Origin of the sequence: Erwinia wuhanensis, from assembly GCF_030484085.1 — a bacterium.
In the GTDB taxonomy this organism is placed as follows: Bacteria; Pseudomonadota; Gammaproteobacteria; order Enterobacterales; family Enterobacteriaceae; genus Erwinia; species Erwinia aeris.
Genome location: NZ_JAUJUH010000002.1, coordinates 1 through 115,343, shown reverse-complemented (window position 1 = coordinate 115,343; position 115,343 = coordinate 1). Strand labels below are relative to the sequence as shown.

109 protein-coding genes and 3 tRNA genes (1 of these 112 running past the window's edge) are annotated in these 115,343 nt (G+C 55.8%); 69 read left to right on the top strand and 43 right to left on the bottom strand.

Translation table 11 applies throughout. From position 1 onward, the window contains the following. Positions 1-216, top strand: the 3' portion of a protein-coding gene (locus tag QZH36_RS04985) for a DMT family transporter (protein ID WP_253454659.1). Its footprint begins 696 nt before the window's first position; the window shows 216 of its 912 coding nt (coding positions 697-912); its start codon lies off the left edge, out of view; the stop codon is at positions 214-216. On the opposite strand, the gene rutG is transcribed toward QZH36_RS04985, so the two are convergent. The 7 genes from rutG to rutA are packed head-to-tail and all read right to left on the bottom strand — an operon-like array spanning position 213 to position 5,753. Next, positions 213-1,532 carry a pyrimidine utilization transport protein G gene (rutG, locus tag QZH36_RS04980; RefSeq protein WP_301251186.1) on the bottom strand — a complete coding sequence of 440 codons (1,320 nt, stop codon included), beginning with the start codon at positions 1,530-1,532 and terminating at the stop codon, positions 213-215. The two genes, QZH36_RS04985 and rutG, sit on opposite strands and share 4 nt — an antisense overlap. A 43-nt stretch (positions 1,533-1,575) precedes the next feature. Beyond that, positions 1,576-2,100, bottom strand: coding sequence for an NADH-dependent FMN reductase RutF (gene rutF / locus QZH36_RS04975; protein ID WP_253454657.1), 525 nt, complete (start codon positions 2,098-2,100; stop codon positions 1,576-1,578). A gap of 10 nt (positions 2,101-2,110) precedes the next feature. After that, positions 2,111-2,701 (bottom strand): malonic semialdehyde reductase, encoded by a 591-nt coding sequence (locus QZH36_RS04970; protein WP_301729750.1) that lies wholly within the window; start codon positions 2,699-2,701, stop codon positions 2,111-2,113. Then, entirely contained in the window at positions 2,686-3,504 is an 819-nt protein-coding gene (gene rutD / locus QZH36_RS04965) for a pyrimidine utilization protein D (RefSeq protein WP_301729749.1), read from the bottom strand. The genes QZH36_RS04970 and rutD overlap by 16 nt, the downstream gene beginning before the upstream one ends. 10 nt (positions 3,505-3,514) lie before the next feature. Further along, positions 3,515-3,901 (bottom strand): pyrimidine utilization protein C, encoded by a 387-nt coding sequence (gene rutC, locus QZH36_RS04960; RefSeq protein ID WP_253454654.1) that lies wholly within the window; start codon positions 3,899-3,901, stop codon positions 3,515-3,517. Between the two features lie 14 nt (positions 3,902-3,915). Further along, complete coding sequence (rutB, locus tag QZH36_RS04955) at positions 3,916-4,662, bottom strand: pyrimidine utilization protein B (RefSeq protein ID WP_301251183.1); 747 nt, start codon at positions 4,660-4,662, stop codon at positions 3,916-3,918. Further along, positions 4,662-5,753, bottom strand: a complete 1,092-nt coding sequence (gene rutA / locus QZH36_RS04950; protein WP_253454652.1) for a pyrimidine utilization protein A — start codon at positions 5,751-5,753, stop codon at positions 4,662-4,664. The genes rutB and rutA overlap by 1 nt, the downstream gene beginning before the upstream one ends. Positions 5,754-6,020: 267 nt before the next feature. On the opposite strand from rutA, the gene rutR reads away from it, so the two are divergent. Further along, positions 6,021-6,659 (top strand): HTH-type transcriptional regulator RutR, encoded by a 639-nt coding sequence (gene rutR, locus QZH36_RS04945; RefSeq protein ID WP_301729748.1) that lies wholly within the window; start codon positions 6,021-6,023, stop codon positions 6,657-6,659. Between the two features lie 285 nt (positions 6,660-6,944). Here the strand turns inward: rutR and cycA are convergent, their stop codons facing one another. After that, positions 6,945-8,336 (bottom strand): D-serine/D-alanine/glycine transporter, encoded by a 1,392-nt coding sequence (gene cycA / locus QZH36_RS04940; RefSeq protein WP_253454650.1) that lies wholly within the window; start codon positions 8,334-8,336, stop codon positions 6,945-6,947. A gap of 267 nt (positions 8,337-8,603) precedes the next feature. On the opposite strand from cycA, the gene QZH36_RS04935 reads away from it, so the two are divergent. The 3 genes from QZH36_RS04935 to QZH36_RS04925 all read left to right on the top strand — a co-directional run bounded on the left by QZH36_RS04935 (position 8,604) and on the right by QZH36_RS04925 (position 11,420). Further along, positions 8,604-9,299 (top strand): extensin-like domain-containing protein, encoded by a 696-nt coding sequence (locus tag QZH36_RS04935; protein WP_253454649.1) that lies wholly within the window; start codon positions 8,604-8,606, stop codon positions 9,297-9,299. 643 nt (positions 9,300-9,942) lie between these two features. Continuing rightward, entirely contained in the window at positions 9,943-10,689 is a 747-nt protein-coding gene (locus tag QZH36_RS04930; RefSeq protein ID WP_253454648.1) for an autoinducer binding domain-containing protein, read from the top strand. Between the two features lie 125 nt (positions 10,690-10,814). After that, complete coding sequence (locus QZH36_RS04925) at positions 10,815-11,420, top strand: autoinducer synthase (protein ID WP_253461038.1); 606 nt, start codon at positions 10,815-10,817, stop codon at positions 11,418-11,420. On the opposite strand, the gene QZH36_RS04920 is transcribed toward QZH36_RS04925, so the two are convergent. After that, positions 11,417-11,755 (bottom strand): GlpM family protein, encoded by a 339-nt coding sequence (locus QZH36_RS04920; protein WP_253454647.1) that lies wholly within the window; start codon positions 11,753-11,755, stop codon positions 11,417-11,419. The two genes, QZH36_RS04925 and QZH36_RS04920, sit on opposite strands and share 4 nt — an antisense overlap. A gap of 76 nt (positions 11,756-11,831) precedes the next feature. Further along, positions 11,832-12,056, bottom strand: coding sequence for a DUF2594 family protein (locus tag QZH36_RS04915; protein ID WP_125288658.1), 225 nt, complete (start codon positions 12,054-12,056; stop codon positions 11,832-11,834). A gap of 237 nt (positions 12,057-12,293) precedes the next feature. On the opposite strand from QZH36_RS04915, the gene uvrY reads away from it, so the two are divergent. The 15 genes from uvrY (at position 12,294) to QZH36_RS04840 (ending at position 26,208) form a co-directional block, all read left to right on the top strand. After that, positions 12,294-12,953: a UvrY/SirA/GacA family response regulator transcription factor gene (uvrY, locus tag QZH36_RS04910; protein ID WP_253454646.1), complete on the top strand. Its 660-nt coding sequence runs from the start codon at positions 12,294-12,296 to the stop codon at positions 12,951-12,953. Continuing rightward, entirely contained in the window at positions 12,946-14,778 is a 1,833-nt protein-coding gene (gene uvrC, locus QZH36_RS04905; protein ID WP_253454645.1) for an excinuclease ABC subunit UvrC, read from the top strand. Before uvrY ends, uvrC begins: the two co-directional genes overlap by 8 nt. 71 nt (positions 14,779-14,849) lie before the next feature. Beyond that, positions 14,850-15,398 (top strand): CDP-diacylglycerol--glycerol-3-phosphate 3-phosphatidyltransferase, encoded by a 549-nt coding sequence (gene pgsA, locus QZH36_RS04900; protein WP_253454644.1) that lies wholly within the window; start codon positions 14,850-14,852, stop codon positions 15,396-15,398. 153 nt (positions 15,399-15,551) lie between these two features. Next, positions 15,552-15,627 (top strand) — tRNA-Gly (locus tag QZH36_RS04895). Positions 15,628-15,669: 42 nt separating this feature from the next. Further along, positions 15,670-15,743: transfer RNA gene (locus QZH36_RS04890), tRNA-Cys, on the top strand. Between the two features lie 12 nt (positions 15,744-15,755). Further along, a tRNA-Leu gene (locus tag QZH36_RS04885) sits at positions 15,756-15,841 on the top strand. Between the two features lie 521 nt (positions 15,842-16,362). After that, a complete protein-coding gene (locus QZH36_RS04880) occupies positions 16,363-16,794 on the top strand; it encodes a MarR family winged helix-turn-helix transcriptional regulator (protein ID WP_253454643.1) in 432 nt (143 codons plus the stop codon). Between the two features lie 61 nt (positions 16,795-16,855). Continuing rightward, positions 16,856-18,487, top strand: a complete 1,632-nt coding sequence (locus QZH36_RS04875) for an MFS transporter (protein WP_301251306.1) — start codon at positions 16,856-16,858, stop codon at positions 18,485-18,487. Beyond that, on the top strand, positions 18,484-19,566 hold the full coding sequence (locus QZH36_RS04870; protein ID WP_301729747.1) for an HlyD family secretion protein: 1,083 nt from the start codon (positions 18,484-18,486) through the stop codon (positions 19,564-19,566). The genes QZH36_RS04875 and QZH36_RS04870 overlap by 4 nt, the downstream gene beginning before the upstream one ends. Beyond that, the gene (locus tag QZH36_RS04865) at positions 19,563-20,954 is read left to right on the top strand and encodes an efflux transporter outer membrane subunit (RefSeq protein WP_301729746.1); all 1,392 of its coding nucleotides are present in this window, start codon (positions 19,563-19,565) and stop codon (positions 20,952-20,954) included. The genes QZH36_RS04870 and QZH36_RS04865 overlap by 4 nt, the downstream gene beginning before the upstream one ends. 139 nt (positions 20,955-21,093) lie before the next feature. Further along, positions 21,094-23,313, top strand: coding sequence for a TonB-dependent receptor (locus QZH36_RS04860; RefSeq protein ID WP_301251176.1), 2,220 nt, complete (start codon positions 21,094-21,096; stop codon positions 23,311-23,313). A 318-nt stretch (positions 23,314-23,631) separates the two neighbouring features. Further along, positions 23,632-24,387, top strand: coding sequence for a YoaK family protein (locus tag QZH36_RS04855; RefSeq protein WP_253454640.1), 756 nt, complete (start codon positions 23,632-23,634; stop codon positions 24,385-24,387). Positions 24,388-24,544: 157 nt separating this feature from the next. Continuing rightward, positions 24,545-25,348 (top strand): N-acyl amino acid synthase FeeM domain-containing protein, encoded by an 804-nt coding sequence (locus tag QZH36_RS04850; RefSeq protein ID WP_301251174.1) that lies wholly within the window; start codon positions 24,545-24,547, stop codon positions 25,346-25,348. A 512-nt stretch (positions 25,349-25,860) separates the two neighbouring features. Further along, a complete protein-coding gene (locus QZH36_RS04845) occupies positions 25,861-26,001 on the top strand; it encodes a hypothetical protein (protein ID WP_301729745.1) in 141 nt (46 codons plus the stop codon). A 27-nt stretch (positions 26,002-26,028) separates the two neighbouring features. After that, positions 26,029-26,208 carry a hypothetical protein gene (locus tag QZH36_RS04840; RefSeq protein ID WP_125288648.1) on the top strand — a complete coding sequence of 60 codons (180 nt, stop codon included), beginning with the start codon at positions 26,029-26,031 and terminating at the stop codon, positions 26,206-26,208. Here the strand turns inward: QZH36_RS04840 and QZH36_RS04835 are convergent. Next, entirely contained in the window at positions 26,183-27,337 is a 1,155-nt protein-coding gene (locus QZH36_RS04835) for a beta-glucosidase (RefSeq protein WP_301729744.1), read from the bottom strand. The genes QZH36_RS04840 and QZH36_RS04835 overlap by 26 nt on opposite strands. A gap of 197 nt (positions 27,338-27,534) precedes the next feature. Between QZH36_RS04835 and QZH36_RS04830 the strand changes: the two genes are divergently transcribed. Then, the gene (locus QZH36_RS04830; protein ID WP_394149898.1) at positions 27,535-29,001 is read left to right on the top strand and encodes a phospholipase D family protein; all 1,467 of its coding nucleotides are present in this window, start codon (positions 27,535-27,537) and stop codon (positions 28,999-29,001) included. Between the two features lie 33 nt (positions 29,002-29,034). Here the strand turns inward: QZH36_RS04830 and mdoC are convergent, their stop codons facing one another. Further along, positions 29,035-30,159 carry a glucans biosynthesis protein MdoC gene (gene mdoC, locus QZH36_RS04825; protein WP_253454636.1) on the bottom strand — a complete coding sequence of 375 codons (1,125 nt, stop codon included), beginning with the start codon at positions 30,157-30,159 and terminating at the stop codon, positions 29,035-29,037. A gap of 270 nt (positions 30,160-30,429) precedes the next feature. On the opposite strand from mdoC, the gene QZH36_RS04820 reads away from it, so the two are divergent. Together QZH36_RS04820 and mdoH are read left to right on the top strand one after the other, a co-directional pair. Further along, on the top strand, positions 30,430-31,968 hold the full coding sequence (locus tag QZH36_RS04820) for a glucan biosynthesis protein G (RefSeq protein ID WP_253461026.1): 1,539 nt from the start codon (positions 30,430-30,432) through the stop codon (positions 31,966-31,968). After that, a complete protein-coding gene (gene mdoH / locus QZH36_RS04815) occupies positions 31,961-34,510 on the top strand; it encodes a glucans biosynthesis glucosyltransferase MdoH (RefSeq protein WP_253454635.1) in 2,550 nt (849 codons plus the stop codon). Before QZH36_RS04820 ends, mdoH begins: the two co-directional genes overlap by 8 nt. Positions 34,511-34,576: 66 nt before the next feature. Here mdoH and QZH36_RS04810 read toward each other — a convergent pair whose 3' ends face one another. From QZH36_RS04810 to QZH36_RS04800, 3 genes are all read right to left on the bottom strand, one after another. After that, entirely contained in the window at positions 34,577-35,086 is a 510-nt protein-coding gene (locus tag QZH36_RS04810; protein WP_125288643.1) for a ferritin-like domain-containing protein, read from the bottom strand. A gap of 46 nt (positions 35,087-35,132) precedes the next feature. Beyond that, complete coding sequence (locus tag QZH36_RS04805) at positions 35,133-35,606, bottom strand: YciE/YciF ferroxidase family protein (RefSeq protein ID WP_125288642.1); 474 nt, start codon at positions 35,604-35,606, stop codon at positions 35,133-35,135. Between the two features lie 340 nt (positions 35,607-35,946). Continuing rightward, entirely contained in the window at positions 35,947-37,140 is a 1,194-nt protein-coding gene (locus QZH36_RS04800; RefSeq protein WP_253454634.1) for a zinc-dependent alcohol dehydrogenase, read from the bottom strand. A gap of 70 nt (positions 37,141-37,210) precedes the next feature. Here QZH36_RS04800 and QZH36_RS04795 point away from each other — a divergent pair, with 70 nt between their 5' ends. Further along, positions 37,211-37,375 carry a hypothetical protein gene (locus tag QZH36_RS04795; protein WP_253454633.1) on the top strand — a complete coding sequence of 55 codons (165 nt, stop codon included), beginning with the start codon at positions 37,211-37,213 and terminating at the stop codon, positions 37,373-37,375. Next, positions 37,375-37,614 carry a YceK/YidQ family lipoprotein gene (locus tag QZH36_RS04790; RefSeq protein ID WP_253454632.1) on the top strand — a complete coding sequence of 80 codons (240 nt, stop codon included), beginning with the start codon at positions 37,375-37,377 and terminating at the stop codon, positions 37,612-37,614. Before QZH36_RS04795 ends, QZH36_RS04790 begins: the two co-directional genes overlap by 1 nt. Before the next feature lie 2 nt (positions 37,615-37,616). Here the strand turns inward: QZH36_RS04790 and QZH36_RS04785 are convergent, their stop codons facing one another. The 9 genes from QZH36_RS04785 to QZH36_RS04745 form a co-directional block, all read right to left on the bottom strand. After that, complete coding sequence (locus tag QZH36_RS04785; RefSeq protein WP_125288639.1) at positions 37,617-38,024, bottom strand: MysB family protein; 408 nt, start codon at positions 38,022-38,024, stop codon at positions 37,617-37,619. Between the two features lie 262 nt (positions 38,025-38,286). After that, positions 38,287-39,198 carry a tagatose-bisphosphate aldolase gene (locus tag QZH36_RS04780; RefSeq protein WP_301729743.1) on the bottom strand — a complete coding sequence of 304 codons (912 nt, stop codon included), beginning with the start codon at positions 39,196-39,198 and terminating at the stop codon, positions 38,287-38,289. A 37-nt stretch (positions 39,199-39,235) separates the two neighbouring features. Further along, entirely contained in the window at positions 39,236-39,775 is a 540-nt protein-coding gene (locus QZH36_RS04775; protein WP_301729742.1) for a P-loop nucleotide/nucleoside kinase family protein, read from the bottom strand. Next, a complete protein-coding gene (locus QZH36_RS04770) occupies positions 39,772-40,209 on the bottom strand; it encodes a PTS sugar transporter subunit IIA (RefSeq protein ID WP_253454629.1) in 438 nt (145 codons plus the stop codon). The genes QZH36_RS04775 and QZH36_RS04770 overlap by 4 nt, the downstream gene beginning before the upstream one ends. A 6-nt stretch (positions 40,210-40,215) precedes the next feature. After that, positions 40,216-40,488: a hypothetical protein gene (locus QZH36_RS04765; protein WP_253454628.1), complete on the bottom strand. Its 273-nt coding sequence runs from the start codon at positions 40,486-40,488 to the stop codon at positions 40,216-40,218. Positions 40,489-40,508: 20 nt separating this feature from the next. Beyond that, positions 40,509-41,882 carry a PTS sugar transporter subunit IIC gene (locus QZH36_RS04760; protein WP_253454627.1) on the bottom strand — a complete coding sequence of 458 codons (1,374 nt, stop codon included), beginning with the start codon at positions 41,880-41,882 and terminating at the stop codon, positions 40,509-40,511. A gap of 8 nt (positions 41,883-41,890) precedes the next feature. Then, positions 41,891-42,187: a PTS sugar transporter subunit IIB gene (locus QZH36_RS04755; RefSeq protein WP_253454626.1), complete on the bottom strand. Its 297-nt coding sequence runs from the start codon at positions 42,185-42,187 to the stop codon at positions 41,891-41,893. Between the two features lie 10 nt (positions 42,188-42,197). Further along, positions 42,198-43,178, bottom strand: a complete 981-nt coding sequence (locus QZH36_RS04750; protein WP_301729741.1) for a 6-phosphofructokinase — start codon at positions 43,176-43,178, stop codon at positions 42,198-42,200. A 399-nt stretch (positions 43,179-43,577) separates the two neighbouring features. Continuing rightward, complete coding sequence (locus QZH36_RS04745) at positions 43,578-44,387, bottom strand: flagellin N-terminal helical domain-containing protein (RefSeq protein WP_301289521.1); 810 nt, start codon at positions 44,385-44,387, stop codon at positions 43,578-43,580. Positions 44,388-44,662: 275 nt separating this feature from the next. On the opposite strand from QZH36_RS04745, the gene QZH36_RS04740 reads away from it, so the two are divergent. Together QZH36_RS04740 and QZH36_RS04735 are read left to right on the top strand one after the other, a co-directional pair. Beyond that, positions 44,663-45,787, top strand: coding sequence for an alkene reductase (locus QZH36_RS04740; protein WP_253454624.1), 1,125 nt, complete (start codon positions 44,663-44,665; stop codon positions 45,785-45,787). Between the two features lie 14 nt (positions 45,788-45,801). After that, complete coding sequence (locus QZH36_RS04735; RefSeq protein ID WP_253454623.1) at positions 45,802-46,116, top strand: ArsR/SmtB family transcription factor; 315 nt, start codon at positions 45,802-45,804, stop codon at positions 46,114-46,116. Between the two features lies 1 nt (position 46,117). On the opposite strand, the gene mdtG is transcribed toward QZH36_RS04735, so the two are convergent. The 3 genes from mdtG to QZH36_RS04720 all read right to left on the bottom strand — a co-directional run bounded on the left by mdtG (position 46,118) and on the right by QZH36_RS04720 (position 49,648). Further along, positions 46,118-47,344 carry a multidrug efflux MFS transporter MdtG gene (gene mdtG / locus QZH36_RS04730; protein WP_253454622.1) on the bottom strand — a complete coding sequence of 409 codons (1,227 nt, stop codon included), beginning with the start codon at positions 47,342-47,344 and terminating at the stop codon, positions 46,118-46,120. A gap of 134 nt (positions 47,345-47,478) precedes the next feature. Next, positions 47,479-48,399, bottom strand: coding sequence for a Kdo(2)-lipid IV(A) acyltransferase (locus QZH36_RS04725; protein ID WP_301252704.1), 921 nt, complete (start codon positions 48,397-48,399; stop codon positions 47,479-47,481). Between the two features lie 154 nt (positions 48,400-48,553). Next, a complete protein-coding gene (locus QZH36_RS04720; protein WP_253454620.1) occupies positions 48,554-49,648 on the bottom strand; it encodes an NADH:flavin oxidoreductase/NADH oxidase in 1,095 nt (364 codons plus the stop codon). 212 nt (positions 49,649-49,860) lie between these two features. Between QZH36_RS04720 and trhO the strand changes: the two genes are divergently transcribed. After that, the gene (trhO, locus tag QZH36_RS04715) at positions 49,861-50,913 is read left to right on the top strand and encodes an oxygen-dependent tRNA uridine(34) hydroxylase TrhO (RefSeq protein ID WP_253454619.1); all 1,053 of its coding nucleotides are present in this window, start codon (positions 49,861-49,863) and stop codon (positions 50,911-50,913) included. A 457-nt stretch (positions 50,914-51,370) separates the two neighbouring features. Further along, the gene (gene proP, locus QZH36_RS04710; protein WP_253454617.1) at positions 51,371-52,837 is read left to right on the top strand and encodes a glycine betaine/L-proline transporter ProP; all 1,467 of its coding nucleotides are present in this window, start codon (positions 51,371-51,373) and stop codon (positions 52,835-52,837) included. A gap of 81 nt (positions 52,838-52,918) precedes the next feature. Here proP and solA read toward each other — a convergent pair whose 3' ends face one another. The 7 genes from solA to grxB form a co-directional block, all read right to left on the bottom strand. Continuing rightward, positions 52,919-54,025 (bottom strand): N-methyl-L-tryptophan oxidase, encoded by a 1,107-nt coding sequence (gene solA / locus QZH36_RS04705; RefSeq protein ID WP_253454616.1) that lies wholly within the window; start codon positions 54,023-54,025, stop codon positions 52,919-52,921. Between the two features lie 123 nt (positions 54,026-54,148). Beyond that, positions 54,149-54,403 carry a biofilm formation regulator BssS gene (gene bssS, locus QZH36_RS04700; protein WP_125290802.1) on the bottom strand — a complete coding sequence of 85 codons (255 nt, stop codon included), beginning with the start codon at positions 54,401-54,403 and terminating at the stop codon, positions 54,149-54,151. Positions 54,404-54,642: 239 nt separating this feature from the next. Beyond that, positions 54,643-54,888: a hypothetical protein gene (locus QZH36_RS04695; protein ID WP_253454615.1), complete on the bottom strand. Its 246-nt coding sequence runs from the start codon at positions 54,886-54,888 to the stop codon at positions 54,643-54,645. A gap of 140 nt (positions 54,889-55,028) precedes the next feature. After that, positions 55,029-55,274 (bottom strand): DNA damage-inducible protein I, encoded by a 246-nt coding sequence (dinI, locus tag QZH36_RS04690; RefSeq protein WP_125290800.1) that lies wholly within the window; start codon positions 55,272-55,274, stop codon positions 55,029-55,031. Positions 55,275-55,342: 68 nt separating this feature from the next. Beyond that, positions 55,343-56,389 (bottom strand): dihydroorotase, encoded by a 1,047-nt coding sequence (gene pyrC / locus QZH36_RS04685; protein WP_301729740.1) that lies wholly within the window; start codon positions 56,387-56,389, stop codon positions 55,343-55,345. A gap of 201 nt (positions 56,390-56,590) precedes the next feature. Further along, entirely contained in the window at positions 56,591-57,154 is a 564-nt protein-coding gene (locus QZH36_RS04680) for a lipoprotein (RefSeq protein WP_301729739.1), read from the bottom strand. A gap of 141 nt (positions 57,155-57,295) precedes the next feature. Beyond that, positions 57,296-57,943 carry a glutaredoxin 2 gene (gene grxB / locus QZH36_RS04675; protein WP_253454612.1) on the bottom strand — a complete coding sequence of 216 codons (648 nt, stop codon included), beginning with the start codon at positions 57,941-57,943 and terminating at the stop codon, positions 57,296-57,298. A gap of 258 nt (positions 57,944-58,201) precedes the next feature. Here grxB and rimJ point away from each other — a divergent pair, with 258 nt between their 5' ends. From rimJ to murJ, 4 genes are all read left to right on the top strand, one after another. Next, positions 58,202-58,798 (top strand): ribosomal protein S5-alanine N-acetyltransferase, encoded by a 597-nt coding sequence (rimJ, locus tag QZH36_RS04670; RefSeq protein ID WP_125290796.1) that lies wholly within the window; start codon positions 58,202-58,204, stop codon positions 58,796-58,798. After that, complete coding sequence (locus QZH36_RS04665) at positions 58,798-59,439, top strand: DUF480 domain-containing protein (RefSeq protein ID WP_253454611.1); 642 nt, start codon at positions 58,798-58,800, stop codon at positions 59,437-59,439. Before rimJ ends, QZH36_RS04665 begins: the two co-directional genes overlap by 1 nt. 1 nt (position 59,440) lies before the next feature. Beyond that, positions 59,441-60,358, top strand: a complete 918-nt coding sequence (locus QZH36_RS04660) for a Gfo/Idh/MocA family protein (RefSeq protein ID WP_301729738.1) — start codon at positions 59,441-59,443, stop codon at positions 60,356-60,358. A gap of 122 nt (positions 60,359-60,480) precedes the next feature. Beyond that, a complete protein-coding gene (gene murJ / locus QZH36_RS04655) occupies positions 60,481-62,019 on the top strand; it encodes a murein biosynthesis integral membrane protein MurJ (protein WP_253454609.1) in 1,539 nt (512 codons plus the stop codon). A gap of 87 nt (positions 62,020-62,106) precedes the next feature. Here murJ and flgN read toward each other — a convergent pair whose 3' ends face one another. From flgN to flgA, 3 genes are all read right to left on the bottom strand, one after another. Next, positions 62,107-62,538: a flagellar export chaperone FlgN gene (gene flgN / locus QZH36_RS04650; protein WP_125290792.1), complete on the bottom strand. Its 432-nt coding sequence runs from the start codon at positions 62,536-62,538 to the stop codon at positions 62,107-62,109. 8 nt (positions 62,539-62,546) lie between these two features. Further along, complete coding sequence (flgM, locus tag QZH36_RS04645) at positions 62,547-62,840, bottom strand: flagellar biosynthesis anti-sigma factor FlgM (protein WP_125290791.1); 294 nt, start codon at positions 62,838-62,840, stop codon at positions 62,547-62,549. 102 nt (positions 62,841-62,942) lie between these two features. After that, on the bottom strand, positions 62,943-63,608 hold the full coding sequence (flgA, locus tag QZH36_RS04640) for a flagellar basal body P-ring formation chaperone FlgA (protein ID WP_253454608.1): 666 nt from the start codon (positions 63,606-63,608) through the stop codon (positions 62,943-62,945). A gap of 155 nt (positions 63,609-63,763) precedes the next feature. Here flgA and flgB point away from each other — a divergent pair, with 155 nt between their 5' ends. The 11 genes from flgB to flgL all read left to right on the top strand — a co-directional run bounded on the left by flgB (position 63,764) and on the right by flgL (position 73,653). Beyond that, entirely contained in the window at positions 63,764-64,177 is a 414-nt protein-coding gene (gene flgB / locus QZH36_RS04635; protein WP_125290789.1) for a flagellar basal body rod protein FlgB, read from the top strand. Positions 64,178-64,180: 3 nt separating this feature from the next. After that, positions 64,181-64,585 (top strand): flagellar basal body rod protein FlgC, encoded by a 405-nt coding sequence (gene flgC / locus QZH36_RS04630; protein WP_253454607.1) that lies wholly within the window; start codon positions 64,181-64,183, stop codon positions 64,583-64,585. An 11-nt stretch (positions 64,586-64,596) separates the two neighbouring features. Continuing rightward, positions 64,597-65,268 carry a flagellar hook assembly protein FlgD gene (flgD, locus tag QZH36_RS04625; RefSeq protein WP_253454606.1) on the top strand — a complete coding sequence of 224 codons (672 nt, stop codon included), beginning with the start codon at positions 64,597-64,599 and terminating at the stop codon, positions 65,266-65,268. 26 nt (positions 65,269-65,294) lie between these two features. Beyond that, complete coding sequence (flgE, locus tag QZH36_RS04620; protein WP_253454605.1) at positions 65,295-66,503, top strand: flagellar hook protein FlgE; 1,209 nt, start codon at positions 65,295-65,297, stop codon at positions 66,501-66,503. Between the two features lie 21 nt (positions 66,504-66,524). After that, a complete protein-coding gene (locus QZH36_RS04615; protein WP_253454604.1) occupies positions 66,525-67,265 on the top strand; it encodes a flagellar basal-body rod protein FlgF in 741 nt (246 codons plus the stop codon). Positions 67,266-67,281: 16 nt separating this feature from the next. Beyond that, a complete protein-coding gene (flgG, locus tag QZH36_RS04610; RefSeq protein WP_125290784.1) occupies positions 67,282-68,064 on the top strand; it encodes a flagellar basal-body rod protein FlgG in 783 nt (260 codons plus the stop codon). Positions 68,065-68,130: 66 nt separating this feature from the next. Next, on the top strand, positions 68,131-68,832 hold the full coding sequence (locus QZH36_RS04605) for a flagellar basal body L-ring protein FlgH (protein ID WP_253454603.1): 702 nt from the start codon (positions 68,131-68,133) through the stop codon (positions 68,830-68,832). 9 nt (positions 68,833-68,841) lie between these two features. After that, positions 68,842-69,939 carry a flagellar basal body P-ring protein FlgI gene (locus QZH36_RS04600; RefSeq protein WP_301252711.1) on the top strand — a complete coding sequence of 366 codons (1,098 nt, stop codon included), beginning with the start codon at positions 68,842-68,844 and terminating at the stop codon, positions 69,937-69,939. Further along, entirely contained in the window at positions 69,939-70,898 is a 960-nt protein-coding gene (gene flgJ / locus QZH36_RS04595) for a flagellar assembly peptidoglycan hydrolase FlgJ (RefSeq protein WP_301252713.1), read from the top strand. The genes QZH36_RS04600 and flgJ overlap by 1 nt, the downstream gene beginning before the upstream one ends. A 116-nt stretch (positions 70,899-71,014) precedes the next feature. Beyond that, the gene (gene flgK / locus QZH36_RS04590) at positions 71,015-72,667 is read left to right on the top strand and encodes a flagellar hook-associated protein FlgK (protein ID WP_253454601.1); all 1,653 of its coding nucleotides are present in this window, start codon (positions 71,015-71,017) and stop codon (positions 72,665-72,667) included. 20 nt (positions 72,668-72,687) lie between these two features. Then, on the top strand, positions 72,688-73,653 hold the full coding sequence (gene flgL, locus QZH36_RS04585) for a flagellar hook-associated protein FlgL (RefSeq protein ID WP_253454600.1): 966 nt from the start codon (positions 72,688-72,690) through the stop codon (positions 73,651-73,653). A 98-nt stretch (positions 73,654-73,751) separates the two neighbouring features. On the opposite strand, the gene QZH36_RS04580 is transcribed toward flgL, so the two are convergent. Together QZH36_RS04580 and rne are read right to left on the bottom strand one after the other, a co-directional pair. Then, on the bottom strand, positions 73,752-74,324 hold the full coding sequence (locus QZH36_RS04580) for a flavin reductase family protein (RefSeq protein WP_301252714.1): 573 nt from the start codon (positions 74,322-74,324) through the stop codon (positions 73,752-73,754). 535 nt (positions 74,325-74,859) lie between these two features. Continuing rightward, complete coding sequence (gene rne, locus QZH36_RS04575) at positions 74,860-78,660, bottom strand: ribonuclease E (protein WP_301729737.1); 3,801 nt, start codon at positions 78,658-78,660, stop codon at positions 74,860-74,862. Between the two features lie 569 nt (positions 78,661-79,229). Between rne and rluC the strand changes: the two genes are divergently transcribed. Continuing rightward, the gene (gene rluC, locus QZH36_RS04570; RefSeq protein WP_253461018.1) at positions 79,230-80,192 is read left to right on the top strand and encodes a 23S rRNA pseudouridine(955/2504/2580) synthase RluC; all 963 of its coding nucleotides are present in this window, start codon (positions 79,230-79,232) and stop codon (positions 80,190-80,192) included. Between the two features lie 430 nt (positions 80,193-80,622). Here the strand turns inward: rluC and QZH36_RS04565 are convergent, their stop codons facing one another. Next, positions 80,623-81,207, bottom strand: a complete 585-nt coding sequence (locus QZH36_RS04565; RefSeq protein ID WP_253454597.1) for a Maf family protein — start codon at positions 81,205-81,207, stop codon at positions 80,623-80,625. 142 nt (positions 81,208-81,349) lie between these two features. On the opposite strand from QZH36_RS04565, the gene yceD reads away from it, so the two are divergent. From yceD to ptsG, 14 genes are all read left to right on the top strand, one after another. Then, on the top strand, positions 81,350-81,871 hold the full coding sequence (yceD, locus tag QZH36_RS04560; RefSeq protein WP_125290775.1) for a 23S rRNA accumulation protein YceD: 522 nt from the start codon (positions 81,350-81,352) through the stop codon (positions 81,869-81,871). A 14-nt stretch (positions 81,872-81,885) separates the two neighbouring features. Further along, on the top strand, positions 81,886-82,056 hold the full coding sequence (gene rpmF / locus QZH36_RS04555; RefSeq protein ID WP_013025362.1) for a 50S ribosomal protein L32: 171 nt from the start codon (positions 81,886-81,888) through the stop codon (positions 82,054-82,056). Positions 82,057-82,079: 23 nt separating this feature from the next. After that, positions 82,080-83,111, top strand: coding sequence for a phosphate acyltransferase PlsX (gene plsX, locus QZH36_RS04550; protein ID WP_301252720.1), 1,032 nt, complete (start codon positions 82,080-82,082; stop codon positions 83,109-83,111). A 6-nt stretch (positions 83,112-83,117) separates the two neighbouring features. Then, positions 83,118-84,071: a beta-ketoacyl-ACP synthase III gene (locus QZH36_RS04545; protein WP_125290773.1), complete on the top strand. Its 954-nt coding sequence runs from the start codon at positions 83,118-83,120 to the stop codon at positions 84,069-84,071. A 16-nt stretch (positions 84,072-84,087) separates the two neighbouring features. Continuing rightward, complete coding sequence (gene fabD, locus QZH36_RS04540) at positions 84,088-85,017, top strand: ACP S-malonyltransferase (RefSeq protein ID WP_301252721.1); 930 nt, start codon at positions 84,088-84,090, stop codon at positions 85,015-85,017. Between the two features lie 13 nt (positions 85,018-85,030). Continuing rightward, positions 85,031-85,765, top strand: a complete 735-nt coding sequence (gene fabG / locus QZH36_RS04535; protein ID WP_125290771.1) for a 3-oxoacyl-ACP reductase FabG — start codon at positions 85,031-85,033, stop codon at positions 85,763-85,765. 154 nt (positions 85,766-85,919) lie between these two features. Next, positions 85,920-86,156, top strand: coding sequence for an acyl carrier protein (gene acpP / locus QZH36_RS04530; protein ID WP_004157115.1), 237 nt, complete (start codon positions 85,920-85,922; stop codon positions 86,154-86,156). A gap of 88 nt (positions 86,157-86,244) precedes the next feature. Continuing rightward, positions 86,245-87,486: a beta-ketoacyl-ACP synthase II gene (gene fabF, locus QZH36_RS04525; RefSeq protein WP_125290770.1), complete on the top strand. Its 1,242-nt coding sequence runs from the start codon at positions 86,245-86,247 to the stop codon at positions 87,484-87,486. Between the two features lie 133 nt (positions 87,487-87,619). Further along, positions 87,620-88,432, top strand: coding sequence for an aminodeoxychorismate lyase (pabC, locus tag QZH36_RS04520; protein ID WP_253454593.1), 813 nt, complete (start codon positions 87,620-87,622; stop codon positions 88,430-88,432). Beyond that, positions 88,429-89,448, top strand: a complete 1,020-nt coding sequence (gene mltG / locus QZH36_RS04515; protein WP_253454592.1) for an endolytic transglycosylase MltG — start codon at positions 88,429-88,431, stop codon at positions 89,446-89,448. The genes pabC and mltG overlap by 4 nt, the downstream gene beginning before the upstream one ends. After that, complete coding sequence (gene tmk, locus QZH36_RS04510) at positions 89,438-90,070, top strand: dTMP kinase (RefSeq protein WP_253454591.1); 633 nt, start codon at positions 89,438-89,440, stop codon at positions 90,068-90,070. The genes mltG and tmk overlap by 11 nt, the downstream gene beginning before the upstream one ends. Beyond that, positions 90,067-91,053 (top strand): DNA polymerase III subunit delta', encoded by a 987-nt coding sequence (gene holB, locus QZH36_RS04505; RefSeq protein ID WP_301252730.1) that lies wholly within the window; start codon positions 90,067-90,069, stop codon positions 91,051-91,053. Before tmk ends, holB begins: the two co-directional genes overlap by 4 nt. A 17-nt stretch (positions 91,054-91,070) precedes the next feature. Further along, positions 91,071-91,862 (top strand): metal-dependent hydrolase, encoded by a 792-nt coding sequence (locus QZH36_RS04500; protein ID WP_301729736.1) that lies wholly within the window; start codon positions 91,071-91,073, stop codon positions 91,860-91,862. Between the two features lie 291 nt (positions 91,863-92,153). Further along, complete coding sequence (ptsG, locus tag QZH36_RS04495; protein ID WP_253454588.1) at positions 92,154-93,587, top strand: PTS glucose transporter subunit IIBC; 1,434 nt, start codon at positions 92,154-92,156, stop codon at positions 93,585-93,587. A gap of 65 nt (positions 93,588-93,652) precedes the next feature. On the opposite strand, the gene QZH36_RS04490 is transcribed toward ptsG, so the two are convergent. Both QZH36_RS04490 and QZH36_RS04485 read right to left on the bottom strand, forming a co-directional pair. Beyond that, positions 93,653-94,318 (bottom strand): hypothetical protein, encoded by a 666-nt coding sequence (locus tag QZH36_RS04490; protein WP_253454587.1) that lies wholly within the window; start codon positions 94,316-94,318, stop codon positions 93,653-93,655. Positions 94,319-94,563: 245 nt separating this feature from the next. Then, the gene (locus QZH36_RS04485) at positions 94,564-96,186 is read right to left on the bottom strand and encodes an AI-2E family transporter (RefSeq protein ID WP_301729735.1); all 1,623 of its coding nucleotides are present in this window, start codon (positions 96,184-96,186) and stop codon (positions 94,564-94,566) included. Positions 96,187-96,815: 629 nt separating this feature from the next. Here QZH36_RS04485 and hinT point away from each other — a divergent pair. The 6 genes from hinT to ycfP are packed head-to-tail and all read left to right on the top strand — an operon-like array spanning position 96,816 to position 100,581. Next, positions 96,816-97,166 (top strand): purine nucleoside phosphoramidase, encoded by a 351-nt coding sequence (hinT, locus tag QZH36_RS04480; RefSeq protein ID WP_253454585.1) that lies wholly within the window; start codon positions 96,816-96,818, stop codon positions 97,164-97,166. An 18-nt stretch (positions 97,167-97,184) separates the two neighbouring features. Continuing rightward, positions 97,185-97,550, top strand: a complete 366-nt coding sequence (locus tag QZH36_RS04475) for a YcfL family putative periplasmic lipoprotein (protein WP_253461015.1) — start codon at positions 97,185-97,187, stop codon at positions 97,548-97,550. A gap of 44 nt (positions 97,551-97,594) precedes the next feature. After that, positions 97,595-98,158: a penicillin-binding protein activator LpoB gene (lpoB, locus tag QZH36_RS04470; protein ID WP_445235119.1), complete on the top strand. Its 564-nt coding sequence runs from the start codon at positions 97,595-97,597 to the stop codon at positions 98,156-98,158. Beyond that, positions 98,142-98,984, top strand: coding sequence for a thiamine kinase (thiK, locus tag QZH36_RS04465; RefSeq protein WP_301729733.1), 843 nt, complete (start codon positions 98,142-98,144; stop codon positions 98,982-98,984). The genes lpoB and thiK overlap by 17 nt, the downstream gene beginning before the upstream one ends. 10 nt (positions 98,985-98,994) lie before the next feature. Next, the gene (nagZ, locus tag QZH36_RS04460) at positions 98,995-100,014 is read left to right on the top strand and encodes a beta-N-acetylhexosaminidase (protein ID WP_301729732.1); all 1,020 of its coding nucleotides are present in this window, start codon (positions 98,995-98,997) and stop codon (positions 100,012-100,014) included. A gap of 24 nt (positions 100,015-100,038) precedes the next feature. Continuing rightward, positions 100,039-100,581, top strand: a complete 543-nt coding sequence (gene ycfP, locus QZH36_RS04455; protein ID WP_253454581.1) for an alpha/beta hydrolase YcfP — start codon at positions 100,039-100,041, stop codon at positions 100,579-100,581. Positions 100,582-100,840: 259 nt separating this feature from the next. On the opposite strand, the gene QZH36_RS04450 is transcribed toward ycfP, so the two are convergent. Beyond that, positions 100,841-101,443: a carbonic anhydrase gene (locus QZH36_RS04450; RefSeq protein WP_301729731.1), complete on the bottom strand. Its 603-nt coding sequence runs from the start codon at positions 101,441-101,443 to the stop codon at positions 100,841-100,843. 532 nt (positions 101,444-101,975) lie between these two features. On the opposite strand from QZH36_RS04450, the gene QZH36_RS04445 reads away from it, so the two are divergent. The 4 genes from QZH36_RS04445 to QZH36_RS04430 form a co-directional block, all read left to right on the top strand. Beyond that, positions 101,976-103,280 (top strand): NAD(P)/FAD-dependent oxidoreductase, encoded by a 1,305-nt coding sequence (locus tag QZH36_RS04445; protein WP_125290755.1) that lies wholly within the window; start codon positions 101,976-101,978, stop codon positions 103,278-103,280. A gap of 255 nt (positions 103,281-103,535) precedes the next feature. Further along, complete coding sequence (locus tag QZH36_RS04440; RefSeq protein ID WP_125290754.1) at positions 103,536-104,081, top strand: glycine zipper 2TM domain-containing protein; 546 nt, start codon at positions 103,536-103,538, stop codon at positions 104,079-104,081. Positions 104,082-104,865: 784 nt separating this feature from the next. Continuing rightward, positions 104,866-106,557, top strand: a complete 1,692-nt coding sequence (locus QZH36_RS04435; protein ID WP_301729730.1) for a ShlB/FhaC/HecB family hemolysin secretion/activation protein — start codon at positions 104,866-104,868, stop codon at positions 106,555-106,557. A gap of 36 nt (positions 106,558-106,593) precedes the next feature. Further along, positions 106,594-115,343, top strand: an 8,750-nt coding sequence (locus QZH36_RS04430; protein WP_301729729.1) for a hemagglutinin repeat-containing protein, incomplete at its 3' end; no start/stop codon positions are given.

The following is a 115,343-nucleotide window of genomic DNA, read 5'->3' as shown; positions in this document are numbered from 1 at the left end:
ATGAACTGGGCACAGCGCAGCGTTTCGCCTACTCGCGCTACGGTTATCTATGCGGGCGAACCGGTCTGGGCTGGCATTGTTGGCAGGGTGGCGGGCGAGCGGTTGCCTGGCGTCGCGCTGCTCGGCGGCGCGCTGATTGTCGCTGGCGTGCTGATTAGCGAGCTCAAGCTGAAAAAGCGGGCGAAGCGGCCTTCGCCCGCTGAGAGACAAAGCTAGCTTTGCTGCCTTGCCACATCGTTCAGCGCGGCGGCGCGGCGTCGGCTGAGAATAGCGTTAAGGATGATGGCGCCGAAGGTCGCCGTGCCGATCCCGCCCATGGTAAAGCTGCCAATTTTCAGCGCAAAATCGCCTGCGCCCAGCACCAGCGTAACGGCAACCATAATCAGATTGCCGTTCTGGCCCAAATCGACGTTATTCTGCACCCAGATACGCGCGCCGGCCACGGCAATCAGGCCGAATACTACGATAGACGCGCCGCCGATCACGGGCGCGGGAATGGTATGGATCAGCGCGCCGAACTTGGGCGAAAAGCCCAGCAGAATGGCGATAACCGCCGCCGCCACAAACACCAGCGTCGAATAGACTTTCGTCACCGCCATCACGCCAATATTTTCGGCATAGGTGGTCACGCCGCTGCCGCCCAGGCCGCCTGACAACATGGTCGCCAGCCCGTCGCCGACAAAGGCTCTGCCCATCCACGGATCGAGGTTTTTACCTGTCATGCCCGCAACCGCTTTAAGATGCCCCAGGTTTTCCGCTACCAGAATGATCGCCACCGGCGCGATGGTAAACATTGCCTGGCTGTTAAAAATCGGCGCGGTCGTGGTCGGCAGACCAAACCAGGGCGCGCTGGCGATAAGGCCGAAGTCCACCGGTTTACCCAGGCCGAAACCGTTGGTCAGCAGCGCATAAATCGCCCAGGCCGCTATCAGCCCAACCAGCAGCAGCAGCCGCTGCACCATGCCGCGCGTAAAGACGGCTGTCAGACCAATGCAGATCACGGTCATCACGGCTATCCAGCTGTCGAACATGGAAGAGGAGACGCTGCGAACCGCAATCGGCGCCAGGTTCAGGCCGATCGCCATCACCACCGCGCCCGTCACCACCGGCGGCATGAGTTTCTCAATCCAGCGCGTACCGACCTTCATCACCACCACGCCGATAAGCGTATACAGCAGGCCACAGGCGATAATGCCGCCCAGCGCGACGCCAAGATGCTGATTGACGCCCTGGCCGTTAAAGCCGGTGACCGCGATCACCACGCCGACAAAAGCGGCGCTGGAGCCAAGATAGCTGGGCACACGCCCGCCGGTAATCAGAAAGAACAGCAGGGTGCCGATGCCGGACATCATCACCGAAAGGTTGGGATCGAGCCCCATCAGCAGCGGCATCAGCACCGTGGCGCCAAACATCGCGACCGCGTGCTGCAGTCCCATAATAATCGTCTGGCCCGGCGGCAGCGTTTCATCAGGGGCCACAAGGCCCGTGGCGGACACCGACTGCCGCCATTGGGGGAACCAGGAATCAGCCATCGTCTTCTCCAGAGAAGTGAATCAGTAGCCGCCGGAGCGGGGATCAGGCATCCCGCCGCGCCAGGTGGTGGTAGCCGCGATCGAACCAGATCAGGCCGTGAGTCTGGTCGTTGCAGACCAGCGCGTGGATTTCGCAGATCAACACGTCGTGCGTACCGACGCTGGCGATTTGCGTAACGTGACAGTCAAACGACGCTACCGCGCCCGCAAGCACCGGCGAACCTGTGGTCAGGGTTGACCAGTCGGCGGCCTGGAAGCGCGCCTCCATCGGCGTTTTGCCGCCAAACAGGCCGGAGAGTTCCTCATGTCCGGCGGCCAGCGTATTAACGCAAAGCTGGCGGTTAGCGTTGAAAACCTCATAAACGGAGGCGGAGCGATTCAGGCACACCAGCAGCGTCGGCGGCGAATCGGTCACGCTGCAAACGGCGGAAGCGGTAAAACCGGCGCGTCCCGCAGGGCCGTCGGTAGTAATGATGTTGACCGCCGCGCCCAGGCGCGCCATTGCGTTGCGAAACGACTGTTTTTCCACGCCCGACACGACTTCAGGCATTAACGTATCCACAGACATAATTTTCCCCTTATACAAGCGTGCAGGCATCGGCAAAAGCCAGTCTTGGCAGCCGCGCATAGACTTTGCTCGCGTCGCCATAGCCGATATTGACTAATAAATTACTTTTCCAGCCGCTGTCGGCGAAGAAGGTGGTATCGACCATCGCCCGGTCAAAGCCGGACATCGGGCCGGTATCCAGACCGAGCGCGCGGCAGGCGCTAATCAGATAAGCCGCCTGAAGCGAACTGTTGCGAAAGGCCGTCTCCTCCGCCAGCGCCGGGCTGCTGGTAAACCAGGCTTTGGCGTCGGCATGAGGAAATAGCGTGGGTAGCTGCTCGTAAAAAGCCGGATCCCAGGCGACGATAGCCGTCACCGGCGCGGTCAGGGTTTTTTCCAGATTGCCGCTGGAAAGGGCAGGCTTCAGCTGCGCTTTGCCTTCCGCGCTACGCACAAAACAGAAGCGGGCCGGGCTACAGTTGGCCGAGGTCGGCCCCATCTTGATCAAATCATAAAGTTCAGCAAGCTGCTGGTCGCTGACGGGACGATCCTGCCAGCCATTGTAGGTGCGCGCGGCGGTGAACAGCGTCGCCAGCGCGGTGGAATTCAGGGCTTCTGCCATAGCGGCTCCGGGGAAAAGTGGGCGGGCGCGGTTTCGTCCAGCCAGGTCAGTAAAAGGGCGTTAAAGGCGGCGCTTTCCGTCACGCTCATGGCATGACCGCCGCGAGGCATCGCCTCCAGCGTGGCGTTTGGCAGCGCCTCGTACAGTTTTTGCGAGCAGATCGACGGCACCAGCAGATCGTCCTGCGAACAGATCAGCAGCGCTGGCTGGGTAATCTGCCCGGCCTGTTGCGTAAAGTCGCAGCTCATCAGCGCGTGCAGGCGGCGAAGCAAATTTTCAGTACCCTGAAAATGCGCGTTATGCAGCGCGTCTTCCGCTTCGATACGCGCTTCGTTTTCCGCCAGCCAGTCGGCAGGATAGAGAAACAGCGGCTGCGCGCGAACGTAAGCTTCCACGCCGACGTTCAGCAGCAGATCCTGACGAACCTGAAAGCAGCGGCGGGTATGGGCGTCAAGCCGCAGCCAGCCGTTAACGATCGCCAGCCGCGCCACGCGTTCGGGGTAGTCGAGCGCCAGCTGCATCGCCACCATGCCGCCCAGCGCGTGGCCTATAATGTCGAAGCGGACGATGTCGCGCGCCGCCAGCGCCGAGGCCAGCTCTTCGGCCATATCGCGCATGCTGTAGCCAGCGGGCAGCGTATCCGGGCTGCGTCCGGTGCCGCGCTGATCGTAAGTGACCACGCGGTACGCCTTGCGCAGTTCGGCGAGCTGTGGCTGCCAGAAGCTGCCCAGCCCGCCCAGACCGGCAGAGAGCACCAGCGTGGGCGCAGAAGGCTGCGCCAGGCCGGAAATGTCAAGATGCATGGCGCCTCCGTTAGCTGCCGATATGCGCGATTGATGCGATTTCCACCAGCGCGTCCGGCTTTACCAGCCCGCACTGAATACAGAAGCGTGCGGGTTTTTCGCCGGGGAAATAGTCGGCGTAAACCCGGTTGATCTCGCCATAGTTGCTCCAGTCGGTCAGGAAGATGGAGTTAAACGTGACGTCAGCCATGGTGCCGCCTGCGGTTTCGATAACGCTTTTGATCGTCTCCAGCACGTGCCGCGTTTGTGCCGCCGCATCGCCGACGTGCACCACGTTGTTGTCCCGATCGAAAGGCAAGGTGCCGGAGACATAGACCACGCCATCGGCCAGCGTGCCGGGCACAAAAGGCGCAATGGGCACGCCGGTGCCCGGCGGAGTAATAATCGTTTTTGGCATCGTTTTCTCCTGCCTCAGGCCGTTTGTGTTTGCGCAACGCTGGCGGTTTGCAGCGCGGTGCAGAAAGTTTCTACGTTGCTTACCCAGCCAAAAAAGGTTTCGATGTTAAAAATGGCGGCCTGCTGGGCGAAAAGCGGGCCGGCCTGATAGGTGGCGTCTTCCAGCACCACGCCGAAATATTCCAGGAAAAACCCGTCGCGCAGCGTCGATTCCACGCAGACGTTGGTGGCAATGCCGGTAAAGATCAGATGGCGAATGCCGCGGCTGCGCAACATGCTGTCCAGCGGCGTATTAAAGAAGCCGCTGTAGCGCGGTTTCGGCAGCACGATATCGCCGGGCTGCGGCTGAAGCTGGTCAACCAGCTCATAGTCCCAGCCGCCTTTCGCCAGCAGCGTGCCCGCCAGCTCGGGCCGGTTGCGCATCGTTTTCAGCGCGTTGGATTTATGCCAGTTTGGCGAGCCGGGGCCGCCCGCCTCGACGTACTGGTCGTCCCAGCCGTTCTGAAACCAGATAATCTGGATCCCGGCATCCCGCGCCGCCTTCACGGCGACGGCGATTTTTTCAATAACCGGCGCGGTGGCGGAAACGTCAAACCCGGCCAGATCCAGATAGCCGCCGGTGGTGGCATAGGCATTTTGCATATCCACCACGATCAGCGCGGTCTGCTCCGGCGGGAAAGCGATGGCTTCCGGGCGCGCGGGCAGGGTAACGCTGTTTTTAGTGGCGGCGGTGGTGCAGATCACGGTTTCTTGCAGGCTCATCAGGCTACCTCTTTAGCGGACAGGGCAATATGGCTGCGGCAGGACATCAGCGGCTGAATACGCTCGCCGAAATTCTCAATTCCCTGCAGGAAATCATCGAAGGTCAGCAGCACGCCCTGGGTGCCGGGTACGGTAGCCACTTCATCCAACATGCGCGCCACGTTGGCGTAAGAACCAACCAGCGTGCCCATATTGATATTGACCGCCGAGGTAGGATCGGCCATCTGCCGCACGTTGGTATCGCTGCCGGAGCGCTTGTCCTGCTGGCTTTGCGTGGTAAGCCAGGCCAGCGCCTCTTCATCTGCGCCGTCTTTGTAGCGCTCCCATTTCTCGCGGGCAGCCTCGTCGGTTTCATCGGCTATGACCATAAACAGCACGTAGGAGCCGACGTCGCGACCGGCAAGGTCCGCTGCGCTTTTCATACGGGCGGCGGTTGGGGCAAAGGCAGTCGGCGTGTTGACGCCTTTACCGAAGCAGAAGTTGTAATCGGCATGCTGCGCGGAGAAAGCCATGCCGGCGTCGCTCTGGCCTGCGCAAATCACCTTCATCGGGCTTTGCGGCTGCGGGCTGACGCGGCAGTCGTTCATGGTAAAGAATTCGCCTTTCAGGTCGGATTTGCCGGTGCCCCATAAATCGCGCAGCACGGTGACGTATTCGGTCAGGTAGTCGTAGCGGCGCGCGAAGTAGTCGTCGCCGGGCCAGATGCCCATCTGCTCATATTCAGGCTTCTGCCAGCCGGTCACCAGGTTGACGCCGAAGCGGCCGCCGGAAATCGAATCCACGGTCGCAGCCATTCTTGCTACTATGGCGGGCGGCAGCGTCAGGGTGGCGGCCGTAGCATAAATTTCGATGCGGGAAGTCACGGCGGCCAGGCCGGCCATCAGGGTGAAGGACTCCATGTTATGGTCCCAGAACTCGGTTTTGCCGCCAAAGCCGCGCAGTTTGATCATCGACAGCGCGAAATCAAACTGATAATGCTCCGCCTTGAGAACGATAGCCTTGTTCAGTTCAAAAGTCGGCTTGTACTGCGGAGCCGTGGTAGAGATCAACCAGCCGTTGTTGCCGATAGGGATAAAAACACCAACTTTCATGGGAATACCTCATAGTTAACGGTGACAGTCCGCGCTGCGTTGCTTCCCTGCTCCCTGTTGAGCGGCGCAAAAGAAAGATTGCAAAGGCTGTGCCACTTTATAAAAAAGGCTATGATTCAATCAGTTGAGATATTTGTGTTAAAATATTGTGGAGCATATGGTCCGAAACAGACCATTTGGTAAAAATTCATGCACAAAAAGCAGGCGGACGTGAGCGAAAAAAGTGCACGGTGGCAAGACGCCCGCCGGTTAAAGGATGGAGTTACGGTGAATTCTGCAAAATCCCCCGCGCCGACCCGGCGTTCTAAAGCCGTTGCCGCCAAGCGAACGGCTATCCTGGCGGCGGCGCTTGAGCTGTTTTCTCTTTATGGTCTGCACGGCACCAGCCTGGACAAGGTGGCGGAAGGGGCAGACGTTTCAAAAACCAATCTGCTTTACTACTTTCCTTCAAAAGAAGCGCTCTATATTGCCGTGCTTAAGGAGATCCTGGACGTCTGGCTGGCGCCGCTGCGCGCGCTGCGCAGCGATCAGGAGCCGCTGGTGGCTATACGTGACTATATCCGGCTGAAGCTGGAAGTCTCGCGCGACCATCCGCAGGCCTCGCGGCTGTTCTGTCTGGAGATGCTACAGGGCGCGCCGCTGCTGAAAGCGGAGCTGGAAGGTGACCTGAAAGCGCTGGTGGATGAGAAATCACGAATCGTGAAAGGCTGGATAGAAGCGGGCAGGCTGGCGGCGGTAGAGCCGCATCATCTGATTTTTATGCTGTGGGCAACCACGCAGCACTATGCGGATTTCGCCAGCCAGGTTGAGGCCGTCACGGGACGTACGCTCAACGACGAGGCTTTTTTCCTGGAAACGGTAGAAAACGTGCAGCGAATGGTGATTGAAGGTATCCGCGTCCGCTAAAAAAAACGGGCCGTAAAGGCCCGTTGAGATTGTTGACAAACTTATCCTTAACTAACAGGTCGCTTGCAGATTGGTGAAAAGCGGCAGAGGCAGATCGGAACACGGACACGCCGTAGATACGTCCCTGTAGGCTCGTTTGGCGCGTCCATGCGCCAAAACGGTCCGCTTATCCGCTCAGCCTCTGCCGCTGTGAAACAGCCAGATTGCTGTAAAAAAACACCAGGATGCATGCGCTATTTAGATTTGTCAGCAGTCAGAACGGGCCGTAAAGGCCCGTTCTTGGTATTAACGCTGTTTGCGCTGGCGTAGCCACCAGCCGATGCCGAGCATCACAAACCACAGCGGCGTCACCATCAGCGCCTGGCGGGTATCTTCCTGTAGCGAGAGCAGCACCAGCACAAAGGCGAAGAAGGCCAGACATATCCAGCACATCACCTTGCCCAGCGGCATCTTATAGACGGATTCGGCATGCAGCTGCGGGCGCTGCTTGCGGTAGGCCAGATAAGAGCAAAGGATAATTGACCAGACGAACATAAACAGGATCGCGGAGACGGTGGTCACCAGCGTAAAGACCTTCATCACGTTCGGGATCAGGTAAATCAGCGCTACGCCGCCCAGCAGGCAGAAGCAGGAGAAGAAAAGGCCGGTAGTCGGCACCGCGCGCCGCGACAGCTTGCCGAAGCGTGGATGGGCGACGCCCTGCTGCGCCAGGCCGTAGAGCATACGGCTGGTGGAGAAAATACCGCTGTTGGCCGAAGAGGCGGCGGAGGTCAGCACCACAAAGTTAACGATGCTGGCGGCCGCCGGCAGGCCAATCAGCATAAACATTTCCACAAAAGGACTGCGGTCGGCCACGACCTGCGTCCACGGCGTAACGGCCATGATCACCAGCAGCGCAAAAACATAAAACATAATGATGCGCAGCGGGATAGCGTTAATAGCGCGCGGCAGGACTTTCTTCGGATCGTGCGTTTCCGCAGCCGCCGTGCCTACCAGCTCAATACCGACAAAGGCGAACACCGCAATCTGGAAGCCGGCAAAAAAGCCGCTCATTCCTTTTGGAAACAGGCCGCCATGATCCCAGATATTGCTCAGCGCCGCCGTGCCGCCGCCCGGTGAAGGGTAGTGCATAGCGACCAGCACAATGCCGGTAACGATCAGCGCGACAATGGCCACTATCTTGATGATGGCGAACCAGAACTCCAGCTCGCCGAACAGTTTCACCGTGGCGATATTCAGCGTCAGGAAAACGGCGATGCAGAGCAGGGCGCTCATGCCGACCGAGAAGCTGGGGAACCATAACTGGAAATAAGAGCTGATGGCGACCACGTCCGCAATACCGGTGACCACCCAGCAGAACCAGTAGGTCCAGCCGGTAAAGTAACCCGCCCAGGGGCCCAGCAGATCGGCGGCAAAATCGCCGAAAGATTTATATTCAAGGTTGGAGAGCAGCAGTTCGCCCATCGCCCTCATCACGAAGAACAGCATAAAGCCGATGATCATATAGACGAAAACAATCGACGGGCCGGCAAGACTGATAGTTTTCCCGGACCCCATAAACAGGCCGGTGCCGATAGCGCCGCCGATTGCAATAAGCTGGATATGCCGGTTATGTAAGTTGCGCCGCAGCTCGCCGGGCGCCTCCTCCTGAAGAGGCTTTTTCAATTGGTCAACCATAACGAGAAGTTATCCTGTAGATGTTGTGTCAGCTCTGAGGGCTGTTATTTAGTTAATGCGCGTCGGCAACTCGTTGTATTACCGCGCTCTCCGGGAAAAAACGGCATAAGGCCGACATCGTTTTTCCGCTTAAGGGCGCAAATCTTAACGTAAAAGCGCGTGGCTGGCAGGTAAAGTTATTCACAGTTGGTTCGATCGCACAAAAACGCCGCTACACTCATTATTCGACAAAACGGGCCGGCGGAGCGGCATGAACGGGAGGAGATGATGAAAGCACTGATTGGCGCAGGCATCATTATTCTGCTGACGTTGCTGATAACGCCGTGGCTGCAAAAAAACCTGCCGTCGGCCTGGAACCCCTTTACGCCGCTGAACGTCACCGACGCGCCGGGCTGGATCACCCGCTATAAGCTAAAGCGGCTGCAAAACGATCCCGAAGCCTGTATGGCGGCACTACGGCGAGCGCAGGAAGGCGGCTATATCCGCTTCAGCCGCGTCCGGCCCGTTGGGGGAAATTGTCCGCTTGCCGATCCGGTGCGCGTACAGGGGTTCGGCGATGTGCGTCTCAGCGCCTCGTTTCTGGCCAGCTGCTCGCTGGCGCTCTCAACCACGATGTTTATCACGGCGGCAAAACCACTGGCGGCTGCGCAGCTCGGCTCACCGCTGGCACGTATCGATCATGTCGGCAGCTACGCCTGTAGAAATATTTATCACCGTGCCACAGGCAGGCTAAGCGAACATGCCACGGCGGAAGCGCTGGACGTGGCGGGTTTCCGCTTACAGGATGGCAGACAAATTACCGTGCAGAAGACGTGGGGACAGCAGCGCCCCGAGGCGCTCTGGCTACGGCAAGTTTTCCAGCAAAGCTGCGCCTGGTATGGTAATTCACTGGGCCCGGATTACAACCGCGCCCACGCCTCGCACTTTCATCTGGGCATGCGAGGATTTGGCGTCTGTCGGTAACCTGCCGGCGCCATATTTCCAGATCGGGTAAAAGCGCGTCGTCGCCAATTGAGGGCGGAGAAAAGGCGTACTACAGCCGTAATTAATAATTATCCTAAAGACAAATTTCTGTCTTTAATGCTTTAATTTGCTGTAAATCAGATGGTTATAATATTTGATACTGTCGTATCAAATTGATTTTCCGCAAGTGCCTCCTTTTAAGCAATAAATTTTTAGCAGGCTTTAAAATCGACCCTTAAAAGCGCATGATTGAATATTTCCAGGAAAAATCTTATTCTTGTTTCTTAAAAGAGGCATCGGGCGGGTACAAGGTAACCTTTTGGCTGATGGCTGATGGCTGATGGCTGATGGCTGATGGCTGATGGCTGATGGCTGATGGCTGATGGCTGATGGCTGATGGCTGATGGCTGATAGTGGATAGTGGATAGTGGATAGCTACGGCTACCGGCGTCACCAGGCGCAATCACGCAGCATTTTTCTGTTAATTTAAAAGGTTACTGCTATGCCTGCGATTTTCGGACAATCAGGAGCACCTTTTCTTGTTATTATCCCGCGACATAAGGATAAGTAGTGGGCGTTAATTCTCCCCCTATATTACCTGGTATTCAGAATTGACCCTAAATTTACAGCAGGATGCGGGCTGATGCCTCATCCATCCGAGGCGGCAATGGCTACTGGAAACTATTTCAGCTGGTGTAAGGAAACCGAGGCGGCTTTCCTTGAGGTCACAGATACGACTGAAATAATGCGATTGCTTGCCCAACACACGCTGGATCTGGGGCTAAATTTCTATGCGCTATATATACGCCATCCTGTTCCTTTTACTCGCCCTAAAATATTTGTTTTTTCCAACTATCCTGAAAGGTGGGTGCGAAAATGGCAGGAAGAAAATTTTTCGGAAGTTGATCCGATCATTCGCTATTGCCAGGTACCGGGCACTTTGCTGCTGTGGAACGATCCGGTGGTCAAGGAAGGACGAAAAGTGTTCGATGCCGCTAAAGAGTTTGGTATTCGTTCCGGGTTTTCCTGCTCCAGGATAGCCAGCAACCGCGTTGTGGGCATTTTGTCGATGGCCTCGGGTAAATCTTTTGAAAAGACAGCGTTATGCGCTGAAAAACAACTTAAACTCCAGTTTTTGTCGGACCGGATACTTGATGCTTTACAGCGCGTAAAGGATCGTTCGCTCAGCGTAATGACGATGCCTTTAAGCCAGCGGGAACGAGAAATACTCAAATGGACAGCAGAAGGCAAAACCGCAGCGGAAATCTCACTGATCCTGTCCATTTCAACACATACTGTGAATTTTCATCAGAAAAATATGCAAAGAAAGTTCAACGCGCCAAATAAAACGCAGGTGGCCTCTTATGCCGCTGCGATTGGGCTACTTTAAACGAATCATAGCTACCAATTTTAGTAGTTTCGTATTGCCGGTCGGTTGTCTACCCTGCGCCTGGGGTTGCCAGGCCTGAGCCACATGGAAAGGCATTCAGCGGTGAATGCAACAGAGGATTAATGATGAAGATTATCCAGACCAAGCTAAGGGACATGCCCTCGTCTTTGCTGGCAGAATTAGGAAGTTATCGCTACAGCGTTTTCGCGCGGGGCGAAGGATGGTCGATTCCATCGCGGTTAAGTACACCTGGCCAGGAGTACGATCGCTTTGACCGCTCGGACGTGGTCTGGTTAATCGCCTGGACCGCACAGCAAGGCATTTGCGGCTGCGCTCGCCTGATGGAGTGGAACGACAGGGAAAGCGGAGAGAAGCGCCAGCAGGCTATCTGGGAAATGTCGCGTTTTTCTGCCCGTCTGGATGTTGACCCCGAGCTACCGCTTAGCATTCTCTGGCACAGCGTGCAGCTGGCCGAACAGTCGGGCGTGGAATACCTTTATAGCGCGGCTACGCCAATGCTGGAAAGAATGTTTGAACAGCATCTGGTGGTCTATGAACCGTTAACGGCAGGCGTCATTCAGTCTGAAGATAATCTTTTCGCCGTCAGGATCCCGGTTAACCAGCCTAATCTGGCGGAAAAATTCCGTGGCGCGCGCCGTTTCAGCCCTGAAGAGGTGCTGCCGACGCTGGGTGTTTCCGTCAGCTGGAGCGGCAGAGGACGTCAGGCTTAAGCCTGACTGCGCGCCCACAGCGTAATCAACAGCCATGCGGCCAGACACCAGCACCCCACGGCGCCACCAAGCGCCAGGGGGAGCCGCATCATGCCGACAAAATACCAGAGCGTCAGCAGATAGATAAAATAGGGGATGATGGCCCACATACCAAAGATGATGGTGGTGCGGAGGGCCTCAATGCCGCGTTCGCTGGCTACGATATAATGGGCAATCAGCGCGAAGGTAGGGAAGAGCGGCAGCAGGCCAGCCAGATAATAGCTGCGCGTTTTAGATAAAATACCAATCAAAACGACAACCAGCGCACCCAAAACAGCTTTAAAAATTAAGCCCATTGTTCCCTTAAGTCATTGGTGAGTTAAGCGAGCCCCACGCTGACCGGCAGACAATGGGCTACTTTGCTGCGGGCAATTACTGGCGGTAAGCCTGCTTAATTTGACTAATCGTGCTACTGAACACGTCCGCCTGCTGGCGATCCGTCAGCTGAGCAATATATTTTTCCATGTTAATAATTACCTTACCGGCATCGGCCTGGCCCATACCTTTCAACATAAATGTAACCAGCGCTTTCATGCAGGCCATCTCTTCGGCCAAAGTTTGCGTATCTTTACTGGTTGAAAAATCAGTGTCGCTCATGTTTTCTCCTGGTTTTTTTATTAACGGATCGGCTGCGCGATTTTTGGTGCTGATAATACAATTAAGTAACGAGTATATCATATTTACCCCATCTATACAGGCACCTGGCGCGCACGGCGTGCAATAACACCCGGCGGAACAGGCGTTTATTTATGTTCTAACGGCAATCAAAAAGAGGTAAAATCGACGGTCTGTTAATGATCCTTCCCCCCGTTAATACCCATTTGGAGAGGCCTTTTGATACGCGTTCTTCTTGTTGACGACCATGAACTGGTGCGGGCCGGCATTCGACGCATTCTGGAAGACATCAAAGGCTTTCAGGTTGTCGGTGAAGCCTGCTGCGGCGAAGACGCAGTGAAGTGGTGCCGCAGCAATGATGTCGACGTCGTGCTGATGGATATGAACATGCCCGGCATCGGCGGGCTTGAGGCAACGCGGAAAATCGTGCGCTACAGCCCGGATGTGAAAATCATTATGCTGACCATCCACACTGAAAATCCGCTGCCCGCCAGGGTAATGCAGGCGGGGGCGGCCGGCTATCTCAGCAAGGGCGCCGCGCCGCAGGAAGTGGTCAGCGCGATTCGCCAGGTTAACGCCGGACAACGCTACATCGCCTCGGATATCGCCCAGCAGATGGCCCTCAGCCAGATCGAGCCGCAAAAAACGGAGTCGCCTTTTGATTGTTTGTCGGAACGCGAATTACAGATTATGCTGATGATCACCAGGGGCCAGAAAGTGGCAGATATTTCCGAACAGCTTAGCCTGAGTCCGAAGACCGTTAACAGCTATCGCTACCGTATGTTCAGCAAGCTGAACATTAGCGGCGACGTCGAGTTAACGCATCTGGCTATCCGGCACGGGCTGTTCAATGCGGAGTCGTTAACCAGTAGTGAATGATGTTTTTGATGCCAAATCTTTCCTGAAAACGGTCACCAGCCAGCCAGGCGTCTATCGCATGTATGATGCTGGCGGCACGGTTATCTACGTCGGTAAAGCCAAAGATTTAAAAAAACGCCTGTCCAGCTACTTTCGTGGCAATCTGGGCAGCCGAAAAACCGAAGCGCTGGTCGCCAGCATTCATCAGATAGACGTGACGGTCACCCATACCGAAACCGAAGCGCTGCTGCTTGAGCATAACTACATCAAGCTGTATCAGCCGCGCTATAACGTCCTGCTGCGCGACGACAAATCCTATCCCTATATATTCCTCAGCGCGGATGAGCATCCTCGTCTGGCCAGCCATCGCGGCGCCAAGCATGCCAAAGGCGAATATTTCGGGCCTTTCCCTAACGGCTATGCGGTGCGGGAAACGCTGTCGCTGTTGCAGAAAATATTCCCGATCCGCCAGTGCGAAAACAGCGTATACCGCAACCGCTCCCGCCCGTGCCTGCAATATCAGATCGGGCGCTGCCTTGGGCCGTGCGTGGCGGGGTTAGTCAGCGAAGAAGAGTATGCGCAACAGACGGACTATGTACGGCTGTTCCTGTCCGGCAAAGACGATCAGGTGCTGAAGCAGCTGATTAGCCGTATGGAGGAAGCCAGCCAGGCGCTGAAGTTTGAGGAAGCAGGGCGGCTGCGCGACCAGATCCAGGCGGTACGGCGCGTAACCGAACGGCAGTTCGTTTCCAATAATGGCGACGATCTGGATGTTATCGGCGTCGCTTTCGATGCCGGGATGGCCTGCCTGCACGTGCTGTTTATCCGTCAGGGCAAAGTGCTGGGCAGCCGCAGCTACTTCCCTAAAGTGCCGGGCGGCACCGATATCGCCGAAGTGGTGCAGACGTTTGTCGGGCAGTTCTACCTACAGGGCAGCCAGGCGCGCACGCTGCCTGCTGATATTCTGCTGGACTTCGCGCTGCCGGAAAAAGATCTGTTAGCCGCGTCGCTGAGCGAAATGGCCGGCAGAAAAGTTTCCATTCAGAGCAATCCTCGCGGCGATCGCGCTCGCTACCTGAAGCTGGCAAGAACGAATGCCAGCACCGCGCTGGTTAGCCGTCTTTCGCAGCAGTCCACTATTCACCAACGCTTACAGGCGTTAAGTGAAGTGCTGGATCTGCCGGAAATCAAACGGATGGAATGCTTTGATATCAGTCATACGATGGGCGAGCAGACGGTGGCTTCCTGTGTGGTTTTCGACAGCAATGGCCCACTGCGTTCTGAATATCGGCGCTATAACATTACCGGCATTACGCCGGGCGATGACTATGCGGCCATGAATCAGGTGCTGCGCCGTCGCTATGGCAAAGAGCTGGAAGAGAGTAAAATTCCAGACCTGATCCTGATCGACGGCGGCAAAGGCCAGCTGGCGCAGGCGAAAGCCGTGTTTGCGGAACTGGATGTCGGCTGGGATAAAGATCGGCCGATCCTGCTGGGCGTGGCCAAAGGCAGCGATCGCAAAGCCGGGCTGGAAACGCTGTTCTTCGAGCCGGAAGGGGAGGGATTCTCTCTGCCGTCCGACTCGCCAGCGCTGCATGTCATCCAGCATATTCGTGACGACTCTCACAATCATGCAATTACCGGCCATCGCAATAAACGGGCGAAAGTTAAAAATACCAGCGCGCTGGAAAGCATCGAAGGCATAGGGCCTAAACGTCGTCAAATGCTGCTTAAATATATGGGCGGCCTGCAGCCGCTGATGAACGCTTCGGTCGAGGAGATTGCTCGGGTGCCCGGCATTTCGCAGGCGCTGGCGGAGAAAATCTTTTATTCGCTGAAACACTAAGCATTGCGTTGGCTAAGGCATTGTAGGAACATAGGGACAAATTCTACTCTGCCCAGACAGTTAGCGTACCTATGCATTTTAATATTCCGACCTTACTTACTCTGCTTCGTGTCGTGTTGATCCCTTTCTTTGTATTGGCTTTTTATCTGCCGTTTGAATGGGCGCCGCTGGTTTGCGCACTGATCTTTATCGTGGCGGCGATCACCGACTGGTTCGACGGCTGGCTGGCGCGTCGCTGGAAACAAACTACGCGTTTTGGCGCGTTTCTCGATCCGGTTGCGGACAAAGTGATGGTGGCTATTGCGCTGGTTCTGGTGGCCGGGCATTACCACGAATGGTGGATTACGCTACCGGCGGCTACGATGATCGCGCGGGAAATTATTATCTCGGCGCTGCGTGAGTGGATGGCGGAAATCGGCAAGCGCAGCAGCGTGGCCGTCTCCTGGATCGGCAAAGTGAAAACCACGGCACAGATGCTGGCGCTGTTTGCGCTGCTGTGGCGTCCGGATCGCCTGGTAGAAGGCATCGGCGTGGCGGCGCTCTACGTGGCCGCCGTCCTCACTTTCTGGTCGATGTATCAGTATTTGAGCGCGGCACGCGGCGATCTGCTCGAACGATGATCAATGCGATTTAAAAAGCAGCAAACGAGAAAAAAGTGCGGATATTTGTGTTGACTCATTTCGTCCAGTCAGTAGAATGCAACGCATCGAAAGGCAGCTGAGTCGCCAGAAGATAAAGTAAATCAGCAAGTTCTGTTAAGAACGCTGAAAAATGCGGGAATAGCTCAGTTGGTAGAGCACGACCTTGCCAAGGTCGGGGTCGCGAGTTCGAGTCTCGTTTCCCGCTCCAGATTTAGCGGTCAGCGTAGCGCTGGCAGCAAAGCAGAATAAAGGCGCGTTGGCAGAGTGGCCATGCAGCGGATTGCAAATCCGCCTACCTCGGTTCGACTCCGGGACGCGCCTCCACTTTACACCCATGCCCGGGTGGTGAAATCGGTAGACACAAGGGATTTAAAATCCCTCGGCTTATGGCTGTGCGGGTTCAAGTCCCGCCCCGGGCACCACGCTTTGACTACCGATTAAAACAAATAAAACAAGCACTTTGTGCAATGTCGTGAAGCCGCCGCAAGGCGGTTTTTTTGTGCCTGAAAATACCCGCCTGACATGCCGCCTGACATCATTTTTTTGTGTGTGCATGACTATTCATTTTTCCTGATTACCTGGCACTGGAACTATTTTAACCTTTCTGTCATAGCGCATAGTTTGTTCGATATTTTGCGCCTGAAATTCCCCGTCTGAAATCATGATGCGTACATGGTTACCCCTTTTTTCCTGACTATCCGGCACCGCAACTATTCAAACCGCTCTGGTAAGGTGGGGCGCTGCCGCCTCGCTTTATATTCTGTCAATGCTCTTCAGAAACAAAAAACCTTTATCGCGGGCTGCTGGCTTGCCGTGCAGGCGCAGAGCCTGTTTTGCGATAATTTTCCCAGGACCACGGCAAACCGCTTTCTGTCGACTATGATCCTTGATTATAATCATGCTCTGTTTTTTGTTAGCAACCTAATTATCAGGCTTCTATATATTGAATATTCAGGATCTCACCTTTTCCCGGCTGCTTCACCTGACTGCTCAGGCCTGGCGGCAGGCGATCGATCGTCGTGTGAAAGAAGATGGTTTAACCACCAGCAGCTGGATGGCGATAGCGACGCTGGCAACGCAAACCGCGCCCGTCAGCCAAAAAGAGCTGGCGCTGGCGCTGGGCCTGGAAGAGGCGACGATAGTGCCGCTGGTGGATCGGCTGGTTAAACAGCAGCTGGTGGTGCGAACGCAGCCGCCGGAAGATCGCCGCAAACGTCTGGTCGCCATTACGCCAGCGGGAACGGCCCTGCATCAGCAGCTGGCGGGCGAGATAGAAAAGCTGCGTAACGAGCTGCTGGCGACCATCAGCCGCGACGAATTAATCGTCGCACAGCGAGTGCTGCAAAAACTGTTGAAAGCGACCGAGGCGAAATAGCGTGCGCGCTAACCGTCCCGATCCTTTCGCGCCGCGCGAATGGGCGCCAGGCGAAAAGCCGATGCTGCCCGGATCGCCCTCAACACCTCTCCATCCCACGCCAAAACGCATCGCCTTTGGTCTGATCGGACTGCTGATTTCCGTTACCGGCGCGCTGAGTAATGCGCTGGTTACGGCGAATCTGAGCAATTTACAGGGCGTGTTTGGCGCCTACAGCAATGAAATAGCCTGGCTGCCTTCGGTTTACGTGATGGGCAACATTTCTATTAACCTGCTGCTGGTGAAATTCCGCCAGCAGTATGGTCTGCGCGCCTTTACCGAAGCCTTCCTGGTGCTTTACGCGCTGGTATCTTTCTTTCATCTGCTGGTTAACGATCTTAGCTCGGCGATTATCGTGCGCGCCGCCCACGGCATGGTAGGTGCGGCCCTTAGCTCGCTGGGCATTTATTATCAGGTGCAGGCCTGGCCGGCAAAGCATCGCTTAAAAGCGATGGCTATCGGCCTGGGCGCTTCACAGCTGGCTATCCCGCTGGCGCGCCTTTTTTCCAGCGAGCTGTTGCAGCTGGAGCAGTGGCGTGGTCTTTACCTGTTTGAGCTTGGGCTGGCGATGATCTGCCTGGGGGCGGTGCTGATCCTGAAGCTGCCGCCGGGCGATCGTATGAAGGTGTTTGAAAAGAAGGATTTTCTGACCTTTATGCTGATGGCGCCGGGTATGGCGCTGTTTTGCGCCGTGCTGTCGCTGGGCCGCATTGAGTGGTGGACCAGCACGCCGTGGCTGGGCGTATGTCTGGCGCTCGGGCTGGTGCTGGTGATTGCCGCCGTGGTGCTTGAACATAACCGCAGCAATCCCTTAATCAATACGCGCTGGCTGCGTACCGGTGCCATTTTCCGTCTTGGCATCGTGATGGTGATGCTGCGCGTCACGCTGGCCGAGCAGAATACCGGCGCTATTGGCTATTTACAGCAGGTCGGGCTGCTGAACGATCAGATGCAGGGCCTGGCGCTGGCTATCCTGCTGGGGGTGATTGCCGGCATCGCCACCAGCGCGCTGACCATCAATGTTAAACATCTTAGCTGGCCAATCGTGGTGTCGCTGCTGTTGATTATCGTAGCCTCGTTGATGGACGCACAGTCCAGTCCTTTGACCCGCGGCAACAATATGTATTTCAGCCAGTTCCTGCTGGGTTTCAGCAGCACCTTCTTTATTGCGCCCGCGCTGCTGCTGAATATCGGCAGCGTAGTGACCCAGCCGAAAAACCTGGTCAGCCTGGTGGTGCTGTTCGGCATGAGCCAGAATCTGGGCGGCCTGATCGGATCGGCGCTGCTGGGAACGTTTCAGGTGTGGCGGGAAAAATATCACTCCAGCCTGCTGGGCGACCAGCTCTCCCTGCTGGATCCCAACGTCACCGAGCGGCTGTCGCAATATTCAGGGCTGTTCAACAGCCTGATCGGCGATCCCGCTCAGCTCAGCGCGCAGAGTACGGCGCAGCTACAGACGGTAGCTACGCTGCAGGCAAACGTGCTGGCTTACAACGATACCTATCTTCTTACGGCCGGCATGGCCTTTGTCACATTAATCTGGGTACTGTGGCGTCTGTCGCGGCTGCGCTATCTCAACTGGCAGCAGGCCAAACGCGAAGCGGAAGCGGAAAGGCAGATGCTGCAGGCGAATAAAATAATGAGGAATGAATGAGTCAGCAGGAACAGAGCCAGCTCGCCGAGCGTGAACGCAATAACAGGCTACGGATCATCTCTATAGTGACGGGCGCAGGCATTGCCCTGGTCGGGGTGCTGGTGATCCTTTATGCCTGGCAGCTGCCGCCTTTCACCAGTTCAGTTCAGTCTACGGAAAACGCCTACGTGCGCGGCCAGGTCACGTTTATCAGTCCGCAGGTCAGCGGCTACGTCACCGCCGTCAACGTGCTGGATTACCAGCCGGTGCGTAAGGGCGAGGTGATGATGACCATTGACGATCGTATTTACCGGCAGCGGGTGCATCAGGCGCAGGCGCAGCTGGCGATCAAAAAGGCGGCGCTGGAGAACAACGTCCAGCAGCGGCGCAGCGCGCAGGCGGTGATCGCCCGCAACCAGGCCGTGCTGGAAAATGCCAAAGCTCAGGCGCTTAAAAGCGGGCTGGATTTAAAGCGCGTCGAGAATCTGGTGTCTGACGGCTCGCTGTCCGTGCGCGAGCGCGACGCCTCCCGCGCCAGCAATGCCCAGACGCTGGCCGAAGTACAGCAGGCGAAAGCCACGCTGGAAGTTTCCCGTCAGGATCTGCAAACCGCGATTGTTAACCATGCCTCAATGGAGGCGGATGTGGCGAATGCGCAGGCCGCGCTGGAGCTGGCGCAGATCGATCTGGACAATACCCGGATTATCGCGCCGCGCGACGGCCAGCTGGGGCAGATTGCCGTTCGCCTGGGCGCTTACGTGGCGGCAGGCACCCGGCTTACCTCGCTGGTGCCGCCGCAGAAGTGGGTCGTTGCCAATATGAAAGAGACGCAGATGGCGCATATCCGGCCTGGCCTGCCCGTGACCTTTACCGTCGATGCACTGAACGGCGAAACGTATCAGGGCAAAGTTGAATATATTTCGCCTGCGGCCGGTTCGGAGTTCAGCGCGATTTCGCCGGATAACGCTACCGGCAACTTTGTCAAAATCGCCCAGCGTATTCCGGTGCGGATAGCCATTACCAGCGAAAAAGTAGAGCGTCTGCGACCCGGCATGTCCGTTGAGGTGAATATCGATACCGCCGCCGGAGAGTCGAAATGAGGCCTCGGGCGCTGGCGCTGCTGATCGTTATCCTGCTGCCCGTCGGCTGCGCCACCAAAGTCGAAAAGGCGCCGGGATCGCTGCCCGTTCCGGCGCAGTGGCGCCATCAGGCCGGGCCTTCCTCACCCGTAGAAGCCGGATGGTGGCGCGCCTTTGGCGATCGCGATCTGAACGTACTGGTTGAGCAGGCGCTGAAGCATAATCTGGATATCCTTACCGCTCGCTCCCGCGTCGATCAGTACCGTGCTGAGCTGCGGGCGGCCGAGGGTGATAACTTTCCCACGCTGAGCGCAGGCGGCTCCGCCAGCCACGCCAGAGCGCTCTCGTCGGTCAGCGGCCAGCCCCATGAATCTGCCGTATTTCAAGGGGTGCTCCAGGCCAATTATGAGGTGGATTTATGGGGCGCACGCAGCAGCAACATTGCGGCCGCTGAGTCCTCGCTGGCGGCAATCCAGGCCGCGTCTTCTGCCGCAGAGTTGACCGTAGCCAGCTCGGTGGCCTCTGGCTATATGACGCTGCTGGCGCTGGACGAGCAGCTGCGCGTAACGGAGGCGACGCTCGCCACGCGTGAGAATTCGCTGCGGCTGGCGCAACGGCAGTTTGAAACCGGCTATACCTCCAGGCTGGAATGGGTGCAGTCGCAGTCGGAATACCAGACGGCAAAAGCGCAGATCCCGGTGCTGCGGCATCAGATTGCGCAGCAGGAAAATGCGCTCAGCATCCTGGTGGGGATGAATCCTCGCGAAATCGCCCGACAGGGCCGTTTTAAGCAGGTCGCTCCACAGCAGCTGCCTTCTCTGCTGCCTTCCGAACTTTTGCAGCGGCGTCCGGACATCGTTCAGGCCCAGCGCCTGCTGCTGGCGGCGGACGCCACGCTGGCCTCCTCGAAAGCGCGCCTGCTGCCTTCGCTGAATTTGACGGCCAGCGGCACGCTGCAAAGCGCCGCGCTGCATCAGCTGGCGGATAATCCGTTCCGGCTCTGGAGCATCGGCGGCAGCGTGCTGGCGCCCATCCTCAACCGCGAGGCGCTGACGGCGCAGGTCGATGTCTCTATGGCGGGCCGCAATCAGGCGCTGTTTAACTATGAGAAGGTGGTGCGCAACGCTTTCAGCGAGGTGAACAACGATCTGGATGCTATTGCTCGCTATAAAGAGCAGCTCGCGGAGCTGCAAACCCAGGAGCAGGTAGTGAGCGAAGCGCTGCATATTGCCAATAATCGTTATCAGAACGGTTACGCATCTTATCTGGAGGCGCTGGACGCGCAGCGAACGCTGTTCAGCACCCAGCTGAACCTGGTGCAGGTAAAAAATAATTTACTGCAGGCGCAGATAGATCTGTATCGGGCGCTGGGCGGCGGCTGGCAGGCGGGAGACGCTGGCAGCGGATAAAACCCTGCGCAACTAATGGATTACTTCTCTTAAAGTGGCGGTAAAAGTGGAGTTTACCGCTTGCATTCCCGGTAGCTATAAAGATAATCGCAATCAGAATAATAATGATTATCACTCAGCTTGCTATCAGGGAACCGCCATGGCCCATACACGCCTGTTTCACCGCCGCTTCAATTTTACGTTGCTGGCGACGTTTATCGCGTCCGCCGGTATGCCAGCTATGTCGGCAGAAACGCCTGCCGCCGCAAAAACAGTCTCTGCCGCCGCCAACGTCCCGGCCGACAAGACCATGACCGTTATTGCCACAGGCGCGGATAATTTCAAATCGGGCGGCGACCAGCTGGTGCCCGCTTATCTGGAAGGGCAGGTCGCCAACGGCGGCCGCCTGGGCATGCTTGGCGAGCAGAATGCGCATGATGTGCCTTTCAACGTGATCGGCTACACCAGCAAGATGATCCAGGATCGGCAGGCGCAAACGCTGAAGGATGTGGTTGCTAATGACGCCTCGGTACAGAACGTGCAGGGCTACGGCAACTTTGCGGAAACTTATCGCATTCGCGGTTTCGATCTGGACGGCGACGATATGACCTTCGGCGGGCTGCCTGGCGTGATGCCGCGTCAGGTCGTTTCTACCCAGATGGTGGATCGCGTGGAAATCTTTAAGGGATCTAACGCGCTGATTAATGGTGCCGCCACCAGCGGCGTCGGCGGCATGATTAACCTGGAGCCTAAACATGCCGAAGACGCGCCGTTGACTCAACTGGGCGTAGATTATACCTCTTCTTCCCAGGCAGGGACGTCGCTGGACGTAGGACGCCGCTTCGGTGACAGCAACCAGTGGGGCGTGCGCGCCAACGTATTGCATCGTGAAGGTGAAACGGCGATTGATAACGAAAAGCGCCGCACCACATTAGCCTCGCTGGGACTGGACTATCGCGGCGACAGGCTGCGCACTTCGCTGGATCTTGGCTATCAGAAGCAGGCGTTCCACGGCGGGCGCATTGGCGTTAACGTCAGCGGCGTCGATTTTATTCCCGCCGTGCCGCGCGCAACCAGCAACTACAGCCAGAACTGGGTTTACAGCAACCTGGAAAGCGAATTTGGCATGGCGCGCGCGGAATACGATCTCACCGACAGCTGGACAGCTTACGGTGCCGTGGGCGGCCAGCACTCTCACGAAATGGGCGCTTACGGTACGCCGAAACTGCTTGATGAAGACGGATCGGCGACCATCAGCCGTATGGATACCAATAAATATGTCGACGCCTTCAGCGGCATGGGCGGCGTTCGCGGTAATTTCCACACCGGTTTCGTCAGCCACAGCGTCAACATCGGCTATTCGGCACAGACCAAACGTGAAAAAACCGCCTATGGCATGGCGCTGACGCCGCAGGCGACCAATATCTATCAGACCTCCGCCGTACCGGCGCCAGCCAACACCTATTTCGGCGGCGATCTTGACGATCCTCGCCCCACCAGTCGGATCCGTACGCAGGGCGTTCTGCTGGCTGATACGCTCGGCTTTCTGGATGATAAGATTTTGCTGACGGCAGGCGTACGGCATCAGAAGGTGGTGGTGCGTAACTATGCTTACGGCACGGCGATCGAAGATACCGACTCGCGCTTTACCCAATCGCGCTGGACGCCGGGCTATGGGCTGGTGGTGAAACCCTGGGAAACGGTTTCGCTTTACGCTAACCATATTGAAGCGCTGCAGCCGGGCGACACGGCCACCAGCGACGCAAAGAACGCGGGACAGGTCACCGGTATTTCACTTTCCAAACAGAATGAAGTGGGCGTGAAGCTTGATAGCGGTCGTCTCGGCGGGTCGCTGGCGCTGTTTGAAATCAAAAAACCAACCGGCATTATTAACCAGCAAACGCAGATGTTTGGGCTTTACGGCGAGCAGCGCAACCGTGGCGTGGAGCTGAATCTCTTCGGCGAACCGGTTTACGGCGTGCGGCTGAACGGTAGCGCCACCTGGCTGGATCCAAAAATGACCAAAACGGAAGATGGCCTCTACGAAGGGAAAAACGCTATCGGCGTGGCGAACTTCTATACGGTGCTGGGCGCGGAATATGATATCAAACCGGTTGAAGGGCTGACGGCGCTGGCGCGGGTGACGCATTCCGGTTCGCAGTACGCCAACGCCGCCAATAGCAAAAAGCTGAACAGCTACACCACGCTGGACTTAGGGCTGCGCTACCGCATAAGCGTGCAGCAAAACGAGATGACCTGGCGTCTGGGCGTGGAAAACGTCACCAACAGGAAGTACTGGTCGGGCGTGGAAAGCTATGGCTCTTATATCTATCAAGGAAACCCTCGCCAGCTTAAGCTTTCAATGGCCTACGATTTCTGATTATTTCCTGCTAAATCCGCGAGGCGTTCGTTGCAAAAAAGGGACGAGCGTCTCGCTTTAAACCGTCTCAATTTTCACCGGCAGCCCGGCTGAATTTTCCAGATTAATCTGTAATTTATTGTTCTTACTGGTAATATTAAGAAACATTACTCTACATTTACATTTGTCTAACAAAGGTGCGTTAAGCTTTAGTGAGGCTGAACAATTATCAGGCTCCGTAACGTCTTTTAGCGCCATATAAAGCTAAAGCTTGTTCTGTTTTACTGTCAGGACCCTACGTTATCTCTTTTCCTTCCACGCAACTCAATGGTGAACAATGTGCTGATTAAGAAAAAGAAGGTCAGGTCCCACACGGAAGATCGTTACCTGGCGTTAGTATTGGCCACCACGGCAGGGATTTTGAACGCTATGGCGCTGGGCGCGTTTGGCTTTTTCCCCTCGCATATGACAGGAAACACCTCGCAGATCTCCTCAGAAGTTTTCAGCGCCGATATGCAAGGCCTGATTTTTCTGGCGGTGCTGATCGCGGCTTTTGTCATTGGCTCCGTCTGTGCAAGATTTATGGTGCTGGCGGGACTAAAAAAGAATTTCAGAACCATTTTCTGCCTGATTATCCTGGCAGAAAGCGTGGTGCTCTCCTTGATCTCCGTTTTTGAGCTGGCTTTCTATTCGCCGGGCAATAACAAGGAAATATCGGTGCTGCTGGGTTTCCTGATGGGCATCCATAACTCGACGTCCACGCAGCTTTCCAACGGGCGGGTCAGGGCGACACACATCACCGGCACGCTGACGGATGCGGGTATCGCCTTAGGCTCGTTCGTCTCTTCCTTTATCAGCCATGTTTCTTACAGCGAGCGCCGCTTTCAGCAGAAACAGCTTTATACCCATCTGACCACCGTCTTTTCCTTTTTGACCGGCTGTATCGTGGGCCTGCTGCTGTTCAGATTCGCCGGCTTTGTGGCGATGCTGGGGCTGGGCGTGTTCCTGGCGGTCGTGGCGCTTTGGGCAATCGCCGTCACGCTGCACAGAGCTAAAAAAAACGTTTACGGACTAAATAAGATACGTCTGTCTTAAAGCTTTATTATCTGGCCGGCAGGGAAGCCGACTCTCCACTTTTTTTAAACGCCCGTCTTATTTCCTTCCTGTTTTACTTCAGATTATTCTTAGCTTTTCATGCGCCAATACTTTATTATATTTTATGAGTACACGCTGCTGCTCTGAGAGGTAAGACATGACTTTAATAAGGGATTCCATCCTGAAAAAGGCCGTGCGCGATGGGGTGCTCCATCGCGGTACGCTAAGGATCTGTAACTTTAGTAAATCACTGGATAACGACATTGATGTCTCGCCTGCGGGCGGCTTTATTGATTTTCTTAAGGGTATGGATGTAATAAAAGAAGAGTATGCAAAGAAAGGATTCGTTAAAAAAAATCGCGCTCTGTTTCTTTATAATGAAGGACTGGTCGATAAAAACAGTACGCTGTTGCTGGCTCGTAAAGGCGATCGGGTGTTAGGCACGATAGGCGTTATCAGAGAGAAAAATAATAAACTGCCGTGCAGTAAGCTTTTTGCCGAAGAGCTGCAGACGCTTAATCTCCAGCATCGACAGGTGACGGAAATCGGCGCGCTCTCCATTAAGAGCGATGCGGGCACGGAAAACCTGGTGTTTATGCTTTATCTGAAGACGATGATGTACGCCATTTTTGTGGATAAAGTGGACGACATCGTGGTGCAGGTCAGAGAAAAAGTGGCTGCTTTTTATATCAGAAACTTGCTGTTTGAACAGATTGGCGCAACCAAAATCCATCCTGATTACGGCAATATACATACCTGTCTTCTACGGGTTGATGTTAAGGCCATCCGGGAAAAAATTTACGAAAAGCCGCAATACGGTACCCGAGGCTGGATAAGGATATTACACGAGCTGGGCCTGCTGGCCGAATACAAGAAAACCTGCCATCAGAGCTGGCTGTGTAACAAATTTACCCTGGATAAAAAGGACGCTGAGCTTTATCACTATCTTTGCCATCTATAAATTATTCCAGTAGTAATGAATTTGCAATAATAACTACGTATGCTTTATGCATTTGCTTTTCTGGCGCTGTTGCCGCTCAGGGAAAATAAAGACTTTCTTTCTCTGTTGATATTTATTGTTGCTGCTATTAATTTTCATTGAAAATAAACTCAGGTCTCAATGCTGGCGAGGGGCGTATTGCGCATGCCTGTTATTATTAAACGAATATGAAACTATCGTGCGGATTGCTTTATAAGTGAGCTTAATTATCGATAAATAAAAATCGGGGTTCAAAATTGAGACGATAGTAGCATTAAATAAGGCTATTTATCTTTGCGTCCCCAGGCAGGGATTATGATACACTCCCTTTTTTATGCGCGGCAGATGTATGACACCTGAAGGAATCAGCGACGCTAAAGCGTAAATTTTATTTATGCGCTGCCTTGTCAGAACGATAACGCTTTGCCCGGAGTGCCTTGCGTATTTAACAGAGCAGGGCTGGCAGCGTGTCAGGCCAGCCGACAGTGATTAACATGACAGAACCAACGCAAGAAAGCCTTTCCGGCGAGTCGCGTCACCAGCTTGACGATGCCCATTTTGCTATTGTGGTGCTTGCAGTCGCTTCCTTTACGCTGATAACCTTTGTGCTACTGGTTACGTTATTAATGACGTAATGGTTGTCAGGATGGAGGTAAAAGAGCATGGACACTCGCGAAGATCGCCTGCTGGCGCTCACAGGATTGCTGGCCGCCGGGCTGATTGCCGTGGCGGTTATCTTTGTGCTGACCTGGCTGTCAGACGTGCGGCGCACGCCGGTGCCTTACCCACTGCAGGAGTGCGCGCCGCCCTCGTCCGTTATCCCCCTAAAGACTTCATCCTGATATGCTGGCTGCGCAGCTCCAGCGCATAGGGCTCGCAAATCGTGCGGTTGCCGTTGGCATCAGGCAGGCCAAACAGCCCGCCCGGCGAGCGGCGATCGTCGGCCCATGAAGGGTAGTCCACCACCGGAAAAATCGAAACGCCTTCCACATCTGCACCCTGATCCCTGGCCTGCATGACCTGTGCTACGACGTTTCGCAGCCACGGCGCGCGCTTATCGCCTTCCGCGCCCGTTTCCGCTATCAGCAGCGGTCGTTGATAGCGCTGCCAGACCTCCAGCAGCAGGCTGGACAGCTCGCGATATTCAGCCTGTTCGGGCGTAAGCGGATCGCCGTTTAAATACCATTGGTTATCGGGATAGTAATTAAGGCCGATAATATCCAGCAGCGAAGGATCGCCGCCCAGCTCGGGCATCAGCCGCCCGCTTAGCATATCCCAGGCCTCAAACTGCGCGTCGTGCTGGCGCTGAGCCTCTTCGCGAGCGGCCGCTGACGCTTCGTGGGTGGCGATATGTACCAGCGGATCGGTCAGCACAAATCTTGCGCCCGGCAGCTCTTCGCGAATAGCGCGCATCGCGGCAAGCGAAGCCCTGACCAGCTGCTGCTTCAGCGCCTTGCCACGGCCCGTCACGCCGGGATTAAACAGCGCGGCTTCGGCGCCTGCCCATGCCCAGAAAGAAATCTGGTTAACCGGGGTGAAAAAAGGCGTCTCGTAGCCTTCGTCCCGCATCAGACAAGCCATAGCACGCGCAAAGGCGGCAAAGCGATCGACAAAGGCCGGCTGCCAGATATCCAGGCCGTCGGGCCAGCCAAAGTGCGCCAGCTCCCAGATAATTTCCAGCCCGTTGTTTTCCGCGGCGTGCAGCATAGGCAGAAAGGTCGACCAGTCGTAGTCGCCCGGCGTTTTTTCAATCAAATACCAGCGGGCGCTGTCGCGCGCGGTGAGCAGCTGGTTAGCCGCCAGCTGTGCATAATCCTTCTCCAGCAGCATATCGTGGCCGCTGTTGATCACCAGATCCACTCTTTTTCCCTCGCCCCGACAGGCGGTGGAGCAGGCGAAACTGCCCTGGAAAAAGCTTTTGAACAGCGGCTGGTCGCGCCTCTGAGACGGCAGCGGATGCGTTACTCTCATGACGTTTTCCTCATAGCAAAGCCTGCGCGATATGCGCTAAGTCTAGACCAATTGGTATTAACGACTATGTTTATCACTGCTGCCGCACCGCTATCAGAACAGTCGCATGACAATCTGCCATAACTGGAACAATAATAGAGAGTGCCTGAATTGTTCCTCACCGCCTGTATATCGGGAAGTTAAAATAAGGAAGAACCGTGGTTGAAGCTTTTGCGCCAGAAGATGAGCCAGCCGCGCGCGCGTCGCTGACGAGCGCCGTTTCCTCTCTGGTAGAGAGTCACCCTGAACACAGCGGCATTTATCCGCTGGAAGAGGGCCTGGACGCCTTTGCCGCCCGCTATCAGCTGATGGCTAATGCCGAACGCACGCTGGATATTCAGTACTATATCTGGCAGGACGATATGTCCGGCCGTCTGCTGTTCAGCGCCGTGTTGGCGGCAGCCGATCGCGGCGTGCAGGTGCGGCTGCTGCTGGATGACAACAATACGATGGGGCTGGACCACACGCTAAGCGAGCTGAGCCGCCATAAAAATATTCAGGTTCGGCTGTTTAATGCCTTCTCGTTTCGTACGCTGCGCGCGCTGGGCTATCTTACCGATTTCGCCCGGCTTAACCGCCGTATGCACAACAAGAGTTTTACCGTCGATCGGGAAGTCACCATCGTGGGTGGCCGTAACGTAGGCGATGAATACTTTGGCGCCGGCGACGAACCGCTCTTTTCCGATCTGGATGTGATGGCTATCGGCCCGGTAGTGAACGAGGTAACGGATGACTTTGAACGTTACTGGGAAAGCCATGCCGTGCAGCCCTTCAGTAAAGTGGTGGATATTGAGCATGAAGCTGAACGCGCAGCGGCGTCGCTGCCCGCCGAGTGGCTGAATAACCCGCAGGTGAAACGCTATCTGCAACGTATTGAAGTCTCCTCCTTTACTACGCAGTTGGCCGCGGGCGATCTGCCGCTTACCTGGGCTAAAACGCGCCTGCTCAGCGACGATCCTCGTAAGGGATTGGGCCGTGCCAAAGCGTCGACGCTGCTGCCACAGCGTATGTTAGAAGTGATTGGCCAGCCCCAGCGGCAGTTCGATATTATCTCCGCCTACTTTGTACCTACTCGCGCGGGCGTGGCACAGCTGTTAGGGCTGGTCAGAAAAGGCGTAAAAATAGCGATTTTGACCAATTCGCTGGCGGCAAACGATGTGTCGGTGGTTCATGCAGGCTATGCCAAGTGGCGCAAAAAGCTGCTGCGGCACGGCATCACGCTTTACGAGCTGAAACCTAACACCGGGCTACGTGAAAAGCCGCACGATCGCGGCCTGACCGGGAACTCCGGTTCCAGTCTGCACGCCAAAACTTTTAGCGTCGACAGTGAAAAGGTGTTTATCGGCTCGTTTAATTTCGATCCCCGCTCGGCCATGCTCAATACCGAAATGGGTTTTGTGATTGAAAGCGAACCGTTAGCCACCAGCATCCATCAGCGTTTTATCAGCCGGATCCGCGACCGCGCCTGGACGCTGCGGCTGGATAAATGGGGCAGGGTAAACTGGGTGGAATATCCCGGAGAAGGCGATAAGGAGATCGTTCATCGTCACGAGCCGGGTACGCGTTTTATTCAGCGGCTGCTGGTGCGGCTGGTCTGGCGTTTGCCTATAGAGTGGCTGTTATAAAAGGCCCGGCGTCGCCGGGCCAGTTTTCAGGCGCTATTTTTGCGGCAGCTTGCCCGAAAAGAGAAAGCGCAGCACCGGGATCCGCAAATGGATCTCGTAAAGCATAAACGCGATACCGAAGACGAACACCAGACCGGCGAAAAAGCCCAGCGTATTGCTGCCGATATGCGGCACCAGGAAAATACCGTAAAGGATAGTCAGCGGGTGGTGCACCAGGTAGATAAACAGGGAGGCGTTGACCAGATAGGTCACGCGAGGCGAATGGCTGTTCAGCAGGCGATGTCCCAATGAAAACACCACGTTAACCATCCACAGCCCCATCATCATTGATACCACGGCGTCAATCTCATAGAGCCAGCCTTCGCCTTTACTCCATGTCTGATTAGCAATATAGGCGACAAACGCGAGCGCGGAACCGATAAACGTCCAGGGCACAGGTTTAATTAAAAGGGCCTTAATCGCCGGATATTTCCACGCCATCGCGCCCAGTATAAAGAAGGGCAGGAAGAACAAGGTTTGCATAACCACAAAATTAAACAGGGCATTGCTTAACAGCTGCGGCTCGAAAATAAACAGCAATCGCCGAATCGCTCCCCAAATCACGCTGCAAAGCAGGATAGCCAGGCTAAGACGTGTCCAGTTCAGCTCGGAATAGTCCGTTAATTGTCTGCCGTCACGCAGTTTTTTAAACAGCCATGCGCCGGTCAGGGTCAGCATAACCAACACCAGCAAAAACCACAGGTGCGAGATAAGATCCCAGCTAAGCGCATTAAATTTCTGATAAAGCGTTAGCTGGCTCCAGTCGCCAATTCTCGCGGTCCAGGCCTTTAGCATAAAAAACTGCGGCAGCGTCAGCAGCGGCACGGCCGCCAGCATCGGAATGCCTACACGCTCCAGACGCACCTTCAGCCAGTACTGCGGGCTGTAGCGCAAAAAGAGCATATAAGAGAAATAACCTGAAATAACGAAGAATACCTGCATCCTGAATGCGTGAATAAAATCATTCAGCAGCGTAAGCCATTCGGAAGCGTGCGGACTATTTACTGACCAGCTTTGGCTGGAATAAATCAATGAGACGTGAAAAGGTACGCCTAAAAGCATCAGGTAGGCTCTGATCGAGTCAAAAAAATATTCTCGCTGCCCGGATTGTTTTGTCATATTCGTCCCATATTCAACACGTTACAGCGTTTGCTCACCCTGAGCCACGCTAAAGCTTACCGCTTACTCTAGTGGAGAAAACACAGGTATACTATCAGGGGAATCCGTATCCGCTAAGCAGTTGAGAACAGGGCGCTAAAAGCAACAAATGCGAGGAACAAAAATGTTGTTGAGCTGTCGGAATTGCGAATTATCCATTAAGATGGATGGGATTGATTTAAGCACACGAAAGGGGGGGATGTGCTGATTAAAATGAAAAATAAGCCAAAACTGATGAAATTGCGTCTGATTGGCGCAACGGTTTTGCTGTCAATGTATGCCAGCTCCGGCTGGGCTTTCAGCATTGATGATGTAGCAAAACAGGCGAAAGATTTGGCCGGGAAAGGGTATGAAGCGCCCAAAAGCAATTTACCTTCCCAACTGCGCGAGATGAAATATGCTGACTATCAGCAGATCCAGTTCAATCGCGATAAAGCCTGGTGGAGCAAGCTGAAAACCCCGTTCAAGCTGGAGTTCTATCACCAGGGCATGTACTTCGACACGCCGGTGCAAATTAATGAAGTGACGGCGTCTACCGTTCATGAGATTAAATATTCACCGGACTATTTTAATTTCGGCAATGTTAAGCACGATCCTGAAACCGTCAAAAACCTTGGGTTTGCCGGATTTAAAGTGCTTTATCCGCTTAACAGTAAAAATAAAAAAGACGATGAGATCACCAGTTTCCTGGGTGCCAGCTATTTCCGCGTTATCGGGGCTGGTCAGGTTTACGGTCTTTCGTCGCGCGGGCTGGCTATTGATACCGCGCTGCCTTCCGGCGAGGAATTCCCGCGTTTTAAAACGTTTTGGGTAGAACGACCAAAACCGGCCGACAAGCATCTGGTGATCTACGCGCTGCTTGATTCGCCACGCGCGACCGGCGCCTATCGCTTCCTTATCACGCCAGGTAAAGAAACCACTGTCGACGTACAGTCGAAAGTCTACCTGCGCGATAAAGTCGGCAAGCTGGGCGTAGCGCCGCTGACCAGCATGTACCTGTTCGGCGCTAACCAGCCTTCCTCGCAGGTTAACTATCGTCCTGCTCTGCATGATTCCGACGGCCTGTCGATCCATGCCGGCAACGGCGAATGGATCTGGCGTCCGCTGAATAACCCTAAACACCTCGCGGTCAGCACCTTTACCGTAGAGAATCCAAAAGGCTTCGGCCTGCTGCAGCGCGGCCGCGATTTCTCTCAGTATCAGGATCTGGACGACCGTTACGATCTGCGCCCAAGCGGCTGGATTGAACCGCAGGGCGACTGGGGCAAAGGACGGGTGGAACTGGTAGAGATCCCGACGGCTGATGAAACCAACGACAACGTCGTGGCCTACTGGACGCCGGAAAGCCTGCCGGAGCCGGGCAAAGAGATGAACTTTAAGTATCGTCTGCACTTTACCCGCGACGAAAGCCAGCTGCACTCGCCGGATATGGCGTTTGTAAAAGATACGCTGCGCTCAACCGGCGATGTGAAACAGTCTAACCTTGTTCGTCAGCCGGACGGCACGGTCGCCTTTATCGTCGACTTCGCCGGTCAGGATATGAGCAAGCTGCCGGCCGATACGCCGGTTGCGCCTCAGGTCAGCATCGGTAATAACGGCGAGCTGGTGGAAAACAGCGTTCGCTACAATCCGGTCACCAAAGGCTGGCGTCTGGTGATCCGTCTACGCGTTAAGGACAACAAACAGCCTACAGAGATGCGTGCTGCGCTGGTTAACGGCGACAAAACGCTGACCGAAACCTGGAGCTATCAGTTGCCTGCCAATGAATAAGACTAACGCTGATTATATTGATGCGCTGCCTCTGCCCGCGGAGCGGAAAGAGGCGCTGCTGAACGCGCTGCCTGACCAGTCTGAGGCGGCTTTTAGCCAGCTGCATCAGACGCTGGGCGAGCCGCCAATGCCGGAGCGCGCGGACGACGCGCCGCTGGCTTCGGTGAAATCGCGGATTGAGATGACGTGGCCGGATGCCGTGGGTAAAGGCGAACAGTTTGCCGAAGATGCGCTGCATCGCACCACGCTGAAGGCGATGCCGCCCCACACGCGTTCTTCTATGTACCCGGAAGCCTGGCGTACTAACCCGGTGTCACGCGCGTGGGATTCTCTGCGCGGGCATAAAACCAAACCGCGCTATGCCAATGCCGAAGAGCAGCGTGCAGAAGATAAATGGCGTCACGTCGGATCGATTCGCCGCTATATCCTGCTGCTGCTGACCATCGCGCAAACGGTGATCGCCACCTGGTACATGAAAACCATTCTGCCTTATCAGGGCTGGGCGCTGATCGATCCTATGGAGATGATCAACCAGAACTGGCAGCAGTCGGTGCTGCAAATTCTGCCGTACGTGCTGCAAACCGGGATCCTGTTCCTGTTTGCCGTGCTGTTCTGCTGGGTTTCCGCCGGCTTCTGGACGGCGCTGATGGGCTTTTTACAGCTGCTGATCGGCAAAGACAAATACAGTATCTCGTACAACAGTAACGATAACGATCCCATTAACCCGGAACATCGTACCGCGCTGATTATGCCGATCTGTAATGAGGATGTGGAACGCGTTTTCGCTGGCCTGCGGGCTACCTGGGAGTCCGTGGTCAGAACGGGCGAACAGCAGCATTTCGATGTTTATATCCTCAGCGACAGCTACAACCCGGACATCGCGATGGCCGAGCAGAAAGCGTGGATGGAGCTGGTACGTGACGTGGGCGGGGAAGGGCGCATTTTCTATCGCCGTCGTCGTCGCCGCGTGAAGCGTAAAAGCGGCAACATTGATGACTTCTGCCGCCGCTGGGGCAGCCAGTACAGCTACATGGTGGTACTGGATGCGGACAGCGTCATGAGCGGCGAATGTCTGACCGGCCTGGTGCGTATGATGGAAGCTAACCCGAACGCGGGTATCATCCAGTCTTCGCCGAAAGCTTCCGGTATGGACACGCTCTATGCGCGCTGCCAGCAGTTCGCCACGCGCGTCTACGGGCCGCTGTTCACTGCCGGTCTGCACTTCTGGCAGCTGGGCGAGTCGCACTACTGGGGCCATAACGCCATTATCCGCGTGAAGCCGTTTATCGAGCATTGCGCGCTGGCACCGCTGCCGGGCGAAGGCTCATTCGCCGGTTCTATCCTGTCGCATGACTTTGTGGAAGCCGCGCTGATGCGCCGTGCGGGCTGGGGCGTGTGGATCGCTTACGATCTGCCCGGCTCCTATGAGGAGCTGCCGCCAAACCTGCTGGACGAGCTGAAACGCGACCGCCGCTGGTGTCACGGCAACCTGATGAACTTCCGCCTGTTCCTGGTTAAAGGGATGCATCCGGTACACCGCGCGGTGTTCCTGACCGGCGTGATGTCCTATCTGTCGGCGCCGCTGTGGTTCCTGTTCCTGGCGCTGTCAACGGCGCTTCAGGTGGTGCATACGCTGATGGAGCCGCAGTACTTCCTGCAGCCCAGACAGCTTTTCCCGGTCTGGCCGCAGTGGCGTCCCGAACTGGCGATAGCGCTGTTCTCTACCACTATGGTGCTCTTGTTCCTGCCTAAACTGCTCAGTATCATCCTGGTGTGGTTTAAGGGAGCGAAGCCTTATGGTGGCGTGGTGCGCGTAACCGTTTCGCTGTTCCTGGAAGTGCTGTTCTCCGTCCTGCTGGCGCCGGTGCGTATGCTGTTCCATACGGTGTTCGTGGTCAGCGCCTTCCTGGGCTGGGAAGTGGTCTGGAACTCGCCGCAGCGCGATGACGATGCGACCCCATGGAGCGAGGCGTTTAAACGTCACGGTTCCCAGATGGCGCTTGGCATCGTCTGGGCGGCAGGCATGGGCTGGCTGGATCTGAACTTCCTGTGGTGGCTGGCACCGATCGTCTTCTCGCTGATCCTCTCGCCTTTCGTGTCGGTGTATTCAAGCCGCTCCACGACCGGAATGGCGTCGAAACGCGCTAATCTGTTCCTGATCCCGGAAGAGTTTGAGCCGCCGAGAGAGCTGGTCGACACCGATCGCTACAACGCGCTGAACCGTGAACGTGCGCTGAAAGATGGCTTTATGCACGCGCTGTTCAATCCGTCGTTCAACGCACTGGCCAGCGCGATGGCCACTTCGCGCCACCTGAAAAGCGATATTCTGGAATTCGCCCGCGATCGCCGTGTCGAGCAGGCGCTGAGCGAGTCACCGGCGAAACTGGATCGCGATCGTCGTCTGGCGCTGATTAGCGACCCGGTGACGCTTTCCAGAATGCACTATCGTCTGTGGCAGAACGCCGATAAGTATCACGACTGGTTCGATTACTATCAGTCGCTGCGTATGAATCCGCTGGCTATTCAGCCAACGAAAATCTGATGCAGGCATAAATAAAAAATCCGGGAACGCAGGTTCCCGGATTTTTTTTGCCTTAAGGAAGAGGCGTTACTTTTTCGCTTCTACGCCCGGCGCGGCGTCGCGCGTCATAAACTGCTCGGTAACGTCCGGCAGATGATTCAGCGCCCAGTCGGCCATTGCCACTTCCTGCTCGCGGATCTGCGCGAAAATTCTTGCGCCTTCGGTATCGCCAACCAGTTCAGCCGCCGCAATCAGCGAGGTGTAGCTGGCAATTTCCAGGTTCTCAAACACATAGCTGCTGATAGCGCCTTTCACGACTTCATCATCCGCCATCATGCCGCCCATCGCCTGACCAAAAGCGGTCAGTTTACCCATGGTATCTTTAAAGACGGAATTTGAAGTATCGTAGCGGTCGATAACCGACTGTACCAGCGCCTGCTGCTGACGAGTTTCTTCAATATGCTGCACGATACGGGCTTTCAGATCGGGATAATGCTCAAGACGTTCTGCCTGTTTTTCCAGCATGCTTTCCGCCTGTTTTTCCATCGCGTGCGCATCTTTCACCCAGGCTAAATAGTTCTCTTCATGCGTTGTCATGGTGTACCTCTTGATTGAATTATTTTCCGGGGGCCAGCTTCTGGCGTTACTGCTGCTCAGCGATGACGGTAAGCTTCTCGTCAGTGGCCTTCTCTTCTTCCAGCGTTTCGCCCAGCAGGCGAGCAGCCTCTTTATAGCCCAGCTTTAAAGCCAGCGCGCGCAGCGTGCCGTAAGTGGCAATCTCATAGTGCTCGACTTTTTGCGCCGCGCCGATCAGGCCAGCGTCACGAACCGGGCCAGCCTCCACGGAATCAATAATTTCCTGGGCTTCTTCTACCAGGCCTTCAAGCGCGTGGCATTTCATTCGCTTAATGCGCACGCCGTCGGTGCTTTCCACCAGCTGGTCCAGACGCTCTATCTGGCCCTGAGTCTCTTCAAGATGCTGTTTGAAAGCGGCTACCAGTTTTTCATCGGTAGCGGCACGCGCCATTTTAGGCAGGGCGCGAGAGATTTGTTTTTCTGCGCTATACACATCCGACAGGTCATGAATAAATAAATCTTCCAGCGTCTTGATGGTCATATTTCACTCCATTTCAATAACAGGAAAGAAAGTGCAAATTCACACTCTGTAAAGCTACAGGAATAAGGTTAGCCTGGTCTGAGCATTTCGGAAGGCAAGAAGGGGAGAATATCCTTTTCAAGGAATATTCTGAGACAGCGGTCACAGACAGAGGGGAAAAAATATAATTAACAAATAGTTAACTTATGAACGTTATCAACGACCCACGCTGGCGAGCTGTTAAAAAGTCGCCGGAGGTAAAGCATCTGGAAACGTCAGACTTCCAAAAATAGCGGCGGTACTTTACGGAAAAACAGTTCGTTTTGCCCGCCAACAGATACTGTGGCGGGCTTAAGATTAATTAAACCGTTGCCTGGGCGCTTGCCATTCCCGGTACCAGGATAATCTTGCGACAGTCTTCCTGACGCTTTTCAAAGATCTCATAGCCACGTGCCGCCTCTTCCAGCGGCATATGGTGGGTAACGATCTCTTCGGGTTTCAGGTGGCCCTGCTCGATCAGTTTCAGCAGATCGGGAAGGTAAGCGTGAACGTGAGTCTGACCCATTTTAAAGGTCAGCCCTTTATCAAAGGCATCGCCGAACAGGAAGCCATGAATAAAGCCCGCATAAACGCCCGGTACGCTGACAATGCCGCCACGGCGCACGGCCGCAATGCACTGGCGTAGCGCTTTGCCGCTGCTGCCTTCCAGCTTCAGGTTGCTGAGCACGGTTTCCGTCAGGCTGCCTTTGGCCTCAAACCCTACCGCATCGATCACCGCATCCACACCGCGATGGCCTTTGGTATTTTCAATAATCCAGGCGGCCGGATCGTCATTTTCATCAAAATTGATCGGGATAACGCCATAGCGCTCGCGCGCAAAGGCCAGCCGGTAATTATGATGGTCAATCATAAAAATCTGCTCGGCGCCCGCCAGTCTGGCGCAGGCGGCGCTGAGTAAGCCAACCGGGCCGGCGCCAAAGATAGCCACGCTGGAGCCCTGTTTGACTTCAGCGTTCTGTACCGCCTGCCAGGCCGTGGGCAGAATATCGGAAAGAAACAGCACTTTCTCATCCGACAGCGTATCCGGCACTTTAAAAGGGCCGGCGTTGGCTTTCGGCACGCGCACGTATTCCGCCTGTCCGCCGGGAATACCGCCATAAAGGTGGCTGAAGCCGAACAGCGCGGCGGGCGGCGTGATTTTTTTCGGGTTCAGAATGGCACCGCGGCCGCTGTTAGTGGTTTCACAGGCGGCATACTGATGCAGATGACAGAAAAAACAATCGCCGCAGGCAATCACAAAGGGAATAACCACCCGATCGCCTTTTGCGACTTTGGTCACGCCACTGCCTGCTTCCACCACTTCGCCCATAAACTCGTGGCCAAAAATGTCGCCATGCTCCGTGCTGGGAATTTTTCCGCGGTAAAGATGCAGATCGGAACCACAGATAGCAGTGGCCGTTACGCGCAGAATAATATCGTCTGCGGCTTCAATCGTCGGGTCGGGCATGTTATCAACGCTGACCCGATGCGGGCCGTGGTAGGTAAGGGCTCTCATAGTCTCTGCTCCGGTATTTTTTTCAGTCTCACGTCAAGGCAAAAAAATTTGCGTTTACCAAGCATAGAACATGAAAAACGAACGCAGGGCGCGCGGCGAGCCGAAAGGTCAAACATCGGACAAAGAGAAGGCTAAAATTAAGGAAGATTTTACGGATATTTTGCGCTGCGCAGGCTTACTGCCCTTGGCCGTTGCTGTACAATGGCGCGTTTTTTATACGGATCGGGAAAGGTAATGACCACACTGTTACGTGCTTTATTGCTGGCATGCTGCCTGACGATGCTGACCGGCTGCGGCAGCATCATCAGTCGAACCCTGCCCGGACAGGGGCACGGCAATCAATACTATCCTGGCGTGCAGTGGGATGTCCGTGATACGCCCTGGCGCTTTCTGACGATTATCGATTTGCCGCTGTCGCTGGTTCTCGATACGTTGCTGCTGCCGGTGGATGCGCACCACGGACCCTACGAGTAAAATTACTCCCAGCGGTCTGCGCGGTCGGAATCGCTGTTATCGTCTTCCCACTCGTCCGCCGCTGCTTTGCCTTCTTCGGTATCGCCCGGCGGCTCCAGCTGAAATTCGCCTTCATCCCACTCATGCAGCGTATTTTCCGGCAGCCACTCCTGACGCAGTTCGATCTCGTCAAAATCACCGTCGAAAATGGCCTGTGCCGCTTCACCGCTGCGCAGCGCCAGCACCTCTCCCTCTTCGATATCATCCGCCAGGAACTCCGCCTGCCACATGATATCGCCATCCTGCATCACATATTTTTGCAGGTTGAACTGGCTGACCGCGGCATCGTCCTCTTCCATCTCCGGATTAGCGGCCAGAAACTCTTCACGCGCAGCGTCGATAGCCTCTTCCAGGGTTGCATACATGCTCATTGGGTATCTCCATAACGAAAAATGCAGGTTTTAAAGAAGGATAGTAGAAGATCGGCTGCGGTAAACCCGGCGAAGGAAAAAAAGATGAGATAATTTATCTATTAGTATTAGTTAGTTACATAAAAATCGGACAGGCGGCTGACGAAAAGTCTTAAGTCAGAGGGCAATCTGTCCCGAGGCGCCTGGCCACCGTTTATCGTATCCGGTGGCCAGGGGACATTTGGCTACCTTTTATCGCATCCGGCGGCCAGGGCACCTCCGGTCAGGCGTCAGCCATCGCCCTTTTATATTTACGCAGAAGCTGCTGGATATCGTGCAGTCGGCCTACCGCAACCGAAGTGAGTTTCTCTCTGGAAACGTTGCGATCAAGGGAAATGCAGTCTTTCCAGAGTGAACGTCCGGCAATCACGCCAGAAGCGCCGTTGCGCAGGGAGATCTCCACCTGTCGCAGAAAGGTCTGGTGATCGACGCCGGCAGACAGCACCGCCCAGGGAATGGAACCGCAAATTTCGGTGACGCTGGCGCAGGCGGCTTCTGTCCCCGGATAGGGTATTTTCAGCACCTTAGCGCCGCAGTCAATACAGGCACGGCAGCCATCCTGAATAAGCTGAGGAATTTTATTCTGATAAGTCTCCTTGTTCTCATTTTCCAGTTGATAAGTCAGGAACTCCACTACCAGAAGCAGATCTTCACGCGCGAAGTCGGCAATAACCTCACGCAGCGTGGCAAGGTTATCGGTATTAGCCTCAGGCGTATCCGTACGTAAATAAATCATAATTTTTCCACCCGTGGCACCCAGCTCACGCACCTTACGCGCGTTAATGCCTTCAACCATTCTGGAAATACGGTAGCCCTGCGGGGAGAGATCCCAGCCGGAAGCATCCAGCCCAACCAACAGCGCGGTATCACGCGGCACCACGTTTTCATCAACAATTCCCGGCACGGCACAAATGGGATCGACTAATACGCAGCCTGCCTCTGCCGCCAGATAGCGGGTAATGTCATATTTAGTTTTGCCTAAGGTTTCGTTGCTGATTTTTGCCTGCTCTTCGGGCGTGGCGGCTAACAGCGTTCTCATTCCTCCCCGCTGATCGCAGGCGATGACCATCATTGAACCGGTGGCATCACAAATCATTTGATAACCACGACGTTCTGCTGTTGTCATTTTATTCATAAGTCTGATCCTTATAGAGCTGATTATCGGAAATAAACTAAACGCGGCTGAGGAAACATTCGATCCAGGAAATAATTTCGCTATCGTTAATGCCTTTATCCTGATCGGCGATAAAGGTATGTCCCAATTGCATTGGCCGGGCTTTACCTGCAAGATCCATTAATTCAGGAATATAGTCTTCGCCCGGGTGGCCTTTAACCCGGCAGGCGCAGCGCGATTTATAACGTTGAGCGACCAGTTGCGGCGATATCTGATTCCATATTTCAACAGTGTGCTGACAGCCGGAGACGGCCAGATAATGCTTTAAAATTTCTTTTTCGCGAAAGCCAAACCAGGCGTCCATAATGAAAAGCGTTTTTTTCGGTGCCATCCGCACAATATTAAACATGGCCTCATAGGCGGCATAGCCCAGCTTGCGGTTTAAGGGTCTGTCGATAATGTCCGCAAACTGAAGCATAAAGGGTTCTTTAATCCCATCTATACTTAATACCGGCGCATTAAGGCGTTCGGCAAGCATTTGCGCGATGCGGCTTTTCCCGGATGCCGGGATACCATTGACTAAAATTATTTTCTTCATAATAACCTGATAATTTCATCAACCGTGGTGGCTTGTCTTATTTGTGCCAGCGTCTCCGCTTTGTCCAGTAGTTCTACAATAGAGGCAATCCCTTGCGTAATATGCGTGTCGCTGTCCATACCGCTGAACATCACGATAATATCAACTGGCTCGCTGTCGCTGATTGAGACAGGGCGCGCCAGAGTGAGCAGACTAAAACCATTTTTAATAACGCCGCACTCCGGTCGCGCATGAGGAATGGCTATGCCTTCTTCAAACACATAATAGGCGCCGTATTTTCTGGTGTTATCGATAACGGCCTGGGGATATTCAGCAGTGACGAATCCTCCTTTAATTAATGGCGCGGCGGCGATTGCTATTAAATCTTCCCAGGCTTCGACGTTTATGCCGATCTGAATATACTGGTTCTGTGCAAGAAACTGTCGGATGCTCATATCACCTCATATATTTCTGCGGATAGTATTTCTCAGTTCATCCATTCTTATAAACAGGTCATCGACGCGGTGACGATAGTTTTTCCGGGAAGAGAAAATTTTAATGGCCTGATTATATTTAACCATTAGCTTTTTCTGCGTGTTGCTATCCGTCGGGTTTTTCGATAGCGCCGATTCCAGTAGAGATAATTCGTCTTCTGTTCTTAATGCCTCTTCGTCATCTTCACTATTTTGCTGCTGGTGCGATGATGTAAAAATATTCTTCAATTTTGCAAACATCAGCCTCTCCACATTTTTTATTAATCCGTTTCGGTTTTAACAACGTCAGGAAGGGAATGCCCGGTCAGTTTGCGATTAACGAACCAGGTAATGAAAATGGCAAAGGCGATAAAGCCAGCCACGAACAGCCAGTCATGTTGCAGAGCGTGCCCTAATACCAGACCTGCGCCGATAACATCGGAATCACTGAAGGTGACGCCTTGAAAACCAAAGTTTTCCAGCAGCGGCACCAGAATGGCGGGTAATAAAGTGATAAATAAGCCATGCACCACGCCGCCAATAATGGCACCTTTTCTGCCGCCCAGCGCGTTGCCAAATACGCCGGCCGTTCCTCCGGCAAAGAAATTCGTCAATAGGCCGGGCAAAATCATCGCCAGACCAAACAGGGGAAAAACAATCATACCAATAAGGGAACCAACGGTAGTGGCAAGAAAGCCGACGATGACCGCGTTGGGCGCGTAGGGGAACAGCACCGGACAATCCAGCGCGGGTTTGGCATCGGGCACCAGGCGCATGGCAATACCTCTGAATGCCGGAACCAGCTCGTTCAGCAGCAGGCGTACGCCGCTATAAAGCACAAATACCCCGGCGACAAACTGCATCGATTGCATAAAGGCATACATAAGGTAGTTGGTGCCCCCGGCGAACCGGGCAATATACTCCGGCCCGGCGACAAACGCGGGGATGAGGTACATCGGCACCATCACCACGGCCATCGACAGGTAGGTGTCCTGTAAAAATTTGAAGTGATCGGGCAGCTCTAAATCTTCCGTGGAACGGGAGTTCTTACCGATAGCGCGCGCTACGGCGGCCTGAACCAGATAGCCAAGCGTACAAAAGTGGCCAAGGGCAATATCGTCCGAGTCGGTGATTTTCCGCACTACGGGCTGAGCGATAGCAGGCATCAGGACGGCCATCACGCCGCCAAATATGCCGCCGGTAAGGATAAGCGTGAGGCCGGTCAGCCCGGCTTTGTAGCCGATGACCGTGCCGATCGTGGCCATCCACAGCAGCGCCTGGCCGGTAAGGAAGATATATTTAAACGGCGTAAGGCGTGCAATCAGGATATTGACGGCAAAAATGACCAGCAGCGTCAGCGCCACTTCCGATCCCAATTCGCGGTTAGCCACGCCGGCGATGGCCGCCACGTCGGTAATGTAGCCTTTCATGCCAAAGCCGCTGGTAAAGATATCATTGAGAAAGGTCAGCGTTTCTACAATGATATTAATACCCGCCATCATAATCAGAAAACCGAGCAGGGTTTTAAATGTCCCCTCAAGCGTTTTCCCGAAGGATTTTTTTTGCAGGATAAGGCCAGTCATAGCAATTAAAGCGATTAAGATGGCAGCCTGGCCTAAAAAATCTTTAATAATAAAATGAATGATTGCGTCCATTTAACACCTCACTTTTTTTGGGTGCCTAACCAGGCCAGGATTTTCTCTTCCAGTTCTTTTTTATCGGTCAGCTTATTCAGGATGATGACCCGTTTTTTTTCTTCCTCACTGGCGTCGGAATTCAGAATGTCAGCAAATATTTTTTGTGTGAGGATAATGTCATACTTAAATGACGAAGCTTCCGATACCGTGGTGTGATCGATATCAGCATCAATAGATAATTTATGAAGAACAGACTTCGCGCTCATTTCAATAGCAAAGCTTGAGCCGAGGCCGCAGCCACATACGCAGAGTACTTTAAGCATGTTATTACCCTCAGATAAGATTATTTACTTTAGCCAGTTTGTAGAAGTTACTCTCTTTATCTAGCAAACGTTTGTCAGAGTCATTCAGATCAATAGGGATGGCTTTGTTATTGTTGTTGATGACGATAATTTTATTGGTCAGGCCGCTATTAATACATCTGACCACTTCTTCAGCCAGGATCGCGCCCTGGATAATTTCCTCCCCTGTTGGAAAACCGTTGCGTAAACCATAACCCATAATGGTTTTTCTGATCCTGATGCCAACCTTGTGCTCAAGTTTGCCGATCATGGTATCAATCGCACCCTGGAAACCGGGCGTATACTCTTTGGTATAGCCTTCGGAGCAAAGGATAATAACGCTGTTCTGCTGCGCTGCTTTCTGCCTGATGGTTTCTGCCAGTAAATCGATATCCCAAACCGACTCAGGAATAAGCGCAATATCCGCATTGCTTTTCAGGGCAGCCTGTAGGGTTAATTCACCGCAGTAGCCGCCCAATAATTCGATCATAAATATTCTGCCGGGAAGCCCGCGGCCGGTATTGCGCAGTTTGGCAACCTCACTGATAACCTGTTCGCAGGCGGTGGAAAAGCCGATAGTGTAGCTATTGCCGATAATATCATTATCGATCGTCATGCCTATGCCATAGCAGTTAATACCGTAGCCGCTAAGGATTTTTAAAAACTGGAAAGAACCATCGCCGCCGCCCATAACCAGACAATCAATTTTCTTTTTACGGATGTTTTTTACAATTTTTTCATACTCAGCTTTTTTACATTTTTCTTCTTTTCGACCGGAGGCGATAAGCGGTACCGGCGACAGGGAAAAATCAACAAGATCGCGGCGTGCTATATCCTTCGCGCTGTTTTTAAGCAGGCCGTTAATTCCACCATCAAAAATAACGATTTCATAATTCGTCATTCTGTTTATCTGAAACAGGACGTTGTTTATACCGCTGACATCACCGCCGCTAATGACCAGCCCTATTTTCATCGCCGACCTCAAATTAAATTTTTATCGTTAATCTGAGAATCGATGTTAAAGATGCCTGAATTATATTTTTCGAAGCCGGTCACACTTTAAGGATGAAATAGCCCCGTGCCGGTCATTGACAGCAATAAAAATGACTTATTTTTGTGATGGACATCACCATGGAAAACAGCGTTAGTTCGGGATTTTTATATAACTATATGTTTATTAATGGATTAATTTTTGTGAGCTAAATCTCGCTCGCGCCGAATAACGTCAGAAACAAGTTGTTGCGGGATTTGTGAGTGAATTCACATTAAAGCAGGTTTTGATTTGAAGCCGCCGCAGAAAATAAAGGCGGGGCAGGCGGAGAGGGCAAAAAAAAACTCCGCCGGGGCGGAGTTTTGCCGATAAAGCTGAGGCTTACTGCAGCAGAGACAGCACGCCCTGTGGAACCTGGTTGGCTTTTGACAGCACGGAGGTACCAGCCTGCTGAAGGATCTGCGCCTTCGACATGTTAGAAACTTCAGTTGCGTAGTCAGCATCCTGGATACGTGACTGTGACGCGGTCAGGTTGGTCACAGAGGTGTTCAGGTTGTTGATGGTGGATTCAAAACGGTTCTGAATCGCACCCAGGCCGCTACGTGCGGTATCAACGTCTTTGATACGCGCGTCGAGGTCTGACAGGTTACCGCCGGTCACGCTGAAGGTTGCGCCCAGGCCAGAAGACTGGAAGCCTGCGCCTGACAGGTCGATATTGATGACGTTAGCGTCGGTTGCGTCGTTGGCGCCAACCTGGATTTTTACGCTGCCGGTGCTGTTGAAGATCGCCGTGCCGTTGAAGGTGGTAGCCGTACCGATACGGTTGATTTCAGACAGACGCGCGTCAACTTCTTTCTGGATTGAGTCGATGTCGTCGGCGCTGTTGGTGCCGTTTTTCGCCTGCACAGTCAGTTCACGGATACGCTGTAAGTTGGTGTTCATCTCGTTCAGAGAGCCTTCAGCCGTCTGAGTCAGAGAGATACCGTCGTTGGCGTTACGTGAAGCCTGAGTCAGACCTTTGATCTGCGAGTTCATGCGGTTAGCAATCGCTTCGCCTGCTGCGTCGTCTTTTGCGCTGTTGATACGCAGACCGGAAGAAAGACGCTCGATAGCGGTGCTCAGAGAAGCCTGTGATTTGTTCAGGTTGTTCTGAGTGGTCAGGGACATGATGTTAGTATTGATAACGGACATAATCGTTTCCTTAAAGTTTAACCAGGGTTCGGATACGGCGCCAGGATGCCCGTCACCGTCTGTATTATTTATCGTCACACCCTGAAAAAACTTTAAACAGTTTTAGCATAAAACCTGCACAAAACGGCTTATTCCTCCACATACGAACGATATCAATGGGTTACCCGGATGATTGGCTGAAGCATCGCTAATATTTCATCAACAGCACAAAATGAATTTACACATTTAAATGTTTAAATATAATGGCGGCTCTTATTACCTGAGCGAGTGGAATTATGAGCAAGCAAACCCTGTTTACGCCTTTGCAAATTGGCGATCTGACCTTACGTAACCGTATTGTGCTGCCGCCGCTGACGCGTTGCCGCAGCGACCAGCCGGGCAACGTGCCGGGCGAGATGATGGTGGACTACTACCGCCAGCGCGCCAGCGCCGGTTTTATGATCACGGAAGGCACGCAGATTGAACCGCGCGGGCAGGGCTACGCCTGGACGCCAGGTATCCACAGCGCGGAGCAGATTGCGGGCTGGAAAAAGGTCACCGCAGCCGTCCATCAGGAAGGCGGAACAATTTTTTGTCAGCTGTGGCATGTGGGACGCGTTTCACATAGCGAACTGCAACCGGGCAAGCAGCCGCCGGTGGCGCCGTCTGCCGTGCCTGCAACGGGCGTACGCGTCTTTATCGAAACCGGACCGGGCGAAGGCATCCTGACCGCGCCGGATGCGCCGCGCGAACTGACCACCGCCGAAGTCAAAGAGATTGTCGAGCTGTACCGCACGGCGGCGCAAAACGCGAAGGAAGCCGGGTTTGACGGCGTTGAGCTGCATTCAGCCAACGGCTACCTGATCAATCAGTTTATTTCCGAACACAGCAATTTCCGCACCGATGAATATGGCGGCTCGCTGGAAAACAGGCTGCGCTTCCTGAAAGAAGTTACCGAAGCGGTCAGTTCCGTGTTTGGCAGCCATCGCGTCGGGGTACGCTTTGCACCGCTGTTTACCAGTACGGATGAAGAGCGGGTTTACCTGGGCCTGGTGGAAAGCGATCCGCAGACTACCTACACCGTAGCGGCAGAGATGCTGAATACGCTTGAGATCGGTTATCTGTCAATCGCAGAAGCCGACTGGGATAACAGCCCCGATCTGCCGGAAACCTTCCGCATTGCGCTGCGTAAAGCCTGGCGCGGGCCAATTATCTATTCCGGCCGCTACACCCAGGAAAAGGCAGAACACGTGCTGCAACAGGGCTGGGGCGATCTGTTTGGCTTTGGCAGAACCTTTATCGCCAACCCGGATCTGCCGGAACGCTTTCGCCACGGCTATCCGCTGAACGCCGTGGATGCCGCTTCGCTATATGGCGGCACGCGTAAAGGGTATACTGACTATCCTTTTTACGGTTCCTGATTTTGTGAGGCTGGATGACCCCTGAAAACGCGATGAAGCTGCTGGCCAATCCGACACGCATGGCCGTGCTGGCCTGGCTGAAAAACCCTGATGAAGCCTTTGCCGGCTATAGCCAGCTGTATGACTTCGACCGTTACGGGGTGTGCGCCAGCCTGATTCAGGACAAGGCGGGCTTATCGCAGCCCGCCACCTCGCTCTGCCTGAAGGTGCTTCAGGAAGCGGGCCTGCTGGAGGCGAGCAAAGTCGGCAAGTGGACCTACTATCGCCGCTGCGAGCCGCGTATCCGCGAGCTTGCCGACACGATAGGTAATTTCCTGGGCGCGTTATAGTTTACGCGTCCGGTCTCGTCACGCGGCGGCGCAGCGTCCGCCATGAGTAAACCGCATTGAAAAGCACGATGGCGGCCGTCACGATAAACACCGCACGAAACCCCCAGTGAGCCGAAACCACCGCGCCCATCAGCGGCCCGGTAACGTTGCCAATATCGCGAAATGACTGGTTATAGCTAAAGATACGTCCGGCGACGCTATTGCTGACGTTATAGATCAGCAGCGTCTGTACCGCGGGCAGCAGCGCGCCGTCGGCCGCGCCCAGCAGAAAACGCAGGATCCCCAGTTGCAAAGGGGTCTGCACCAGCGACATCGGGATCAGTAGCAGCACGGAAACCACCAGCATGGCGATAAGAATACGCTCAGGCCCGATACGGTCGCCCAGTTTACCCAGCCGGGGCGCGCTGAGCAGCGCAGCGACGCCGGGCACCGAGGCAATCATTCCGCTGACAAACGCCAGATTCTGGATATCGCCAGCCAGATCCCGCACGTAGAGCGTCAGAATAGGCGCGATAGATCCGGTAGCAACCTGAATAATCAGCGTGGTGACAAACAGCGCCAGCACCAGCTTCGGCCGTTTTAAAGAGCTAAAAACGTCACGGGCGTGCAGCATATCTTTCTTCTGTACCGGCACGAAGGTTTCGCGGATAGCAAACAGCGTCATCAGGAAACAGAGAAACAGCACGGCGGCGGTAATAAAGAACACCGGGCGCAGGCCAAAGCTGTCGGCCAGCAATCCGCCAATCAGTGGGCCGATCAATGCGCCGCTAACCGCGCCCGTCGACAGCCAGCCCAGCGCCCAGCCGCTTCGCTTCCGCGGCACCTGAGTCGCTATCAGCGCGTTGGCATTGGGCACAAAACCGCCCAGCAGACCTAACAACGCCCGCAGCGCCAGAAACTGCCAGATGGAGGTGGCCATCCCCATCAGCACCATCACTATCGCCATGCCAAGCGCCGACCGCAACAGCATGATTTTGCGGCCTTTACGATCGGCCAGCCCGCCCCAGAATGGCGACGCGACAGCGGAAAACAAAAAGGTAATGCTGAATACCACCCCCGACCAAAGATTCAGCGACTGCGGATCGGTTACGCCAAGCTGCTCGACGTAAAGCGGCAGAAAGGGCATCACGAGGCTGAAGGCGACGCCGGTCAGAAAACAGCCGCACCAGGCGACAAAGAGGTTTTTTTGCCAGTTAATCGGGGAAGGGGAAGCATCGGTCACAGCCATAAGCGCAGCCTGGTCAGTTTGTTAGCAGACTAAGTATGCGCCTAAAGCGCACGACTTAATAGCACCCGCCGGGGAAAACGCGGGAGGATTGAGCCGTGGTTGAGAAACGGGCGGGGTCGGTTCCGCCCGGAGCATCAGTACAGAGAGGGTTCGCCTGCGGGGCGCGTTTTAAAGCGGCGGTGCAGCCACATATACTGCTCCGGCGCCATCAGCACGCCGTGCTCGACGACTTTATTCATTCGCGCGGCGGTAGCAGCTTCATCATCCAGCGGCATATTCTCTTCCGCCGGCAGGATCACCATCTCATAGCCTCTGCCGTGCGGTAAGCGACGCGGCACAAAAGGGATCACGGCGGGCTGGCCGCTGCGGATCAGCAGATAGCTGCCTTTGGTGGAAGCCGCTTTTTCCACGCCGAAAAAGGGCACGAACACGCTGCTTTTTGGGCCGTAGTCATGATCGGGCGCGTACCAGATAATATCGCCGTTTTTCAGCGCGCGGATCATGCCTTTCAGATCCTTGCGATCCAACATGCTTTTATTGGATCGCATTCTGCCCCATGTTTGCAGCCAGTCCAGCAGCGCGTTGTCGTTAGGACGATAAACGCCGATACCGGGATTATGGATGCCGAAGATGCGGGCGCCCAGTTCCAGGGTCAGAAAATGCATCCCGATCAGCAGCACGCCTTTGCCTTCCTGATGCGCTTTGTCGATATGCTCCAGACCGCTGACCTGAAACCATTTGCTGATGCGCCAGTCGGGCCAGAACCAGGCCATGCCGGTTTCGATTAAGCCCATGCCGACGGATTCGAAGTTGCGAACCACCATCGCCTCGCGCTCCGCTTCCGGCATTTCAGGGAAGCAAAGTTCCAGATTGCGTCGGGCTACCGCCACGCGGCGAGTGATAAAACGCATGGAAAGACGACCCAGGCCGCAACCGAGGCGATAGAGCACGGGATAGGGCAACAGCACCAGCACGTAGAGCAGACCAATACCCAACCAGGTAAACCAATAACGGGGATGCAACAAAGCGCGCGAAAACTGAGGCAGCTGAGTCATGAGTTTCCAGATCGTAAAAAAGGGGCACCATTATGCTGCCCGGGATTTATTATTTATGACCTATTGTGCCATTTTTTGACAGCGAACTGAAATAATGCGTTGAGATTCAGAAGGTTTAAACACCAGCGCGCGGGCGCGCGCTGGTTAACAGGGACTACGAATTAAACAGCCCTTTGACTTCATGGGGTTCGCAACGCCAGTATTGCTCTGGCGCGTCCACCTTCGCACCCAGCTCGGCGGCGGCATGCCACGGCCAGCGCGGGTTATAAAGCATACCGCGAGCCAGCGCGACCATATCCGCTTCGCCTTCCACCAGCACCGCTTCCGCCTGGCGCGGTTCGGTAATCAGCCCGACCGCAATCACCGGGATGGCGACTTCTTTTTTAATCGCCGCAGCGAAAGGCACCTGATAGTTCGGGCCGACGGTGATTTTCTGCTGCGGTGCCAGGCCGCCGCTGGACACGTGGATATAGGCACAGCCTTCCGCCTCCAGCGCTTTGCTCAGCGCGATGGACTGCGCCAGATCCCAGCCGCCGTCTACCCAGTCGGTAGCGGAAATACGCACGCCAACCGGCTTGTCTGCCGGGAATACGCGACGCACCTCGCGGAACACTTCCAGCGTCAGGCGCATACGATTTTCCAGCGAGCCGCCGTACTGGTCTTCGCGCTTGTTGGAAAGCGGAGACAGGAACTGATGCAGCAGATAGCCATGCGCGGCGTGAACTTCCACCAGATCCAGACCAAGGCGATCGGCACGAACAGCGCTGTCGACGAAGGCCTGTTTGATCTCTTCAATACGTTCGAGCGTGAGCGCAACCGGCGCGTTATCGTCATCGCTGAAAGGCACCGCAGAAGGCGCGGAGGTCTGCCAACCGCCCTGTTCCGGCTGCAGGAAACCGCCGCCGCGCCATGGCACATCGGTAGAGGCTTTGCGGCCGGCATGGGCCAGCTGGATACCAATCGGCATCGTGGAATAGCTGCGTACATCCTGCAGCACGCTGCCCAGCGCCTGTTCGGTTTCGTCATCCCACAGGCCTAAATCCTGCGGCGTAATGCGGCCGGCGGCTTCAATGGCCGCCGCTTCGACAATCAGCAGGCCGGCGCCGGAGAGCGCCAGATGACCCAGATGAATGCGGTGCCAGGCGGTGGCTTTGCCGTGCTCGGCGGAGTACTGGCACATCGGTGCGATGGCGATACGGTTCTTAAGCGTTAACTTGCCCAGCTCGATTGGGGTAAATAGCTGACTCATGCAATATCTCCGTAAAAAATTAAGTCGGAACAGGCTAACTATAGGCGGATTTTTTTGTGATGTTGGTCCGGATATGCTTTTCCGCCTGTTGCAAGGCTCTAACTTTCCTGAGACAAATTTTTTACGCTGCGTCCCGATTTTGGTTTGCTTCTGGCGCTATTCAGGTATGATATCGCCCGCAAAATTTCTCAAAAGTCGCAGGAACGTACACCATGCCAGTGTTACATAACCTTGTTTCTAATGAAGAGCTGAAAGCGCGGATGCTGGCCGAGACCGAGCCGCGTACCACAGTCTCTTTTTACAAGTATTTCACCATTACCGATCCCAAAGCGTTTCGTGACGCGCTCTATATCGCCTTAACCAAACTGAAAGTGTTTGGTCGCGTTTACGTCGCCGCAGAAGGGATCAACGCGCAAATCAGCGTGCCGGCCAGCAATTATGAAGCGATGAAGACGATGCTTTACGCTTTCGACCCGGCGCTGGACAACCTGCGAATGAATATCGCGCTCGACGATGACGGAAAATCGTTCTGGGTGCTGCGTCTGAAAGTGCGCGAGCGCATCGTTGCTGACGGCATCGCAGACGAAACCTTCGACGCCAGCGACGTCGGCGGCTACCTGAAAGCGGGCGAGGTCAACGCCATGCTGGACGATCCGGATGCGGTCTTTGTCGATATGCGCAACCACTACGAGTATGAAGTCGGGCACTTTGACAACGCGCTGGAAATCCCGGCGGATACCTTCCGCGACCAGCTGCCGATGGCCGTGGATATGCTGCAGGACAGCAAAGATAAAAAAATCGTGATGTACTGCACCGGCGGGATCCGCTGTGAAAAGGCGAGCGCCTGGATGCGGCACAACGGTTTTGAGAACGTCTATCACATTGAAGGCGGCATTATCGAATACGCGCGTCGCGCACGCGAGCAGGGGCTGCCGGTACGCTTCAAGGGCAAAAACTTTGTTTTTGATGAGCGCATGGGCGAACGTATTTCCGATGATGTCATTGCGCATTGCCATCAGTGCGGCACGGCCTGCGATACGCACGTTAACTGCAAAAACGACGGCTGCCATCTGCTGTTTATTCAGTGCGCCAGCTGTGCGGAAAAGTATCACGACTGCTGTAGCCCAATCTGTATGGAAGAGCTGGCGCTGGCGCCGGAAGAACAGCGGGCGCGTCGCGCCGGTCGGGAAAACGGCAATAAAATTTTCAACAAGTCGCGCGGCTTGCTGAATATGACGCTAAAAATCCCAACGCCCGATAACTGAGTGACCGTCAGACAGCATTCAGGGCCGGTTTTACCGGCCTTTTTTGCTCTTTCAGCCGGTAAGGCGGCAATTCCCCGTTTTCTCACTTTTTTGCTCCGCTAACATTGCGCTAACGTTTTGTCGTCTACATATAGTTACAACATACTGAAAGCCCGTAAAGAATGTCAATCTGAGCAGCCAGTAGCGCATCAGCACGGCTTTTTCAGGCAGGGCGTCCTGCTGCCTTCCGGCTCCCCAACGCGATACGCACAGTATTAAAATGGCTATTACAGCGATTTCTGTCACAAACTTGATAAAAAGAAGACTGTCGTATAGAGTAAATTCCCGTAAAGAAACGTTTTTAAGCGCCGTACTTTTAATCTTCGCTGCTTTATAGCTTTCATTCCCTTCTTTCTCTACAGGCTCCACCGGCAACGAAAGCTATGATGCTGCCAGTCATTCTCATTAAGGGGACTGCATGAGCACGCACTCAGAAAACAGACATAAAAAGCACTTCTGGCAGAAAAAACAGAAAGAACTCACCGTAGACGATATCACCATCGTGGATAACGACATGCTGAAGCGTGCCGTCGGCGCAGCCGCGCTCGGTAACGCGATGGAATGGTTCGACTTCGGCGTCTACAGCTATCTGGCCGTGACTATTGGTAAGGTCTTCTTCCCCGGCGGCAGTTCGGCGGCCCAGCTGCTTGCCGCCTTTGGTGCCTTTGCGGCAGCCTTTGTGGTGCGTCCTATCGGCGGGCTGGTGTTCGGGCCGCTGGGCGATAAAGTTGGACGGCAGAAAGTGCTGGCCGTCACCATGATTATGATGGCTATCGGTACCTTCTGTATCGGCCTGATCCCCAGCTATGACAGCATCGGTATTCTTGCGCCAATTCTGCTGCTGGTCGCTCGCCTGGTGCAGGGCTTCTCCACCGGCGGTGAATATGGCGGCGCGGCGACTTTTATCGCCGAATACTCTACCGATAACCGTCGCGGCTTTATGGGTAGCTTCCTGGAGTTCGGCACGTTAGGCGGCTATCTGCTCGGCGCAGGGCTGGTCACCGGCCTGACGGCGGCGATGCCGGAGGCGACGCTACTGGACTGGGGCTGGCGTATTCCGTTCTTTATCGCCGCGCCGCTGGGGCTGTTTGGTCTTTATGTCCGTCTGAAGCTGGAAGAAACTCCGGCGTTCCAGAAGCATATGGAAAAGCAGGACGCGCTGGAACACAGCAAGCCGCGTCTGACGCTGCTGCAAATGCTGAGCAAATATCGCGCCCAGATGCTGAAATGTATTGGCCTGGTGCTGCTGTTTAACGTCTCCAACTACATGCTGACCTCCTATATGCCAAGCTACCTGACCGGTATCCTCGGCCTGAGCGAGATGAGCAGCCTGCTGCTGATCCTGGTGGTGATGTTTGTGATGATGCCGCTGACGCTGTTTTCCGGGCACTGGAACGATCGCCTGGGCCGTCGTCCGGTTATTTTAAGCGGCGCTATCGGCCTGATTGTGCTGGCTATCCCAAGCCTGATGCTGATTGGTTCCGGTAATATGTGGCTGGTGTTCGCCGGGCTGATCATCCTTGGCGTGCTGCACACCTGCTTTAGCGGCTCGATGCCGGCCACGCTGCCTGCGCTGTTTGCCACGGATATTCGCTATAGCGCGCTGGCGATCGGCTTTAACCTGTCCGTTTCGCTGTTTGGCGGCACCACGCCGCTGATCACTACCTGGCTGGTGGAAACGACGCATAACCTGATGATGCCGGCTTACTATCTGATGGGCGCTGGCGCAATCGGCGTGATCACCGTCTTTACCATGCGTGAAACGGCACGTAAGCCGCTGACCGGTTCAGCGCCTGCGGTTGGCAGCGAAGCGGAAGCGCACAAGCTGGTGAAAAAACTCCGTCTGCGTCAGCAAAAGAAAGATGCGGCGGCGTCGGTTAAATAATATTTCTCGCCGTTATCAGATGACGGCTGGAAATAATTAGCGTTATGGAAAGGCGGCATTTAACGATGCCGCCTTTTTTATTTATAAGCGGGAAAGTGAGAAGGGCGTTAAATCAAATTCTGCGGTTTTTCCCTGAGCAAATTGCGCGGCGATTTCACCCAATACCGTGGCGAATTTAAATCCGTGTCCGCTTAGCCCGCTAATAATCAACCTGTCTGCTCCCAGCGTATCGATAATAAAATCTTCGTCCGCCGTATTATCGTAGGTACAGGCTTCACCACGCAGGCAAACGCCTACGCCGGGTAAAAACTGCCGTAAAAATCCGAAGAGTTCGCTGCCGTCTTCAGCAACGGCGCCAAAAGGCTTACGTTGTTCCGGCGCGCTAATCGGCTGACCGCCGTTGTGCTTGCCGATTTTGATCGCGTTGTTTTCAGCAGGAAATCCATAAAAATGGGTGCCGTCCGGCATTTCCACGGCAAACGCGGGAAACTTATTATTTTCACTGTAGCGGCCGTCCGCCTGATGCCAGGCAAAGACTTTTCTGACAGGGGTGACGGGCAGTTCCGGCAGCAGCGTTTTGATCCAGGTTCCGGCGCTCAGCAGCAGCTTTTTGCCCCGGAAGGCGCCTTCCGGGGTCTGGACGACTTGCAGGCCGTCACGCTCCTCCAGCCCGGTGACCGCGCAGTTAAACAGCTGCGCGCAGCCCGCTTCTTTGCACAGGCGGATCAGGTGACGAATAGCCAGTTCGGATTTCAGATAGCCGGACTGCGGCTCGTAAATCCCCGTATAGTTTTCAGGGACGGCCAGCTGCGGCCAGCGCCGCACGGCATCTTCACCGCTGAAGATCTCCACCGGCAGGCTATAGGTTTCAGCGCTCTGCCGCACGTTGCGGATAAATTCGGAACGATCAGGCGCAAGATTCAGCACGCCGCTGCGCTGCATAATTCGCTCGCCGCACTGCTGCTCCAGCTCGTCCCACAGCTGCTGAGCGCGCAATACCATCGGCACGTAGCGGGCGCCTTCGCCGTAAGCGTGGCGAATTAAACGCGTGTCTCCATGATGGCTGCCTTCGCGATGGGGCGGATGCGCCCGATCGATCATCAGGACATTCAGTCCCGCCTGGGTGGCGTACCAGCCGGCCGCTGCACCTACCGAGCCGCTGCCCACCACAATTAAGTCATAAACCATCAGTACCTGGCTCCATCGGTTATACAGGCAGGCAGAATAGCAAAATGCGGCTGGAATGAAAAAAAATGCGGCAGAAATGAAAAAGGCACCCATTTGGGTGCCTTCAGGTCAACGCGGACGAAATTAGTGCTTTTTGTAGTCGCGATCCTGATATTCAGTAGCTTCTATCTTCGCTATGCCAGCTTCGAGAATGGAGATAAATTGTCTGGCAACATCGGTGGTCAGCCAGTAGGTCTGGCCCACTTCAGCTTCATCGTCTGGCTGTTCATTTGATGAAAGTGAATGCAGACGGATCATCATAGCATCGTAGCTGTCTACGGTACTGATATCCCACCCAACGAGGGGATGTGTCTGGATAACCTCTTTGTTTCTGTCCATTATAACCCCCTTATTACTCGTGTTAACAATGACAACGAAGTGATTTATCGAGGTTCAATGCGGCTTTTTTTCATAGAACAGGAAAATTATAACAGAAATTCCAATGTTCGCAGAATGAAATGTCGATCTGAGCCGATTGCCTTTAATTGTTACGGGATTGCGTACGCAGAAACTAAGAGCGGGTGCTCCCGATATAATAAATATCGGCAGCGAAATAACAATACTTGAGTAAATATTATTCACCCGGCTCGTTTGGCTAACTCATCGGCCAGCGCGGCGAAGTGCTGCCGCTTATTTTCATCATAATCTGAACGGGTCGCTTCCAGACGAAGCTTGTCGACCAGCCGCAGCGCGGCCTGTTCATCCAGGCACAAAGAGAGAGAGGAGAAAGCAACTTCCAGCACGCTCAGGCGGCGCTGTTGATCGGCGATCAGCGCCAGCAGCTCGCCAAACGTCATCGCTTCTTCAGGATTTTCAACATTCATGGCAGACCTCTTAGCCAGCGGCAGCAACGCATATTTGGTCACTCTACTATAGCCAGATTCCGTCAGGAGCAAAGAGGGGAGAAAAGAAAAAAGCCGGACGGCGAAGCCCGGCAAAAAACGGAAAGACCACGGGACGTCGATCAGTCGGTGATAAACCAGTCGTCGGCGCTTTCCCAGGTTTCCTGCAGGATATCGGTAATCTGGTCTTTTGCCTCTTTACCGCCGCCCATCACCGTCAGATTATTGGCTGCGGCGTAGCGTACCGAAACGCTGTGGGCGGATTCAGGAAATTGTTTGTCGATTCGCTTGCTCAGCTCGGCGCTCAGCGCATCGATGGCGCCAGCGGGCAGCGAGGTGGTTCTTGCTACAGTGACTTCAATACGCATAAAAGCCTCCGATGAATTCACTGTGAATATATACAGTAAGATCGGCGGAAGCAATCATTTTGTCTGAATTACAGCTCGACGCGCCAGTTCAGCGTTTCGCCAGCCAGGAACGGCACCAGCGTGTCTTCGCCCAGCGTGACGCTCTCCGGCACCGTCCACGGCTGACGCACCAGCTTCAGCGTGCCTTCATTCAGCGGCAGGCCGTAGAAGCGCGGGCCGTTCTCGGAACAGAACGCGGCGAAATGCGCCAGCGCGCCCAGCTCTTCAAACACGGTGGCGTAGGCGGGCAGGGAAGAAGGGGCATTAAAGACGCCTGCACAGCCGCAGCTGGCCTCCTTACGATGACGCAGGTGCGGCGCGGTGTCCGTTCCCAAAAAGAAGCGTTCGTGGCCGCTGGCGACCACTTTGCGCAGTGCTTCCTGATGCACGTTGCGCTTCAGGATGGGCAGACAGTAAAGATGCGGACGCACGCCGCCCACCAGCATATGGTTACGGTTGAACATCAGGTGCTGCGGGGTGATGGTAGCACCAAGCAGATGATTGCCTTCCTGCACGTACTCAGCGGCTTCTTTGGTGGTGATATGCTCAAAAACCACTTTCAGCGCCGGATAGCGTTTGCGCAACGGCTCCATCACGGTTTCGATAAAGCGTGCCTCGCGATCGAAAATATCGATGTGCGCATCGGTCACTTCGCCGTGGATCAACAGCGGCATGCCGATTTTCTGCATCCGCTCCAGCACGGTGGCGATGGCATCGATATTGGTCACGCCGTGGCTGGAATTGGTGGTCGCATGGGCGGGATAAAGTTTGGCAGCGGTAAACACGCCTTCGCTAAAGCCTTTCTCGACCTCGTCCGCAGCCAGCGAATCGGTCAGATAACAGGTCATCAGCGGCGTAAAACGGTGGCCTTCCGGCACGGCGGCCAGGATGCGATCGCGATAGGCCACGGCGGCGGCTACGCTAACAATCGGCGGCACCAGATTAGGCATAACGATTGCCCGACCGTTGACCTCGCTGGTGAAGGGCAGCACGGTTTTCAGCATCTCATCGTCTCGCAGATGGATATGCCAGTCGTCAGGGCGGCGGATAATAAGTTGCTGAGGGTGTGCAGTCATGAACAGGCTCCGGCAGAAGTGAAATCGTATGGCGCGATTTGGCCGGGTATCAAGGATAAAGGGAAAGCCAAACGTTTGCACCTGCTTTGTGAGGGCGGCAGCGAAATGGGTCAGGGTTTCCCATAGCGTTTGCACCTGCTTTATAAAGGCGGCGGAGAAATAAATCAGGGTTTCCCGCAGCAATTGGGAAACCCTGAGGTGTTAATCAGTAAATGGGATCACCAGCTCGCCAGGCTTCACTACCAGACCTTTAGCGAAACGCTTCGCCATCGACTCCGCCTTGCTGCGATCGGTGCTGAGCAGGTAAGCCGGCTTCTGATTGAAATACTCTTTCAGCGACTGATTCAGGTAGGGCGTCAGCGTATTCAGCACGCCCTGCATTTTCGCGGGCTGCGCCTGGACGTCGGTCAGCTGCATATCTTTCAGGAAGATTGCCCCCTTTTCCTTATCGAAAACAGGCTGCGCCTTCATGGTCAGCAGCATTTCCGCGTGCTGTGGGCCGAACAGCGAGCTGATGTCCACGGTAGCTTTACCGGTCAGCGTGGCTTTGTCCGCCTCTTCGCGCCCGATTTTGCTGTTGAGATCGGTCAGGACAATATGGGCATCGACCAGCCCGGCCACGCCAATCTGCTTTTCATAATTATTATGCTTTTGCAGCGCCTGGTTTACTTCCTGCTCGCTGACGGAATATTGAGTCAGCTTGTTGCAGCCTGCCAGGCTCAGCGCCAGCATCAGGGCCATCGCGCCCCGCATAAGATTGTTCATAGTGCTCCTCGTCACGTTATGACGTCAGTTACCCCTTCTGACGCGCAGCGATAGCTTGCCCGACAAATGACAAAGAGTCACCCGGCTGGTGGGAAAAGTTGTGACGAAATAAGGCGGGGCCGTGAAAACGGCCCCGGAAGATCAGGCAGCCACGGAAGAAAGCAGATTGATCTGCGTCTGTTTCGCCATATTGTCGCGATAGTCAGCCACGCGGCTGGGATAGTCGACGCCCGCGACCAGGGTCAGGGAACGCAGCACCGGGAAAAGGTGGATATCATCCAGCGACAGCTCGCCGTTCACCGCGTTGGGCTTCACAATCAGCTTGTCGAGCTTGCGCAGATCGTCATTGATATTTTTAATAAAGCCTGCGGAATGCTGCCTCAGCTCGTCAAAGCTGCCGACGCTGGCTTCTTTTTTCTCCGTGAAGTAGCGGCGCGCTTCGGGCGTGGCGAACTCGGCAAAGGATGCCGTGGCGATGCGAGGCAGCAGCAGCTTGTTCAGATAGCTGTTAACGTGACGCAGCCAGTCGCTGATCGCGGGATTAGGACGGCCCGTCAGCAGCGGCTCGCCGTCGCTTTTATCAACAAAGGCGACGATATCCAGGCTTTCCGGCATGCAGCTGCCGTCTTCTTTCATCAGGATCGGCGCCATTTTTTGTCCGATCAGCTTCTTCGGCGTTTCTTCATCGTCATTCAGCATCACCACCAGTTCGACCGGCAGGTTTTTCAGGCCAAAGATCATGCGTGCCTTTACGCAGAACGGACAGTGTTCGTAAATAAACAGTTTCAAAAGTGCCTCCTTACAGCGATAAAGGTAACGGCAAATACCATTAACCTTCTTAATGTATGCAGGGAGTATGGAAGAGAACGGCTGACAGGGCAAACCGGTGCGCCAGCTATCGTGCGTTTCAGCCGTTTCCGCCATTCACAACGGGAATATTTCCCGGCATTATTTTACCCGACTGCAATCAGGCGGTTATAGTAAAAAGACGTGCCGTCGACGCAACGCGGCGCTTTTATTTATGATCGGCTGAATTCAGGAGAGAAGATGTTTGGCTATCGTTCCGCAGCCCCTAAAGTGCGCCTGACTACCGACAGGCTGGTCGTGCGCCTGGTACACGAGAGAGACGCCTGGCGTCTGGCGGATTACTATGCGGAAAACCGGGCATTTCTTAAGCCCTGGGAGCCGATTCGGGATGAAAGCCACTGCTATCCTTCCGGCTGGCAGGCGCGGCTGGGGCTGATCACCGATATGCATAAGCAGGGCAACGCCTACTATTTTGCGGTGATGGATCCGGACGAAAACGAAGTGCGCGGCGTGGCCAACTTCAGTAACGTGGTGCGCGGCTCGTTTCACGCCTGCTATCTGGGCTATTCGCTGGGGCAGAAATGGCAGGGACAGGGCATGATGTTCGAGGCGCTCCAGTCGGCTATTCGTTATATGCAGCGCCAGCAACATATGCACAGAATTATGGCGAACTACATGCCGCATAATCAGCGCAGCGGCAACTTACTGGCCCGGCTCGGCTTTGAAAAAGAGGGCTATGCCAAAGACTATCTGCTGATAGACGGACGCTGGCAGGATCACGTGCTGACCGCGCTGACCGCCAGAGAATGGACACCCGAACGACGTGGACCTCTTTGATGAAAATTCTTCTTTCGCCCGTTGAGGCGCGCATTATTGGCTGCCTGCTGGAAAAGCAGGTGACGACGCCCGATCAGTATCCCATGTCGTTGAACGGCGTGGTCACGGCCTGTAACCAGAAATCGAACCGCGAACCCGTGATGACGCTGGCTGAAACCGGCGTGCAGGATGCGCTGGACATGCTGGCGAAAAAGCATTTGGTTACCTCGTTTAGCGGATCCGGCCAGAGAGTGGTGAAATATGAGCACCGCTTCTGCAACAGCGAGTTCGGCCAGCTCAAATTTTCTGCCGCAGAGCTGGCGCTGGTGGCTACTTTGCTGCTGCGCGGCCCGCAAACGCCGGGCGAACTGCGCACGCGCAGCGCCCGGCTGCATGAATTTGCCGATATGGCTGAGCTTGAGCGGACGCTGGAAAATCTTGCCGCGCGCGAGGACGGCCCCTTTGTCGTCCGGCTGGCGCGTGAGCCAGGCAAGCGGGAAAGCCGCTATATGCATCTGTTCAGCGGCGAGGTGGATGAGGCCGCGTTGCCCGCCTCTTCAGACGCACCAGAAAGCGGCGATTTGACAGAAAGAGTGGCGGAACTCGAGCGCCAGATGGCGGAAATGCAGCGGCAGCTGGCTCAATTGCTGAAAGGATCCTGATATGACGTTGCGTATAGGTATGGTGGGGCTGGGCAATATTGCGCAGAAAGCCTGGCTTCCGGTGCTGGCTGACGCGCAGGGCTGGCGGCTGGCGGGCGCGTTTTCCCCTAATCAGCAGAAGGCCCGCCCGATTTGCGACAGCTGGCGTATTCCTCTTTATGCCACGCTGGAGGGATTGATTAACGACTGTGACGCGATCTTTGTGCATACCTCAACCGCCACGCACTTCAGCATCGTTAAACAGCTGCTGCTGGCGGGCAAGGATGTCTGCGTCGATAAACCGCTGGCGGCAACGCTTGCCGAAGCCGAACAGCTGGTGGCGCTGGCGCAGCAGCGTGGCCGCAAGCTGATGGTGGCGTTCAACCGCCGCTTTGCGCCTCGCTATCTGCAGCTAAAAGCGCTGGGCGGTCTGGCCTCGCTGCGCATGGACAAACACCGCAGCGACAGCGTCGGCCCGCGCGATCTCTTTTTTACGCTGCTGGACGATTATCTGCACGTCGTGGATACCGCGCTGTGGCTCGGTGGCGGCGGGGCGACACTGCAAAGCGGTACGCTGCTGACCAATGACGACGGCGAAATGCTCTATGCCGAGCACCATTTTCAGGTCGACAAGCTGCAAATCACCACCAGTATGCACCGTCGGGCGGGCACCCAGCGCGAATCGGTGATGGCGATAGCGGACGGCAGCGTCTGGCAGGTTGACGATATGCGGGAGCTACGGCAGGAAACGGCCGGTCGCCTCGTTATCGATCCCGTTCCAGGCTGGCAGAGCACGCTGGAGCAGCGTGGGTTTGCTGGCGCGGCGCGCCATTTTATCGACTGCGCGCAAAATCAGACTATGCCGCAAACCTCCGGCGAGCAGGCGCTGGCGGCGCAGCGCGTCATTGAAAAGCTCTGGCGCGACAGCGACAGGGAATAATGCTGTAACAATAGGATGTGGTTATTTCACGGCATATCAGTAGACTATGCCAGCTTTCGCGCCGTCTGAAGCGGCCGGATGATAACCGTGGCGCGCCACCTCCTTTAAAAGAATCGAAGATCATGAACCTGTTGAAATCCCTGGCAGCGGTCAGCTCGATGACCCTGTTTTCTCGCGTGCTGGGCTTTGCGCGCGATGCCATCGTGGCAAGAGTGTTCGGCGCGGGAATGGCAACCGACGCCTTCTTTGTCGCCTTTAAACTGCCGAACCTGCTGCGCCGCATCTTTGCCGAAGGCGCCTTTTCTCAGGCCTTTGTGCCGATCCTTGCGGAGTACAAAAGCAAGCAGGGCGAGGAGGCGACGCGGGTGTTTATCGCCTACGTCTCGGGGCTGTTAACGCTGGCGCTGGCGATTATTACCGTGGCCGGGATGTTTGCCGCGCCCTGGGTGATTTTAGTGACCGCGCCCGGCTTTGCCGATACGGCCGACAAGTTTGCGCTGACTTCAGCGCTGCTGCGCGTCACCTTTCCCTATATCATGCTGATTTCGCTGGCCTCACTGACGGGCGCGATCCTGAATACCTGGAACCGCTTTTCCGTGCCGGCCTTTGCGCCGACGCTGCTGAACATCAGCATGATCGGCTTTGCGCTGTTCGCGGCCCCGCATTTCCACCCGCCGGTGATGGCGCTGGCCTGGGCCGTGGTGGTCGGCGGCGTCTTACAGCTGGGCTATCAGCTGCCGCATTTAAAGAAAATTGGCATGCTGGTGCTGCCGCGCCTTAACCTGAAGGATGCGGGCGTCTGGCGGGTGATGCGCCAGATGGGGCCAGCGATCCTGGGCGTGTCCGTCAGCCAGATTTCCTTGATTATCAACACTATTTTCGCTTCATTTCTGGTTTCCGGTTCCGTTTCCTGGATGTACTACGCCGACCGCCTGATGGAGTTTCCTTCCGGGGTGCTGGGCGTGGCGCTGGGCACCATTTTGCTGCCCTCGCTGGCCAAAAGCTTCGCCAGCAATAATCACGATGAATATAACCGTCTGATGGACTGGGGACTGCGCCTCTGCTTCGTGCTGGCGCTGCCAAGCGCGGTTGCACTGGGGATCCTCGCTAAGCCGCTGACCGTCGCGCTGTTTCAGTATGGGAAATTCTCCGCGTTTGACGCGGCCATGACCCAGCGCGCGCTGGTCGCCTATTCGGTCGGACTGATGGGGCTGATCGTGGTGAAAATCCTGGCGCCGGGCTTTTATTCGCGGCAGGACATCAAAACGCCGGTCAAAATCGCCATCGTGACGCTGATTATGACGCAGGTAATGAACCTGGCCTTTATCGGCCCGCTGAAACATGCCGGTTTGTCGCTGTCGATTGGTCTGGCGGCCTGTCTGAACGCCGCGCTGCTTTACTGGCAGCTGCGCAAACAGAAAATATTTCTGCCACAGCCTGGCTGGTTCAGCTTTTTGCTGCGTTTGGTTATCGCGGTTATCGCTATGGCGGCCGCGCTGGCAGGGATGATGTGGGTCATGCCGGAATGGGCGCAGGGCAATATGCTGATGCGTTTGCTGCGTCTGGCGGCGGTCTGCGCCGTTGGCGGCGGCGTCTACTTTGCGGTGCTGGCGCTGCTGGGATTCCGCGTTAAGGATTTCGCCCGCACTACGGCCATATAAAGCAAAACCCCGTTGCAAAACGGGGTTTTTAGCTTCTGCACTCACTAAAACGCAAAACCCGGCGCAGGCCGGGGTAGTGACGGCGCTTTATACCTTACGGCTGATAAAGCCGCTTGAAGTTGCCTGGCCGTTCGGGCCATAAAACTTCTGGGTCTGATAGGGCTTTAATACCTCAATCGCCTTTTCCGTAAAGGTGATTTGATGGTTAAGCAACATCCCGTTATGCAAATTAGTATCGCGCAGTTTTACCGTCTGCTCCTGTAGCGCAGCCCAGCGACGAGCCATTTCCGGCTGACCGCTGTAGGGCGCGTGGAAGCCCGCTTCTTTCTCCGCATCGCGGCGCAGCTGCTCAAGGAAATTGAGCGTGGCCAGCAGCGAACTTTTATCTTCCGTAATACGTTGCAGCAGGCTGCTGTTGATCTGACCGCTCGAGAGCTGTTGTTGCTCTGCCGCCATTACGTCAGACAGACTTTTCAGGACTTCCAGCATTTTATCGAGCGCGTTCAACAGTTTAGTCATTTACCTGATTAACCTTTTAAAGAGTCTTTGGCTTGCTGGATCAGGGCGTCGGCGATTTTGCCGGTGTCCATTTTCAGTTCGCCGTTACGGATGGCGGTCTTCAGCTGCTCAACGCGCGCGGTATTAATATCCTGCGAGCTGGATTTGGTCAGCTGTGACTGTGCGCCGCTCAGTACCACCTGGGTACCTGATTCGGTTGTTTTTGTCTCTACCTTCTGCGCCTTCGGCGTAGCCATTTCAGGAAGATCGCGAGGCTGCACGGTACTGGCCGGCTTCATAGGTTGAGTTCTGTCAATGCTCATAATCTGGCTCCAGTTTGCTCAGGCAAATAGCGGCCTGAATTGCTCAAGTGTATTACGTCTGTTATTTACACTATCGGCAGAGATGAAGCCATCTTTAACGCTTTACAACGATATAAGAATATTCCCATCGGAGCCGACTTTCCCGCTCACAATCTGCCCTGAATTCATGCGTACTCTGACCGGCTGCGCCGCCGTGGCGTTGTTCATGGCGCGGCCCTCGCTGGCGACGTTAAAACCGTCTCCGCTGGCGATAACATTGACGTTGTCGCCGGCCTTCACGCGCCACGGCTGGCGCACCATCATCATCGTCAGCGGCTGGCCGGGCACGATGTCCCGCAGCGCGACAGCGTCGGCCACGTCGGCCATATTGATCACCGCACGCGCCGGCAGCGTATCCAGACGGCCATGCACCACTTTTAAATCGTCCGCGGTCAGCGCGGTACCGCGCACGACCTGGCGAGCCGCCACCAGATAATCGCCTTCAACCTGCACCTGTACCTGTAGATAGCGCCGGTTCTGGCCACAGTTGGCGGCCACGCTCATGTTGCCCCACATCCGGCTATTGCCCGGTAAGGAAAATTGCGGTGCATCACAGGCGGGCCACTGCCCCTGCGGCGTTTTCACTACCACGCTCAGGGTATCGGCACCCTGGCCGGTTTCCCCATAGCGGGCTTTAAAAAATTGATTGAGCTGGGCCGTCAGGTCGGCGGCGCTGGCGCTAACCGTTGCCAGACTCAGACTCATCAGGAAGAGAGTCAACACACGCATATTTTTCATCCTCGCTGCAACATGGCGACGATTCTACGCACGGGGCCGCAAAGTCAAGGCGCAAATTAACGACGCTTTTTAGCGCTATTCTGCCGATCGGATTAATCCTAACCCGCTTATTCTCTCCCCACTGAATTTTCAATTGCGGAGGAAACATGCTCGACAAACTCGACGCAGCCCTACGGTTTAACACTGAAGCACTTAACCTGCGTGCACAGCGGCAGGAAATCCTGGCATCCAATATCGCTAACGCGGACACGCCAGGCTATCAGGCGCGCGATATCGATTTCGCCAGCCAGCTGAGCAAAGTGATGGAGCAGGGGCGAGCGCAGGGAACGGGCATGTCGCTGGCGGTCACCTCGTCACGCCATATTGCTGCGCAGTCTTCTGCACCGGCATCAATGGATCTGATGTACCGCGTGCCGTCCCAGCCCTCGCTGGATGGCAACACGGTGGATATGGACCGCGAACGTACCGAATTTGCCGATAACAGCCTGAAGTATCAAACGGATCTGACTCTTATCAGCGGCCAGATCAAAGGCATGATGTCCGTATTACAGGGGCAATAATAAATGGCTTTACTGAACATTTTTAATATCGCCGGATCGGCAATGGCTGCCCAGTCGCAGCGTCTGAACGTCAGCGCCAGTAACCTGGCCAACGCCGACAGCGTAACCGGGCCGGACGGTCAGCCTTACGTGGCGAAGCAGGTGGTTTTCCAGACCGATGCGGCGCCAGGCGCAGCGACCGGCGGCGTACGCGTCGCGCAGGTAGTGGACGATCCTACGCCAGCGAAGCTGGTTTACGAACCGGGCAACCCAATGGCCGACGCGAAAGGTTACGTCAAGATGCCAAACGTGGACGTGGTCGGGGAAACGGTTAACACCATGTCGGCGTCGCGCAGTTACCAGGCCAACGTTGAAGTGCTGAACACCGTTAAACAAATGATGATGAAAACCCTGACGATGGGTCAATAAGGAACAGACAGATGGGCATTACCGTTGGCGTTAATGAGTCACTTGACAACACAGCTATTACTTCTTCGTCGTCGACTACCGATAAAACGGCAGCCGACCTGCAAAGTAACTTCCTGACCCTGCTGGTCACGCAGTTAAAAAACCAGGATCCGACGAACCCAATGGATAACGGCCAGCTGACTACACAGCTGGCACAGATCAATACCCTGAGCGGCATTGAAAAACTGAACACCACGCTGGGATCGATTTCCGGCCAGATCAACAGCGGACAGTCTTTGCAGGCTTCCACCCTGATCGGCAAAGGCGTGATGGTTAACGGCTCGCAGGTGCTGGTCGGCAGCGGTCAGACCACGCCGTTTGGCGTTAGCCTGGAACAGGCTTCAACGGCGACCACCGCCACCATTACCGATCCTTCTGGCAAGGTAGTGCAAACCATTAACCTGGGTGCGCTCAGCGCCGGCGTCCACACCTTCTCCTGGGATGGTTCGTCAGCAGACGGCACCACCGCAGGCGACGGCAAATATAACGTGGCCATCAGCGCCAGCAACGCTACCGGACAGCTGGTCGCGCAGCCGCTGAATTATGCATTAGTCAATGGGGTTACTAACGACACCAGCGGTGCCGTTCTCGACCTCGGCACGATGGGTAAGACCACCATCGCGAATGTTCGTCAGATTATTTAACTTAACCCCGATTCAGGAATACACACATGGCATTTTCTCAGGCAGTCAGCGGTTTAAACGCAGCATCCAGCAACCTGGACGTTATCGGCAACAACATCGCCAACTCCGCAACGGTGGGTTTTAAATCCGCTACCGTTTCCTTCGCTGATATGTTCGCCGATTCTAAAGTCGGTCTGGGCGTAAAAGTAGCTGCGGTAACCCAGGACTTTAACGACGGTACGACCACTTCTACCAGCCGTGGCCTGGACGTGGCAATCAGCCAGGCCGGCTTTTTCCGTATGGCTGACGCCAGCGGCGCGGTTTACTACAGCCGTAACGGCCAGTTCACGCTGGACGCTAACCGTAACATCGTTAACGCCAACGGCCTGCAGCTGACCGGCTATCCGGCAACCGGCACGCCGCCAACCGTGCAGACCGGCGCTAACCCGGTTGCGCTGAGCGTACCAACCACGGCGATGGCGGCGAAATCCACCAGCGCAGCGGCACTGGTAGCTAACCTGAACTCAACCGACAGCGTGCCGACGACCACGCCGCTGGATATTAACAATACCAGCTCTTACAACAGCAAAGCGTCAATGACCACCTATGACTCGCTGGGTAACGAGCACAACCTGAACCTGTACTTCACCAAAACGGCTGACAACGCCTGGACGGTGAACGTGAAGGACGGCAGCTCGGCGAACCCAACCGCTGACGTGGGCACGTTCAACATGACTTTTGATACCAGCGGCCAGATGACATCCACCGCGACGCAGGCGATTACGCTGGCGGGCCTGAACGGTTCTGCTGCCACTAACTTCACGCTGAACATGGCGGGCAGCCAGCAGCAGAACACCGGCACCAGCACCTTCGGCAACCCAACGCAGGATGGTTACAAGCCGGGCGAACTGACCAGCTACCAGATCAACAACGACGGCACGGTAGTAGGTAACTACTCCAACGAGAAAACCCAGACCCTGGGTCAGATCGCCCTGGCTAACTTTGCTAACCCGGAAGGCCTGAAGTCTGAAGGCAACAACGTGTGGTCAGCAACGGCTTCTTCTGGTCAGGCGCTGGTTGGCCTGGCGGGCACAGGTAACCTGGGTACGCTGACCGCAGGCGCGCTGGAGTCTTCCAACGTCGACCTGAGTAAAGAACTGGTCAACATGATTGTGGCACAGCGTAACTATCAGTCTAACGCCCAGACCATTAAAACACAGGACCAGATCCTCAACACCCTGGTCAACCTGCGTTAATTCGGCTAACAGGATCGTCTTATGGATCACGCGATATATACCGCAATGGGGGCTGCCAGTCAGACCCTCCAACAGCAGGCAGTCACGGCGAACAACCTGGCCAACGCCTCCACGCCTGGCTTCCGTGCGCAGCTGAACGCGCTGCGCGCCGTGCCGGTGCAGGGCGAGTCGCTGCCGACCCGTACGCTGGTGACGGCTTCGACGCCGGGCTCAGATATGACCCCGGGCGCGATGGACTACACGGGACGTTCGCTGGACGTCGCCGTTCGTCAGGATGGCTGGCTGGCCGTGCAGGCTCAGGATGGCGCTGAGGCCTACACCCGCAACGGCAACATGGAGCTGAACCCGGCCGGACAGCTCACCATCCAGGGCAAACTGGTGATGGGCGACGGCGGACCGATTGCCGTACCGCAAGGCTCGGAAATCACCATTGCCGCTGACGGTACGATTACCGCGCTGAACCCTGGCGATCCGCCGAACGCCACTGTCCAGCTGGGACGTCTGAAGCTGGTGAAAGCCACCAGCTCGGAAGTCACTCGCGGCGACGACGGCCTGTTCCGTCCGACCGGCGCAGCGCAAACCCTGCAGGCCGATGCGACCATTCAGGTGATGCCTGGCGTGCTGGAGGGCAGCAACGTCAGCTCCAGCCAGACCATGGTCGATATGATCGCCAACGCACGCCGCTTTGAGATGCAAATGAAAGTCATCTCCAGCGTCGATGAAAACGAACAACGCGCTAACCAGCTGCTGTCAATGAGCTAAGAGCAGAGGAACTAACATGATTAACTCTTTATGGATTGCCAAAACCGGTCTTGATGCTCAGCAGACCAATATGGACGTTATCTCGAACAACCTGGCGAACGTCAGCACCAACGGCTTTAAACGCCAGCGTGCCGTGTTTGAAGATCTGATGTATCAGACCATTCGTCAGCCTGGCGCGCAGTCTTCTGAACAGACTTCTCTGCCTTCCGGGATGCAGCTGGGTACCGGTACTCGTCCGGTAGCGACCGAGCGTCTGCACACTCAGGGCAACCTGAACAAAACCGACTCATCGAAAGATGTGGCGATCAGCGGGCAGGGTTATTTCCAGGTACAGATGCCGGACGGCACGCTGGCCTATACCCGTGACGGCTCTTTCCAGACTGACCAGAACGGCCAGCTGGTGACCAACGCCGGTTTCCCGGTGCAGCCGGCGATCACTATCCCGGCCAACGCCCTGAACATGACTATCGGCCGTGACGGCGTGGTCAGCGTGACGGTGCAGGGTCAGACCCAGCCTACGCAGGTCGGCCAGCTGACGCTGAGCACCTTTATTAACGATGCTGGCCTGGAAAGCAAAGGTGAAAACCTGTACCAGGAAACGCAGTCATCGGGCGCACCGACCGACAGCACGCCGGGCAACAACGGCGCGGGCCTGCTCTATCAGGGCTACGTTGAAACCTCCAACGTAAACGTTGCCGAGGAGCTGGTCAGCATGATCCAGACTCAGCGCGCCTATGAGATCAACAGTAAGGCAATCAGCACGTCCGATCAGATGCTGGCCAAACTGACTCAGCTGTAAGTAAGACCGTGCCGGGTTCGCCCGGCGCTTAATAAAAGCTTTCTCTAATGATTAAAGGTTAATTCCATGGCGAAGCAAATTTCAGTGCCTGGACGCTTGTTAGTAGCCTTAGCGCTTCTGACGCTTAACGGTTGTGCTTTAGTTCCACGTCAGCCCCTGGTTGAAGGTTCGACAACGGCCCAGCCGCTGGCCGCTTCGCCGCCTGTGGTTAACGGCTCCATTTTTCAGGGCGTGATGCCGATGAACTACGGCTACCAGCCGCTGTTCGAGGATCGTCGTCCACGTAATATCGGCGATACGCTGACCATTACCCTGCAGGAAAACGTCAGTGCGAGCAAAAGCTCCACGGCCTCCGCAGGACGTGACGGTAGCGCATCCCTTGGTCTGACGGCGCTGCCTTCCGCGCTGACCGGCCTGCTGGGCGGCGAAAAAACCAATATCGACGCCAACGGCAAGAGCGACTTTGCAGGTAAAGGCGGCGCAACGGCGAACAACACCTTTATCGGCGTCATCACCGTGACCGTGAATCAGGTGCTGCCGAACGGCAACCTGAAAGTGGTTGGTGAGAAACAGATTGAGATTAACCAGGGTACGGAATTTATCCGCTTCTCGGGCGTGGTTAACCCACGCACCATCAGCGGCAGCAACAGCGTAGTTTCGACCCAGGTGGCGGATGCCCGCATTGAGTACGTCGGCAACGGCTATATCAATGAGGCACAGACGATGGGCTGGCTGCAACGGTTCTTCCTGAACCTGTCACCATTCTAAGAGGTTAAAATGCGTAAGATTATTCGATTCACCCTGCTGCTGCTGACTGCGGTCAGCGCTTTTGCCCACGCCGATCGCATTCGCGATTTGACCACGGTTGGCGGCGTGCGCGACAACTCCCTGATCGGTTACGGTCTGGTTGTCGGGCTGGATGGATCCGGTGACCAGACTACCCAGACGCCGTTTACCACGCAAAGTCTGAACAACATGCTGTCGCAGCTGGGCATTACCGTGCCCAGCGGCACCAACATGCAGCTGAAAAACGTCGCGGCGGTGATGGTCACCGGCAAGCTGCCTGCCTTTGGCCGTCAGGGCCAGGTGATTGACGTGGTGGTTTCTTCTATGGGTAACGCCAAAAGCCTGCGCGGCGGCACGCTGCTGATGACCCCGCTGAAAGGTGTGGATAACCAGGTTTATGCGCTGGCGCAGGGCAACATCCTGGTGGGCGGCGCGGGCGCTTCTGCCGGCGGCAGCAGCGTCACCGTTAACCAGGTGAACGGCGGCCGTATTACCGGCGGCGCGACCATCGAGCGTGAGCTACCGAACAGCTTCGGCGCGTCTAACGTGATCAATCTGTTCCTGAATGAAGAAGACTTCAGCATGGCGCAGCGTATTGCTGACGCGATTAACGGTCGCTACGGCTCTGCTCAGGCGCTGGATGGCCGTACCGTGCAGGTGCAGGTTTCCGCTAACGGCACCTCTCAGGTTCGCCTGCTGGCTGATATCCAGAACATCGATGTTTCCGTGCCGATTCAGGATGCAAAAGTGATTATCAACTCGCGCACCGGCTCGGTGGTAATGAATCGCGAAGTGATGCTCAGCTCCTGCGCTATCGCTCAGGGCAACCTGTCGGTCACGGTTAACCAGCAGCAGAACGTCAGCCAGCCGAACACGCCGTTCGCAGGCGGCCAGACCACGGTCACGCCGCAAACGCAGATCGACCTGCGCCAGAGCGGCGGCGCGCTGCAAAGCGTAAACGCCAGTGCCAACCTGAACAGCGTTGTTCGTGCCCTGAACGCCTTAGGCGCCACGCCGATCGACCTGATGTCCATCCTGCAATCAATGCAGAGCGCGGGCTGTCTGCACGCCAAACTGGAAATTATCTGATGAGCAACGCCCAGTCTCTGATGGGAGCCGCCTACGACAGCGGCTCACTGAACAACCTGAAACGCCAGGCCAGCAACGACCCGAAAGCGCATGCGCGGGAAGTCGCCAAACAGGTAGAAGGGATGTTTGTGCAAATGATGTTGAAAAGTATGCGCCAGGCGCTGCCGCAGGATGGTCTGCTGAGCACCGAACAGACGCGTCTTTATACCTCAATGTACGATCAGCAGATTGGGCAGGAAATCGCCTCGAAAGGGCTTGGCCTGGCCGACATGATGGTCAAGCAGATGGAGCAGGCGCAGGCGCCCGATGAGAAAGCGGGCACCGTGCCGATGAGGCTGGATAAAGACTTTATCAACACGCTGCCGCCGCTGGCGATGGCGATGGAAACAGAGCAGGAGCGGATCGTCCGTCGCGCCGTGCCGCGCCTGCCTGCTTCGCCGGACAGGCCGCTCAGCGGCGACAGCGCTGACTTTATTGCCAAACTGTCGCAGCCGGCGAAAGAAGTCAGCGCCGGTACCGGTATTCCTCATCACCTGATCCTGGCGCAGGCCGCGCTGGAGTCTGGCTGGGGCCAGCGGCAGATCATGACCGCAGAAGGCAAGCCAAGCTTTAACCTTTTCGGCATTAAGGCGACGGGCAGCTGGCAGGGCAAAACCACCGAAATCACCACCACCGAATATGAACACGGCGAAGCGAAAAAGGTGAAAGCCAAATTCCGCGTTTATGACTCCTATTTCGATGCGCTGAGCGACTATGTGAAGCTGATTGCCAACAACCCGCGCTACCAGGCGGTGACCACGGCGGCAACGCCGGAGCAGGGCGCGCAGGCGCTTCAGGCGGCAGGCTACGCCACCGATCCGAAGTATGCGCAGAAGCTGGTGGGAATGATCCAACAATTCAAGAACATGGGCGAGAAAGTAGTGAAAGCCTATAGCCAGGATATCGGCGATTTGTTCTGATTTTCCGCTCAAGTTTGCCTTATTTTTGCCGATAACGTTTAAAAGCCGGTTCCGCATCAGCGCATGCCGGCAACCGATTGTAATGCCGGCCCGTGCTGGAGCAATAAGGAACCGACATGTCTAACTTAATTAACACCGCTATGACCGGTATCAACGCCGCTTCGGCCGCGCTGAGCACCACCAGTAACAACATCAGCAATTACAACGTTGCTGGCTATTCACGTCAGACTACGGTTCTTGCCCAGGCAAGCAGCACGCTGAACGGCACGCAGTATTATGGCAACGGCGTGGCGGTGGCCAGCGTCAACCGCGAATACGATGCCTTTATTACCAATCAGCTGCGCAGCGCCAGCACCCAGTCCAGCGCGCTGACCACGCAGTACAGCCAGCTGTCCAACATTGACGATATGTTTTCCAGCACCACCAATACGCTGTCGACCACCGTGCAGGATTTCTTCTCTTCGCTGCAAACGCTGGTCAGCAACGCCTCCGACTCGTCTTCGCGTCAGGCGGTATTGGGTAAGGCCGACGGTCTGGTTAACCAGTTCAGGGTTACGGATACTTATTTACGTAACGTAGACAGCAGCCTGAGCACCTCGATCACCTCCAGCGTCGATCAGATCAACGGCTACGCTAAGCAGATCGCCAATATCAACCAGCAGATCACCAAGCTGAAAGGCGCGGGCGCGGGCAACGAGCCTAACGATCTGATGGATCAGCGCGATCAGCTGGTCAGCGATCTGAACAAAATTGTCGGCGTAACCGTCAGCCAGCAGGACGGCGGCAGCTATAACATCAGCATCGGCAACGGTATTTCGCTGGTGCAGGGCGACAGCTACAGCAAGCTGGCCTCCGTTTCTGCCAGCAGCGATCCGAGCCGTAAAACTATCGCTATGGTGGATAATACCAGCGGTAAGGCGACGGAAATCCCGGAAAGCCTGGTGACCACCGGCTCGCTGGGCGGCCTGCTGGCTTTCCGCACCGATCTGGATAATACCCGTAACCAGCTTGGCCAGATGGCGATGGCGCTGGGCGACAGCTTCAATACCCAGCACAAAGCGGGCTATGACAGCAACGGCGACGCGGGCGAGGCCTTCTTTAACCTCGGCGGCCCGTCGGTGACGTCCAACACCAATAACAGCAAGACGGCTTCGCTTTCGGCAGCCTGGACCGATACCAGCGCGGTAAAAGCGTCTGATTATAAGGTGAGCTACGACACCAACGGCTGGAGCGTAAAGCGTCTTTCCGACAATGCCAGCGTGTCCGCGAACCCGTCTACGGACGCCAGCGGCAACACCACGCTGAACTTTGATGGCCTGCAGCTGACGGTGTCCGGTACGCCAACGGCGAAGGACAGCTTCCTGGTGAAGCCGGTTGCCAACGTTATCACCAATATGAGCGTCAATATCACCGACGAAGCTAAAGTCGCCGCTGGCGATGCCGATAATGGTGTGAGCAACAACAAAAATGCTCAGTCGCTGCTGGATTTGCAGACCAAAAAAGTGATCGGCGGCAGCAGCACGGTGACGCAGGGCTACGCCAGCATGGTTGCCTCTATCGGTAACAAAACCAGCAACCTGCAAACGACCAGCACCACGCAGGGCAACGTGGTGACGCAGCTGACCAATCAGCAGCAGTCCGTTTCCGGTGTGAACCTGGATGAAGAATACGGCAACCTGACGCGCTATCAGCAGTATTACACGGCCAATGCGCAGATTTTGCAGACCGCCACGACCATATTTAACGCGCTGATTGGCGCCGTAAGCTGATTCCTCAGAAGGATAAAATCATGCGTTTAAGCACCACAATGATTTATGACCAGCAAATGCGCGGCATTTCTGATTCGCAGGCCAGCTGGCTGAAGTCAGGCGAACAGTTATCGACCGGCAAACGCGTGGTCAGGCCCTCGGACGATCCGGTCGCGGCGGCCCAGGCCGTTGTGCTGTCTCAGGCTCAGGCCGAGACCAGCCAGTACAAAACGGCGCGTAACTTCGCCACCAGCAGCCTGTCGCAGGAAGCCACCAATCTGTCTCAGGTGACCAGCGTGATCACCCAGGCGCAAACGGCGGTAGTGGCGGCTTCAACCGGCACGCTGTCGGACGAAGACCGCTCGACTTATGCAACCACGCTCACCAGCCTGCGCGATCAGCTGATGAACCTGGCAAACTCTACGGACGGTAACGGCCGCTATATTTTTGCTGGTTACAAGTCCGATACGGCACCTTTCACTCAGGATGCCAGCGGCAACGTCGCCTACAGCGGCGGCGATACCGCCATCAGCCAGAAAGTGGATGCCAGCCGCACCATGACCACCAGCCATACCGGCAGCCAGGTCTTTACCTCGCTGACCAGCAATGCGGTGGCGGAGCCGGACGGCAGCGCCAGTGAAAGCAACATCTTCACCACGCTGAACACGGCGATTAACTCGCTGAAGCAGCCGCTGGCGAATGCGGACGGCGCGACCAAAGATGCGGCGGCAGCGGATATGGCTAAGGCCAACCGTGGCCTGCGTAACTCCATGAACAACGTGCTGAAAGTTCAGTCCGAAGTGGGTACGCAGCTGAGCGAGCTGGACAGCATTGAAGCGAAATCTGACGATACCGCGCTGAGCCAGGCGACCCAGATGAGTAATCTGGTAGATGCCGATTACACCAGCACGATTTCGTCTTACACCATGAAGCAGGCTGCGCTACAGGCGTCTTATAAAGTGTTCAGCTCCATGTCGCAGATGTCGCTGTTTAAAATGAATTCTTAGGTTTACCCATTTTGGACGCGCTTAAACCGGGTGCGTCCGTTTTTTCCCCGTCTTCAGATTAACCTCCTGACGACGGGTTTTTTTTGCCTGTTGTTTGCTTATTCCACCACCAGCGACGTGCCGGTAGTATAGAAATGTTTGCCGGCAATATAGTGCAGGCTGCGCCACTCATCGCCCGCTTCTTCAAAGTGCCAGTGACCTTCTCTGAACACCCGGCTGTCAGCCCACGCGCTTTTAATTTCCCCGATAAATAAATCATGATCCTGCTGATTTTGTTCAAGCGGGATAAGATGACAAAAAAGCCAGGCGGCACAGCCTGCCACCAGCGGCGGCGCAACTTCCGGCACGGAGAAAAGATCCACGCCCGATTTCAACAGCTTATCCTGCTCTTGATGGCGTGAATGGGTGCCCAGGTAATGCACAAGGTCGGCCTGCGCGGCGGTGGGAACCTGGATAACAAACTGACCGCTGGCTTCAATCAGGCGGCGGGTAAAGGCGCTTTTATCAAGCACCACCGTTAATTTTGCCGGTTTGAAATCCAGTCCGCACGCCCAGGCGGCGGACATCACGTTTTCGACGCCTTCATGTGTTGCCGACACCAGGATTGTTGGGCCGTGATTGATCAGCCGATAAGCTTTTTCGAGTTCAACAGGTTGAAAAAAAGCATCCATAAATAGCCTCCTTTGAAATGGATAAATAAAGCTAAGCGTGGCGGCGGGATATGACAATGCCGGATGGCATCCCTTCACCGGAGTAACCGCTTCCGGTAACGAAACCACGTGTAAAACAGTCGCTTCTGCATGTCATTTGCTGACAATCTGCACTGCCCGTACCAAAAGGAAGCGACACGCCGGGTAAACCGGTTATGTTAAGCGGCACCGTCGCCCCTTGCAGACAGGTTGCGTCAACGCTTTGCCCCGCAATAGTAAACTGTTCAACGCCATGTTTATGAGCAGGAACTGGCAGCACTTACGTAATCAGCACGTCATAGCGTGAAAAATAATCGGCAACGCCATCGCGTAGCCGCCTGGCCGGCCTGATCCCGACCAAGGCCGGAAATCGAGCGTTTGGCGCGGATAATTACTATCAAAAATAATGATTAATAGCGGAGAAGCGGCGCATATCGTGCAGCCAGCATAGTATTGCGCCAGCTCAGGCAAAAAAAAACCCCGGTCAGTGACCGGGGCTTTTTATCAGCCTTGCTGCTTACTCAGGGCGGGTAGCCGGAGCCGTCGCCTGATGAGTGGCGGCATGACCACCTGCGGAACCTTTGCCTTCAAAGTTGAAGGAAGGACGCACCCAGTCGCTGTTGCGAGCAGGTTCTGCCTGGTACTCAGGCGCTGGCGCTTTGGTCATCGGTGCCGTGGCATGATGTTTAAAGGCCGGCACGGCAACTTCAGGCTGCGCTTTTTCAGCAACGGCTGTTGTTGACGCCGGTGCTGCCTGAGCCTGTGGAGCTGCTTCAGCAGGTGCCTGAGGACGCGCTGGCGCAGCGGAAGCAACACGCGGTGCTTCAGCCTGGGCTGCTGGCGCTGCTGCTTCAGCCGGAGCATCAGTCTGCGCTGCTGGTGCTGCTGCTTCAGCCTGAGCCTGAGCCTGTGCTGCTGGCGCTGCTGTTTCAGCCGGAGCCTGTGCTGCTGGCGCTGCGGCTTCAGCCTGGGCCGGAGCCTCAGTCTGCGCTACTGGCGCTGCTGCTTCAGCCTGGGCCGGAGCCTCAGTCTGTGCTGCTGGCGCTGCGGCTTCAGCCTGTGCGGACGCAGAAGCAGGCTCGTCGCGACCGGCAACCGGCGCGTGCGGCTCGGAAGCCACTACGGGTGCTTTGACTTCTGGCGCGTTAAGCACTTCGGCTACCTGCTGCTCTGTTTGCTCGCTGACGTCGGCGGCGAAAGCCCGATCGGCAGCTTCGCTTTCTGCGGGTTCCGCAGCCGGGAAGGCGGCCTGTGCAACCTCTTGCGCGACTTCTTCGTCAGCGGCGGAGATAACGGCAGGTTCTTCATTCACCGGCGCAGCAATCGCAGCGTTGTCGGTTACGGCTGTTGGCGCTACGGCAGCAGCGATTTCAGCCGATGTTGTTGGCTCGACAGAGTCTGGCTCAGCGATATGTACCGGCTGCACTTCGTCCTGTACATCCTGCGGCAGGCTTTCAGCGGCCGCCACGGCAACGGCTGCGGCCGTCTCTTCGTGACCGTAATCCGGCACTACCGACTGCTCAATCTCATGGTTATCAGAGATATGGGCTACCGGATAGGAGACCCACACTTTACCTGAAGCCATTTCCGGGGAAGCGGCGGCAAAGGTCAGCGGCATCGGCGACTGGTTCGGATAACGCTCGTCACGATAGCGACGACGACGCTGGCCGCTAACGCGCAGATGACGTGGCGAACGACGTGAACGACGCGGCATGCTGTTGGTGTCGCGCTCTTCCTCATCAGCTTCCACGATATCCACCGCTTCGGTCAGGGCTGGCTGCTGTTCTTCAGCTGGCGCGGCTTCTTCCGGCGCGAAAGAGCGGGCTGCGGTCTGCTCAGCCGTCTCGATACGCACTTTCTGGCTCAGCTGGCGCGGCTTACGACGCGGCATTACCTGAACCTGCTCTTCACCCTGTTCAACAGCGACAGCCGCTTCTTCTTCTGGCAGTGCGCTTTCAACTTTTTCTTCCTGAGCGGCCAGACGTTTTTCTTCCTGACGGCGTTTGCGCTCGGCGCGCTGTTCGCGGCGTTGCTGCTGCTGCTCTTCACGCTGCTGATTGCGAACTTCTTCACTGACCGGCGCATCATCCTGCGGCGTGACGTTGCGTTTGTTGCGACGATTCTCTTCGCGTGCTTCCGCCTGCGGATCGCTGTCGCGCACCATGCGCTCGTTACGATTGCTGTTGCGATTGTTGTTACGCTCGCCGCTGCGGTCGTTACGTTCGCCATTGCGGTCGTTACGTTCGCCATTGCGGTCATTACGCTCGCCGTTGCGGTCATTACGCTCGCCATTGCGGTCATTACGCTCGCCGTTGCGGTCATTACGTTCACCGTTGCGGTCGTTACGTTCGCCGTTGCGATCGTTACGCTCGCCGTTACGGTCGTTGCGTTCACCGTTGCGGTCGTTACGCTCGCTACGGTCACCGTAACGATCGCCATTGTTGCGATCGCGACGGTTGTTCTGACGGCGGTTGTTACGACGCTCGCTGCGCGGCGGGGTAGCTTCCGGCGCTTTCTCTTCTTCTTCCACCACGGCGGCAGGCTGAGGCTGTTCGACTGGCTTCTCTTCGGCAGCAAACATCTTCTTCAGGCCACGCAGGAAGCGGCCGACCAGGCCCGGCTCGTTAGCAGCAGGCGCGGCGGCAGGCTGAGCGACAGCAGCAGGCTCGACAGGCGCTTCTGGTTCCGGCTCGTGCGGCACAGGCGGCGCATCCGGCATTACAAACGCGGCCAGAGCCGGTTGCTCAGGACGTTTGCGCTCGGCGTGCTCTTCTTCCGAAGGCAGCGCCATTTCGGCTTCATGCAGCTTTGGCAGATGATAGCTGAGGGTCTGCGTTTCTTCGCCGCTGCGCACGCGCAGCACGGAGTAGTGCGGTGTCTCCATCTGATCGTTAGGCACGATAATCGCGCGCACGCCGCCCTGGCGTTTTTCAATGGCGCTTACCGCTTCACGTTTCTCATTCAGCAGATAGGACGCGATCTGTACCGGAACAATAGCGTGGACTTCTTTGGTGTTCTCCTTCAGCGCTTCTTCTTCAATCAGACGCAGAATAGAAAGCGACAGCGATTCGTTATCACGGATGGTGCCGGTGCCGCTACAGCGAGGGCAGACGTGATGACTGGATTCGCCCAGCGACGGGCTGAGGCGCTGACGCGACATCTCCAGCAGGCCGAAACGCGAGATATGGCTAATCTGGATACGGGCACGATCCTGGCGCACGGCTTCACGCAGGCGGTTTTCTACCGCGCGCTGGTGGCGAACCGGCGTCATATCGATAAAGTCGATAACAATCAGGCCGCCCAGGTCACGCAGGCGCAGCTGGCGGGCAATTTCATCCGCCGCTTCCAGATTGGTATTAAAGGCGGTTTCTTCGATATCGCCGCCGCGGGTAGCGCGCGCGGAGTTGATGTCGATAGCGGTCAGCGCTTCGGTGGAATCGATAACGATAGAGCCGCCGGAAGGCAGACGCACTTCACGCTGGAAGGCCGACTCGATTTGCGATTCGATTTGGTAATGGCTGAACAGCGGGATTTCGCCGGTGTACAGCTTGATTTTGCTGCTGAAATCGGGACGGCCCAGCGCGGCGATATGCTGGCGAGCCAGCTCCAGCACTTTCGGGTTATCAATAAGGATTTCGCCGATATCCTGACGCAGATAGTCGCGGAAGGCGCGAACGATAACGTTGCTTTCCTGATGGATCAGGAAGGGAGCAGGGCGGCTGTCGGCAGCCTTTTTAATCGCTTCCCAGTGCTTCATACGGAAGCTTAAATCCCACTGCAGCGCCTCGGCGGATTTGCCGACGCCTGCGGTACGCACGATCAGACCCATGCCTTCCGGGAGATCCAGCGCGGAAAGCGCTTCTTTCAGCTCGGTGCGGTCATCGCCTTCGATACGGCGGGAAATGCCGCCCGCGCGCGGATTGTTCGGCATCAGCACCAGGTAGCTGCCGGCCAGACTAATAAAGGTAGTCAGCGCCGCGCCTTTATTGCCGCGCTCTTCTTTATCAATCTGAACAATAACTTCCTGACCTTCACGCAGCACGTCTTTGATATTAGGACGGCCATGAGAGGAATAGTTGGCAGGAAAGTTTTCGCGGGAGATTTCTTTCAGAGGGAGAAAACCGTGTCTCTCAGCGCCGTAGTCAACGAAGGCGGCTTCAAGGCTGGGTTCGATGCGGGTAATTTTACCTTTATAGATATTGGCTTTCTTCTGTTCGTGTCCTGGGCTTTCGATATCCAGATCGTACAGACGCTGTCCGTCTACAAGGGCGACACGCAACTCCTCCTGTTGAGTTGCGTTGATCAACATTCTTTTCATCGTAACTTACTCATTATTCTTACATTAGTGACAAAGCTACGGGCATAGTAACGCTGGACGCGTCTAAACCGATGGCCCCGTGTCTCATCGCAAAGCCGTCAACCTCCCGGTTGTCGCCAGCTCAAGGGGCGCAAATCTCGGTAGCCTGCTTTTCAACTGGAAAAACAGCGCGTTTATAAAGAGGGATAACCACCAGTGGTACCAGAGTGAACCTGTCCCGTCTTGTCGTCCAGGCTGCAACCCGCAGCCCGCTAAATGCCTGATTGCACAATACGTCTTACGCCATTGCTGCGTGTATGTACGATCCGGCAAAATTCTTATAACGCTATTCTCTTGTTTCACATGCGTTGAGCCAGTAAAACGGAATCATTATTCCACTGCTAAGCTTGTGATAGCAAGGTGACTTTTCCCGCTCTGCGAAGTTTATTCCAGCTTTTAAAACGATTTGCAGCGCTTTTCAGCAAATTGCCGAAAAAACAGGCATAAACCTTCTGCGGCAGAGGTCACTGTCAGTTAAGCACAGAAAAAGAAGTGGCGCTATGCTGACGCTCTATTTAGAATCGCCAACCATGAAAACCAATACTCCAGCAGTTCAAATTGTGACTATCGCCGCCGATGACGCGGGGCAGCGCATCGATAATTTTTTACGCACGCAGCTAAAAGGCGTGCCGAAAAGCATGATTTATCGCATTTTGCGCAAGGGCGAAGTGCGGGTAAATAAAGGACGCATTAAGCCGGAATACAAGCTGGAAGCCGGGGATGAAGTGCGTATTCCACCGGTTCGGGTCGCAGAACGCGAAGAAGCGGCCGTTTCGCCAAAGCTGGATAAGGTGGCCGCGCTGGCGAACGCTATCGTTTATGAAGACGATTATATCCTGGTGATGAATAAGCCCTCAGGCACCGCCGTTCACGGCGGCAGCGGGCTAAGCTTCGGCGTAATCGAGGGCCTGCGGGCGCTGCGTCCGGAGGCGCGTTTCCTGGAGCTGGTGCACCGTCTGGATCGCGATACCTCTGGCATCCTGCTGGTAGCAAAAAAACGCTCCGCGCTGCGTTCGCTGCATGAACAGCTGCGTGAAAAGGGGATGCAGAAAGACTACCTGGCGCTGGTGCGCGGCTCGTGGCCTTCCCATGTAAAAGCGGTGCAGGCGCCGCTGCTGAAAAACATTTTGCAAAGCGGCGAGCGCGTGGTGCGGGTAAGTAGCGAAGGCAAGCCTTCCGAAACGCGTTTCAAAGTTGAAGAGCGTTATGAAAAGGCGACGCTGGTCAAAGCCAGCCCCATTACCGGGCGGACGCACCAGATCCGCGTACACACGCTGCATGCGGGGCATCCGATTGCCTTTGACGATCGCTATGGCGAAAGAGATTTCGATGCTCAGCTGGCGGGAACGGGTCTGAAAAGGCTGTTTCTGCACGCCGCCGCGCTTAAGTTCACCCATCCGAACAGCGGAGAAGTGATGCGAGTGGAAGCGCCGCTGGATGATGAGCTGAAGCACTGCCTGGCCGTATTGCGAAAAACCTCTCCGGCGAAGTGATCTTTAGTGCAGCGTTATTCGACATTGGGCATGGATGCTCAGCGTCAGTAAAGGCAGGTCATAACCGGTTCTGGCAATCGTCAGCGGTAAAGACGGTTCGCCAGTGAGAGATAACGGACGATCGTATGTCTTAAATAATATGCCTTCAATAAATCAGTGATAAATTGCAGGCCCTGTTTTTAAGCGATTCCTCCCTGGCGCTACGCTAAGGCTAATGGCGGGAGGCGCTGTCCGGATAAGCGAACCGAGCGTGTCAGGGATGACGTTTTTTGCGTGTCCCGGTTCCGGATGGCCCCTCCCGCTTTCTTACAGGCTAAAGCGACTTAGCCCATGGGGACTTACGTATAGCCTTGAACCTCCTGACAAGCCAGAAACGACCTGCCAGCCTCAAAATTTCTGACCAGCCAGAAGCTGCCGAGCCGACAGGATCCTAACCTGCCAGCGGATCCATTCCCGCCTCGCGCAGCATTTCGCAAAGCGCGATTAGCGGCAGCCCGACCAGCGTATTAGGATCGCGGCCCGTTAATCTGTCGAACAGCGTAATACCTAATCCTTCGCTCTTAAAGCTGCCTGCACAGCCCAGAGGCTGCTCTTTGCGAACATAATTAATAATCTCCTGCTCCGTTAATAATCTGAAATCCACGCTGAAAGGTTCGCAGATCGCCTTTATGCTTTTCGTCCGGCTATTAAAAAGCGCAAGGCCGGTATAAAAAATCACGCTATGGCCGCTGGCCTGGCGTAACTGCTCGCAGGCTTTCTCTTCCGTATGCGGTTTTCCGGTTATTTTACCGTCTATTACGCAAACCTGGTCGGAGCCTATAATCAGATGGTCAGGATAGCTTGCCGCCAGCGCGCGGGCCTTCTGGCCGGCAAGGCGCTGCACCAGATCTATCGCAGATTCGCCGGTCTGCGGCGTTTCATCCACCTCCGGCGCTGCGGTAATAAAAGCGAGGCCCAGTTTCTCAAGCAAGGCTTTTCTGAAAGGGGAGGTTGAAGCCAGAACCAGCTGTGTCATAATTTTTTCCGGAATAGATAGCGCAGGAGTGCAGGACATTTTAAACTATGCGCCGCACTGGTTGCGAATAATGGGTGAAAGATGCTGTTAAACGGCCTTTTTCTTTGACTCTAACTCGTTACAAAGTTAATATGCGCGCCCTATGCAAAAGGTAAAATTACCCCTGACTCTCGATCCGGTTCGCACCGCTCAGAAACGCCTGGACTACCAGGGCGTTTACACCCCTGAACAGGTGGAGCGTCTTGCCGAATCGGTAGTGAGTGTGGATAGCGATGTAGAATGTTCGATGTCGTTCGCAATCGACAATCAGCGTTTAGCGGTGCTGAAAGGCACTGCGGCGGTCTCCGTTACGCTGTGTTGTCAACGCTGCGGCCAGAACTTTCCGCATTCTGTCCACGTAACGTATTGCTTCAGCCCGATCGTCAATGACGAGCAGGCGGAGGCACTGCCGGAAGCGTACGAGCCGGTCGAAGTCAACGAGTTTGGCGAAATCGACCTGCTGGCGGTGGTGGAAGATGAAGTTATCCTCGCCCTGCCGGTCGTTCCGGTGCATGATTCTGAACACTGTGAAGTGTCCGAGGCGGACATGGTCTTTGGCAAGTTGCCTGCAGAGGCGGAAAAACCAAACCCATTTGCCGTATTAGCCAGTTTAAAGCGTAAGTAATAGGAGTAAGGTCCATGGCCGTACAACAGAATAAACCAACCCGTTCCAAACGTGGCATGCGTCGTTCACACGATGCGCTGACCACTGCCACTCTTTCCGTAGATAAAGTTTCTGGCGAAACGCATCTGCGTCACCACATCACTGCGGATGGTTACTACCGCGGTCGCAAGGTCATCGTTAAGTAACTCACGGCCCAGCCGGCGATACTTTGACACGTTTGACCCTGGCGATTGATGCCATGGGCGGGGACTTCGGTCCCTGCGTGACAGTGCCTGCGGCAATGCAGGCACTGGCGTCCGATCCGCAGCTACATCTTCTTCTGGTCGGCGATCCCGACACACTCACGTCATTACTCGCAAAAGCTGATTCCGCGCTCCGGGAACGTCTACAGATTATTCCTGCCGAGTCGGTTATTGCCAGTGATGCCAGACCGGCACAGGCTATTCGCCATAGCCGGGGTTCCTCAATGCGCGTGGCGCTTGAGCTGGTAAAAGAAGGACAGGCCGACGCCTGCGTCAGCGCAGGCAATACCGGCGCGCTGATGGGGCTGGCCAAGCTCATGCTCGGATCGTTAAACGGTATCGAGCGTCCGGCGCTAATGACCGTGTTGCCCAACGTACGGGCTGGCAAAACGGTGCTGCTGGATTTAGGCGCTAACGTGAATTCCGATAGCGCTATGCTGGTGCAATTCGCGATAATGGGTGCGGTCATGGCGGAAGAAGTGCTGGCCATCAGCCGACCGCGCGTTGCGCTGCTGAATATTGGGCAGGAAGAAACCAAAGGTCTGGAAACGATTCGGGACGCCGCAGGTATTCTGCGTGACGCGCCGGAAATTAACTATATTGGATACCTCGAAGGCAACGAACTCCTTACCGGGAAAACGGACGTCCTTGTGTGCGATGGCTTCATCGGCAACGTCACGTTAAAGACAATGGAAGGCGTGGTCAGAGTGTTTCTTTCGCTGTTGCAATCGCCAGAAGGTAAAAAAAGGGCCTGGTGGCTGTCGCTGCTGGGGCGTTTGCTGAAAAAACGCCTGGCTAAGCGCTTCGGTCATCTTAACCCCGACCAGTACAATGGCGCCTGCCTGTTAGGGCTACGCAAAACCGTGGTAAAAAGCCACGGCGGCGCCAGCCAGCGCGCATTTGTTGCGGCGATAGAACAGGCAGAGCAGGCGGTGCGGCGGCAACTTCCGGAAAGAATTGCCGCCCGCCTTGAAACTGTATTACCTAAGAGTGACTGAGCGGACATGTATACAAAGATTATCGGTACGGGCAGCTATTTGCCTGAACAGGTGCGGACTAACGCCGATCTGGAAAAAATGGTGGATACGTCGGACGAGTGGATTGTCACCCGTACCGGTATCCGTGAACGTCGCATCGCTGCGCCCGACGAGACCGTGGCGACGATGGGCTTTCATGCCGCCGAGCGCGCGCTGGAAATGGCGGGTATCGATAAAGACGATATCGGCCTGATTGTGGTGGCAACGACCTCCTCCAGCCACGCCTTCCCAAGCTCCGCCTGCATGATCCAGCAAATGCTGGATATTAAAGACGCCGCGTCTTTCGATCTGGCGGCGGCCTGTGCGGGCTTCACCTACGGCCTGAGCGTCGCCGATCAGTACATTAAAAACGGTGCGGTAAAAAATGCGCTGGTGATTGGTTCCGACGTGCTGGCGCGTATGCTCGATCCTGAGGATCGCGGCACGATCATTCTGTTCGGCGATGGCGCGGGCGCCGTGGTGCTTGGCGCCAGCGAAGAGCAGGGCATCATTTCCACCCATCTGCACGCCGACGGCCGCTACGGGCAGCTGCTGACGCTGGCTAACCAGGATCGTGAGAATCAGGCACAGCCTTCTTACGTCACCATGGCCGGCAACGAAGTCTTCAAAGTTGCCGTGACGGAGCTGGCGCATATCGTTGAAGAAACGCTGCAGGCCAATAACCTTGAGCGCGAAGCGATTGACTGGCTGGTGCCGCATCAGGCCAACCTGCGTATTATCAGCGCTACCGCGCGCAAGCTGGGTATGGAAATGGATAAGGTCGTGGTCACGCTCGATCGTCACGGCAACACGTCTGCCGCCTCTGTGCCGACCGCGCTGGATGAAGCGGTGCGCGATGGCCGCATCAAGCCAGGTCAGCTTATTCTGCTGGAAGCCTTTGGCGGCGGTTTCACCTGGGGCTCGGCGCTGGTTCGTTTTTGATTAACAGGATATAACAATGACGCAATTTGCTATGGTTTTTCCAGGTCAGGGTTCGCAGACCGTGGGTATGCTGGCCGAACTGGCGGCAGAAAACGCGCTGGTAGAACAGACGTTTCGCGAAGCTTCCGACGCGCTGGGTTACGATCTGTGGGCGCTGGTGCAAAACGGCCCTGCTGAAGAACTGAACAAAACCTGGCAGACGCAGCCCGCTCTGCTGGCTGCATCTGTTGCTATTTTCCGCGTTTGGCAGGAAAAAGGCGGATCTCAGCCTGCAATGCTGGCAGGACACAGCCTGGGCGAGTATAGTGCGCTGGTTTGCGCAGGCGTGATCGACTTCAAAGAAGCGATCAAACTTGTCGAACTGCGCGGCAAACTGATGCAGGAAGCGGTGCCGGCAGGCACGGGCGCCATGCAGGCGATTATCGGTCTGGACGACGCGGCTATCGCTAAAGCCTGCGAAGAGTCGGCGCAGGGCGAAGTTGTTTCTCCGGTGAACTTTAACTCGCCGGGTCAGGTTGTTATCGCGGGCAACAAAGCGGCGGTAGAACGCGCTGGCGCAGCCTGTAAAGCCGCTGGCGCAAAACGTGCGCTGCCGCTGCCGGTTAGCGTCCCGTCGCACTGCGCGCTGATGAAGCCCGCTGCGGACAAGCTGGCCGTCGCGCTGGAGGCGATTGTCTTTAGCGCGCCAACCGTGCCGGTCGTCAACAACGTGGATGTTAAGTGCGAAACGTCGCCTGAAGCGATCCGCAGCGCGCTGGTTCGCCAGCTCTATAGCCCGGTTCGCTGGACTGAATGCGTAGAGTTCATGGCGCAGCAGGGCGTTACGTCGCTGCTGGAAGCAGGGCCTGGCAAAGTGCTGACCGGCCTGACAAAACGAATTGTAGACACCCTGACGGCAACGGCGATCGGCGATGCGGCCAGCCTGTCAGCGGCGATCGAGCAGTAAAAAGAGGATGAAGATGAGCTTCGAAGGAAAAATTGCGCTGGTGACCGGCGCGAGCCGCGGCATTGGCCGTGCGATTGCAGAAACCCTGGTCGCGCGTGGCGCGAAGGTGATTGGTACCGCTACCAGCCAGAGCGGTGCGGATGCAATCAGCGCTTATCTGGGCAGCAATGGCAAAGGCCTGCTGCTGAATGTTACCGACAGCGCGTCTATTGACGAAGTGTTGGGAAATATTCGCGCAGAATTTGGCGAAGTGGACATTTTAGTCAATAATGCTGGCATTACGCGTGATAATCTTCTGATGCGTATGAAGGACGACGAGTGGCAGGATATCCTGGACACTAATCTGACTTCCGTATTCCGCCTGTCAAAAGCGGTAATGCGCGCTATGATGAAAAAACGCGTGGGCCGAATTATTACCATTGGCTCCGTTGTTGGAACAATGGGTAATGCGGGTCAGGCAAACTACGCGGCAGCAAAAGCGGGTTTGATCGGCTTCAGCAAGTCACTGGCGCGTGAAGTCGCGTCACGTGGTATTACCGTTAACGTTGTGGCTCCCGGTTTCATTGAAACCGACATGACGCGTGCGCTGACTGAAGAGCAGCGTGCGGGCATCCTGGCGGAAGTGCCGGCGGGTCGCTTAGGCGGCGCGCAGGAAATCGCCAGTGCCGTTGCATTTTTAGCCTCTGACGAGGCGGCGTACATCACTGGTGAGACGCTGCACGTCAACGGCGGAATGTATATGGTCTGATAATCGCGAAAACTATTTGCGTTATTTGCGGTAATGCCCGCAAAATAGCGTAAATTCGTGGTTTGACCAGCCGGGATTTAGTTGCATCTTTTTCAACATTTTATACACTACGAAAACCATCGCGAAAGCGAGTTTTGATAGGAAATTTAATAGTATGAGCACTATCGAAGAACGCGTTAAGAAAATCATTGGCGAGCAGCTTGGCGTTAAGCAGGAAGAAGTTGTTAACACTGCCTCTTTTGTAGAAGATCTGGGCGCTGATTCTCTTGATACCGTTGAGCTGGTAATGGCTCTGGAAGAAGAGTTTGATACCGAGATTCCGGACGAAGAAGCTGAGAAAATCACTACCGTTCAGGCTGCTATTGATTACATCAATGGTCACCAGGCGTAAGTGAGCATCTCCAGGCGGTCGCTCGACCGCCTGAGTTTTATCTGTAGGTCCCACTGATTCTCTTTTATCCCCTCCCTGGAGGACGAACGTGTCTAAGCGTCGTGTAGTTGTGACCGGTCTTGGCATGTTGTCTCCTGTCGGCAATACCGTAGAGTCTACCTGGAATGCTCTTGTTGCCGGTCAGAGTGGCATCAGCCCGATCGACCATTTTGAAACCAGTGCCTACGCAACGCGTTTTGCTGGCTTAGTAAAGGATTTCAACTGCGAGGAGTTTATCTCGCGTAAAGATCAGCGCAAGATGGACGCCTTCATTCAATACGGCGTTGTTGCTGGTATGCAGGCTATGCAGGATGCCGGTCTGGTCATTACTGACGAGAACGCGCACCGTATCGGCGCCGCTATCGGCTCCGGCATCGGCGGTCTTGGTCTGATAGAAGAAAACCATACCTCGCTGGTGAACGGCGGTCCGCGTAAAATCAGTCCTTTCTTTGTGCCTTCCACTATTGTGAACATGATTGCCGGTCATCTGACTATCATGTACGGCATGAAAGGGCCGAGCATTGCCATTTCTACCGCCTGTACAACCGGTGTGCATAACATTGGTCAGGCTGCGCGTATGATTGCCTACAACGACGCCGACGTCATGATTGCTGGCGGCGCAGAGAAAGGCAGTACGCCACTGGGCATTGGCGGCTTTGGCGCGGCACGTGCGCTTTCTACCCGTAACGACAATCCTCAGGCGGCAAGCCGTCCGTGGGATAAAGACCGTGACGGCTTCGTGCTGGGCGACGGGGCAGGTATCGTCGTGCTGGAAGAATACGAACATGCTAAAAAGCGCGGCGCGAAGATTTACGCCGAGCTGGTTGGCTTCGGCATGAGCAGTGATGCTTACCACATGACCTCGCCGCCGGAAAACGGCGCGGGCGCGGCGTTGGCAATGGAAAACGCCCTGCGCGATGCACAGCTGTCGCCGGAAAAAATCGGCTATATCAACGCACACGGCACCTCGACGTCTGCGGGCGATGTGGCAGAAGCGCAGGCTGTGAAATCCGTATTTGGCGCTGCGGCGTATGACGTAATGGTCAGCTCCACAAAATCCATGACCGGTCATCTGTTAGGCGCGGCGGGAGCAGTAGAATCCATCTACTCTATCCTTGCACTGCGCGATCAGGTCATTCCGCCTACCATCAATCTGGATAACCCGGATGAAGGTTGCGATCTGGATTTTGTGCCGCATACGGCGCGTCAGGTTAAAGGACTGGAGTACGCTCTGTGCAACTCCTTCGGGTTTGGCGGCACTAATGGCTCGCTGATCTTCCGGAAAATCTGATTGTCTGTTGTGAAAAAAGGCCCGCAAATGCGGGCCTTTTTTGTTTTATCCCCATGCTACTTTAGCCGCTTAAACGGACGTGAATCTACGCGAGGATGCAGGTAAGCTTGCGCGTAGCAAATAAGGAGAGCAGATGATCTGGATAAACGGTCAGCCTCAGGAGCATTTGTCCGTCAGGGACCGCGCCGTACAGTTTGGTGACGGCTGTTTTACTACGGCCCGTATAGAGCAGGGTGAAGTCTTTGACCTGCGCGCGCATCTTGAACGATTACAGCAGGCCTGCGAGCGCCTGCTAATCCGTGATGTTGACTGGCAAGCCCTGCGGCAAGAGATGAAGATAGCCGCCGCGACGCGTACAACCGGCGTGCTTAAAGTCATTGTTTCTCGCGGTGTCGGCGGCCGGGGCTACAGCGCCAGCGGCTGCCAGCAGGCTTCACGCATCATTATGCTGTCGGACTATCCGACGCATTATCATCAGCTGCGCCAGACGGGCGTAAGGCTGGCGCTAAGCACCATCCGTTTGGGCCGCAATCCGCAGTTAGCCGGTATCAAGCATCTTAATCGCCTGGAACAGGTACTCATTCGCACAGAGCTTGAGCAGACCGGCGCTGACGAAGCGCTGGTCCTTGACACTCAGGGGCTGCTGGTGGAATGCTGTGCGGCAAATTTATTCTGGCGTAAAGGCGAGGAAGTTTTTACCCCCGACGTGACGCAGGCCGGCGTAAACGGTATCCAGCGTCAGCGGGTGATGCGGCTGCTGGCCGCGCAGGGTGTCAGAGTCAGGGAAGTCAGCGTACCGCCACAGATCCTCGAACAAGCGGACGAAATTTTTATCACCAATGCGCTGATGCCAGTGCTGCCGGTAGTGGAGATAGACAACCGGTTTTATCGCTCAAGAACGTTGTTTAATCGGATCAATGAGCACGATTTTCAGGGAAATTTATGACAGTAAAACGCAAACTAGTCGGCGGGATCGTCGCGCTTGTTATCGCCGGTTTGGCTTTCAGCTACTGGCAAATTAAGCAGCTGGCCGGTTCGCCGCTCTCGATTAACCATGAGACGATTTTCACGCTTCCGGCCGGATCGGGCCGCGTGGTGCTGGAAGCCGAGCTGAACAGGCAAAAAATTATTCCGCATTCCATCTGGTTTGGCTGGCTGCTCAAGCTGGAGCCGGAGCTGGCGAATTTTAAAGCCGGTACCTATCGCTTCACGCAGGGTATGACGGTACGCCAGATGCTGGCGCTGCTCTCCAGCGGTAAAGAGGCGCAGTTCCCGATCCGGTTTATCGAAGGGTCGCGGATGCAGGAGTGGCTGGCGCAGCTGCGCGCAGCGCCCTATATCAAACACACGCTGGCTGACGATAAACTGACCACGCTGGGTCAGACGCTGAAAATGTCGGAGCAAAACGTCGAAGGCTGGTTCTATCCCGATACCTATTCCTACACCGCCAATACCACGGACGTGGCGATCCTGGAGCGGGCTCACGGCCAGATGGTAAAAATCGTCGATACGCTGTGGCAGAACAAAGCGGACGGGCTGCCCTATAAAGATAAAAATGATTTGTTAACCATGGCGTCGATTGTGGAAAAAGAGACGGCGTTGGGCGAAGAGCGCAGCAAGGTCGCTTCGGTATTTATCAATCGTCTGCGGCTGGGAATGCGTTTGCAGACCGATCCGACCGTGATTTACGGTATGGGCGACAGCTATAAAGGCACGCTGACGCGCAAGGATCTGGAAACGCCGACGGCCTATAACACCTATGTGATTGCCGGCATGCCGCCGGGGCCTATCGCCACGCCGGGCAAAGCCTCGCTGGAAGCCGCGGCGCATCCGGAAAAAACGGATTTCCTTTATTTTGTTGCGGACGGCAAAGGCGGACACACTTTTACCACTAACCTGGCGAGCCACAATCGCGCGGTCCAGGCGTGGCGCCTGCTGCTCAAGGAAAAAAATGAAAAGTAATTTTATCGTTATCGAAGGGCTGGAAGGCGCGGGCAAAACGACCGCTCGGGATACCATCGTTGCGACGCTTAAACAGCACGGCATTGAGGATATCGTCTTTACCCGCGAACCGGGCGGCACGCCGCTGGCGGAAAAACTCCGCGAGTTGATCAAGCAGGGGATTGAAGGCGAGCAGATCACCGACCGCGCGGAGCTGCTGATGCTTTACGCGGCGCGAGTGCAGCTGGTGGAGAATGTCATTAAACCGGCGTTGGCGCGCGGCGCCTGGGTGGTTGGCGATCGCCACGATCTCTCTTCTCAGGCCTATCAGGGCGGCGGGCGAGGCATGGATATCCGTCTGATGGCGCAGCTGAAACAGAGCGTACTGGGTGATTTCGCGCCTGATTTGACCCTCTATCTGGACGTGACGCCAGAAATCGGTCTGCAACGCGCCCGCTCGCGAGGCGCATTAGATCGGATCGAACAGGAGTCGCTGAACTTCTTTACCCGCACGCGTGAACGCTATCTGACGCTGGCCGCCGCGGACGAAAGCATTAAAACCATCGACGCCACGCAGGATATAGAGGGCGTCTCCGCCGCTATCCGACAGACGCTGGCGCAGTGGCTACAGGTACGGTCATGATCTGGTATCCGTGGCTTAACCAGCCTTACCGGCAGATCGTCGGCCAGCATCAGGCCGGACGCGGACACCACGCGCTGCTGCTCCAGGCGCTGCCGGGCATGGGCGATGCCTCGCTGGTCTGGGGGATCAGCCGCTGGCTGATGTGCCAGCGCAGAGACGGGCTGAAAAGCTGCGGAGAGTGCCACGCCTGTCGTTTGATGCAGGCCCATACGCATCCGGACTGGTACGAACTGTCGGCGGAAAAGGGCAAAAGCTCGCTGGGTATTGATGCGGTGCGCGGCGTTACGGAGAAGCTCTTCCATCATGCCCAGCAGGGCGGGGCGAAAGTGGTCTGGCTACCCGATGCCGCTCAGCTGACGGAGGCCGCCGCCAACGCGCTGCTGAAAACGCTGGAAGAGCCGCCGGTGAACACCTGGTTTTTGCTCTGCTGCCAGCAGCCGTCACAGCTGCTGGCCACGCTGCGCAGCCGCTGTCAAAGCGTTCACCTGGCCGCGCCGGACGAGACGCAAAGCCTGAGCTGGCTGCAAAAGCAGGCTGGCGCATCACAGCAGGATTGCCTGACCGCGCTGCGGCTAAGCGGCGGCGCGCCTGCAGCGGCGCAAACGCTGCTGGAAAAAAGCTGGGCGGCGCGGCAGGCGCTGTGCGAGGCGCTGCCGGGGGCGCTGCAAAAAGATATGCTATCCTTGCTGCCCGTTCTGAACCACGACGACGCGGCGGCGCGTACCGGCTGGCTTTGCGCGCTGCTGGTGGATGCGCTGAAATGGCAGCAGGGCGGCGGGCGCTTTATCGCCAATGCCGACAGCCAGACGCTGGTGGCGGAGGTTGCCCGTCAGCTACCGGCCAGCGCGCTGGATGAGAGCATTCGCCAATGGTTCCTGTGCCGCGATCGCCTGCTGAACGTGGTGGCCGTAAACCGTGAACTCTTATTGACCGACCAGCTGCTGGCGTGGGAGCAAATGCTCCATGCTTCCGTGGTCGGCTAACGAACCAGAGAATAATTATGTTTTTAGTAGATTCCCACTGTCATCTTGACGGCCTGAATTATGAAAGCCTGCACCGCGATGTGGATGACGTGCTGGCGAAAGCCGCCGCACGCGACGTGAAGTTTATGCTGGCGGTAGCGACCACGCTGCCCGGCTATAAAGCGATGACCGACCTGATTGGCGATCGTCCCAACGTGGCGTACTCCTGCGGCGTGCATCCGCTCAATCAGGATGAACCTTATGATTTTGCCGAGCTGCGCCAGCTGGCCGCCGACGAGCGTGTTATCGCCATGGGCGAAACCGGGCTGGACTACTACTATCAGAAAGAAACCATGGCGCAGCAGCAGGCCTCTTTCCGCGAGCATATTCGCATCGGCCGCGATCTGAATAAACCGGTTATTGTGCATACGCGCGATGCGCGCGAGGATACGCTGGCGATCCTGAAAGAAGAGAAGGTGGAAGGGTGCGGCGGCGTACTGCACTGCTTCACGGAAGATCGGGAAACGGCGGAAAAGCTGCTGGATATGGGCTTTTATATTTCGTTTTCCGGCATTGCCACTTTCCGCAATGCGGAAACGATCCGCGAGGCGGCACGCTATGTTCCGCTCGATCGCATGCTGGTGGAAACCGATTCGCCTTATCTGGCGCCCGTGCCTTACCGCGGCAAAGAGAATCAGCCCGCCTACACGCGCGATGTAGCGGACTATATGGCCGTAGTGAAAGGCGTCAGTATTGAAACGCTGGCCGAAGCCACCACCGCGAATTTCTCCCGCCTTTTCCACGTGCCGATGAGCCGTCTTACCGACTAAGCGCTTTATTTTATTGCTCGTAATAAATTTGTAAAAAAAGTAGTTCGTATCGCCTGTTTGTGGGCGATACGGCTTTTCAATGGGCAAAAACTGGCAAATTTCCGGGAATTAAACTACATAGCAGGCGGTTGTTCAGTGAAACGTGATAACCGTCAAACAAATGCTTTCGGAATTATTTTACAGTTCGTAATAAATCACGAGGGCGCAAAGCGCTCCACCCATAGCGGGTCCTCCCCCCGTTATATCGCGTTGAAAAGCGCGTAAAGCACCCATACTCAGGAGTTTCACACTATGTTCAAAAACGCATTTGCAAACCTGCAAAAGGTCGGTAAATCGCTGATGTTGCCGGTATCGGTGCTGCCGATTGCCGGTATTCTGCTTGGCGTAGGCTCCGCCAACTTCAGCTGGCTGCCCGCCGTTGTCTCTCACGTTATGGCGGAAGCAGGTGGATCCGTCTTTGCCAATATGCCGCTGATTTTCGCCATCGGCGTGGCGCTGGGCTTTACCAACAATGATGGCGTTTCTGCGCTGGCGGCGGTGGTGGCCTACGGCATCATGGTGAAAACGATGGCGGTCGTAGCACCGCTGGTGCTGCATATGCCAGCCGGGGAGATCGAAGCGAAGCATCTCGCCGATACGGGCGTATTGGGCGGTATTATCGCCGGTTCGATAGCAGCCTATATGTTTAACCGCTTCTACCGTATCAAGCTGCCGGAATATCTCGGCTTCTTTGCGGGTAAGCGCTTTGTTCCAATTATCTCCGGTTTCACGGCGATCTTTATCGGTATCCTGCTTTCCTTTATCTGGCCGCCAGTTGGTACCGCCATTCAGGAATTCTCACAGTGGGCCGCCTATCAGAACCCGGTAGTCGCTTTCGGTATCTACGGCGTAATTGAGCGTTCTCTGGTGCCGTTTGGTCTGCACCATATCTGGAACGTGCCTTTCCAGATGCAGATCGGCGAGTTCACCAATGCGGCTGGTCAGGTTTTCCACGGCGATATCCCGCGCTATATGGCAGGCGACCCGACCGCGGGCAAACTCTCCGGCGGCTTCCTGTTTAAAATGTACGGCCTGCCTGCGGCAGCGATTGCTATCTGGCACTCCGCTAAACCAGAAAACCGTGCGAAAGTGGGCGGCATCATGATTTCCGCCGCGCTGACCTCGTTCCTGACCGGCATCACCGAGCCAATCGAATTCTCCTTTATGTTCGTGGCGCCAGTCCTGTATGCGATCCACGCTATCCTGGCCGGTCTGGCTTTCCCTATCTGTATCCTGCTGGGGATGCGCGACGGCACCAGCTTCTCGCACGGCCTGATTGACTTTGTGGTGCTGAGCGGCAACAGCAGCCGTATCTGGCTGTTCCCGATTATCGGTATCCTGTACGGTCTGGTTTACTACACCGTGTTCCGCGTGCTGATTGTTAAATTGAATCTGAAAACGCCGGGCCGTGAAGAAACTTCAACGACGCAAACGGCAGGTAATTCCAGTGAAATGGCTGCTAACCTGGTTGCCGCTTTCGGTGGTAAAGAGAACATCACTAACCTTGATGCCTGCATCACGCGTTTACGCGTCAGCGTGGCGGACGTATCCAAAGTGGATCAGTCCGGTCTGAAACAGCTTGGCGCAGCGGGCGTGGTCGTGGCGGGTTCCGGCGTTCAGGCCATTTTCGGCACCAAATCCGATAACCTGAAAACCGAGATGGATGAGTACATCCGCAAGCAGTAATCAATCGGTAAGATAAAACAAAAAGCCCCACCTTCGAGTGGGGCTTTTTTTATCCGGCGTAAATGTCAGCCGCCAAAAAGGCCGCGATTCATCCATCCAATCCAGACAAGCGCGCCAGCAGCAGCTGAAAGGCTGCCGACAGCCAGCATTTGCACGCGCGCCAGCCTGCTCTGCTGCATGGCTAATGCATCCTCGCTCCATTGTTTTAAAGCTATAGTTTGCTGCTCATACTGTTGGTGGAGCTTCTGGCAAAAGGCTTCCGTTTGCTGTTGCGCTACCTTAAGCGCCTCGCTCACGTCTTTTTGCTGATTGGCAAGCTGATCTTCCACGCAACGAGCCAGCGCCTGCGATTCATCCTGTATCTGCTGACGCTGGCGCTGCCAGGCGATGTCGTAATGTTGCAGGCTTAGTTCAGTTTGTTGATGAAGCCTTTGTGCTTCCAAAAGCTTTTCGTCAAAGGCTTCCAACAATTGCTCTTTAGTCTGCTTAACTTCATGAGCAATAAGGATAAGCTGTTTAGCGCCTTTGGCCGTTAAGCCTTTTAATTCAAAATAGTCATTAATCAACTTTTCCAACGACTGCTGCTGTACTGCCAGCGTCTCCTGCTGTCCTTTAATGACCTCATTTGTTTCAGCTATCTCATTGGTCTGTTTTTTGATGCGGGTTTGTTGATTTTGCAGCTGCTGCTGTTGCTCATTCAGCATCTGGGCCTGGGCGATGGAAATCATCATCAGCTGGCCCAGCTTTTTAGCGAAGCTGGCCTGCAGTTCGGCGGCGTTCAGCTGCGCCGTTTCCAGCTCGTCAGAATTCCACCAGCGAGAGACCGCATGACGAGCCTCATGCTTTTCCCTGTCTTTTTTAAGATTATCCAGCTTGTCGTAATCTTCCTTGAAACTCTTCAACAGACCGGGCACATCTACCTGTCGGAGCATGGCTTCTGATACGCGAACCTGCGCCAAATCTTTAATGACATCCATTACAAAGGATCCTTTGGCAGATAATTTTCCAGAAGCAGCATGACATCAGCCTCTGCAGCGCCGAGCGAGTCGATGTTAGCGTCCAGTTGTTGATTGAATTGCTGATTCGCCTGTATTCGTGTGCGTTGGCTGGCTGCGGCGTCACTTTGGCTGTTGCGAGCGCTCTTCAGGTGGGATTCGATAAGCTGGTAGTCTGCACCGATCATGCGATAGCTTGCAGAATTCTGAAACTGGAGTTCCAGCCACTGTGCCATTTTCCCCATGTTCTCTTTACCCGCATCCAGACCGACTTCCATCGCCTTCAGGCGTTCGGTGCCGGTTTGAGAAAGCCAGTCGAAAAAACGATCCAGGCCGTAGACAACTAGCGACGAAACAATCCCTGTGAGGATAGCGGTGATGGCGGGAGAAAGGATCCCCACCATTGGCAGCAGCAGCGGAATGCCGGACAGAAAGCCTTTGATAGCCTCTTCAAACATGAGCCCCAAAGAGGTTGTTACTACACCGGCTAAAATTTTTGTCACGGCGCGCGCGGTTTCAATACCGGTCTGGCCGGGTGGCGGATTGATCAACATTTTTACCGCTTTCCACAGGCCTGCCATCCCTTCACGGATCACAGAGACAACTTTTGCTGCTGTGGTAATAAAGTTATTGATCAGAAAGGTCAGCAGGTTGCTGATAAATCCCTGCAGCAGGCCGTTTACAGCCGCATCCCACATGGCGCGCAGTTTAGATAAGACTTGATTGACTACGCGTTTGAGCGCCGCCGTCAGTCTGTCGATCAGATTGCTTTTATCAGGGTCGTTAAACAGCCGCTTAAGCTCGATAAAGGTATGATTAACAAGCGTGTGCAATGCTATGCCCAGCGCCTGACGGAGTGCAGATCTTATCGCCTGTTGCGCCCCGGTTTTCGCCAGTTCCGCACCCTGTTTTTTTACCTGAGCTATCAGTACATCTTTTTTGACATGTGCCTCTGCCGTACTGGCCGTCTGTGCGAGCTTTTCCCTGTCTATGCCAAAATATTCTGTATTGCTCAGGCCTTGCCCTTTATTATTTTTACGCACCTTATCAGCCCATTCATTTTTCTCCATTTCCTGCATGGACTGATTGATATTACTCTCTGCCGCAACGAGGTTTTTAGGATCGTTAGCCATTGCTACCCGTTGCGCCTGCGTCATAAATAGATTATTACGGCTGTCTGTTTCAATGCGATTAGCGGAAACGACATGGTCGAGATGAGTTGTACCATCTCTTTTAAGTTCATTGCCGGTATAAGCAGAAATAACGGGTTCGTCTTTCATGAACATGTCTTTGCGTTTGCCAGACAGCTCTTTGTCGTAAGGCTTGCGGTTGTAGCCACCGCTGTTTGTCTCGGACCAGGCCTCGTAACGTGCTTTATCGCTGTTCGTCGCCACCACGCCTTTTTCGAAATTATGGGTAGTCGTTACGTTGCCGCCATCGCTGTCAGTAAACATCGTACTATTCAGTCCAAATGGACCAATTAGCTGCTGCAATATATGGCTTTGACAGCTTTCCAACAGCTCCTGCAGGCGCTGTTCACGTAAAGCGGGTCTTGTGTTACCGCTCTGATTACTCTCAGCCTCAGCAGCTGGAAAAGTAGACATGTAAATATCCTTTTAACAAGGCCATGTTCATTTTTTCGTGGATAAACGTAGGCCAGGTGGGTATTGCTGAAACTATGGCATGACAAAGAGTCATAACTTCTTACTTGATTCAGGTGTTTATTCCACAAGTATTATCTCTGCTGTTAACTTAATTTATCAATAAAACTTATTTATTTTTTAAAGGGTAGTTATCTGCTGCCGATAATACGTATAGCGATATTATGGCCAATTTAAGGCGGTTTGAGCTTTAGCCTGGTGTGCAATAAAAAGAGGGGGTGCGCCGTTGCTTCTCGTGGCAAATAAATCAGTAGATCAAAAGCAGTAAGCCATAAAGGTGACGGAATATGTTACCCGATTTATATCTGTCACAGTCGGTAGTCACTGCCAGATACAAAGCACTGTCCTGCACCTTTTCATCAACAGCAGTCCGTCAGGAAAAGTGAATCCCCTCTCTGTAACACCTCAAACAGGCAAACGTTACTCGCGCAAAGCGTCACGTAAGGCGATAAATCTGCGGTCAGCGCCGCGAAAAGCGGCAGACAGTAAAGAAAAGCCAGCGGAAGGTTGAAAGAAAACAAATATCTCGCTCATACTGCCGTAACTCATCTCATAGCTTAAGGACATGCATCATGGCTGAAGAAACGATTTTCAGTAAAATTATCCGCCGCGAAATCCCGGCCGATATTGTTTATCAGGACGAGCTGGTCACGGCCTTTCGCGATATCTCGCCAAAAGCGCCGACGCACATTCTGGTCGTGCCGAATATCCTGATCCCTACCGCCAACGATGCGGTGGCGGGGCATGAAGCCGCGCTGGGCCGGATGATTGTGGTGGCCGCGAAAATCGCTAAACAGGAAGGGATCGCCGAGGACGGCTATCGTCTGATCATGAACTGCAATCAGCATGGCGGACAGGAAGTCTATCATATCCATTTGCATCTGGTTGGCGGTCGTCCGCTGGGCCCGATGCTGGCTGAATAACGTGCCGGAGGCACTATGATGCGGATTATCGTCCTGGGCGCCATGCTGGCGTTGCTGAGCGGCTGCGCCAGCGATCGCACGACCATTGATACTTCGCAGTCGCTGGTTATGGAATCATCGGTACTGTCGGCGGGGATCCTTACCGGCGAGCCGGTGATATCGGAGCATGAAGGGCAGCAGCGAGGCGCTTCGCAGCTCTATAACCAGCAGGAAAAACCCGTTACGCTCTACTATCGCTTTTACTGGTATGACGATAAAGGGCTGGAAATTCTGCCCTTCGAAGCGCCTCGCAAGATTACGGTCGCGCCGCATAGCAGTGTTGAAATATCGTCGCAAACGGGTAACCTGACGGCCAGTAAGGTTCGCCTTTACCTGTATCTGTAGGAGATTATTGCGTGGAAAGGAAGATAGCTAAACTCTCGGGCGTCATGTTGCTGGCGCTTATTCTTAGCGGCTGTGTGGTGCAACAGCAGCAACAGCCTGCGCCCGTCGAGCCGGTACAGCCGGTTCCCGAACAGCCACAGCCCGTGCCGACCCAGCCGCCGCCGCCGGAAACGGTGCCGCAGCCGCCTAAAATGCAGTCGATTAACTGGGATGCCAGCGTAACGCCGCTGGTGGCGCAAATGCTGAAAGCGGACGGCATCACGCCCGGTAGCGTATTGCTGATCGACGGCGTGAAAAACAGCACCAACGGCAGCCTGCAACGCGCCAAAGCCACCGCTTCGCTGCAAAGCGCGCTGCAAAGTAACACCCAGTTCAAGCTGGTGACGCCTGAACAGCTTGCTACCGCTAAACAGACGCTGGGACTGTCAGCCGAAGACAGCCTGAGCTCGCGCAGCAAGGCCGTCGGCCTGGCTCGCTACGTTGGCGCACAGTATGTGCTCTATACCAACGCTAAGGGCGACGTAAAATCGCCGGAACTGCAAATGCAGCTGATGCTGGTGCAGACTGGCGAAATCATCTGGTCGGGTAACGGTGTCGTACAGCATTGATCCCGCACTGAGCAGGCTGATTAAACAACGATTTCCGGCGGAGCGATCCGCCGGTTCTTTTTTTCCGCTGCACGGCCTGACGGGGCTGACGGCAAAGGTGGAGCTGGAAAGGGCAACGCTGCTGGCCCGCCATCAGCGACAGGATAATCCCGTGCCGGGTGTGGATCGCCAGCGTGAGTATCGTATTTTACGCAAGCTTTCCGGCTGCGATCTCGCGCCTGCCGCCTGCGGCTATGGTGATAACTGGCTGCTGCTGGGCTGGCAGCCGGGCGAGGCGCTGAGCGAGGCGGCCTTTCCCGGCGCGCTGGACGCGGTTGTCAGCGAGCTGGCAAGGCTGCACCAACAGCCGCTCAGCGGCTATCCTTTGCAGCTGCAAAAGCTGCTGGAGCGCTACTGGCAGCTCAGTCAGCCTGCCCGGCGGCACTGCGGCTGGCTGCGGGCATTGCAGCGGCTACAGCGGCGCGGCGAGCCAAAACCGCTGCGGCGGGCGCTGCTGCATATGGATGTGCATCCGGGCAATCTGATCCGTCAGCAAAATAGCCTGCGACTGATTGACTGGGAGTATGCCAGCGATGGCGATGTCGCGCTGGAGCTGGCCGCGCTGGTTGCAGGAAACGCGCTGGATGCTGAGCAGCAGCTGGCGCTAACCGAGCGCTATGCCGCGCTGCAACGGCTGGATGCGGCCAGACTACGGCAGCAGATGGCGCGCTGGCAGCCCTGGCTGACGCTGCTGGCGGCAAGCTGGTACGAGCTGCGCTGGCAGCAGAGCGGCGAACAGACGTTTTATACGCTGGCGGCACAGGCCTGGCAGCGAGTTCGATCATAAGAGGTAATCTGTGGGACCGGTAATGTTAGATGTGCTCGGTTACGAGCTGGACGCGGAAGAGCGGGAAATTTTACAGCATCCGCTGGTGGGCGGGCTAATCCTGTTTACCCGCAACTACCACGATCCTGAGCAGCTTCAGGAGCTGATCAGGCAGATCCGCGTGGCCTCGCGTCACCGCCTGGCGATCGCGGTCGATCAGGAGGGCGGGCGCGTGCAGCGCTTCCGCGAAGGCTTTACGCGCCTGCCTGCGATGCAATCTTTTGCCGCGCTGAACAGCGAAGCCGAAGCGGCAAGGCTGGCGCAGGAAGCGGGCTGGCTGATGGCTGCCGAAATGATCGCGATGGATATTGATATCAGCTTCGCGCCCGTACTGGATATAGGACACGGCAGCGCGGCAATCGGCGAACGCAGTTTCCATGACGATCCTGCCGTGGCGCTGGCGATGGCGCGCCGTTTTATTGATGGCATGCATGAAGCGGGTATGAAAACCACCGGCAAGCATTTTCCCGGTCACGGTGCGGTAAGCGCGGACTCGCATAAAGAAACGCCGCGCGACGATCGTCCCGAAGCGATGATTCGTCAGCACGATATGCAGATCTTTAAGCAGCTGATTGACGAAAACAGGCTGGATGCGGTGATGCCTGCGCACGTTATCTATACTCAGGTAGACCCGCATCCGGCCAGCGGTTCCTCGCACTGGCTGAAAAAAGTGCTGCGCAAAGAGCTGGGTTTCGACGGCGTGATTTTTTCCGACGATCTGTCGATGGAAGGCGCAGCGATTATGGGCAGCTATGCCGAACGCGGTCAGGCTTCGCTGGACGCCGGCTGCGATATGATCCTGGTCTGCAACAACCGTCAGGGCGCCGTCAGCGTGCTGGATAATCTGTCGCCGATCAATGCCGAACGCGCCACGCAGCTGTACCATCGTGGCACGTTTACCCGCCAGCAGCTGCTGGCTTCGCCGCGCTGGAAAGAGAGCAGCCAGGCGTTAAGCAAGCTGCAAACCCGCTGGCTGGAGCAGCGAGGCTGACGCATACACCACAGGAGAAGGGCGATGATCATCTATCTGCACGGGTTTGATTCAACCAGTCCCGGCAATCATGAAAAAGTGCTGCAGCTGCAGTTTATCGATCCCGATGTACGGCTGTTGAGCTACAGCACGCTGCATCCTAAACATGATATGCAGTATTTGCTGAATGAAACCCATAAGCTTCTGAGCAGCAGCGACGATGAACGCGTGCTGATCTGCGGCGTAGGGTTAGGCGGTTATTGGGCCGAGCGCATCGGCTTTCTGAACGATATCCGTCAGGTAATGTTCAATCCCAACCTGTGGCCAGAAGAAAACATGCCGGGCAAAATCGACAGGCCTGAAGAGTATGTGGATATTGCCACCAAGTGCGTCAGCAACTTTCGGGAAAAAAACCGCGATCGCTGCCTGGTGATCCTCTCCCGACGCGACGAGGCGCTGGACAGCCAGCGTAGCGCGTCAACGTTGGGTGACTATTATGAAATCGTCTGGGATGACCACCAGCCGCATAAATTCAAAAACATCTCCTCGCACCTGCAGCGGATCAAAGCATTTAAAACGCTGGGCTAGCCGCTAACGCTCGCCCGCCTTATCCCGGCGGGCAGCAAACGTTCACAAGCTTTTCTTCATCGGTCACTGCCCCGGCATAATATTACTCGCGGCGGCGGCCTGGCCGAATGTTGCTAACGTCGCTGATATCCCTGTCCGGATACGCCGCGCTTTCATGTTCCACAATCACCACGCTGTTATTCGGCATGTCAGCCAGCAGAAAGGCTACCGCGCCTGCCTGGCTATGACCACGTAATTGACTGTTTATATCAGCATCCTTTCAAACCAGCCTTTTTAAATAGCCGCTGTGTAGCTCATGTACGCACCCGTAAATAGCGATGTCTCTTCCCGCTTTGATTGCTGATTTAACAGGCCAGGCATTAATTAAATTCACCGCCTGCGCCATAAGGTGGTATTCGGTTAATTTTTCCTTCCCTGTCGTGGCTATTTTCATTTCAGGCTGGAAAACAGCCATCCAGTCGTTAAGCGAGTCGTACAGTTTTTGCAGATAACGGGTTAACGGATCGGAAAAAAGCGGCGCGTTGACCTGCTGCAACGCCAGCGCGGCCTGGATACCGTCGCAGTCGTAGTGGCCGCACAGGATCAGGGTATCAATCTGCAAATGCCCGAGCGCGTATTGCAGCACGCTCATCAGGCTCTCATCCTCTTCCAGCACCATATTGGCGATATTACGGTGAACAAAAAGCTCACCGGGATGAGCGTTAGTTAATACCTCGGCGGGCACCCGGCTGTCCGAGCAGCCTATCCATAGCGCCTGCGGCGGCTTGGCGGCCATCAGATTTAAAAAGCAATTTGGATCGCGGTTTGCCTGCTGCTGCGCCCAGCTGCGGTTTTGTGCCAGCAGTCTGTTCAATATCTTCATTCCTTTTCCCTCTTCCTTTTTCGGCAGAATAGCCGGAATAGCTTAAGAGGATATTAATAACTAAGCCTGCTGCAAGTTTTTCAGGGTAATTACTATTAAATATGTCGGGTTTTTTATTGGAGCCTGATTTGGTTTTTTTAGTATATATTTAAATACGATTACCACAGGTGATTGCAGGACAATAAAATAAACTGAAAAAGGGGACGTCATATTTACTCCACCCAATCGGAGCGGGTATCGGTCAATTATTCCTGTTGAGTCGCATTATCAGAGATAAAAAATCACTCAGGTGGTGAAATAAACGCCTTGCGGACGCACCTTATCCTCCCCGAAACACGGAAAATTATTCAGCAAAAACAGCGTGCTAATAAGAAATGGTTGAAAAAAATTGACCTGTATCAATTTTTACAGGACGGCCGATTTCCCGCGTGCTATTCTGCCTGCAGATAGCGAATAAATCGCCAACCCTATGTTAATTAAGGATATTATTTAACCTTTAATTAACGACTGGTTCACAATTTAAGGGGGTCGTTTGACTACACCAATGAAGAAGATTGTTATTGTCGGCGGAGGAGCCGGCGGGCTTGAGCTGGCGACACAGCTTGGTCAGAAACTGGGACGGAAAAAAAAGGCGGAAATAACCCTGGTGGACCGTAATCACAGCCATCTCTGGAAGCCGCTGCTGCACGAAGTCGCGACCGGATCGCTGGATGAAGGGATTGACGCGCTGAGCTATCTGGCCCACGCCCGCAATCATCACTTCCAGTTCCAGCTGGGCACGCTGACCGAAATCGATCGGGACAATAAAAAATTACAGCTGGCGGAAATCCGCAACGAGCAGGGCGAGCTGCTGGTGCCGGAACGCGAAGTGGCGTACGACACGCTGGTCATGGCGCTGGGCAGCACCTCCAACGACTTCGGCACGCCGGGCGTTAAGGATCACTGCATTTTCCTGGATAACCCGCACCAGGCGCGCCGTTTCCATAATGAAATGCTGAACCTGTTCCTGAAATTCTCCGCCAGCGAAGGGCGCCAGGAGCAGGTGAATATTGCTATCGTCGGCGGCGGCGCGACTGGCGTAGAGCTTTCCGCCGAGCTGCATAACGCGGTGAAACAGCTGCACAGCTATGGCTATAAAGGTCTGAACAACAGCGCGCTGAACGTCACGCTGGTAGAGGCGGGCGAGCGTATTCTGCCTGCGCTGCCGCCGCGCATTTCCACCGCTGCGCATCAGGAGCTGACTAAGCTGGGCGTACGCGTGCTGACGCAGACGATGGTGACCAGCGCCGATGAAAATGGCCTGCATACCAAATCGGGTGAATTTATCAATGCCGATCTGATGGTCTGGGCGGCGGGTATCAAAGCGCCGGACTTTATGAAAGAAATTGGCGGGCTGGAAACCAACCGTATTAACCAGCTGGTGGTACAGCCAACGCTGCAAACGACCCGCGATCCGGATATCTACGCGATTGGCGACTGCGCTTCGTGTGCGCTGCCTTCTGGCGGCTTTGTGCCTCCTCGCGCGCAGTCAGCGCATCAGATGGCGTCGCGCGTGCTGGATAACATTCTGGCACAGATGAAAGGACGCGAGCAGAAAGCCTATGTTTATAAGGATCACGGCTCGCTGGTTTCGCTCTCGCGTTTCAGCACGGTCGGCAGCCTGATGGGCAACCTGATGCGCGGTTCAATGATGGTTGAAGGACGCATCGCGCGCTTTGTCTATATTTCGCTTTATCGTATGCACCAGGTCGCGCTGCATGGCTACTTTAAAACCGGCCTGATGATGCTGGTGGGCAGCATTAACCGGGTTATCCGTCCGCGCCTTAAGCTGCACTAAGTAAAATCAGGACCGCCTGATCTATAGTAACAGGGCTTATAACGATACCGTCGTTATAAGCCCTTCTTCTGCCGCATCCCTCCTAAGAACTCTCTTAAAAGCTTTTGCATTTGACTTTAAACATTTATTTCGTCCTGAATTCTTATTGTCATAACTGGTCCTGATAAGCACACTTTACCGGACAAAGCGCGTCGCGTATGGCCCGGACTCTGCGGCTGGCGACGATGCGTAATAACCGTTTCAGGAGACAGCCCTGTGAATAAATCAATGTTGGCAGGTATCGGAATTGGCGTAGCGGCCGCGCTGGGCGTTGCCGCTGTAGCAGGCATGAATGTATTCGAGCGTGAGCCGCAGTTTGCTCAGGTGCTCTCCGCCACGCCAATCAAAGAGACGACGAAAAATCCGCGTCAGGAGTGCCGTAACGTCACGCTGACTCACCGGCGTGCCGTGCAGGATGAGAACCGTATCGCCGGTTCCGTACTGGGCGCGGTGGCGGGCGGCGTGCTGGGTCATCAGTTTGGCGGCGGACGCGGACGCGATGTGGCTACCGTAGCGGGCGCGCTGGCAGGCGGATACGGCGGTAATCAGGTGCAGGGAGCTCTGCAGGATCGCGATACCTACACGACCACCGAACAGCGCTGCAAAACCGTTTACGATAAGCAGGAAAAAACGCTGGGCTATGACGTCACCTATAAAATTGGCGACCAGCAGGGCAAAATCCGCATGGATAACGACCCGGGGACACGCATCCCTTTAAACAGCAACGGTCAGCTGATCCTGAACAGCCAGAACCAGGCATAAGTTGCCCGGCCTCTGCTAAAGCATGACGCTCGGCCCCCTCTTAACGGAGGGGGTTTTTTTTAGCACTATGCTCGAATTTGCTTACCTGCAGCGCCCTTTAGCACTGTGCTCGTATTTGCTCACCTGCAGCGCCCTTTATCACGATGCTTGAATTTGCTCACCTGCAGCGCCCTTTATCACTATGCTCGTATTTGCTCACCTGCAATGCCTTTCATCACGATACTTGAATTTGCTCACCTGCAACCTCCTTTATAAGTCCCTCCTGCAAGCGGTCAACCGTATTCTTATACAAAAAGACCAGGTGCTTTCCGAATTGATCCGTAGAAGCATTGACCTTTTTATAGTGGTTGGTTAAAGCAATTTATAATCAACTGCATGACTTAAGCTAAATTTATGTGGTTGTGGGGCTTACATAAATATTAGCCTCCGATCATTGTCAGAAATGCGGTTGTAACCATCCATCATGTCCGGGGCTTTTAAAGCAAGTAATACGAGGTTTTCTTGTGTTAATGTATGATTTTTAATGAATTAATTATAATTAGCTGATTCATGTCCCCCTTTGAACCTCTCAATAATCGTGTCTTAATTTCCCTGAAATTCCTTTCTATTAGTGTAACGCTTAACTGGTTTCATTAATCCCTCTCACTTATTAATGTAAGCTTTTTGTAAGTTTTTCTCTGTTTTTCCTTGAGCTTTCGCCCGGCAGGTGCATAATGTGCGCATAAAAATACGTAATACACATTTTGTTACATATTTGGCGGGCAGAATAGTCATGCAGGGAAAAATGGAAAAGCGCCTGAAGTCGGCGCTGGCTGTTATTGGGCTAACCGGCTGCGGTGCGGTTTACGCAGCGCCGGGCGATGAGCAAATTCAGCATCAGCAGGAGCAGCAAAAAGCTCGCCAGGCACAGATAGCGCCAAAAGCACCCGATATCCGTCTTGCCGAACCGCTCCCCGCACATTCGCGGATAACTTTTCCGGCTGAAAAACCCTGTTTTACGCTTCAGCGCGTCTCGCTATCCGGCCAGCAGGCTCTGCCGCATTGGGTGCCGTTGCAGCGGCTGGCAAACCAGGCTGTCGGTCATTGCGTAGGCGTGCAGGGCATCAATCAGCTAATGGGCACGCTGCAAAACCGTCTTATTAATCATGGCTGGGTGACAACCCGGGTGCTCGCGCCGCCGCAGGATTTGCGTCAGGGCGAGCTGAAGCTGCTGATTGTGCCGGGTAAAATCCGTCGGGTTGAGCTGGCTCCCGGCGCTTCGCGCTACGTCAGCCTCTATCCCACCATGCCGGCGCATTCCGGCGACCTGCTGGATCTGCGCGATATCGAACAGGGACTGGAAAATCTGCAGCGCCTGCCGGGCGTCGAGGCGAAGATGGCGCTACGTCCGGCAGAAAAACCTGGCGAAAGCGATATTATTATCGAGCGCACCCAGCGACGTTTCTGGCGTCTTGGCGCCTGGCTGGACGATTCCGGCACGGAAAGCACAGGGCGGTATCAGAGCGGCATCATGCTGGCGCTGGATAATCCCACTTCATTGAGCGATCTGTTTTACCTGACCGCCAGCCGCGATTTGGGTTTCGCCGGCAGAAAAAGCAGCAAAAGCCTGACCGGACACTATTCGGTGCCGGTGGGCTGGTGGCAGTTTGGGCTGACCGCCAGCGATTACGACTACCACCAAACGGTGGCTGGCTACAGCCGCGATTTTCTCTATGCCGGGAAAAGCCGTTCGCTTGATGTGCAGGCCAGCCGGGTGCTGCACCGCAACGCTTCTTCTAAAACTCTCGTCACCTACGATGTGCTGGTAAAAGAGTCACGCAATTTTATCAACGATACCGAGGTCGTCAGCCAGCAGCGCCGTACCAGCGCCTGGCGGTTAGGGCTGTCGCATCGCCACTATATTGGTCCGGCCACGCTTGATGCCGGAGTCAGCTACCAGCGCGGCACGCGCTGGTTTGGCGCCTTACCGGCCTGGGAAGAGTCTTATCACGACAGCACCTATGCGACTGCGCTGTCAAAAATACTGACCTGGCAGGCGGCGCTGACGGTGCCATTCTCACTGCGTACTCAGCGTTTTAATTACAACATGCAATATCGTCGGCAGATGAGTAACACGCCGCTGACGCCGCAGGATGAGTTTGCTATCGGCAACCGCTGGACGGTGCGCGGCTTTGATGGCGAGCGCACCCTGAGCGCCAGCCGTGGCTGGACGCTACAGAATACGCTGGCCTGGCAGACGCCGCTGCCTGCCCAGGAATTCTATCTTGGGGTCGACTATGGCGAAGTCAGCGGCAACAGCGCAATCCAGGGCGGTTTGCCCGGACGCCATCTGGCCGGAGGCGTAACGGGGTTACGCGGCGCCATCACGCCCGCCAACCTTAGCTATGACCTTTTTGCCGGGATCCCGCTCTCAAAACCAGAGGGATTTAAAACCGATCCGGCAACCTTTGGCTTCAGCCTGAACTGGAACTACTGACCCGCTTCTTTTGCCTGACAAGGGACTGTGCGCATTATGAACAAGCTTTGCTACCGCATTATCTTCAATAAAGTTCGCGGCATGCTGATGGTGGTGTCCGACATTGCCCGTAGCGGCTACGGCCATCTTGCCCGTCGCCGTCAGCGCAACTCGCGTACGGAAAAGCCGATCCGTATCAGTCCACTTAGTTTCGCGCTTTGGCTGGCGGCTGGGGCGGTTAGCCTGCCTGCGCAGGCCAATATCGTTGCCGACAGCAGCGCGCCCGGCAACCAGCAGCCGACGGTGATGTCCACCGCCAACGGGCTGCCGCAAATTAATATCCAGACGCCGAACGGCCAGGGCGTCTCGCGCAATCAATACAGCCAGCTCGATGTCGGCGAGCGCGGTGCCATTCTGAACAACAGTCATCAAAACACGCGCACCCAGCTGGGCGGCATGGTGGCGGCTAATCCCTGGCTGTCAAAGCAGGAAGCCAGCGTCATCCTCAATGAGGTCAACAGCCGTAATCCCAGCCAGCTCAATGGCTTTATTGAAGTGGCCGGAAAGCGGGCCGCGGTGGTTATTGCTAATCCCGCAGGGATAACCTGCAACGGCTGCGGTTTTATCAATGCCAGCCGTAATACCCTGACCACGGGCCAGCCGATTATGGAAAACGGCCAGCTGAAAGGCTTTGACGTGAACGGCGGGCGGATCAATATCGAGGGCAAAGGCTTAAACGACAGCGATGCTGATTACACCCAGATCGTCGCACAGTCGGTAGCGGTAAATGCCAGGCTGCACGCCCGAGAACTGAACGTTGTTACCGGACGAAATCAGGTAGCTACGGAAGGTAGCGTAACCACGGTGAAAACCAGAGACGCGACCGCTCGCCCAGCCTATGCGCTCGACGTCGCCGCGCTTGGCGGCATGTATGCCAACAAAATCACCCTGACCGGCACCGAAAAAGGGGTTGGTGTACGCAATGCCGGCGAACTGGGCGCCGGCGCGGGCGAACTACGCCTGACCGTAGATGGCCGGCTGGAAAACAGCGGCACGCTGCAAAGCCAGGCCGCTTTGCAAATCGCTACTCAGGATGACCAGACCAACAGCGGCAGGATCCTGTCACAACAGGCGGTCACGCTGGCCTCTAACGGCACCCTGCATAATGACGGCATTATCGCCGCAAAAGGCAACGTGACGCTGACCGCCAACGGGATCGAGAGCAATGGCGGAAGCGCGCTGGCAGCAGGGGTTGATGACAGCGGCGCGCTGACGCAGCCCGGCAGCCTGGTTTTAACCAGTCAGGGCGAGCTGAAAGCGCAGGGCAAAAACCTGGCACGCGATGGGATCCAGGCGCACGGAAGCCGGGTCGATTTGGGTGGCAGCCAGACTGCAGCGGATGGGATAGTGCTAAGCGCTACCCAGGGCGACATCAGTACCGCAGGCGCAACGGTGACTGGCAAAACGGTGCAGATACAGGCCGCTACCCGACTGAATAACGATGACGGTCAAATATCAGCCGGAAAGCTGGTCGTTGCTGCCGGGGACATCAGTAACAATCGCGGGCTGCTGCGTCAGCAAAACAGCGAGGCGCTGAGTCTGGACAGCGGGCAAATCCACAACAATCAGGGCACGATTGTTAACGCAGGCGATACCCATCTTAAAGCGCAACAAATTGAAAACCGCAGCGGGCTGATTGCCGGTAACGGTCATGCGCTTTCGCTGGATGCTCAGCAACTTGATAATCAGCAGGGGACTATACAGCTGGCTGGCGATGGCGCACTGACGCTGACTGCCTCGCAGCTTAATGGCAACCAGGGCGCGCTGCTGTCGGCCGGGGCGCTGGATCTGAAAGGCGGGCGGCTCGATCTCTCACAGGGGCATACTCAGGCGCAGGCGGTAACGCTGTCGGCGGAAACGCTCGATCACCGCCAGGGCCTGCTTTCCCAGCGCGGCCCTGGTGAAATGACGCTGTCGCTCTCTGGCGCGGCGGACAATCAGGATGGTCGCATGGAAAGCGGCGGCAGTCTGCGCATTGCTTCCGGCAGTCTGGATAACAGCCGCGGCACGCTGCTGGCGGCTCAGGGCGATCTGCTTCTGACCGCGGGCGAAGCGCTGAACAATAATCAGGGCGAACTGCTGGCCAACCGGGATCTGCGCCTTGCCGCAGCAAGTCTGGATAATCAGCAAGGACGCATTTCCGCGACGGGCGGCGAAGCGCAGCTAAAAACGGATCGGCTTATCGACAACGATCGGGGGCGGATTGAAGCCAGCCAGCAGCTGACGGCGCAAAGTCAGGGAGTGAATAACCACGGCGGCACGCTGCTGGGCGATCGCATCGTAGTGGCTACGCAGCAGGGCGATTTTATCAACGCCAGCGGCAATGTAGTCGCGCAGGACACGCTCAGCCTGTCGGGCGGCGCGACAGATAATCACGCGGGCCTTATCCAGTCCGGTCACGATCTGACGATTGATACGCACGGACAAAAGCTGATCAACAGCGACAGCGGTAAAGGCGGCATCCTGAGTGGCGGCACGCTGACCCTAACCAGCGGCGAGACTGATAACCGTGGCGGCATCATAGCCGCACAGGCGGCTGGTATCGCCAGCGGCGCGCTGACGAATACCGACGGTACTGTGCTGGCAGATCGCACACTTTCTCTTACCACCGGCGCGATGGATAATCAGCGGGGCCTGTTGCAGGCGGGTGAGGATCTCTTGCTTGATACGCAGGGCGCAGCGCTTGATAACCGCGACAGCGGCGAACGAGGCGGGATCGTCTCTCGTGGCGATCTCAATCTGGCAACCGGGCGGATCCTGGGCGATCGGGGTACGATCCAGGGGCGGAACGTTGTTATCGACAGCCATGAGCAGGCGTTTGACCATCAGGACGGCAGCCTCAGCGCGAAAGAGAGCCTGCGGCTGAACAGCGGCGAACTGAACAACCGCGCGGGACGTATTCAGTCCGGCGGTGATATGCAGCTTGATACGCATGGCCGTACGCTTACCAATCAGCAGAGCGGAGCGTCGGGCGGCGTCATCGCGGGCGGCGAGCTGAGCCTCAACAGCGGCGATACAAATAACGACGCTGGCATGTTGGCGGCAGCGGGCAATATCCGGCTGCACAGTGGCGCGCTGAGCAATATTGACGGCACGCTGGCTTCAGACGGGTCGCTGACGCTAACTGGCGGCGCGGTAGATAATCAGCGTGGCCTGATCCAGGCGGGCCAGGCATTATCGCTCGATACCCAGGGCGCAGCGCTGACCAATACCGACAGTGGCCAGAAAGGCGGTATTGTCTCCGCAGGCGATCTGCTGCTCAACACCGGGCAAATCAACGGCAACCACGGCGTGATGATTGGGCAGAATGTCACAGTCGACACGCATCGGCAGACCTTTGACCATCAGCAGGGAGAGCTGGGCGCGCGGGGCGCTTTGCAGCTGGATACCGGCACGCTGAACAACCGCGCCGGATTGCTGGAATCAGGGCAGGATCTGCGGCTGGATACCCAGGGTAATCCCTTTATTAATGAAAATGGCCAGCTGATCGGCGGCGGCACGTTAACGCTTCACGCTGGAGAGATAAATAATCAGCAGGGCACGATCGTTGGCAAAAACGCGACCCGGCTTACCGGCGGAAACCTCAACAACCGCGCAGGTACGCTGAGCGGCGGTAAGGGGGAGCTGACCCTGACCGCAGGAGAAATACAGAACCAGGGCGGCCTGTTACAGGCAGGCAGCGATCTGACGCTGGACACCCAGGGGCAGGCGCTGATCAATACCGACAGCGGCAACCAGCACGGTATTGTCGCCCTGGGTAATCTGGATCTGCGCAGCGGCGGGGTTAACAACCAGACCGGTTTTATCGCGGCGGGCAATCTGGCATCGCTGCAGGCCGCTGATTTGAACAACGTTCAGGGGCAGCTGGCCGGCAACGGCGGGTTGACCTTTAGCGGCGGAGCCCTGAATAACACCGACGGCAAACTGCAATCTGCGGGCGATATCGCGATTGATACCACAGGGCAGACGCTGATCAATCAGCGCGGCCTGATTGCCGGTTCTGGCGCGACCCGCATCGACAGCGGCGCGCTGGAAAATCAGCAGGGACAGATCCAGGGCGGAAAAGATCTGACGCTGGCGCTGGGCCAGAATGCGCTACAAAATCAGAGCGGCAAACTGTTTTCCGCCGGAACGCTGACGCTGACCGCGGGGCAGCTTGCCAATCAGTCCGGCCAGCTACAAAGTGTGGACGCCGGACGGTTAACGCTTTCTCAGCAGCTTGATAATAGCGACGGCCTGCTTCAGAGCGGGCAGGGGTTGACTATCACCACGCCACGCCTGCTCAATCAAAACACGCAGAAGAGTGGTAAGGGCATTGAGGCCGGAACGCTGACGGTACAGGCAGACACGCTGGACAACAGCAAAGGCGCGCTGAAGGCAACGGCCATGCTTTCACTGACCGTGCGGCTGGCGTTGGAAAACCTCAACGGGCTGATCTCCTCCGCCGGTACGTTGATTGTTCAGGATGCCGCTCAGGGACAGGCGCTGAGTATTAATAACCGTAAGGGCACGCTGATTGCCGATAAGCAGGCCCAGATCGGTGCCGCCTCGCTGAGCGGCGAAGGGCAGGTGCTGTCACAGGGTGATTTGGGCATTACGCTGGCGGGCGACTTCCATAATGCTTCCCAGGTTAAAGCCAACGGCACGCTGCGGCTGGCTACGGGCGGCAGCCTCACCAATGACGGCACCATCAGCGCGCAGCAGGCGCTCTGGCTCTCTGCCCGCAACGTCACTAACGGCAAAAAAGGGGAAATCAGCGCGCAGGAAACGCACGTCACCGCTGCGGATACGCTAAATAACACCGGCCTGATAGACGGCACGCTGACGCACCTTGTAGCCAACGTGCTGAACAATACCGGCACCGGCCGCATTTTTGGCGATCGTATAGCCATTGCCGCTACGGTGCTGAATAACCTCAGCGACGGCGGCAAAGCGGCTGTGATTGCCGCACGGGATCGCCTCGATCTGGCTGCGGATACGGTGAACAACCGCGATCATGCCCTGATCTACAGCGTTGGCGATATGCATATCGGTCGCCAGCTGGACAGCAACTATCAGGCCATCGGGCAGGGGCGGCAGCTCAATAACGACGGGGCGACTATTGAAGCCGGACGGGATGCGGCGATCGCCATGGCCGAGGTCAACAATACCAACCGTAACCTCACCACCAAAACGGTCACCACGGAAAACGCTCAGCATCATGATGCGGTGCTGAAAGGCCATACCGATCGCTTCGACTGGAGCGAGGTGGATACCAGCCATAAAAATAAATATAAGGTGCACAGCGCGCGCATGCCGGACGGTACCAGCGGCAGCGAGTTTTATGAGTACACCTATCAGCGGGTGGTAAAGGAAACGCAGATCAAATCGAGCGATCCGGGCAAAATCCTGTCCGGCGGCAACATGACCTTTACCGCCGATCGCCTGTTCAATCATGACAGCCAGATTGTGGCTGGCGCCACGCTGGGTGGGCAGATTGGCGATCTGGATAACCAGGCCACGAAGGGAACGCGCGTCACGACGGATAACGGCAAAGTGGTGCGCTGGTACGCCAAGAAAAAGAAAAAGAAACTGGGCGGCACCAAGACTTCTCAAGGTAAAAGTAGCAGCAACTATCGTCCGGCTGCCGTAACGGAAACCATCGACCTGAAAACCTTTGCCTGGCAGGCGAACGCGGCGCCACAGGGCAGCGGCTATCAGACCGGCAACCGACAGCAGCAATCGGTAAGCATACAGGCGGGGGCGGTCGGCGCGATTAACGGCCAGCAGGCGGCGACGGCGGTCGCGCTGACGCCGTCTGGCGATACGGCTTCGCAACCCGTTATCGCACCGCGTTACGACAGCACCCTGACGCTGGACAAGCTGGCCGGGCAGAAGGATCGTCCGCTGCTGTTGCCAGCCGGGCAGCAATTCTCACTGACGCTGCCCGCCACGGTGGTTAACGGACAAAGCATTACGCCCGTTATCCGCGCCGTTTCGGCGGATACGCGTCTGCCGGACAATAGCCTGTTTTCGCTTCAGCCTGCCAGCGACAGCCACTACCTGGTGGAAACCGATCCACGCTTCGTTAATCAGAAGCAGTGGCTGGGCAGCGACTATATGCAGAACGCGCTGTCGACAGACGGCAGCCAGACCCTCAAGCGACTGGGCGACGGCTATTATGAACAGCGCCTGGTACGCGATCAGATTACGCAACTGACCGGCAGTCGCTATACCGCGGGCTACAGCAATGATGAAGATCAGTTCCGCGGATTGATGAATAACGGCGTGGCTTTTGGTAAAACATACCAACTGACGCTCGGCGTGGCGCTGACGCCCGCGCAGATGGCGCTGTTGACCAGCGATATCGTCTGGCTGGTTAACCAGACGGTCACGCTGCCGGACGGGACGCAGCAGAGGGTGCTGGTGCCGCAGGTCTATGCGAAGGTAAAAGAAGGCGATCTTACCGGCGACGGCGCGTTGCTCGGTGGCGGTAGCGTGGCGCTGAATGCTCAAAAGGATATTACCAATAGCGGCACTATCCACGGGCGTGAAGTGACGCAGCTGACGGCGCAGACGCTGACCAACAGCGGGTATATCGACGGTAATCAGGTCAGCCTCAGCGCTCGCCAGGATATCGCCAACCTTGGCGGCACCATCAGCGGTGATAAATCTGTTTCGCTGCTGGCGGGACGCGATATTACCAGCCAGGCGACGCTGCGGGGCGACGGCACGGACAGATGGGTGGATCGGCCTGCGGGCATCTACGTGCAGGGTTCCGACGGCAAGCTGTCGCTGAGCGCGCTGCATAACATCACGCTGGCGGGTAGCGATATCGCTAATGCGGGTGAAAACGGCACCACACAGATCCGCGCGGGCAACGATCTGACGCTGGGCACCGTCTCCACGCAGCACAGTGAAAACGACAGCTGGGGCAGCGATAATTATCGTCGTCTTTCGCAGCAGAACGATGTCGGCACACGAATTACTACCGCAGGCGATTTGCAGCTCAGCGCGGGGCAGGATATTCATTCCCGCGCCGCAGAAGTGACGGCTGGCGGTACGCTAACGGCCAGCGCCGGGCGCGATATCACTTTAGGCACCGGCAACAGCAGCACCGATCTGGTCGAGCACAGCAAGCAGAGCAGCAAAGGGCTGCTGTCCGCCAGCAGCCTGGAAACGCACGACGAGGTACACGATCGTCAGGGGATTAGCACCACGTTCAGCGGCGACAGCGTACAGCTTCAGGCAGGCCGCGATCTTACCGTCACCGGCAGCAACGTGGCGGGCACGCAGGATGTGACGCTGAGCGCAGGACAGGATCTGAAAGTCACCACCGCGGCTGAATCCCACCAGGAAAATCACCAGCGCGAAGAGAAAAAATCGGGCCTGATGGGCACGGGCGGCATCGGCTTTACCGTCGGCCAGGCGATGCAGAAAAGCACCACTGACGCGGACGGCGCGCTCAATAAGGGCAGCACGATTGGCAGCAGCGACGGCAACGTGACGCTCAGCGCCGGTAACCAGCTTAACATCCACGGCAGTGACGTCATTGCCGGTAAAGATCTGACGCTCAGCGGCAGCGACGTGGCGATTACGGCAGCGGAGAACAGCCATACCGCACTGACCAGAACCGAGCAGAAGCAGAGCGGCCTGACGCTGGCGCTTTCCGGCACCGTGGGCGCTGCGCTGAACACGGCAGTCAGCGTGGCGCAGACGGCGCAGGATACCGGCGACGGCCGCCTGAAAGCGTTGCAGAACACCAAAGCGGCGCTGAGCGTCGCCCAGGCGGAGCAGGCGTATGAACTGGATGGCGCGCAGACCGCTGCGGCAACCGCACATAATGATGCGCTGGGCCTGAAGCCGGGCGATGAGGGCTATCAGGAAGGCGCGACCAACACCGTAGGCGTTAACCTCTCTTACGGCAGCCAGTCGTCTAAAAGCGAAACTCGCACGGAGAGCCATCAGGCGCAGGGCAGCTCGCTGGGCGCGGGCGGCAACGTGCAGGTAACCGCCACCGGCGCGCAGCCGGGCAGCCGGGGCGATATCACCGTGCAGGGCAGCCAGCTGCAGGCGGGCGGCGACATGACGCTGGCGGCGAAGAACGATATCAGCCTGCTTTCCGCGCAGAACAGCGAGCGAACCGACAGCAGCAACAGCAGCAAGGGCGGCAGCGTCGGCGTGGGGCTGACCGCCGGTTCCGGCGGCACCGGCCTCAACGTCTCGGCCAGCGTCAACGCGGCAAAAGGGCGCGCTAACGGCAACGGCCTGACGCACAGCGAGACGACGCTGAACGCGGGCAACGGCCTGAGCCTGAACGCCGGACGCGACACGCTGCTGCAGGGCGCGCAGGTCAGCGGGAACAGCGTGAAGGTGGACACCGGGCGCAACCTGACGCTGACCTCGGAGCAGGACAGCGACCGCTACGACAGCAGGCAGCAGAGCGCCAGCGCCGGAGCCAGCTATACCTTCGGCGGCGGCGGTGGCTCGGCCAGCGTGAACCTGAGCCGGGACAAGATGCACAGCAACTGGCAGAGCGTGGCCGAACAAACCGGCATCTTTGCGGGCAAGGGCGGCTTTGACGTGACGGTGGGCGACCACACGCAGCTGAACGGCGCGGTTATCGGCTCGACGGCAGCGACGGATAAAAACCGGCTGGATACGGGCACGCTGGGCTTCAGCAGTATTGAAAACCGCGCGGACTATAAGGTCGAACACCAGAGCGTGGGCATGAGCAGCGGCGGCCCTATTGGCAGCCAGATGCTCGG

Coding starts and splice junctions, on each gene's coding strand:
- rutG (WP_301251186.1), bottom strand. CDS start 1,532: ATGGCTGATTCCTGGTTCCCCCAATGGCGGCAGTCGGTGTCCGCCACG.
- rutF (WP_253454657.1), bottom strand. CDS start 2,100: ATGTCTGTGGATACGTTAATGCCTGAAGTCGTGTCGGGCGTGGAAAAA.
- QZH36_RS04970 (WP_301729750.1), bottom strand. CDS start 2,701: ATGGCAGAAGCCCTGAATTCCACCGCGCTGGCGACGCTGTTCACCGCC.
- rutD (WP_301729749.1), bottom strand. CDS start 3,504: ATGCATCTTGACATTTCCGGCCTGGCGCAGCCTTCTGCGCCCACGCTG.
- rutC (WP_253454654.1), bottom strand. CDS start 3,901: ATGCCAAAAACGATTATTACTCCGCCGGGCACCGGCGTGCCCATTGCG.
- rutB (WP_301251183.1), bottom strand. CDS start 4,662: ATGAGCCTGCAAGAAACCGTGATCTGCACCACCGCCGCCACTAAAAAC.
- rutA (WP_253454652.1), bottom strand. CDS start 5,753: ATGAAAGTTGGTGTTTTTATCCCTATCGGCAACAACGGCTGGTTGATC.
- cycA (WP_253454650.1), bottom strand. CDS start 8,336: ATGGTTGACCAATTGAAAAAGCCTCTTCAGGAGGAGGCGCCCGGCGAG.
- QZH36_RS04935 (WP_253454649.1), top strand. CDS start 8,604: ATGAAAGCACTGATTGGCGCAGGCATCATTATTCTGCTGACGTTGCTG.
- QZH36_RS04930 (WP_253454648.1), top strand. CDS start 9,943: ATGCCTCATCCATCCGAGGCGGCAATGGCTACTGGAAACTATTTCAGC.
- QZH36_RS04925 (WP_253461038.1), top strand. CDS start 10,815: ATGAAGATTATCCAGACCAAGCTAAGGGACATGCCCTCGTCTTTGCTG.
- QZH36_RS04920 (WP_253454647.1), bottom strand. CDS start 11,755: ATGGGCTTAATTTTTAAAGCTGTTTTGGGTGCGCTGGTTGTCGTTTTG.
- QZH36_RS04915 (WP_125288658.1), bottom strand. CDS start 12,056: ATGAGCGACACTGATTTTTCAACCAGTAAAGATACGCAAACTTTGGCC.
- pgsA (WP_253454644.1), top strand. CDS start 14,850: ATGCATTTTAATATTCCGACCTTACTTACTCTGCTTCGTGTCGTGTTG.
- QZH36_RS04875 (WP_301251306.1), top strand. CDS start 16,856: ATGCTGCCCGGATCGCCCTCAACACCTCTCCATCCCACGCCAAAACGC.
- QZH36_RS04870 (WP_301729747.1), top strand. CDS start 18,484: ATGAGTCAGCAGGAACAGAGCCAGCTCGCCGAGCGTGAACGCAATAAC.
- QZH36_RS04865 (WP_301729746.1), top strand. CDS start 19,563: ATGAGGCCTCGGGCGCTGGCGCTGCTGATCGTTATCCTGCTGCCCGTC.
- QZH36_RS04860 (WP_301251176.1), top strand. CDS start 21,094: ATGGCCCATACACGCCTGTTTCACCGCCGCTTCAATTTTACGTTGCTG.
- QZH36_RS04850 (WP_301251174.1), top strand. CDS start 24,545: ATGACTTTAATAAGGGATTCCATCCTGAAAAAGGCCGTGCGCGATGGG.
- QZH36_RS04845 (WP_301729745.1), top strand. CDS start 25,861: ATGACAGAACCAACGCAAGAAAGCCTTTCCGGCGAGTCGCGTCACCAG.
- QZH36_RS04840 (WP_125288648.1), top strand. CDS start 26,029: ATGGACACTCGCGAAGATCGCCTGCTGGCGCTCACAGGATTGCTGGCC.
- QZH36_RS04835 (WP_301729744.1), bottom strand. CDS start 27,337: ATGAGAGTAACGCATCCGCTGCCGTCTCAGAGGCGCGACCAGCCGCTG.
- mdoC (WP_253454636.1), bottom strand. CDS start 30,159: ATGACAAAACAATCCGGGCAGCGAGAATATTTTTTTGACTCGATCAGA.
- mdoH (WP_253454635.1), top strand. CDS start 31,961: ATGAATAAGACTAACGCTGATTATATTGATGCGCTGCCTCTGCCCGCG.
- QZH36_RS04810 (WP_125288643.1), bottom strand. CDS start 35,086: ATGACAACGCATGAAGAGAACTATTTAGCCTGGGTGAAAGATGCGCAC.
- QZH36_RS04805 (WP_125288642.1), bottom strand. CDS start 35,606: ATGACCATCAAGACGCTGGAAGATTTATTTATTCATGACCTGTCGGAT.
- QZH36_RS04800 (WP_253454634.1), bottom strand. CDS start 37,140: ATGAGAGCCCTTACCTACCACGGCCCGCATCGGGTCAGCGTTGATAAC.
- QZH36_RS04795 (WP_253454633.1), top strand. CDS start 37,211: ATGAAAAACGAACGCAGGGCGCGCGGCGAGCCGAAAGGTCAAACATCG.
- QZH36_RS04790 (WP_253454632.1), top strand. CDS start 37,375: ATGACCACACTGTTACGTGCTTTATTGCTGGCATGCTGCCTGACGATG.
- QZH36_RS04785 (WP_125288639.1), bottom strand. CDS start 38,024: ATGAGCATGTATGCAACCCTGGAAGAGGCTATCGACGCTGCGCGTGAA.
- QZH36_RS04780 (WP_301729743.1), bottom strand. CDS start 39,198: ATGAATAAAATGACAACAGCAGAACGTCGTGGTTATCAAATGATTTGT.
- QZH36_RS04775 (WP_301729742.1), bottom strand. CDS start 39,775: ATGAAGAAAATAATTTTAGTCAATGGTATCCCGGCATCCGGGAAAAGC.
- QZH36_RS04770 (WP_253454629.1), bottom strand. CDS start 40,209: ATGAGCATCCGACAGTTTCTTGCACAGAACCAGTATATTCAGATCGGC.
- QZH36_RS04765 (WP_253454628.1), bottom strand. CDS start 40,488: ATGTTTGCAAAATTGAAGAATATTTTTACATCATCGCACCAGCAGCAA.
- QZH36_RS04760 (WP_253454627.1), bottom strand. CDS start 41,882: ATGGACGCAATCATTCATTTTATTATTAAAGATTTTTTAGGCCAGGCT.
- QZH36_RS04755 (WP_253454626.1), bottom strand. CDS start 42,187: ATGCTTAAAGTACTCTGCGTATGTGGCTGCGGCCTCGGCTCAAGCTTT.
- QZH36_RS04750 (WP_301729741.1), bottom strand. CDS start 43,178: ATGAAAATAGGGCTGGTCATTAGCGGCGGTGATGTCAGCGGTATAAAC.
- QZH36_RS04745 (WP_301289521.1), bottom strand. CDS start 44,387: ATGTCCGTTATCAATACTAACATCATGTCCCTGACCACTCAGAACAAC.
- QZH36_RS04740 (WP_253454624.1), top strand. CDS start 44,663: ATGAGCAAGCAAACCCTGTTTACGCCTTTGCAAATTGGCGATCTGACC.
- QZH36_RS04735 (WP_253454623.1), top strand. CDS start 45,802: ATGACCCCTGAAAACGCGATGAAGCTGCTGGCCAATCCGACACGCATG.
- mdtG (WP_253454622.1), bottom strand. CDS start 47,344: ATGGCTGTGACCGATGCTTCCCCTTCCCCGATTAACTGGCAAAAAAAC.
- QZH36_RS04725 (WP_301252704.1), bottom strand. CDS start 48,399: ATGACTCAGCTGCCTCAGTTTTCGCGCGCTTTGTTGCATCCCCGTTAT.
- QZH36_RS04720 (WP_253454620.1), bottom strand. CDS start 49,648: ATGAGTCAGCTATTTACCCCAATCGAGCTGGGCAAGTTAACGCTTAAG.
- trhO (WP_253454619.1), top strand. CDS start 49,861: ATGCCAGTGTTACATAACCTTGTTTCTAATGAAGAGCTGAAAGCGCGG.
- proP (WP_253454617.1), top strand. CDS start 51,371: ATGAGCACGCACTCAGAAAACAGACATAAAAAGCACTTCTGGCAGAAA.
- solA (WP_253454616.1), bottom strand. CDS start 54,025: ATGGTTTATGACTTAATTGTGGTGGGCAGCGGCTCGGTAGGTGCAGCG.
- bssS (WP_125290802.1), bottom strand. CDS start 54,403: ATGGACAGAAACAAAGAGGTTATCCAGACACATCCCCTCGTTGGGTGG.
- QZH36_RS04695 (WP_253454615.1), bottom strand. CDS start 54,888: ATGAATGTTGAAAATCCTGAAGAAGCGATGACGTTTGGCGAGCTGCTG.
- dinI (WP_125290800.1), bottom strand. CDS start 55,274: ATGCGTATTGAAGTCACTGTAGCAAGAACCACCTCGCTGCCCGCTGGC.
- pyrC (WP_301729740.1), bottom strand. CDS start 56,389: ATGACTGCACACCCTCAGCAACTTATTATCCGCCGCCCTGACGACTGG.
- QZH36_RS04680 (WP_301729739.1), bottom strand. CDS start 57,154: ATGAACAATCTTATGCGGGGCGCGATGGCCCTGATGCTGGCGCTGAGC.
- rimJ (WP_125290796.1), top strand. CDS start 58,202: ATGTTTGGCTATCGTTCCGCAGCCCCTAAAGTGCGCCTGACTACCGAC.
- QZH36_RS04665 (WP_253454611.1), top strand. CDS start 58,798: ATGAAAATTCTTCTTTCGCCCGTTGAGGCGCGCATTATTGGCTGCCTG.
- QZH36_RS04660 (WP_301729738.1), top strand. CDS start 59,441: ATGACGTTGCGTATAGGTATGGTGGGGCTGGGCAATATTGCGCAGAAA.
- murJ (WP_253454609.1), top strand. CDS start 60,481: ATGAACCTGTTGAAATCCCTGGCAGCGGTCAGCTCGATGACCCTGTTT.
- flgN (WP_125290792.1), bottom strand. CDS start 62,538: ATGACTAAACTGTTGAACGCGCTCGATAAAATGCTGGAAGTCCTGAAA.
- flgM (WP_125290791.1), bottom strand. CDS start 62,840: ATGAGCATTGACAGAACTCAACCTATGAAGCCGGCCAGTACCGTGCAG.
- flgA (WP_253454608.1), bottom strand. CDS start 63,608: ATGCGTGTGTTGACTCTCTTCCTGATGAGTCTGAGTCTGGCAACGGTT.
- flgB (WP_125290789.1), top strand. CDS start 63,764: ATGCTCGACAAACTCGACGCAGCCCTACGGTTTAACACTGAAGCACTT.
- flgC (WP_253454607.1), top strand. CDS start 64,181: ATGGCTTTACTGAACATTTTTAATATCGCCGGATCGGCAATGGCTGCC.
- flgD (WP_253454606.1), top strand. CDS start 64,597: ATGGGCATTACCGTTGGCGTTAATGAGTCACTTGACAACACAGCTATT.
- flgE (WP_253454605.1), top strand. CDS start 65,295: ATGGCATTTTCTCAGGCAGTCAGCGGTTTAAACGCAGCATCCAGCAAC.
- QZH36_RS04615 (WP_253454604.1), top strand. CDS start 66,525: ATGGATCACGCGATATATACCGCAATGGGGGCTGCCAGTCAGACCCTC.
- flgG (WP_125290784.1), top strand. CDS start 67,282: ATGATTAACTCTTTATGGATTGCCAAAACCGGTCTTGATGCTCAGCAG.
- QZH36_RS04605 (WP_253454603.1), top strand. CDS start 68,131: ATGGCGAAGCAAATTTCAGTGCCTGGACGCTTGTTAGTAGCCTTAGCG.
- QZH36_RS04600 (WP_301252711.1), top strand. CDS start 68,842: ATGCGTAAGATTATTCGATTCACCCTGCTGCTGCTGACTGCGGTCAGC.
- flgJ (WP_301252713.1), top strand. CDS start 69,939: ATGAGCAACGCCCAGTCTCTGATGGGAGCCGCCTACGACAGCGGCTCA.
- flgK (WP_253454601.1), top strand. CDS start 71,015: ATGTCTAACTTAATTAACACCGCTATGACCGGTATCAACGCCGCTTCG.
- flgL (WP_253454600.1), top strand. CDS start 72,688: ATGCGTTTAAGCACCACAATGATTTATGACCAGCAAATGCGCGGCATT.
- QZH36_RS04580 (WP_301252714.1), bottom strand. CDS start 74,324: ATGGATGCTTTTTTTCAACCTGTTGAACTCGAAAAAGCTTATCGGCTG.
- rne (WP_301729737.1), bottom strand. CDS start 78,660: ATGAAAAGAATGTTGATCAACGCAACTCAACAGGAGGAGTTGCGTGTC.
- rluC (WP_253461018.1), top strand. CDS start 79,230: ATGAAAACCAATACTCCAGCAGTTCAAATTGTGACTATCGCCGCCGAT.
- QZH36_RS04565 (WP_253454597.1), bottom strand. CDS start 81,207: ATGACACAGCTGGTTCTGGCTTCAACCTCCCCTTTCAGAAAAGCCTTG.
- yceD (WP_125290775.1), top strand. CDS start 81,350: ATGCAAAAGGTAAAATTACCCCTGACTCTCGATCCGGTTCGCACCGCT.
- rpmF (WP_013025362.1), top strand. CDS start 81,886: ATGGCCGTACAACAGAATAAACCAACCCGTTCCAAACGTGGCATGCGT.
- QZH36_RS04545 (WP_125290773.1), top strand. CDS start 83,118: ATGTATACAAAGATTATCGGTACGGGCAGCTATTTGCCTGAACAGGTG.
- fabD (WP_301252721.1), top strand. CDS start 84,088: ATGACGCAATTTGCTATGGTTTTTCCAGGTCAGGGTTCGCAGACCGTG.
- fabG (WP_125290771.1), top strand. CDS start 85,031: ATGAGCTTCGAAGGAAAAATTGCGCTGGTGACCGGCGCGAGCCGCGGC.
- acpP (WP_004157115.1), top strand. CDS start 85,920: ATGAGCACTATCGAAGAACGCGTTAAGAAAATCATTGGCGAGCAGCTT.
- pabC (WP_253454593.1), top strand. CDS start 87,620: ATGATCTGGATAAACGGTCAGCCTCAGGAGCATTTGTCCGTCAGGGAC.
- mltG (WP_253454592.1), top strand. CDS start 88,429: ATGACAGTAAAACGCAAACTAGTCGGCGGGATCGTCGCGCTTGTTATC.
- tmk (WP_253454591.1), top strand. CDS start 89,438: ATGAAAAGTAATTTTATCGTTATCGAAGGGCTGGAAGGCGCGGGCAAA.
- holB (WP_301252730.1), top strand. CDS start 90,067: ATGATCTGGTATCCGTGGCTTAACCAGCCTTACCGGCAGATCGTCGGC.
- QZH36_RS04500 (WP_301729736.1), top strand. CDS start 91,071: ATGTTTTTAGTAGATTCCCACTGTCATCTTGACGGCCTGAATTATGAA.
- ptsG (WP_253454588.1), top strand. CDS start 92,154: ATGTTCAAAAACGCATTTGCAAACCTGCAAAAGGTCGGTAAATCGCTG.
- QZH36_RS04490 (WP_253454587.1), bottom strand. CDS start 94,318: ATGATGATTTCCATCGCCCAGGCCCAGATGCTGAATGAGCAACAGCAG.
- QZH36_RS04485 (WP_301729735.1), bottom strand. CDS start 96,186: ATGTCTACTTTTCCAGCTGCTGAGGCTGAGAGTAATCAGAGCGGTAAC.
- hinT (WP_253454585.1), top strand. CDS start 96,816: ATGGCTGAAGAAACGATTTTCAGTAAAATTATCCGCCGCGAAATCCCG.
- QZH36_RS04475 (WP_253461015.1), top strand. CDS start 97,185: ATGCGGATTATCGTCCTGGGCGCCATGCTGGCGTTGCTGAGCGGCTGC.
- lpoB (WP_445235119.1), top strand. CDS start 97,595: ATGTTGCTGGCGCTTATTCTTAGCGGCTGTGTGGTGCAACAGCAGCAA.
- ycfP (WP_253454581.1), top strand. CDS start 100,039: ATGATCATCTATCTGCACGGGTTTGATTCAACCAGTCCCGGCAATCAT.
- QZH36_RS04450 (WP_301729731.1), bottom strand. CDS start 101,443: ATGAAGATATTGAACAGACTGCTGGCACAAAACCGCAGCTGGGCGCAG.
- QZH36_RS04435 (WP_301729730.1), top strand. CDS start 104,866: ATGGAAAAGCGCCTGAAGTCGGCGCTGGCTGTTATTGGGCTAACCGGC.